We start from the raw sequence: 113188 nt of genomic DNA, 5'->3' as shown, positions 1-113188 counted from the left end.
CAGCCCCCAGACGATGCAGACCCCCCAATAGGCCGTCTTGTACGGGCTGGGGTCATAGAGCGTGTACATCGCCGCCACGGAATCACCGATCACGATGATGATGAAGACCGCGACGAATTCGGAGATCAGCTCCCCGATGAATTGTCTGTTCCTGAACATGTCCCACTTCTTTTCGGTTTCTTGTTGGGGAAATGTGTGGTTTTCGGTATTCGGCCGGCGCGGTCAGCCGGCCAGGGCGACCCGGGCCGGGCATGGTTCGCGTCTGTCTTCGGGGGCGGCGTCCCGCTGCCGGTCGCGCAGGTAGCGGTCCAGGCGCGCGACATCCTCGTCCGTGACATGCAGCCCGAGGCGGGAGCGACGCCAGAGGATGTCCTCGGCCGTCACCGCCCATTCCTGGCGGACAAGGTAATCGACCTCGCGCGCCGTCAGGCCGCCGCCGAACGATTCGCCCAGGTCCGCCGGGCCGCGCGCATCGCCGATGATGGTCCAGGCCCGCGATCCGTAATCGCGGACCAGCCGCCAGGACTCCTCGGCCGACAGGAAGGGCGCGTCCTTGCGCAGCCGCGCCAGGGCGGAATCGAACCCGCCCGGGCCCAGGTCACCGCCCGGCAGGGCGCGCTCGGCGGTCCATCCGTTGCCCTTCAGGACCGGCAGGAACGGCGCCAGCTTTTCCAGCGCATGTTCGGCCAGCCGGCGATAGGTCGTGATCTTGCCGCCGAAGATCGACAGCAGCGGCGCCGCGTCGGCAGGGTGCGCCCCGGCGGCCACATCGACGTCCAGCACATAATCGCGCGTTACCGCCGATGCGTTCCGCGCCGCGTCGTCATAGAGCGGCCGCACGCCGGCATAGGACCACACGACATCGGCGGGCGAGACCGGGCTGCGCAGATAGCGGTTCACACTGTCGCACAGATAGCGAATTTCATCGGCGGAGATCTCGACCTGTCCCGGATCGGTGGTCCACGGCAGGTCGGTGGTGCCGATCAGGGTGAACTGCCGTTCGTAGGGAATGGCGAAGACGATCCGCTTGTCGGGATTCTGGAAGATATAGGCCTGTTCGCCTTCGAACTGGCGCGGCACCACGATATGGCTGCCCTTGACCAGCCGCACCTGCTTCGTGGTGGCGATGCCCAGCCGGTCGCGCAGCATGCTGCCCACCCAGGGCCCGGCAGCGTTGACCAGGGCCCGTGCCCGGACCGTGCGGGTCCCGCCCGCCGCATCGGCCAGCGTGGCCTGCCACAAACCGTCCACGCGCCGGGCATCGACCAGCGTGGTGCGGGTGCGGATGTCCGCGCCGCGCGTCCGGGCATCCATCGCGTTCAGCACCACCAGCCGGCTGTCCTGCACCCAGCCGTCGGAATAGACGAATCCCCGCTTGAAGGCCGGCTGCAACGGCACCCCCAGCGGATCGCGGTCCAGCCGCACGCCGCGCGAGCGCGGCAGGGTCATCCTGCCCCCCAGATGGTCGTAGAGGAACAGGCCCAGCCGCAGCATCCACGCCGGCCGCACCAGCCGCGAATGCGGCAGCACGAACGACAGCGGCCAGATGATGTGCGGCGCGATGCGCAGCAGCCGCTCGCGCTCGATCAGCGCTTCGCGCACCAGGCGGAATTCGTAATATTCCAGATAGCGCAGGCCGCCATGGATCAGCTTGGTGCTGGCCGACGAGGTATGGCTGGCCAGGTCGTGCTGTTCCACCAGCAGCACCGACGCGCCCCGTCCCACGGCATCCCGCGCGATCCCGGCACCGTTGATGCCACCCCCCACGATCAGCAGGTCATAAGGGGGCCGCGCCGGTTCGCCCCCGTTCGATGCTTCGGACAGCATGCTCGTTTCCTCCCTACGATGTTCGTAAACGAACATCGTAGGGGTCTTCAAGCCTCTCTCATAGCGGGACAAGGCACGTTTTTGTGACAATTTGCGCAGTTTCAGCGGCAGGCAGCAGCAGAAATGTTCGTTTTGGAACGAGGGTTTTCGCTCAGGACTCGGCGATATGCAGGGCGACCCGATGCGCGTCCAGGATCGCGCGCACCGCCGGGGGCGGCGCGCGGTCGGTGAACAGCGCCTGCACGTCCGACAGGTGGCCCACCCGCCCCATCGGCCGGCGCCCGAACTTGGTATGGTCGGCCAGCAGGAAAATCGTGCGGGCGTTGCGCATGATGGCCTGCGCCAGGTCGATCTCGTCCAGGTCGAAATCCAGCAGCGTGCCATCCTCTTCGATCCCGCTGATGCCGATCACGCCGAAATCGGCGCGATACTGGTCGATCAGCGCGGTCGCGGTGGGCCCCGTGATGCCGCCGTCATGCGAGCGCACCGTCCCGCCGGCGATCACGACGCGGAAATCGGATTGCGGCGCCAGGGTGGACGCCACATGCAGGTTGTTGGTGATGATCCGCAGCGCCCGGTGGTGGCGCAGCGCCCGCGCGAACGCCTCGGTCGTCGTGCCGATATTGATGAACAGCGAGGAATTGTCGGGAATTTCCCGCGCCGCCACCTGGCCGATCGCTTCCTTTTCCCGGCGGTTGAGGATCTGCCGTTCCGCATAGGCGATGTTTTCGATCGACGAGACCAGGCCCGCGCCGCCGTGATGGCGCGTCAGCAGCCCGCATCCGGCCAGGTGGTTGACATCGCGCCGGATGGTCTGGACGGCCACGCGCAGCCGCTGGGCCAGGTCCTCGTTCGAGACATAGCCCCGCGTCCGCACCAGGGACAGGATTTCGCGGTGCCGTTCCTCGGTCGGGACGCCGGCCATCGCCCTAGTCCGCCCCGGCCAGGACCTGGAGCACCGCCGCGCCATAGCGATCCAGCTTGGATGCCCCCACGCCCTTGATCCGCGCCAGCGCGTCCAGCGTTGCCGGCCGTTCCACCGCGATGTCGTGCAGCACCGCGTCATGGAAGATCACGTAGGGCGGAATTTCCTGTTCGCGCGCCTCGCCCAGGCGCCAGGCGCGCAGGGCGGCGAACGGTCCCTCGGCTTCGGGCGGCAGCGACACGGCCGCCCGGTCGCCGCCGGCCGCCCGGTTGCTCCGGGTCCCGGCAGCCCGCAGATCGTCGGTGGGGTCGACGCGGAGCATCAGCTTTTCCTCCCCTCGCAGGATGGGACGGGCGGTGGCCTCGTTCAACGCCAGGGCGTTATATTCACCGGAAACCTGCACGATCCCACGGGCGATCAACTGCCGGATGACGCCGCGCCAGAACTGTTCCGGCTTGTCCTTGCCGATGCCGAACACGCTCAACCGGTCATGGCCCCAGCGCCCCGCCATGTCGCTGGTCTTGCCCCGCAGGATCGAGGCCACATGCACGGCGCCGAATTTCTGGCCGATGCGATAGATCGTGGACAGGACCTTCTGCGCGTCCACCGTGCCGTCGAACGAGGCGACGGGATTGCGGCAATTGTCGCAATGCCCGCACGCCGTGGCCAGCGTCTCACCGAAACAGGCCAGCAGCGCCTGGGTGCGGCAGCCCGTGGTCTCGGTCAGGGCGATCATCGCCTCCAGCCGCGCGCTCATGATCCGCTTCTGGGCCTCGGGCGCGCTGGACTGGTCCAGCCAGTGCCGCGCCCGGGCAATGTCGTCGCCGCCATACAGCAGGACGGTCTCGGATTTCTCGCCGTCGCGCCCGGCGCGGCCGATCTGCTGGTAGTACGCCTCGGGCGAGGACGGCATGTCCAGATGCACCACCGTGCGCACGTCCGGCCGGTCGATCCCCATGCCGAAGGCGATGGTCGCCACGATCACCACCGGCTCGCCGGAGCGGAACCGCGCCAGCGCCGCCCGCTTTTCGATCGGCGACAGGCCGGCATGGAACGGCAGGGCGGGCCAGTCCCGCTCGCGCAAGGATCGGGCGACGCGTTCGGTCTTGTTGCGGCTGCCGCAATAGACGATCGCGGCCTCGCCGGCGTGGCGGCCCAGCACGTCCAGCACCTGGCGCATTTCCGAAATCTTGGGCCGGACGGCGATGTCCAGGTTGGGCCGGTGGAAGCTGGCGCGCAGCACGCGGGCATCCGGCATCGCCAGGGCGTCGAGGATATCGGCCTGGGTACGGGGGTCGGCGGTCGCGGTCAGCGCGATACGCGGCACACCGGGGAAATGTTCCGGCAGGCGCGCCAGCGCCCGGTATTCCGGCCGGAATTCATGCCCCCACGCCGAAATGCAGTGCGCCTCGTCGATCGCGATCACCGACAGGGTCAGCCGCGACAGCCGGTCCAGCATCCCCGGCGACAGCAGGCGCTCGGGCGAGACATAGAGGATATCCAGCCGGCCCGCGACCAGGTCGGCGCGAATCCGCGCCGCGTCCTCGGGCTCCAGTTCCGAATGCAGCGCGCCGGCATTGACGCCGACCTGCCGCAACGCCGCGACCTGGTCGTCCATCAGCGCGATCAGCGGTGAAATCACCAGGCCGGTGCCGGGGCGGCTGAGGGCCGGCACCTGGTAGCAGATGCTCTTGCCGCCGCCGGTCGGCATCAGGACCAGGCAGTCGCGCCCGGCCATGACCTCGCCGACCGCCTGTTCCTGCAGGCCCCGGAAGTCGGGGAAGCCGAACACGCGTGACAGGATCGCCCGTGGCGCGTCGCCCGGCGGTTCCGCCTGAAGCGTGTCACCCGGATAGTGATCCGTCATGTCCATGATCCGGCCGCCCCGCGCGTCAGGACGCGCCGATCTCGATCTCGACCCGGCGCGAGCCCACCGCACCGTCCTCGTTGGACGGCGCACGAGGCATCTGGCGGATGCGCCCGGCAGCCACGCCGTCGGCGACAAGCTGGCTCGCAACCTTCTTCGCCCGGTCGACGGCCAGCAGCGCATCGGCCGACAGATCGCCATGGGCCGCGGCATAGCCTTCGACCGTGATGACCGATTGCGGGTCCCGCGCGGCCTGCTGCGCGGCATGCGTCACGACCCACAGGGCCGGATCTTCCAGCTTGACGGAATCGCGGGTGAAGAAGACGACGTATTTTCGCGACGGCTGGCTGGCGCACCCCGCCAGCAGACAAAGACCCACGACCAGTGACAGGCGACGCATCGGCAGACCCCCCTATGATTTCGGCTGATGGATGAATCGGCCGCCAACCATGCGGGAAAGTCAGCGACATAATACGGGATACCTTGGTGCCCGCTGGCTCGCCCCCCGTCAACCGTTCAGGTTCCGCCAATCCGCCGCGTTCAGACGGCGACCGCGACGGCCTTTCCGTCCGACAGGCGCCAGACGCGGTCCAGTCGCTCCACGCCCACCAGCCGATGCGCGATCAGAATGACCGTGCGGTCGGCCGTTACCGAATACAGCGTCTTCAGGAACTCACGCTCGGTCTCGGCATCCAGGCCGGTCGCCGGTTCGTCCAGGATCAGGATCGGCGCGTCGGACAGCAGGGTGCGGGCCAGCGCGATCCGCCGCCCCTGCCCGCCCGACAGCGACGCCCCGCCTTCGCCCAGCCAGGAATCCAGCCCCTCCGGCAGGGCGCGCACGACGTCGCCGACCTGCGCACGGTCCAGGGCGGTCCACAATTCGGCCTCGGTCGCGTCGGGCCCTCCCAGCAGCAGGTTGGCACGGATCGTATCGGCAAACAGGTGCGTCGCCTGCGACAGCCACGCGATCCGCTGCCGGACCGACACGCTGTCCAGCGTCGCCAGGTCCTGCCCGCCCAGCAGGATGCGCCCGGCCTCCGGGCTTGCCACCTTCAGCAGCAGGGCCGCCAGCGTCGATTTGCCGATGCCCGACGGCCCCAGGATCGCAACCCGCGACCCGGCGGGAATGTCCAGCGTCAGCCCGTCGAACACCGCAGCCCGGCCTGCATGGCCCCTGTTGGCCTGCCAGCGAAAGCCGACCTGTTCGAAGCGGATGTCGGCACCCGCCGGCGCGGGCAGCGTGCCCACGGGGGCGGACGGGGCATCCGTATCGCCCACCGAGACGATGCGCGCCGCCGCCCGGCTGATCCCGCCCGCCAGCGCACCAGCGCGCGTCAGGCCGCCCGCGCCCTCGAACCCGGCCACGACCAGGAACAGCAGACCCACCCCGCGCACCGCCGGGATCGGCCCCAGGCCGACCCCCAGGACCGCGGCCAGCACCGCCAGGATCGCGGCCTGCCCGCACAGGTAGGACACGGCGCCCAGCAGCGCCAGCAGGCGCGCCTGCCGGGCCTGTCCGTCCAGCAGCGACGCGTCGCGCGCCCGGACGTGGGACAGTACGCGCCCTTCCGCCCCGAAGGCGCGGATTTCCCGCAGACCGGTGACCAGGTCCAGCACCCCGATGCGCAGTCCGGCCAGGCGATGGGTCAGCAGCGCGGCCTCGCGCCGCCCCAGCATCGCCGCCGCCAGCGGCAGCAGGAAGGCCCCGGCCACGAACAGCCCGCCCACGATCGCGGCCAGCGTTGGATCGACCGGGGCCACCGCCAGCACCAGGAACGGCAGGATCAGGCACGCGCCGGCCAGGGGCACGAGAATGCGCAGATACAGCCCGTCCAGCGCCTCGACATCCGACACCAGGCGGGACAGCAGGTCACCGGCGCGCCGGAACCCCAGGCCGGCGGCCGCGCCGCCCGCCAGGCGGCGAAAGAACCAGACCCGGATGTCGGCCAGTGCCCGGAACATCGCGTCATGCGTTACCAGCCGTTCGACATAGCGCAGCACGACGCGCGCCACACCCGACGCCCGCAGCAGCACGACACCGACCACGACAAGGCCCGATACCAGCCCCGCCAGCCGTGCGCCGGCCCCCCGCATCAGGATCAGGCCCGCCATCAGCGCCAGCAGGGACAGCACCCCGCCCGCGATCATCCGTGGCGCCCGCCTGTGCCACAGCGCCATGATCCGCAGGACCGGCGCCACGCCATCCTGTTCTGCCCGATGCGTATCCGGCACGTGACTATCCGACATGGGCATTTCCCCCCACGGCAGGAACCGGGCCGCCGCGATCCGGCCCCGGGTCGCGATTCCGGCCCTGGTTCAGGCCTCGATCCCGGCCCAGGTCCAGGCCGAGATCCAGGCAGGGTCCGCCAAGCACGCGCGCCGCTGCCGAATGGCTGGACAGGATCACCGTCCGCCCCTGCGCCAGGTTCTGCAGGCTGACGAAAATGCCGGCCTCGGTCGCCGGGTCCAGATGGGCGGTCGGTTCGTCCAGCAGCAGAAGCGGCGCGTCCTTCAGATAGGCCCGGGCGATGGCCACACGCTGCGCCTGCCCGCCGGACAGGCCGAACCCGCCCTCGCCGATCACGGTATCCAGGCCGTCCGGCAGGCCGGGCAGGAAGGCATCGACCGACGCCGCGTGCAATGCGGCGCGCAGGGTGGCGTCATCAGCATCCGGCCGCGCGAACAGGATGTTCTCGCGCAGCGTTCCCGCGAACAGGACCGGCTTCTGCCCGATCCACGACACCAGGCCCGACAGGGTGGACGGCGCGATCGCGGTGATGTCGGCGCCGCCGACCAGCACCCGGCCGCTGTCCGGCACGATGAAGCCCAGGAGCATCTCGATGATCGTCGACTTGCCCGATCCCGAAGGCCCGACCAGCGCCAGGGTCTCGCCCGCCGCCACCGTGAAATCCAGGCCCTTCAGCACCGGCCCCCGCGCCGCGTCCCAGGCGAAGGTCACGTCCTGGAAGCGCACGGACACGCCCTGCGACGAAATACGGGGCGTCTGGGCCTGGCCGGCGGCCTGTGCCGGACCGTCCGGCAGGTCGCCCATCGCGGACGCCGCCCCGGCGGCGTGGGCCCGGTCCTGATAGGCCAGGGCCAGCCCGCGCAGCGGCGCGAAGAATTCCGGCACCAGCAGCAGGACGAACAATCCGCGCAGCGTGGCGTCGGCCAGCGCGGGCGTGGTGGCGGCCCCCTGATGCAGGGCCAGCACGACCGCGCCGTTGCGCAGCGCGATCAGCACCAGCGCCACGACCATCGCGCAGTCGATCGAGGCCGAGGACAGGAACGCGACCCGCAGGACCTTCATCGTGCGGCGGCGCAGTTCGTCGGCGGCGTCGGCCAGCCGCCGGGCCTCGTCATCCGTGCGGTTCAGCAGGACGATCGTCGCGATCCCGCGCACCCGGTCCAGGAACCGGGCCTGCAGCCGCGTCATCGCCAGGAACTGGTTGCGCGACGCCACCGCCGCACCGATGCCGAACAGCGCCTGCCCGACAGGGACCGCCAGCCCGCATGCCGCCATGATCGCCGCCGAACCCGGCTGGACCAGCGCCGCCAGGACCGCGATCAGCCCGGGCACGGCGATCCACAGGATGGAGGCCGGAATCCAGCGCGCGAAAAATCCGTCCAGTACCTCGATACGGTCAACGGCCAGCGCCGTCAGTTCCGCGCTGTGCTGGCGGCGCAGGAGGGCCGGCCCCCCGCGCAGGATGGCCGCCAGGACCTCGTCACGCAGCCGCCGCCGCGCGCGGCGGCCCGCCCGCGCCGCCGCGATGTCGCCGCCGGCCAGCAGCAGGCCGCGCAGCAGCGCCAGCCCGGCCAGGGCGGCCAGCAGCACGCCCGCGCCCGTCCCGCCCTTTCCGACCAGGCCATGGGCAAGGATGGATGCCACGCACCACGCCTGTCCCACCGCAACCAGCCCGGACAGCATGCCGATGGCCACGACAGGCGCCGCCTGCCTGCGACCAAGGCGTGACTGCGCCCGCGTCCAGGCCCGCGTCACTGTTTTGTCACCGCTCATGACCGCGCTCTATAATGGATGCGACCGGCCAGCGACACCCATTCTCGACGAACCCGCCATGCAACCTCAGCCCGGCGCGGCCGCCGCCGCGTCACCCCCCTTGAGGGGGAACGGCAGGATGTAGCGCGTCCCGCCTTCCTCGACGATGGTCAGCGTCCCGCCCAGTTGCCGGGCAAAGCCCCGGATCAACTGCATGCCGATGCCGGTGCGATCGACGGTGGCGCGCAAGCGCCCCTGCGCCAGGCCGATCCCGTCATCGGCGATTTCCAGCCGGGCCTGCCGCGCATCCACCTGGTTCAGCCGGACCGTGATGGTGCCGCGCCGCCCGTCGGGAAAGGCGTATTTGATCGCATTGGTGACGATTTCCGTGATGATCAGGGCCAGCGGAACCGCCTGGTCGGGCTCCAGCGCCAGTTTTTCGGCGCTGACGGACAGGACGATCCGGCCGTCGCGGTCCTCGCCCGCCGCCTGGAAGATCTGGCCGCAGAGTTCGGTGGCGAAATGCTCCATGCTCAGGCTGAACAGCTCGCCCTCGGCGTACAGGTAGCGATGCAGCGTCGCCAGGGCGCGCACCCGATCGCGCGCCTGGGCGAACTCCTCGCGCGCTTCGGGCTGGCGAATGCGGCTGACCTGCAAATTCAGAAGGGAAGCAACGATCTGCAGGTTGTTCTTCACCCGGTGATGCACCTCTTTCATCAGCAGTTCCTGCCTGACGGAAGCGCGGGCCAGACGCTGTTCGTGCCGGGTCAGGCTCCGGGTGGCCTGGGTGAAGGCATGGGCAAGGCGGCGAATTTCGGTCGGCATCGCCCAACTGGCATGTGCGTCGAACACGCCGCCGCCCGACTGCCACAACCCGACCGAACTGGTCAGGCGCCGCAGCGGCGCGACAAGCAGGATATTCGCGCTTTGCGCCACGCCGGCCAGACCGAAGGCCAGCAGCGCCACGATGACGAACAGCCAGACCGCGAACATGATCAGGGCATGCGTCTCGGCCGAATTGCGGCGCGTCACGGTCAGGGCGGCCACCCCGCCCTCCACCGGCCCGTACGCATAGGCCGCGTCGCCGACGCTGAACGTCCTGCGGGTATTCGACAGGTCGGACGGCATGGACCGGATCCAGCGTATGACCTGCGGCGGCGGCGCGCCCGGCTGCCAGCAATCGTCGCATAGCGGGGCGATGTCATGGTTGCGCCCGACGATCCAAGCCTCGATCGCACCGTCCTGCTGGATGAAATCCAGGCGCGGATCGCCGATCTGCAGATGATGGCGGCTCCAGACCACGGGCATGATCGCGGTCAGGAACCCCTTGCGGACGATGTTGCCTTCGGAATCGGCGATCGCAGTGGGAACGGTGATGCGGATATAGGAGTACCCGCCAGGGTTGGGACCCGCGATGACCAGCGGGCGGATCCGTACATCGCCGCTGAAGCGTGGCAGGTCATCGTCCGGCACCTGGGCGGGCAGCGGCAGCGGGCGACCGCTATCGACCGCCACCTGGATCACCCCCCGATCGTCCAGCAACGCCATCTGCCGGTAGAAATGCCCGGTCAGGGACTGCGCCAGTTGCAGGGTGCGCGCGATGCCCGGCTCGTCCAGCGACATATGGCTGACCGACAGCAGCAGGGCACTGACATGATCGACGTCGTGACGGATTTCCAGGTCGATGCGGCTGACCGCCATGTCGGCGCGGAACGCGGGGGCGGCCAGGGTGTGCCGATAGCTGTTCCAGGCCTGCAACCCGCCGATCACGGCAATGGGCCCCGCCGAGAACAGGATGATCAGCATCATGCGCGCACTGACCGTATCGAACAGCCGCCAAAGCCGCGCAACACGCGGGGCATTATGCCCCGGGCGGCCGTAACCCTTCTTACGATCCATCTATTTCCCGGTCTTGCGGTCTTCCTCGATCAGACGCAGCAGTTCTTCAGGAACCGGTTCGCGCGCCACATCATCGAATAACTGATGCAGCCCACGCTTCAGCCATAGCTCGAACGGATCGTCTTGCTGGGCTTTCATAGTGCTCTTTGACGGCCTTTTGGGAGGAGAATCCTTGGGCCGCGTCATCATTGATCCCTGAGGCCCACTGCTACCCCGCCAAAACTCTCGGACCCGCGTTCCGGTTGCATAAATGTTTACAAACCGTAAATCACCCCCCGCGGACAGTCCAGCCACTGCCCGATCAATATCGACCAAATTATGGCAAGGCGCCGTCAGCCCCCCTGCCTCTTTTCAGGGGCGGGGTGCGGCTGCCCCCTGCGCGGCGGTCCGTTCGGCCAGAAGCCCCCTCAGCCGGGCCGCACGGATCTTGACCTGGGTGCTGTCATATTCGCCCATCATCCAGCTCTCCAGTTGCCGGCGGGCCCGGAACACGCGGCTTTTGGCCGTGCCGACCGCGCACCCCGTCGCCTCGGCAAGGGATTCGTAGCTCATGCCGTGCAGGACCACCATGATCAGCGCTTCGCGCTGATCGTCGGGAAGGCGATCCATCGCCAGCGCCAGGTCCTTCAGCGCCAGCCTGTCCTCGTGCGAGGCCGAAGTCGCCAGCGCCGCCGCAGGCACGTCCTCGATATCCGTCGTCTCCCGCCGCTTGCGCAGGTCGGAGATGAAACGGTTGCGCAGGATGCGGTGCATCCATGCCGAAAAATTTGTGCCGGGGATGAAGCTCTCCTTGGCCGCCAACGCGTTGCATACGGCATCCTGCACCAGATCCTCCGCCATCGTCCTGTTGCGCGTCAGGGCGAGGGCCTGGACCCGCAGGCGGGGAAGGATCGAGATGACCTGGTCATGAAAATTGTTCGTCATTGGTTTCGGTTCCCTTCACACATCCAAAACAATGAACGGCGGCGCGACAGGGTTGCGTTTTTGTCATAACGAAGACGTGAGGTCCGCTTTTCGCCCCGTCACGGGGCCTCGTCGGCCGCAGGATCGCATTCCAGGTCGGCGTCCAGACCGCAGTCTTCGTGGGGCCGGGCGACCAGGATGGCCAGCCGGGCCCGGGCCCGCGACACGCGTGCCTTCATCGTGCCCACCGGCACGCCGCAGATCCTGGCCGCTTCCTCGTGCGTCATCTCCTGCGCGCCCACCAGGATCAGCGCCTCGCGCAGCAGGGGGGTCAGCAGCCAGAACACGCTTTCCAGATCGCGCACGTCGTCGCCCGAACTGGCCGGCCGCCCCTGGGTGCCGTGTCGCGGCTCGGCGGCATAATCGCTCATGACCAGCCGTTCACGCTGGTTGCGGCGCCTCTGCTCGTAAAAGATGTTGCGCTGGATGGTGAACAGCCACGCCTTCAGGTTGGTGTCCGCCCGGAACTGCTCCAGCGCCCCCAGCGCACGGACCACCGTCTCCTGCACAAGATCGTCAGAGGCCGCCGTATCCCGCGTCAGGAAGCGCGCAAACCCCCGCAAATCAGGTAAAAGACACATGATCTCGCGCCGCAGTTGCGATATCGTGCGATCACTCGCCGAGGCACTTTCTGACGCCAGGGTATGTCCCCTATTTTCCTTGCGAACAATTGTAACACTGTCATGATCCGGACAGATACCATATTCCTTCGGAGTTGAACGCCCGATGCCCCACTCGCGGCGGCAGGATCTGATCCGCGCCCTTCCCTATGCCAGGCGATATGCGCGCGCCCTGACCGGCAGCCAATCGCGCGGTGACCTCCTGGTTGCCGAAAGCCTGCGGGGCCTCGCCCTCGCGGAGGTCGGATCGCTGCCGGCCCGGCAGAGCCTGTATCAATGGATTTCCCGCCATTACCGACCCGCGGACACCTCCCATCCCGGAACGGACGCCCCGACCGGGATGGGGACGATCGAACGCAAGCTGCTGCTGCTGACGTCGCTGGAGGAACTGCCGATCGCCGAGGCGGCGCGGATCGTCGACCTGGACCTGGCCCGGGCCACCGAGATCCTGGCGCATGCCCGTGCCGGACTGCGCACGGTGGCCGAGACCTCGATCCTGATCATCGAGGACGAGCCGATCATCGCCATGGATATCGAGGACCTCGTGCGGCGCTGCGGCCATCAGGTCGCCGGCGTGGCCGCGACGGAAGCCGACGCCATCGCCCTGGCCCGGGAAACCCGCCCGGGCCTGATCCTGGCCGACATCAACCTGGGCGCGGGCGGTGACGGCATGAACGCCGTCACCAGCATCCTGCGCCACCACGACGCGCCGGTCATCTTCGTCACCGCCTATCCCGAACGACTGCTGACCGGCGAGGCCGTGGAACCCGCCTTCGTCATCACCAAGCCGTTCGAGCCGACGACCCTGGCCATCGCGACCTACCAGGCGGTCACCGGCGGCCCGCAGATAAGATAGGCCGGGCACCGGGCAAGGCATGGCCCTTGCGCCGGGCATGGCGCTTGGGCCAGAACCCTTGGCATGGCGCCTCCCCTTCTTCTCCTCCAGGACATCACGCTCACGCTCGGCGGCAAGCCGCTGCTGGACGGGGCCGGGTTCGGCGTATCCGCCGGCGAGCGGATCTGCCTGGTCGGCCGCAACGGCAGCGGAAAGTCCACCCTGCTGCGCATCGCGTCCGGCGACCTGCTGCCCGATGACGGCACCTGCTTCCTCCAGCCCGGCACCTCGGTCCGCACCCTGCCGCAGGAGCCCGACCTGTCGGGCTTCGCCACCACGCTGGATTACGTCCGCGCGGGCATGGGCCCCGGCGACCCGGAACACCGCGCCGCCCTGCTGCTGGGCGAACTGGGCCTGACGGGGGCCGAGGACCCGGCCAGCCTGTCGGGGGGCGAGGCCAGGCGCTGCGCGCTGGCCCGGGCCCTGGCGCCCGAGCCCGACCTGCTGCTGCTGGACGAGCCGACCAACCATCTGGACATGCCCACCATCGAATGGCTGGAACGCGAATTGCTGTCGCTGTCCTCGGCCATGGTGATCATCAGCCATGACCGGCGGCTGCTGGAAACCCTGTCGCGCAGCGTCGTCTGGCTGGATCGCGGCACGACCCGCCGCCTGGACCAGGGTTTCGCCCGCTTCGAATCCTGGCGCGAGGAGGTTCTGGAGCAGGAAACCCGCGACGCCCACAAGCTGGACCGCCAGATCGCGCGCGAAGAGGACTGGATGCGCTACGGCGTCACCGCCCGGCGCAAGCGCAACGTCCGGCGGGTGGGCGAACTGGCCGCCCTGCGGCAGGCCCGGCGCGAGGCCGTGCGCACGCCCGGCGGCCTGAAGATGCAGGCCAGCGAGGACGGGCTGTCCGGCAAGCTGGTCGCCGTGGCCGAACAGGTGCGCAAGGCCTACGGGTCCCGCGTGATCGTCGACGGGCTGGACCTGCGGCTGCTGCGGGGCGACCGTCTGGGCATCGTCGGCGCCAACGGCGCGGGCAAGAGTACGCTGCTGCGCCTGCTGACCGGCCAGGACCAGCCCGATTCCGGCGAGATCCGGGTCGGCACCGCCCTGTCCACGGTCACGCTCGACCAGCAGCGCCGGGCGCTGGACCCCGCCCGCACGCTGGCCGATACGCTGACCGGCGGCGGGGGCGACATGGTCCAGGTCGGGACCGAAAAACGCCACGTCGTCGGCTACATGAAGGATTTCCTGTTCCGTCCCGAACAGGCGCGCACCCCCGTCGGCATGCTGTCGGGCGGCGAGCGCGGGCGGCTGATGCTGGCCTGCGCGCTGGCGCGTCCCTCCAACCTGCTGGTCCTGGACGAACCGACCAACGACCTGGACCTGGAGACCCTGGACCTGCTGCAGGAGATGCTGGACGATTATTCCGGCACCGTCCTGCTGGTCAGCCATGACCGCGACTTCCTGGACCGCGTCGCGACGTCGGTGCTGGTGGCCGAGGGCGACGGGCGATGGGTTGAATATGCGGGCGGATATAGCGACATGCTGGCCCAGCGCGGCGGCGTGGCCCCGGCCGGCCGGGGCCGGCGCCCCGGCACGGAAACGCAGGCCCCCGCCCAGAAGCGTCCGGACAAGGGACCGGCACGCAAGCTGTCCTACAAGGACCAGCATGCGCTGGACCGCCTGCCGGGCCAGATCGCGGCGCTGGAGGATGAAATCGGCCGCTTGCGCACCGTTCTGTCGGATGGTGCGTTGTATGCCCGCGATCCGGCGGCGTTCACGGCGGCGACCGGGCAACTGGAACGGGCCGAGGCCGAACTGACCGCGGCCGAGGAACGGTGGCTGGAACTGGAAATGCTGCGCGAAACGCTGGGTTCGTCCTGACCCGGCGCCGGGTCTTCCGATGCCCCCGGAGCCGCGCGGCGAAACGGGACACAGGCAGAAGGAAGACCGCGCCATGCCGACATCCGCCGCCTCCGCCCTTGCCCGCGAAGTGATCGGCCCCTGCCCCCGGACCGCCGCCCCCCTGTCCCGGGCCGAGTCCGAAACCCTGCTGGGCCAGGTGCCCAACTGGACGCTGTCACCCGACGGCACGCTTCTGTTACGCGCCTTCGTCCTGCCCGATTTCACGACCGCCTATGCGCTGGTCGAACGCATCGCCGCCCTGGCCGAAGCCGCCGACCACCACCCCGACATCGCGTTCGGCTGGGGCTATGTGCGGCTGTCGCTGCAAAGCCATTCCATCGGCGGGCTGCACCGCAACGATTTCATCATGGCGGCGCGGATCGAAACGCTGCCGCATTAAGGTGGCGAAGCCACCCGGTGCACCAGCCCGGATCTCTCCATCCGCGCGCGGGCGGCCGCGATTCCGTTGGTGACGGCCAGGGCCGCCGCCAGGGCGCGGCGTCCGGCCTGGGCGTCGACCAGCACCGGCACCCCGTCCAGGCAGGCGGCGGCAAAGGCCGCGTGCTCGGCGGCCAGCGTGTCGTGGTCGTCCCACGTCACGGCTTCGCGCCGGAAGCCCCCGGTGCCCGGCAGGGGCAGTCCCTTCTCGCGCCCGATCATCGTCAGCTCGCGCTTCACGAAATCGGCGGACAGATAGCCCTCTTCGGAAAACAGCCTCATGCGCCGCTCGGTCTTCAGCGAGATCCGGCTTGCGGTGATGGTGGCCACGCAGCCATTGGCGAATCGGACGCGGGCATTGGCGATGTCCTCGTGCTGCGAACTGACCGCCGCGCCCAGCGCGTCGACATCCTCGATCTCGCTGTCCACGATCGCCAGCACCAGGTCCAGGTCGTGGATCATCAGGTCCAGGATCACCGACACGTCGGTCCCGCGCGGCTTGAACGGGGCGATGCGCGTGGCCTCGATATAAAGGGGACGGCTGATCCGCTCGGTGATCGCCCGATGCTCGGCGGAATAGCGCAGCAGGTGGCCGACCTGCAGCACCAGCCCGGTCTCCGCCGCCAGCGCGGCCAGCCGGTCCGCCTGCTCCAGGGTCGAGGCGATGGGCTTTTCCACCAGCACGTGCCGCCCCGCGCGCAGGGCACGGTCGGCCAGCACGAAATGATGTTCGGCGGGCGCCGCGATCACCACCGCCTCGCACTGCTCCAGCAGCGCGTCCAGCGGCAGGGCCGGCGCGCCGCCGGCCTCCGCCCCCACCGTGGCCGCCCGCGCCATGTCGGGATCATGCACGCCCACCAGGCTTTCCCGGGCCGAAGACGCGACCTTCAGGGCGTGGAACCGCCCGAAATGCCCGGCGCCGATGACGCCGACGCGCAACCGGCGCGCTTCGTCCCCCCGCCCGGCCCCGCGCCCCGTTCCGCCGCCGAAAAACCCTGCCATCGTCCCCTCCCGCGTCCGCGATGACGAAGGGGTAGAACAGCCATGGCGGATGGGCCAGAGGGGGCCGGCATGTGTTCCCGTTTTGTTCTTGACGGGCGGAAGGAGGGTCTGCCACCATGGATGGACACCCCGGAGCCCACGATGCCAGACCCCTCCCCCATCCGCATCGGCCAGGGACAGCAGACGCGTTCGGCGGCCCGGACGCTGGACGAACGGTCCACCAGCCTGGCCGGCATCCGCCACGGACGCGGCGCCACGCTGTCGCTGCCCGACCGCCACGCCGCGCAGCAGGCGTCCCCCGTCGATGACGGATGGGGCACGCTGGCCGAGGGCGAAGACGGCGCGCCGCGCACCGAACTGTCGTTCGAGGCCGCCCGGACCATCATCACCCGCAACACCAGCCCCGACCTGGGCTTCGACCGGTCGATCAATGCCTATCGCGGGTGCGAGCACGGCTGCATCTATTGCTATGCCCGTCCCACCCATGCCTGGCTGGGCCTGTCGCCCGGGCTGGATTTCGAAACCCGCCTGACCTGCAAGCCCGATGCCGCGCGTCTGCTGGAACAGGAACTGCGCCGCCCGTCCTACCAGCCGCGCCCCATCGCGCTGGGCACCAATACCGACCCGTACCAGCCGGTGGAGCGCACACAGGCCATCACCCGCGCCATCCTGGCGGTGCTGGAGCGGTTTTCCCATCCCGTGACCATCGTCACCAAATCGGCCGGAATCCTGCGCGACCTCGATATCCTGGGCGACATGGCGGCGCGCAGACTGGTGCATGTCAGCCTGTCCGTCACGACCCTGGACCCCGACCTGGCACGGAGGATGGAACCACGGGCCTCGACCCCGGCACGGAGGCTGGAGGCCATTGCCGCGCTGGCCCGGGCCGGAATCCCCACCAGCGTCATGGCCGCGCCGATGATCCCGGCGCTGACCGATCACGAACTGGAGGCGATCCTGAAGGAAGCCGCCCGGGCCGGGGCCAGCGGCGCCGCCTATGTCCTGCTGCGCCTGCCGCTGGAGGTCGCGCCGCTGTTCGAGGACTGGCTTGCCCGCCATTACCCGGACCGGGCGCAGCACGTGCTGCGGCGGATCCGCGCGATGCGTGGCGGGGCGCTGTACGATTCGACCTTCGGCCGGCGCGGCCGTGGCGAGGGCGCGGAGGCCGACCTGCTGCGGCAGCGTTTCCTGCGCGCCCGCCGCGCGCTGGGGCTGGACCGTGAGCGGCCGCTGGATTGTTCCCGCTTCGCGCCGCCGCCCTTGCGCCAGGACCCGCAGCTATCACTGTTTTAGGCGGGCAGTCCGGCAACAGGCCGCACGAAACGCGACCGGAACGGATGGATTTGCCTCCACGGCCCCTGCCAGGCGGTTGCATCCTGCGCCACGGCCCGGCATGTTCCCGCCCCACGAGAACTGGGAGCCGGCTGGGCCGGGCGTAAGGAGCACCCCTTTCAGTCATGATGTATTACAGCCGGCTCAAATTGGCCTCGGTCGTGGCCGTATGTCTTCTGGGAATGTTGCTCTGCCTTCCCAACGCCCTGCGCCAGCCCGCCCCCGCCGTGCCGTGGCGCCAGATCCACCTGGGGCTGGACCTGCGCGGCGGGTCGTACCTGCTGATGCAGGTGGACATGAACAGCATCCGCGCCGACCGCCTGCAGACCCTGGCGGACGGCACGCGCCAGGCGCTGCTGGGCGCCGGCCTGGGCTACCGTGACATCGCGACCGACGCGCAGGCCGGAACCGTGACCTTCACGCCCCGCGAGCCCGCCGAGTCCGATGCGGACCTGAAGACCCTGCGCGCCATGCCGAAGGCGGTGGCCGACGAATTTTCGGTCGATCGCCGGCCTGACGGCAGCATCGCCATCACGCTGTCGCCCGTCGCCATGCGCCAGCGCGCGGCCGAGGCCGTGACCCAATCGATCGAAATCGTGCGCCGCCGCATCGACGCGACCGGCGCGGTCGATCCCGAGATCACCCGCCAGGGCGAGGATCGCATCATCGTCGAACTGCCCGGCATCAGCGACCCCGAGCATGTCAAGAAGCTGCTGGGCACCACGGCGAAGATGACCTTCCACATGGTGCAGGAAAACGCCCTGGGCTCTGCCGTGCCCGGTCCCGGCGTCACCCTGCTGCCGATGCTGAACGCGCCGGACCAGAAGCTGCCGGTCAGGGACCATGTCGATGTCGACGGGTCCGACCTGACCAACGCGGGGGCGGCCATCGACCAGCAGAGCGGCGAATGGGCGGTCAATTTCACCTTCGATTCCGCCGGCGCGCGGGCCTTCGCCGCGACGACGCAGGCCAATGTCGGCCGTCGCTTCGCCATCGTGCTGGACAACAAGGTGGTCCAGGCCCCGGTCATCCGCACCGCCATTACCGGCGGCAACGGCCAGATCACCGGCGGCTTCGACGCGCAGTCGGCTACCGACCTGGCGCTGCTGCTGCGGGCCGGCGCGCTGCCGGCGCCGCTGTCGGTCATCGAACAGCGTTCGATCGGCCCGTCGCTGGGCGCCGATTCGATCCGCGCGGGCATGATCAGCCTGGGCGTGGGCTTCGCGCTGGTGATCGTGTTCATGGCGCTGTTCTACGGCCGGTTCGGCTGGTACGCGAACGCCGCCCTGCTGGCCAACCTGGTCCTGATGGTGGCCGTGCTGTCGCTGTTCCAGGCCACGCTGACGCTGCCCGGCATGGCCGGCATGCTGCTGACCCTGGGCATGGCGGTGGATGCGAACATCCTGATCAACGAACGCGTGCGCGAGGAAGTCGGCCGTGGCCGCACCCCGCTGGCGGCGATGCAGACCGGTTTCGAACGCGCGACCTCCACCATCCTGGACAGCAACGCCACCGCTTTGCTGGCGCATATCATGCTGTTCGTCTTCGGCACCGGCCCGGTCCAGAATTTCGCCCTGACGATCATGATCGGCATCGCGACCACGCTGTTCACCACCCTGCTGCTGTCGCGGATGCTGATGGTGCGCTGGTACGCCCGCACCCGTCCCACCGCCCTTCCAGTTTGAGGCGCATCATGTTCTCTCGTCCCCTCCTGCGCTTCGTGCCCAAGGGCACCCGGATCAACTTCATGCGCGGCCGTTTCGTCGGCCTAGCGACCTCCGCCGTGCTGTCGATCGCATCCGTGATCCTGTTCCTGCATCCCGGCCTGACGCTGGGGCTGGACTTCCGGGGCGGCATCGTGGTCGAGGCCCGGACCCAGGGCCCGGCCGATTTCGGCAAGATCCGCGCGGCCCTGGCCGCCCAGCATGTCGAGGCCGCGGGCGTGCAGTCCTTCGGCGCGCCCGACGACGTGCTGATCCGCCTGGACGCGCCCCCCGCCGGCGACCACGACCGCGAGGCCCATACCCAGGCCATGGTGGATTCCGTGCGCCACGCCGTGGCCACCCTGCCCGGCGCGCAGGTGCTGCGGGCCGACGCGGTGGGCGCGTCGGTGTCGGCCGAACTGTTCCGCAACGGCATGCTGGCCCTGGGCATCAGCCTGCTGATGATCCTGGGCTATATCTGGTTCCGGTTCGAATGGGAGTTCGCGGTCAGCGCGGTCGTCACCCTGGTGCTGGACCTGACCAAGACCATCGGCTTCCTGGTGCTGACGCATTTCGAATTCGACCTGGTGATGGTCGCGGCCATCCTGACGATCCTGGGCTATTCCACCAACGACAAGGTGGTTGTGTACGACCGGGTGCGGGAAAACCTGCGCAAATACCGCACCATGCCCCTGGCCGAGCTGATCGACCTGTCGATCAATGAAACACTGGGCCGCACGCTGGGCACGTCCTCGACGGTCTTCCTGGCGGCGCTGCCGCTGGCGCTGTTCGGCGCCAGCCTGTCCAGCTTCGCCTGGGTGATGCTGTTCGGGATCGTGGTCGGGACATCGTCCTCGATCTTTATCGCGGCGCCGCTCCTGCTTCTACTGGGCGAGAAGCGACTTCGGCGCGACGCGCGTCCGGCGCGCTGACCGGCGCCGGCAGGCAGGCGGCGGTCGATCCGCTGTCGGCCTGCCCGACGCAGGCCAGCATCATCTGGATGGCGACCTGGACCCGGCGCTCGCCGCCCTCGGTGGGATGCAGGACGTTTTCCGCCGCCAGGTGCCGGGCATACAGCGTGGTGGCGACCAGGTCGCGGGCCTGATCCTGCTTCAGGTGGCCGCTGGCCAGGCGGCCGCTGACCATGCCCTGCGCGATGAAATAGGTATCGATACTCAGATAGGCTTGCAGCGCCAGCGGCAGTTGCTCCATCGGCCGCACGGCGGCGTCGGGCGCCGTGGCGCGGCATCCCGCCATGGCCAGCACCCCGGCCAGCGTCAGCACAAGGGGACGCCCGGATCGCCGGCGCCGGTCGAACGAGGCGGGCGGTCTCTTCATCATGTCCGGGCTTCCTGTCATCAGCGAAGACTCTATCCTTCGATCGCGTCCAGTTGAAGCGACCAGGGGCGGCTTTTTGTCCCGACGGCACGCAGCGCGGCGCCGAAGCCCTGATCCGCGCCCGGCCGGGTTGCCCCACGGGGGAACGTCCGGCATGTGGTGGGCAGGTTCCATCAAGCCAAGGAGTACGATCCATGACCCAGCGTGTGGCTCTTGTCACCGGGGGAAGCCGGGGTATCGGCGCGGCCATCGCCCGGAAACTGGCCGAGGACGGCTTTGACATCGCCCTGACCTACGCCAGCAACGCCACGGCGGCGGCCCAGGTCGTCCAGCAGGTCGAGGCGGCGGGACGCAAGGGTGTGGCCATCAAGGCCGATGGCGGGACGACCGACGGCAACATCGCCGCCGTGCGCGACACCGTGAAGGCCCTCGGCCGGCTGGACGTGCTGGTCTGCAACGCCGGGATGTATCCCTACGGCCCGATCGGCGAGGCGACGGTGGAGCAGATCGAAAGGACGCTGAACCTGAACCTGCGCGCCGTGATGGTGGAAACCATGGAAGCCGTGGCGCACATGACGCACGGCGGCCGGCTGATCTATATCGGCTCGGCCTTCGGCGCGCGGGCGCCCTTCCCCGGCATCTCGCTCTATGCCGCCACCAAGGCGGCGCTGTGCGGCTTCGCGCGCGGCGTGGCGCGGGACCTCGGGCCCCGCGGCATCACCGCCAACGTGGTGGAACCCGGCCCCATCGATACGGAACTGAACCCCGCCACGGGCCAGGCCGCCGACATGCTGCGCAGCTTCACCGCCACCGGCGCCTATGGCGCGGTATCCGACATCGCCGGACTGGTGTCCTTCCTGGCCGGCCCGCAGGCCGGTTACATCACCGGGGCGGCGCTGGCGGTCGATGGCGGCCTGACAGCGTAACCGGACGAACCGGAAGCGGCCGCCCTGGGTGGGCGGCCGCTTTCGTGATCATCGCGCAATGGAATCGCGCACCGTTCGATGATAAAGGGTCGATCGACCACCGCCCGTTCAATACCGATTTGATGACGATCCGGACCTCGCACCTCCGGGACAGGGCTCATCGCGACAAGGCGCCCGCCTTGGCATCGGTATCTGCACGGAGGCCCCTATCATGACGGTCGATCTTCTTATCCGCGACGCCTATATCTACGTCGATCGCGATCATGAAATCGCGGACGGCTGGCTGGCCATCAAGGACCGGCGCGTTCATTCCGTCGGCGCTGAAGTCGCGACGGCGCCCCCCGCCCGGACCATCCTTTCCGCGCGGGGGCAACTGGTCACGCCGGGGCTGATCAACGCGCATCACCACATGTACCAGAACCTGACGCGGGCTTATGCGCCGGTGACGAACGGCACGCTGTTCGAATGGCTGACGGGTCTCTATCCGCTATGGGCGGACCTGGACGCGGAATCGGTCTACCTGTCGACCTGCGTCGCCATGGTCGAATTGCTGATGGGCGGCTGCACGACCTCGATGGACCATATGTATGTCCATCCCAAGCCCTTCCTGATCGACGCGCAGTTTCGCGCCGCGCGGGATATCGGCTTTCGTTTTTATGCCACGCGCGGGTCCATGACGCGGTCGGTGAAGGATGGTGGCCTTCCGCCCGCATCCGTCGTGCAGGACGAGGACACCATCCTGGCGGACAGCGAACGGCTGGTCGCGGCGTTCCATGACGCGTCGCCCGGCGCGATGGGCCGCGTGGCCCTGGCCCCGTGCTCGCTGTTCAGCGTGTCCGAGCGGATCATGACCGAATCGGCACGGCTGGCGGAAAAGCACGATCTGCGGCTGCACACCCATCTGGCGGAAGACCCCGACGAGGACCGGTATTGCGCCGATGTCTATGGGTGCACACCCACCGAATATTTCGAACGCGTGGGCTGGGCCACCCCCCGGTCGTGGGTGGCGCATTACATCTACCCCTCCAGCGACGAGATCGATCGCCTGGCCCATGCCGGGGTCTGCACGGCGCAGTGCCCGTGTTCCAACATGATGATCGGCGGCGGCGCGGCCGATGCGATGGGCATGCGCCGGCGCGGTATGCGGGTGGGGCTGGGCTGCGACGGCTCGGCCTCCACCGACCACGGATCAATGTGGCTGGAAACCCGCATGGCGCTGCTGCTGGGTCGCTTCAGGAACGGCCCGCATTCCATGTCGGCGCGTGATGCGCTGGACATGGCGACGCGCGGGGGCGCCGCCTGCCTGGGGTGGGAGGACGAGATCGGGCACCTGCGGCCCGGCGCCTGCGCGGACCTGGTCATCTGGAAGATGTCGGATATCGCGCGGGCCGGGGCCTTGAGCGACCCGGTCGAGGCCTGGCTGCGCTGCGCCCCCGCCGTCGCAGGGACGACAATCGTCAACGGCGCGATCCTGGTCGAGGACGGCGTGCCGGTCATGTCCAACCTGGCCGAAATCCTGCGCGACCATGCGCGCGAGGCCCGCCGCATCCAGCGCCTGTAACGCCCGGTGGGCGCGAGGTCATGCCCCGCGCCCACCGGACGGGCCGGACGTCAGGGCGCCGTCTTTTCCCTGGTGGCCAGCAGGTCGCGGATTTCCTGCAGCAGCACTTCGCTGCGCGGCGGCGCGGGCGGCGCGGCCGGGGCTTCGTGCTTCACAGTCAGCTTGTTCACGCCCTTGACCACCCAGAAGATCACGAAGCCGATGATGACGAACTGGATGACGGCGTTCAGGAACAGGCCCAGATTGATCGTGACCGCCCCGGCCTTCTGTGCGTCGGCCAGGGTGGGCAGATGCGGCCCGCGCAGGGTGAAGAAGACGTTGGTGAAGTCGATGCCGCCGATCAGCAGTCCGATGAACGGCGTAAAGATGTCCTTGACCAGGCTGTTGACGATCCCGGTGAAAGCGGCGCCGATGATGACACCGACCGCCAGGTCGACGACGTTCCCCCGCATGAGGAACGTCCGGAATTCGGAAATCCATCCCGGGGCGTGGATGGACGGGATCTTCGTGGCCATGGAGCCTCCTTCTTTTGGCTTACCCTGATAGCAATCCGCCGACCGTCGCAGGAACAGGAAAACAGCACGTTACCGCATTCCCGCCGCCGGCGTGGCGCCCGCGCCCCAGATAGACATTGATCCGGGGCCGGCGCTCGTCTATACGCCCACGCAAACGCCCCCGGTCGGCATCGGCGGGCCCAACATGTAAGGTTTGACGATGAAATCCGGCATCCATCCCGACTACCACGAAATCAACGTCATCATGACGGACGGCACCGAATACAAGACGCGTTCGTGCTACGCGCAGCCGGGCGCGACCCTGCGCCTGGACATCGACCCGAAGTCCCATCCGGCGTGGACGGGCGTGCAGCGCATGCTCGACACCGGGGGCCAGGTGGCGAAGTTCAACAAGAAGTTCGGTGGCCTGGGACGCCGCGCCAAAGCCTGATGCCGGCCGGGGGGTCCGCCCCCCGATCATCGCGATCATGTCTTGCGGAAACCCCGCCCCTTGAAAGAGGGCGCGGGGTTTCTCACGTATGGGACACGGGAACGCCATCCGGGTTCCCGCCAGCCAGGCACAGCCCGCTCGCCGAGGGGTATCGCGTTGCCTGCTGACATAGACCTTGCTGTTGAGGAGGTTGACATGACCTATGATTTCGCGCCGCTGTTTCGGACGGCCATCGGTTTCGACCGGCTTGCACGCCTTGTGGACAACGCCGCGCAAAACCCGGCGGTTCCGTCCTATCCCCCGTACAATATCGAACGGCTGGGTGACGGAAGCTACGTCCTGACCATGGCGGTGGCGGGCTTCGGCCCGGACGATATCGACCTGACGGTCCAGGATAACATGCTGGTCGTGACGGGGCGCGTCGCCAGCACCGCCCCGGCCGGCGAACTGCTGCATCGCGGCATCGCCACCCGCGCGTTCGACCGCCGCTTCGCCCTGGCCGATCATATCCTGGTCGAGGGCGCGGACCTGACGAACGGCCTGCTGCGCATCACCGTCAAGCATGTGGTGCCGGAGGCACTGAAGCCGCGCCGCATTCCGATCACCACTGCCTCCCCCGCCGTCGCACCTCCGGCGGAACCGGAACGGGTCGAAGCCCCCGCCGCCAATGACGGCGTCGCGGCGTCCCCGGCGGAACACGCGGCCTGATCGCGGCCAACACGTTGCATTCAGACCATGAAAGGGGGTCGGACCGCTGGTCCGACCCCTTTTTTCGCGGTCCCGAGCGCCCCTGCCTTCCTGCACCCTTGACCCGCCCCCCCGGCCGGCCCCATATCCATGGTCAAGTCATTGCGCGTCTGCAGGCACGCAGGGCGCCCGGGTCTCGGGGCGCCGACATGGGAAGGGTGCCTGCGCGGCGCCACCCATAGCGCAGTTAGGACCCGTCACCATGAATGCACTGCCCCTGATGCCGAAGGCCACCGCCGTGTGGTTGATCGAAAAGACGGCGCTGACCTTTACCCAGATCGCGGAATTCTGCGGTATGCATCCGCTGGAAGTGCAGGCCATCGCGGATGGCGAGGTCGCGCAGGGCATCGTCGGCTACGATCCGGTGGCCAATCATCAGGTGCGGCAGGAAGACATCGCCCGCTGCGAGGGCAATCCCGACCTGCGGCTGAAGATCCTGACGACGCCGAATCCGATTCATCGCCGGTCCAAGGGCGCGCGCTATACCCCCGTGGCCAAGCGCAACGACCGCCCGGACGCCATTGCCTTCATCCTGCGCAACTTCCCGCAGCTTTCGGAACAGCAGATCGTCAAGCTGGTCGGCACCACCAAGGACACGATCGCGAAGGTCCGCGACCGGCAGCACTGGAACAGCGCGAACATCAAGCCGCGCGATCCGGTCATCCTGGGCCTGTGCAGCCAGACCGACCTGAACGCCATGGTGCACGCCGCCAACGAGCGCCTGGCCCGCGAAGGCCAGGCCGTTCCGGCGCCGCTGGATATCGGCGAAGACGTCGCCTGATCCCGGCTCTCCGGGGGTGTTCTCCCCGGTAGACCCCGCCGTCAGGCGGGGTGGGACAGCCGTTCGATCTCTTCCTTGATGCGCAGCTTCTCGACCTTCAGCCGCTGCAGCACGGCGGGGTCGGGTGCGGGTCGGTGGTCCTCGTCGAAAATCCGGTCGTCGAGACGGGCATGACGCAGTCGCAGGCTGTGAATCCTGGCTTCGTAGGACATGGGACCTCCGGCAGATGTGCGTTTCGGTGTTGTCAGCCTAGGCCAGCCCCGCGTCCGGTGCGTATGTTAAATTTGCAGGACTTGGCGGGGCGGCCATGCATCTCGCCATCCTGGCTGGAATGGATAGAATGGCCCCGATGACCACAGGTTAGACAGGCAACATGCTGACAGACCGGGATACACTGCTACGGAAGCTGCACGAACTGCGCAGCGAGCACCGCGACCTTGACACCGTCATCAGCCGGCTGGCCCTGCATCCAATGGACCAGCTCCAGCTTCAACGCCTGAAGAAGCGCAAATTGCTGCTGAAGGACGAAATCGCGTGGCTGGAAAGCCGCCTGATCCCCGACAATATCGCCTGACCTCCATCCCTGATCCCCGAAAGCCTGCCCGCGTGAGCGATACGCCCCCCCTGCCCGATACCGCACCCTCATCCGCCGACATGTCCGCCCCGCTCGTGGGGATCATCATGGGCAGCCAGTCGGACTGGGAAACCATGCGGCATGCCGCCGAGATCCTGGGCAGGCTGGGCGTCGCGCACGAAGTCCGGATCGTTTCGGCCCATCGCACGCCCGACCGGCTGGCGGACTACGCCCGCACGGCCGCCGGACGCGGGCTGAAGGTCGTCATCGCCGGCGCCGGGGGGGCGGCGCACCTGCCGGGCATGTGCGCGGCGTGGACCATCCTGCCGGTGCTGGGCGTGCCGGTGGAATCGCATGCGCTGAAGGGCATGGACAGCCTGCTGTCCATCGTCCAGATGCCCGGTGGAGTTCCCGTCGGCACCCTGGCGATCGGCAAGGCCGGGGCCATCAATGCGGCGCTGATGGCATCCTCCATCCTCGCGCTGGGCGATGCGGCCCTGTCCGCCCGGCTGGCGGCGTGGCGCACGGCGCAGACGGACGCGGTCGCGGACGTCCCGGCCCGATGAGCGCCCCCTTCCCCGAAGCCCTGCCCGCCGGGGCGGTGCTGGGCATCGTCGGCGGCGGCCAGTTGGGCCGGATGTCGGCCGTCGCCGCCGCCCAACTGGGGTTTCGCGCCCACATCCTGACCGACGAGGCCGAGGGACCGGCCGCCCAGGTCGCCCACGCCGTCACGGTCGGCGCCTATGACGACCCCGACGTGCTGCGACGCTTCGCCTCGTCCGTCGATGTCGTGACGTTCGAATTCGAGAATATCAGCGCCGATGGGCTGGAACTGCTGGCCGGCCTGTGTCCCGTCCGCCCGTCGGGCCGCATCCTGCGCATCAGCCAGGATCGCATCGCGGAGAAACGGTTCCTGGCCGGGGCGGGAATTCCCCTGGCCCCGTGGGCCGAAATCCATACGCCGCAGGATCTCGACACCGCGATCGCGACACTGGGCCTGCCCTTCATCCTGAAGACCACCCGGCTGGGCTATGACGGCAAGGGGCAGCACCGCGTGCACGCCCCGGACGAGGCCCTGCCGGGCTTCCATGCCCTGGCCCCGCATCCCCTGGTGGCCGAGGCGATGATCGATTTCGCATGCGAAGTCAGCGTGATGGTCGCGCGCGGGCTGGACGGCACGGCCGTGACCTTCGACGTGACCGAGAACCGCCACCGGAACGGCATCCTGGATATCAGCCTGGCACCGGCCCGTGTTTCCGCCGACATCGCGGAACAGGCGCGCGACATCGCCATGCGCGTCGCGACCGCGCTGGACCTGGTCGGCCTGCTGGGCGTGGAAATGTTCGTGGACCGTGACGGCCGGGTCCTGGTCAATGAAATCGCCCCCCGGCCGCATAATTCCGGCCACTGGACGATGGATGCCTGCCCGGTGGACCAGTTCGCCATGCATGTCCGCGCCGTGACGGGCTTGCCGCTGCCCCCGGCCGTCCGCCATTCCGACGCGGTGATGAAGAATCTGGTCGGCCCCGACGACATGGCCCTCTGGCCCGCCATCCTGGCCACCCCGGGCCTGCTGCCCCACCATTACGGCAAGGAAGAGGCCCGGCCCGGCCGCAAGATGGGCCATGTCAACGTCCTGTTCCCCCATGGCGGCCTGCCGGGCGAATTCGGGGTAAACGCGGCGCTGGCGCCCTGCCTTCGAAATTCATAGATGAATTTCGGAGATCAGCAGGCCGCCAAGACTTTAGGCGTCCTCGCCACCCGACAGGGCGCGGATCTTCCGGTGCAGGGTTGACCGGCTGATCCCCAGTTGCCGCGCCGCCGCGCTGACATTGCCGCGCGCCGAGGCCAGGGCGGCATCAACCACCGCCTTTTCCGCCTCGCGAAAGCCGGATACGCCGCTCATGGCACCGTCCATCAGACAGAATTGCAGGTCGTCCCCCGGCGCCAGCCCCATCCGGCGCCGCGCCGCCTGGGTGGCGCCCACCACCCGGCGGTCGGAATCCAGCGCCAGCATGGGCGCGGAACTGCCGTCGCCCTCCTCGCCCTCGTCCCCCTCGCCCATCCTGACGATCATCTGCCCGCGATACAGGTCGGTGAAGCAGCGTGCCTCGATGCGCCGCGCCGCCTCGGTGATCGCGATGCGGATCAGCGCGACCTCGCGCCCATCGGGGTCGGGCCGGAACGAACTGGCGTCCAGCGCCCCGGCCAGCCGCCCCAGCGCGTCATAGACGGGCACGGCGCTGCAGGTCAGGTAGCGCAGATTCACCCGCCAGTGCTGGTTCATATGCACCGTCACCGCGCGCCCTTCGGCCAGGCAGGTGCCGATGCCGTTCGTGCCTTCGTCGCGCTCGTTCCAACTGGCACCGGGCCAGAGGTGCCAGCGCCGGCACCCGCGCTCGACGGTCTGCGCGGTGCGGCGCGTCAGCACGATCCCGGTCGAATCGGCCAGCAGCACCGCGTAATCCAGGCTGCCCACCACGGCGTGCAGCCGGTCCAGTTCCGGGTCCGCGAAACGCAGAAGCGGCCCAGCCTTGTCGCAGGACTGGCGCAGTTCGACGCAGGACAACAGGTCCGGCTGGCCCCAGCCTGACGGGTCCAGTGCGTAATCGCCCATGCAGCGCCGCCAGGATGCCGCCAGGATCGTCTGTCCCGTTGCCGGCGCCATGCCCATGGTCCGACCGATCGCCGGGTGACCTCCGGCGCTGTCCCTGTGAATCGATATCATCCGTCTCTTCCGAACGGTTATTGCGGTCGCCCTTTCTAAACCGCCCGACCTGTAGCAGTCCCGCGACAGTTCGGACGCGCGGCGTCACATATCCGTTATTCGTATAAGAGAATTTCTTGCTGAAAAGGCGGATCGGCGTTCCCGTGGGATCACGGATTTCGGTTCCGATATCCCATGAATAACAAGGAAGATTTCCAATGCAGATCGCGCGGGAAACGTTGCTTCGCTCCTATCGCGCCATGCGGACGATCCGTGATTTCGAGGAACGGCTGCATGTCGAATTCGCGACGGGCGAAATCCCCGGCTTCGTCCACCTCTATTGCGGCGAGGAAGCGTCAGGCGTCGGCGTCTGTGCCAACCTGACCGATACCGACACCATCTCCAGCACCCATCGTGGCCATGGCCACTGCATCGCCAAGGGGGTCGAGGTCGCGGGCATGATGGCCGAGATCTACGGCCGTCGCACCGGCGTGTGCCGGGGCAAGGGCGGGTCGATGCACATCGCCGACCTGTCGCGCGGCATGCTGGGCGCGAACGGCATCGTGGGCGGCGGCCCGCCGCTGATGTGCGGCGCCGCCCTGGCACACAAGACGCTGAAGGATGGCGGCGTCGCGGTCGCGTTCTACGGCGACGGCGCGTCGAACGAGGGCTCGACGCTGGAAAGCCTCAACCTCGCGTCGGTCTGGCGCCTGCCGGTGGTCTTCGTGCTGGAGGATAACGGCTACGGCGAGGCCACGGCGTCGTCCTACGCCTGCGCCGGATCGCAGAAGGCCCGGGCCGAAGGGTTCGGCATGCCCTACATGGAATGTGACGGGTCGGATTTCTTCGCGGTGCACCAGGCGGCGGCCGAAGCCATCGCCCATGCCCGCGCCGGAAAGGGCCCCGTCATGCTGCATGTCCATCTGGCGCGCTGGTACGGGCATTTCGAAGGCGATGCCATGACCTATCGCGCGTCCGGCGAAGTCGCGGCGGAACGGCGCGACCGTGACTGCCTGGCGCTGTTCCGCACCCGCGTGACCGAGGCCGGCCTGCTGGAGCATTCCGACCTGGACGACATCGACGCCTCGGTCCGTGACGAGATCGAAAGCGCGGTCGTCGCCGCGAAGCAGGCCCCGCTGCCCGAACCCGAGGACCTGCTGGCCGATGTCTATGTCCGTTACTGATCCCGCCCGCATCTCCCGGTTCCTGTCAGCCTGAAAGACATAAAAATGAGCAAGAAGAGCTATCGGCAGGCCATCAACGAGGCCCTGCGACTGGAAATGCGGCGCGACCCGCGCGTGATCCTGATGGGCGAGGACGTCGCCGGCGGACATGGCGGATCGTCGGGCGTCACCGACGCCTGGGGCGGCGTGCTGGGCGTCACCAAGGGCCTGTTGAGCGAATTCGGCGAGGATCGCGTCCTGGACACCCCGATCACGGAAGCATCCTATATCGGCGCCGCCGCCGGGGCCGCCGCGACCGGCCTACGCCCCGTCGCCGAGCTGATGTTCGTCGATTTCGTGGGCTGCTGCCTGGACCAGATCATGAACCAGGCCGCCAAGTTCCGCTACATGTTCGGCGGCAAGGCCCGCACCCCGCTGGTCATCCGCGCCATGTTCGGCGCCGGCTTCAACGCCGCGGCCCAGCACAGCCAGGCGCTGTACCCGCTGTTCACCCACATTCCCGGGCTGAAGGTGGTCGTCCCGTCCTCGCCCTACGAGGCCAAGGGCCTGCTGATCGAGGCGATCCGCGACGACGATCCGGTGATCTTCCTTGAACACAAGGTCATGTATGACGACGAGGAAGAGGTGCCCGACGAAGCCTATACCATCCCGTTCGGCGAGGCCAACCTGACGCGTGAGGGCGACGACCTGACGATCGTGGCGTTCGGCCGCATGGTGAAGCTGGCGAACGAGGCCGCCGACCGGCTGCAAAAGCAGGGCATCGGCTGCACCGTCATCGATCCGCGCACCACCTCGCCGCTGGATGCCGAGACGATCCTGGACAGCGTGACCGAGACCGGCCGGCTGGTGATCGTCGATGAATCCAGCCCGCGCTGCAACATGGCCGCCGACATCTCCGCCCTGGTGGCCGAACAGGCGTTCGACGCGCTGAAGGCCCCGATCCGGCGGGTGATGCCACCCCACACGCCGGTGCCGTTCGCATCGGTGCTGGAAAGCCTGTACCTGCCCGACGTGGCGAAGATCGAAGCGGCTGCCCGTGCCGTGATGACCCATCGCATCCGAGAGGTCGCCTGAACCATGACTGATTCCATTACGCCCATCACGATGCCCAAGTTCGGCCTGGCGATGACCGAGGGCAAGCTGGCCGGCTGGATGGTCCGCCCCGGTGCCAGCGTGAAGGCCGGCGACGACCTGGCGGATATCGAGACCAGCAAGATCACCAACGCCTATGAAAGCCCGGCCGGCGGCGTGCTGCGCCGCCAGGTGGCGGCGGAAGGCGACACGTTGCCGGTGGGCGCGCTGATCGGCGTGCTGGCCGATGCCAGCGTGCCGGATGCCGAGATCGACGCCTTCATCACGCGCTTCAACGCCGAATTCTCCTCCGGCGCCGGCGGCGAGGCCGAGGAAGCGGCCCCGGAACCGAAACTGGTGGACGTGCAGGGCAACAGCCTGCGGGTCCTGGACCTGGGCCATGGGGACGCCACGCCCATCGTGCTGGTCCACGGCTTCGGCGGTGATATCGGGAACTGGCTGTTCAACCACGCGGCCCTGGCCGCCGGCCGGCGCGTCATCGCCTTCGACCTGCCCGGGCATGGCGGATCGACGAAGGATGTGGGCGCGGGGTCGCTGGATTTCTTCGCCGGCATCGTCGTCGGGCTGCTGGACACGCTGGGCATCCCGCAGGCCCACCTGGTGGGGCATTCGCTGGGCGGCGGCGTTGCCTTGACGGTGGCCCGGACCGCACCCGCGCGCGTCGCCTCCCTGGCGCTGATCGCGCCGGCCGGCATGGGCCCCGAGATCAACATGGACTTCATCACCGGGTTCATCACGGCCGACCGGCAGAAGACGATCCAGCCGGTCCTGGCCATGCTGGTCCATGACAAGACGCTGGTGGGGCGCAAGATGGCGGACGACGTCCTGCGCTACAAGCGCCTGGACGGCGCCGTCGCCGCCCTGACGCAGATTGCCGCCACCTGCTTCCCCGACGGCAAGCAGGCCGACGACCTGCGGCCCGTGCTGGAACAGGGCGACGTGAGGGCGCTGATCCTGTGGGGCGAGGACGACGAGATCCTGCCCGCGAAGCAGTCCCGGGGCCTGCCGGGCCGCGTCACGATCGACCTCCTGCCCGGGGTCGGCCATATGCCGCAGATGGAGCGGGCGGCCGACATCAACAAGGCGATCGCGGCGTTCGTCGCGAAATAGAAACGATCTGTTCTATCCATGAGAAGGGCGGCGGCCGGTCAGTCCGGCCCCGCCCTTTTTTGTCCCGCAATCCGAACGGCGCCATCTGGGCAGGCGCGCCGCTCATGGCTTCGGCGGGGCATCGCTCCCGGACGTCTCGCCCGTCCGGAATACACGGCCAGTCAAACAGAGCGTCAGGACAGCCACGGTCGCGCCGGACACGATGTCGCACAGGTAATGTCCGCCTTCGGACGGAATAGAGAACAGCATGATGCCGTTGACGACGGCGAAAACAGGAAAAAACCCCCGAATTCCACGTTGAGAATAAGTAAACAGAAACGCCATGACCGCGTGAAAGGACGGAAAAGTATAAACCCCCTCCATCCTGTTCAGGATGAAGGGTGGATTGTGACCGTTTCTCAATGCCATGAAACTATCTATGTAACTATATTTTACGTGTCCTGCGCTTGAAAAATAGGTCCAGGGGCCCGCGGCCGGCATCAATGCGACCAGCACCGACGTCAGGCACAACGCAACCTGCATGTTGACCAGAAGCTCCCGATTGCGGCCTCTCTTCCGCGCCAGGGCCAACACCAGCAGAGACCCGATGATCTGGAATATCAGGCTGCCGTACGTCGCCGCCATCACCACCTGCACGAACGGATGGGCCTTCAGGCCCTGTATCCATTCCGGCCAGTCGAAACCGAGATTCCGGTCGAAACGCGCAAGGTCTGCGTCCCGCAGCGGCCCCGACAGCGCGATGACGTGATAGGTCAGAATGGCGCCGAACAGGCAGAATCCCACCCAAAGCGCGGTATAGATGACCAGTTCGGCAAGCTCCGGCCGCTTTCGGACCGTCGTATAGACAACACCGATCGACAGCAGAAACGTGATCGCGGAAAGAGGAAGCGCCCACCCGGTAAAGGCAAGGCCGGTCCGCAGATCCAGCGCCCCATCCAGCAGGGCGATCATCAGGATGAAACCGACAGGCAATCCGTACCCGGATCCGGTACTTCTTCCCCGGGCAATCAGCGGCGGGGGCCTGTCCAGTTTTTCGTCGAGTTGAAACGAGTCGATCGAATCTGACATGGGCTGACCAAGGCAGAAAAAATTCCTATTTGTCAATTTCGCCTCGGAACGCCGCCTGATTTGCCGTCAGCATCAACGCAAGACCAAGCAGGACCAGCAGACATGCCGATCCAACAGGGGAATGGCCCACCAGCAGGACCGGGATCACGACGCAGCCAAGAAGGACGGGCAATTCGCCGGCGCGAAACCGCTGTCCCGCCTTGATGCGCGAGGAGATCACAAGGAGAATCGATCCGGTCACGACGGGAAGATCGTAATGGAATGCGTAGGGCGTCGCGAGGAACGTTCCGATAGGCAGGCAGGATCGCGCGGCCACATCCCGGCGTCCCCGGACATGCCACAACGCATAAATCGCCAGAACGACAGCCGCGGCCTGGGCTGAATGGGCCTGCGCCACGGATCCGCCCATCAATCTGGTCAGTGATGTCACGGTGGGCATCATGTCCATAAGCTGCCCCTCGCGCCCTGCGGTCAGGGACACGCCCTGATGCAGCAGAAACATGATCCATGCATGCCAGATTCCGATTCCGAAGGCCGCCATGCTGGTCACGATCAGGACTGCCGCCATGATCGCGGCGCCCCCCAGCGCCCGCCAGTACCTGCCGAACAGCAGGTAGAATGGCACCAGAATGGCAAATTGCGGCTTGATCGCCACTGCGGCCAGCATGCCCCCAGCCAGAACGGGCCGCGATGACAGAAGGCCAAGACCGCCCAGCATCAAACTGGCGAGCAGCAGGCCCCCCTGCCCCACGAGGCAGCAGACCACCGTTGACGGCGCGACCAGCAGGAGGAGCATGAGGGGCCTTGGCCATTGCCAGACCGCCAACGACGCGCCATAGGCGGACAGCGACACGCCCAGCCACAACAGCCGCGCCACCGTATAGGGTAATGCCCCAAAAGGAGCCAGCAACAACAGAATGGGCGGGGGATAAGGAAAGGGATAGGTGCCTGCCGTTGCCACGGGCATGCCCAACCCGCCTTGGAACGCCGTCAACCTGGCTGCATCGTAAATCGTAGCCGGATCATGGGTCAGGACAAAACGTCCAAAAGTCCACAGGCCGAAGAAGTCCGGGTACAGGACCTCGTGCCCGGTCATCAGTTTCGCGATAAAGATAATCGGCAAGATGGAACATGCGGCGGCCGCGATAGTCAGCACGCGCATGACGTTACGGCGATCGACCTGCTCCGGCATCGCGGAGGATCGTGGCAGGACGATCATCGCAGGGCGGCACAGGAATAAATGAAGAATGTGTTCGTCGCGTATCGCTTGAGGACGCCGCCGCGCCGCACTTCATTCACCTGCTCGGCCGGTGCTACCCAAACGGCACCGGGGTCATCGGCAGCTTGTCGCGCCAGCACCAGCGCCTCCAGCCCCGGTGAAGCCGCGCAGACCGACGACAGGTCCCCGCGCGTGAAAATCTTCTGCTGGTCATCGATGGCGGGACAGAAATGACCATCGAAATCGAAGGTACGAAGAGAGCGAAAAACGTCGGACCGGCGCTGGAAATTGATCGCCGTCCCGCGTGAGAACAGCACGCCGGCGCCTTGATCGCAGGAAAAATAGCTCGGCCGCTTCAGGACGAACCATGGCACGGTCACGTCGCCCTCCCAATAGATCGGCCCGTTTCCGGGCAACAGGGCGGCCAGTGCGGCGGGTGGCCTGTCCGCCGTATCGACGAAGATCCGCCACGGCGCGCGATGGTCCCAGCCAAGACCCGCAAGCGCGAGCAGCACCGCCGGCACGACCAGCGCCGACAATGGACGGGGCGTCCATCCACCGCCCGCCGATCCCCCGGACACACGCCACAGGACGACCAGCGTCACCGCCGCCACCGCCGCGCCATAGATCGACCACCAGACGAACGGCGGCGTGACCAGTGCGGAATACAGGATCACCAGTGTCAGCCCGAGGGCCGCCCCGGTACAGAGCTGGACCAGGAAACGGCCCCTGAAGGGAAGAGGCTGTCGGTATTTATGCTCCCAGGCACACACGCCCAGGGTGACCAGCGCCATCGCGGCCGCCGCGACATTCACCGCGGGCAGGAACGTGGCCAGGAACAGCAATCCCCACGTCACCGCCAGCACGGACGCGGCGCTGCCCGCCGAAAAATCGCTCCGTGCGCGGACACGCAGAAGCGACGCACCGGCAAACAGATGCACGACCAGGTCCAGCAGCCAGATCGCGCGCCAGGACTGGAGATCGACGATCAGTTCGTTATGAAGCCAGTCACCGCCGATCAGGCTGGCCAGGAAACCGCCGGCGGACACGACCAGCACCACTGCCACGAACCGCCGTTCCCAGGCATCGGCGAAGATCATCACGATAGCCGCCAGCACGAAATTGTCGGCGGCCGGCAGCCATCTCGTGATGCCCCACTCCGTCAGGAAACAATTGGAATCCCGGACCCATACGATCCGCAGCCATTCGGCGTCGAAACGCGCCAGGACCCTTGGAAACGGCTGGATCCCGCCATAGGCCAGCATCAGGATGACGGGAACGGCAATGGCGGCAAGCCCCCACAGGGCCGGCCGCCTCGTCGCCTGGTAGAAAAACAGGACCGCGATACCCCCCAGCGTCGCCAGGGGGTGAATGAAAAGGGAGAACCCCAGAAGCACCAGCGCGCGCAGCGGATAGCCGCGCAGCATCGACCCCAGGGCCCACATGGTCAGGGCTTCGGCAAACAGCCGGGGGGTCAGCGGCGCATCGCCGGACCGGGCCAGTTCGAACCGTCCGGGTTCGATCGCGATAGCCCCCGCCATGGCGATCACGGTCAGCCGGCCATCCCTGAAAAGACCGCCGGCCAGGCGGGACAATCCGGCCACCCAGCAGGCATATCCGATGACCGAAAGGATGAAATTTCCCCAGGCCAGACCGAAAAGGCGCAGAAACGGCTTATAGATTACGGAAAATAACGTGAATTGGTCCTGCGATCCGTACTGGAACCACAGATCCGTCGCGAACCGTCCGGGCATCAACCCGTTCAATGCCTGGATCGTATAAAGTTCCGCATCTTCGGCAATGCCCAGAAACGGCCGCGCCGCGCACCACAAGGCCGCAAGAAGCAGGACGACCGCGACCGATCCGACCCACGTGTACCGTTGCGCGACCGGCACTATGCCTCTCCGGCGGTGGCCTGGGCCATCTCTCGCGCCGCCGGTGTGCGGTGACGTCCGGCATCGATCGTCTGGCGGGAACCGGCCTGCCCCTCCTCGTGATATTCGGCGTCCTGATTGACCTGCCAGACATCATAGAGCCTGCGTCCGGCCATGATATTCCTGACCGTCAGCATCGCGGTCATCATCGCATGGTCCTGGTTATTGTATTTATGCATGCCGTTGCGTCCGACCGGATGCAGATTGGGACAATGCGCATCCAAGGCCTGACGGATTGTGGCGACCTGGTCCTGGTACTCGCCGTCATAGACCGGATAGGCCTTGGGCTGACGCACGACGGTACCGTCCACGATATCCCCGGCGGTCACCAGGCCCAGCTTGACAAGTTCCGCACTGGCCAGCCGGACCAGCGCATCATCGGGCGCGTTCCACAGATCGTCGCCCTCGAAGCAGAAATATTCAAGCCCGTAGCAGTTAAGGGCCGGGTCCGGCACCATGTCCGGCGACCATGACTTGAAATTCTGGATCCGGCCGACCTTTACGTCCGGATCATGGATATAGATCCAGTTGTCATCGAATATATTGCGATCCTTCAGGACGAGCGCGACGACCAGGAAATCGCGATACCGCAATCCGGCGGCGGCGCGCGATACGGCATCCGGCAGGACCGGCGCCACGACGCCGACCAGGTCGCGCATGGGCATGCTGGATATGACATGATCGCAATCGAAATGCTGTTCGCGACCGGCGCGATCCCGCGCGGTCACGCGCCAGCGTCCATCCGCGCGCCGGCCGAGCGCCGTCACGCGGCGGCCCATCAGGACCTCTCCCCCCTCGCGACCGATCCTGGCCGCCACGGCCTCCCACAACATGCCCGGACCACGCCGGGGATACCGGAAGCTGCCGACCAGCGTCTTGATGATCTTTTCGCGTGCGCCGTCGGTTTTCTGGGGAATCAGGGAATGCCAGATCGCCTTGGACAGGGACAGCCCCTTGATTCTCTGCGCCGCCCAGTCCGCCGAAATTTCGGTGCAGGGCATTCCCCAGACTTTTTCGGTGTAGGTACGAAAAAAGATTTCGAACAGCCTTTTTCCGAACTTGTCCGTCACCCATTCCTGAAAATTGCCCGGCGCCCGGTGGGGACGAAGCCGGACCAGGACATAGGACAGGACGCAGCGCGTGGCCTCCCACACACCAAGCTTCGACAGGGCATCGAACGCACGCAGCGGGTAGTCGAACAGGCGATGGCGATAATAGATGCGCGATTTTCGCGGCCGGGTCAGAAACCCGTCGGGCAGCATTTCATCCCACAGGCGTTCGACATCCCGCGATTTGGAAAAGAAACGATGCCCGCCAATGTCGAAGGCAAAATCCTTGTAGGTCGCCGTCCTGGAAATACCGCCGACGTATACGGGATCCTGTTCAAGAACGGTGACCGCCACGCCCTCCTTGCCAAGCAGATAGGCGGCAGTCAGGCCCGCGGGCCCCGCGCCGATGCAAACCACCGATAAATTCGAAGACATGCTCAATCCTGGTCGGCGACAGGGACTGTCGCAAACATGAAGACGCCGGAAGACACCCGGGGCGGCGCTCCGCCTGCAGGATAGCCCACCGGCACCCACCTGCGCAAACCGACGGCATTCGTGATGGCACTCATCCGGGACAAGCGTGCGCCTCACCCCACTTCATTGTGAAATTCGCAAAGCTGATAGCTGCCCACCTAGATCACTGAACGCCTGTTTCATGGAAGCCGCGGTTGGAGCGTCATAATAATTTCCTGGCTTTGACGCACAATTTTGCAACATTGCCTGCGTCGTAGCATCAGCTTCCTCACCTTCGTGAGTGTACAGAATAACGTATATCGTTATACCGGAATTTTTTATGTTATCACATACAGTCGAAACAAGAGAATTCATTTCAGGAAGAATGTTACTAGAAAATCCATTGCTTCCATAATATCCGTTTCCATTATAAGATGAAACGACCCCCAACTCGTTCTGAAGTAACCGTCCATACGCAACCATGTCGGTATCACCGTTTGACTGCGGCGGTGCTACAGGTCCATAATAATTGTACACTGGAAAACAGGGACAGATCTGGTTGTTTCCGTCCGTCATCAGGACCAGTACCTTGGTCATGTTGGGGGTGTTGTACGCCAGCGGCAGCGCCGGATTGGGCCAGAACCCCTGCCAGTTCGGACTGATCGTAAACCAGCCGGCCTGCAAGGCCTGGGGCAACATCGTGCCGCCACGCGACATCATGGGCATCGAACTGATATGCGCTTCAACCACCGAGCGACTGGCCGTTTCAGGCAACGTCGGCGAGGGATCGCATCCCAAATTAGGCCCAACCTGCAGGCCGGATTCAGTGACCAGGCTTCCGGACGTCGTGGGAAAACTGGTTATAAGCGGACTCTCAGCCATCTGACCGTATGAAGATCTGGCCGCGCTGCTTGGCGTGACGACGCCCCCCGACAAGATCCAGTCATTATCCCCGACAACCCATGAGGTTCCCCCAAACCAACTGCTCTGGCTATATTTCTGATAGGTCGAAGGCCAGTAAAACGGGGTGAACGGGGCCTGGATCGGATTGGCGTCGTTCACGTCGTAGATATGCGCGGGACTGTTGTTGTACCCGCTATACCGTGCCATCACGCATCCCATCCAGCCGTTCGACCCGTACCGGGTCGTGCTGATGTCGCTCCCCGCCGTAAGCCAGCCGGAGGGCATGCTCCGCCAGTTGCTCGGTCCGCCATAGGTAGAGCCGAATATATTCATCTCGCCGGCGAACGGCACGATCGAGACCCAGAGGTTGGGGACGGTATCGGCTCCCGTTCCGCCGCCGCACGACCCGGGTGCCGCCACGCCATAGACGGTATCCACAAGTATCTTCGCACCACACTGCAGATCCTCGATACCCTGGGCTTCCAGCGAGTCGGTATTATCGAGGACCAAGGCCAGTTCCATACCCATGTTCGATCTTACGGCCTGCGCATGTTCGGACAGCGCGATCTGGCTCACCCCCAGGATCTTTGTGAACAGCAGGGGAAGCTGCACATTCGCCTGGATCGTGATCGTGGAGGCGTTCTGCGGGGTGATGACCGGTCCCGTCGACACTGCCTGGAACGGGCCCAGACCGTTCGCCTGATGCGCCGAGGAGAAATTCGCCCAGAAGATTGCCGTCGTGTCCGACGCGCAACTCCCGGTACAGGTGCCAACGTTGTTGACCGCGCTCATTTCCCGGGCGGCGACGATCGAGGCCGCATCCAATGCCGTCTGCAACCGTTCCTGGACGATATAGATCCGCGCCAGCTCGACCCCCATCATCGAAATGGCAAGCATGGCAAAGGCGCAGACGGCCATCACGATGCTGACTGATCCCTTCCGTTTCATTGCGTACACAGCGCTCCGCTTGAGGAATTTCTTGCGGGCGACGTGGCAAGGCCGGTCGCCGCCGTGGTCGTGCCGCTGATCCGCCCGATAAACATCGACTCGCTGGACAGGAGGGGCTGCGCGTTTCCCATCCATCCATATGACAGGCCCCAGAGAGACGGCTTGGCGAAGGACTCGACCGCGATCAGCACCTCTCCGCTGGTCAGGCTGAACTGGCCGATGTTGGTCGCCGAGACCGCGCTGCCCTGACCGCCGAAATTGCTGTGATTGCCCGAATAGCCCTGGAATTGCTGCCACTCCACGACGGGCGTGTTCCCGCTGTTCAGGCCGATCACCGTGATGTACGTCGTGCCGTTCACCGAACTGTCCGCCCCGGTGATGCTGAGCGGGGCCGCGATCTGCGCCGCATCCGCGAACAAGGCGTTGATATCGGTGGGGGAAACTGCCTGGCACTGCGACACGATCTCGCCAATCTGGGTCGTGACGTTATTGAGCCGGTACCAGTTCTCGATTTCCAGCACCAGGTCCGCGGCACCCAGGCACATCAGCAGCAGCACCGGCGCCAGCAGTGCCATTTCGATGGCCGCGATCGCGCGGCGCTCAGCAGCTAGGCGTCGAATAAGGTTCATTTTGCACAAGCATGGTGACCTGGTGGGTCATACTGGTTCTATGGAGTACCATCGATCCCAGGGGCGTCAGGAACGGCTGGCTGTATGTGAAGACATAGACGATCGTCTGGGTCGCATTTCCCCCGAAACCCGATTGCGAGGAACCGACGGCGGTGCCGCCGTTGGCACTGGCCATGACGGACAGGTTCGACGGTGACAGGATACCCGGCGCCTCGGCGGTGGCCAGCCACACGATCGCCTGCGCCCGGCAGGTCGGCGAACCGTCCAGGCCGGGAACGGTGGATTGTCCGGTCATCGCGAAACGCGCGGCATCATGCACCCCGTGCTGCAATGCGATTTCGGTCGCCATCTGCCAGCCGACCTCCAGAACCATCAGCAGCAGGCCGATTATGACAGGGGTCAGCAGACCGAACTCGACCGCCGTAACGCCGCGCCTGTCCCTACGGAATGCGGTTGAAGTCACGGAAGACCTCCAGCATCGGACCGATCCTGTCCTTGGGCAGGTCCCGGGCCAGCATCCGACGCGCGATGTCTTCATGTCCGGCCTGGACCTCGGCAAAGGCAAAATCCTGGCGGATGCGCACGGTCCCGTCGGCGGACGTGGCCAGCGGGCCGAGAATCTGCACCGCTTCGTTCGGCCTGCCGCTCATGGCCAGCGAAAAGCCCAGATTGACCTGCGGCGCGATTGCGAACGGGTTCAGCCGCATGGCCTGCCGGTACGCCGCCTGCGCCTGCGCATGTTGCAGGCACAGATCGTAGGCGACTCCCAGGTCGGTCTGGACCTGCGCGTCCTCGGGATGCCGGGCCGCCAGGCTGCGCAGGGTCGCCAGCGCTTCCCGTGGGTCGGCGGCCAACTGGACCCTTGCCAGCCCCTTGCCGGCCTCGACCGAATCCGGGTCCGTGGCGAGGACCTCGCGGAAGAAGAGGACAGCCGGCTCCGTCCGCCCCAGGGCCGCGTTCGCCCGGCCGAGCCTGACCAGGGTGTCCGGCTCATGCGGATGTGTCTGCAGTCGCTTCTGCATGATGCTGAGTGCGGCCTGCGGCGCGCCGCTCTCCAGCTCGACATCGGCGAATTTCAGGTCGTCATTCGACTTGTCCGGTACGGCGCTGGTGCTCGCCCCCGTACACGCCGTCACCAGAAACGCCGTGACGAGGATTGCGGGAAAGCGAAGCCGTACGGCCGTCAAAGGCCCGCGTCGCGGGGTACGGTAGGGGTGCATCCTTATCGTCCGAGCGCATGCATGACGGTCACCGCTGCCGGCCCGCCAACCACAAGAAAAACAACCGGCAGGATGAACAGGATCATCGGCAGGGTCAACAGGACCGGCAACCGGGCCGCGCGGGCCTCATACTCCGTCAGGGCGTCCTTTCGCATTTCGACGGACAGCACCCGCAAGGCCTGCGTGACCGAAGATCCGGCCTGCAGGGTCTGGTTCAATGCGCTGCCGATGCGGCGCATGCTGGACAGGTTGGTCCGCTCTCCGAAATGCAGGAACACGTCGCGCCGGTCCGACGCGACACCCATTTCCTGCGCCGTCAGGCGAAATTCGTTCGCAACGCTGCGATTGACGGCTGTCATCTCCCGCCCGACGCGTCCGATCGCCGCCTCGATCGGCAACCCGGCCTCGGCACAGATCACCAGCATATCGAGCGCGTCGGGTATCCCCTGGTCGACATTGCGCAGATAATGCGCCTGCATCCGCTTGACGATGAAATCCGGAGCCAGCAGGCCCACCATCGGCGCCCCCAGGCTCAGGACCAGGTACAGCATCCCGTCGGATCGCGTCTCCTCATGGATCAGCCATCCCACGACGATGCCGACGACCAGGGTCACGGCCTTGGCCCCGATGAACACCGGCAGGAAACGAGTACCCAGGAACGACACCGAACTCAATGTCTGCTGCAATTCCCCCAGGGTCTTGGCGCTCAGCAGGCCGCTGCGCGCGAAAAACACACCGATACGCTCCAGGAAGCGGAACCAGATCCGGCCGTCGATCGTCCGGACCGCGTTCGCCTCCCCCACCGATAGTTCATGCAGTTGCCGCAGGCGCAGGGTCCGCCTGCCCTCCTGCTCCATCCTGGAAAACAGCAGGTAGCAGGCGGAGAAGATGCCGCCGATCGTCATGAGCAGCGCGGCAATCATGATCATTGTGTTGCCGTTCATCCCAGGGACCGCTTCATGATGAAACGCATCGACCCGAATCCCAGGCCCAGCATCAGCGCGGACACACCCAGCAGCATATGTCCCATGTGCGTCGTCAGAAAAACCGCCATGTAGTCGGGATTAATAATGGACATGATTCCGCCGATGGCGAAGGGAATTCCACCCAGAACATAGCAGCTCATGCGTGCCTCCGATGCCAGGGCGTGGCCGCGCTTGCGCGCCGCGATCCGCTGGCGGATCATGTCGGCGAAACTTGCCAGTACGTCCGCCAGGGTTCCGCCCGTCTGGGCCTGCAATGCCATGATCGTCGCAAAGAACCGATACTCCTGCAAGCCGGTGCGCTCGGCCAGATTATGCAAGGTATCGCCCAGACTTTTTCCGACCGCCACGTCCTGCGAGATCATTCTGAATTCGTCCGCCGTGGGGTATTCCGCCTCCTGACCCACGATGATCAGGGCGCGGCTGAGGGGAATACCGACCCGCAACGACCGGACGATCATGCCCAACGCATCGGGCAGTTGCTGAAACAGCTTGGCGGCATACCGCCGGTCCACGATCCGGAATGCCAGCCGCCCCAGAATCACCCACAGGACCAGCAGCAATGCCGGGCTGGCGGGACCGATCAGCAAAAGTCCCGGAACAAGCCCCACGACCGGCAGGATGGCGGAAAAACCGACCACACGCTTCATCCCCGCCTGCATATGGGCATAGGATTCGGGGCGGAAGCCGAAGACCCGCGCCGTAACCGCCGACAGGTTCAGCGCCGCGCGCAGATGATCCAGCCGTCCCGATGCGGTAACGGGCAACGCCCGCAGGCGATAGGCCCCGAGTTCAGCTTCGAACCGGCCTTCCCGTCGTTCGGTCGCCATGCTGCGCCGGTACAGAAGAACGACACTCGTCACCAGCGAGAATATCGTCATCAGCAGGCTGAGCAGGACAATCCCGAGCATGCTCACTCAAGCTCTTCGAACGCCGCGTACCAGGCACGATCCAGCTCATAATATTTCAGCTTGTCGAAAAAGCTCGGGCGGATCTTCGATTCCTCGTACCGCCCGTGCAGGCGTCCGTCCATGTCTTCCCCGTCGAAGACGAAATTGAAGATATCGTTCAGGACGACGACATCGCCCTCCAGCCCCGAGACATCGGTCACCTGCACGATCCGGCGGCCGCCGTCGCGATGACGGCCGACCTGCACGATCATGTCCACCGCCCCCACGATCTGGGTCCGGATGGCCGTGGTCGGCAGTCCGAAGCTGCCCATCTGGACCATGTTCTCGATACGGGTGACGGCATCGCGGGTGGTGTTGGCGTGAATCGTCGACATGCTGCCGTCATGGCCGGTATTCATGGCCTGCAGCATGTCGAACGCCTCGGCGCCTCGGACCTCGCCGATGATGATCCGGTCGGGGCGCATACGCAGCGCATTGCGCACAAGATCGCGCTGGGTGACTTCCCCCTTGCCCTCGATCGACGGGGGACGGGTTTCCAGACGCACGACGTGCGGCTGCTGAAGCTGCAGTTCCGCCGCGTCTTCCACCGTGATGACGCGTTCGTCGAAATCGATGAAATGCGACACCGCATTCATCAGGGTGGTCTTGCCCGACCCCGTGCCGCCCGAAATCACGATATTCAGGCGCACCCGTCCCGCGATTTCCAGGATCTTCGCCAGCTTGGGCGTGCAGCTACCATTTTCGACCAGACGGGAAAAATTGATCGGGCGTTTGGAAAATTTCCGGATCGATACATAGGGACCGTCCAGCGCCAGCGGCGGAAAGACGATATTGACGCGCGATCCATCCTTCAGGCGCGCATCGACGGTCGGGCTGGATTCGTCGACGCGCCGCCCGACAGCCGAGGCAATCCGCTGGCTGACGGACACCAGATGATCGACATCGCGGAACCGGACATTCGACAGGACCGTCTTGCCCCGCCTTTCCACGAAGATCCGGTTCGGCCCGTTGATCAGGATGTCCGAAATCGTTTCGTCGTCCAGCAGGGGCTGGATCGGCCCGAGACCGAGCATGTCATGGACAAGTTCGGTCGCGATTTCCCGCTGCTCGCGCAGGTTGAGCTGGATGCGCCGCTCGGATGCGGCCTGGCCAACGACGCGTTCGACTTCCTCGGCCAGCCGCTCGGGCGCCAGGGCGAGCACGACGCCCGGATCCAGACGGGCCAGGCACAGCGCGCGCAATTCCAGCGAATGGGCTTTCGTCGCCGTGTTTTCCTCGACATCGACAACGGGGGCCTGGTCCGGAACCGCCGGGACGGCGGGTGGCTGGCTCGGCTCCTGAACAGGCTGAAGGCCCCCCGCCGATTGGCTCGGCGCCGGATCCGGCCTGGTGGCGACAGGCTTGTTCTCTAGCCGGCCGAAGCCCTTTCCGAAGCTCATGTGCCGCGACCGAACAGGCGCCGGAACAGGCCCGACGAAAATCCGGGCGCATGATGCGGCTGGTCGGCGACCACCGATGCGGCCTCGTGCGTCAGCTTCACGATGGCCGACCGGAACTCCTTGCAGGTCTTCACCGCCGGGATGCCGTCCACTTCGGCCGTCCCGAGGGGCTTGGGCAGGAAGGGAATGACCACGTCAGGCTTGTCTCCCAGGCTCTTCACCACCTCATCCAGCGTCAGCGTACCCGGCCGCCCCAGTCCGTTCAGCACCACCAGCGGCTGGGACCCCTGTCCCCGGGTCTGAAGCAGGGGCATGATTCGCAGCGTATCGCGCACGGCCGCCAATGTCGGATCGAGAACGATAATCCGCTGGAACGTGACGTCCAGCAACGCGGCCTCGGTCTCGTCCGGGCACAGCGGGGCTTCCGCCAGGACGAAATTATATCGCTTTGTGACCGTCGCCATCAGGTGGCGCATGGCCGCGGCACTGGTCTTCGGCCGCGTCTGCAGGTCGCTCAGGCTCGACAGCAGGTTCAGCCGGTCGCCGACCAGTTGCGCGCTGCGTTCCAGGAACAAGGTGTCCACGCGATCGGGCGTTTCCATGGCCGAGCGCAGGCCGTTATTGCTCTGCGTCCCCAGCAGGAGCGCGGTCTTGCCGGTCGTCAGGTCGAAATCGACGATCACGGTATGTCGCTTGGCTTCCTCGGCCAGGTACCATCCCAGGTTGGTCATGATCGTCGTGGCGCCCACACCGCCGCGCACGCCACTGACCGTAATCACGCGCCCACCACGCGGCGCATCCGGCGCGACCTCGCCGCCCATGATGACCGGTCCGAAAAACCGCGTCGCCATGCTGCGGTTCAGCGGCTTGTACAGATATTCGGAAACGCCGAATCCGCGCGTCACCTGCCGATAGAAATTGGCATCTTCCCGATCGCCGATCAGCAGGACCGTGACGTCGGGCGACACGACATTCGCCAGTTCGGTCAACGTCGTCAGCGGCTGGTCCTCGCCGCTGACATCCAGGATCAGGATCCCGGGAGTCTCGTGACTCCGCAGGTACTCGACCGCCTGCTGGCAGGACATGCGCATGACCGTGCTGTCCTGGTGATGCAGGTCCGCCAGGCACTCCCGCAGCAGGGATTCCGTGAAAGCGTCCGAGACCAGCGCAAGGATTTCCGAGGGTGGCGTGCCTTCGGCATTCGTCTGGGCCCGGGGGGCGGAGATCGTCCCGGACATCAGGGCGCCGCTCCCGCGCTGGCACCCGAACCCGAGCCCGAACCACTGGACTGCAAGGTCATTTCAGCCAGTCCGCTATTCCCGAGGTCCATGACCTTGCCGTCCCGCCAGCGCTGTACCGCCACCGCCGCCTCATGCGCGTCGGCATCGCCCAACGGACGTCCATGTACCAGGTCCTGGGGGCGTTCGACCTGCGCCTCGATGTTGGATTGATTGGTCCCGAGCGGCCGCCAGTGATAGGTCATCTGCAGCGGCGCCATGGTCGTGCACCCCCCCAGAGCCGGCAGGGCCAGGGCCAGGGCCAGCCGGGCACGGCACCCGATCCGCGCAAAGGCGACATGATTGCGGCAAATGGTCATTCCATGGTCACTCCACCATGAATCCAGCGTCGCTGTTCACGTCGCGACGCGCCACATTTTTCTTGCCGGCATATTTATAAATATTCTGTCGCATCAGGAAAATACGATCCAGATCGCCCGGCGGAGCCCAGTTGTCGTCCGGGCTATGCAGCATCGATTCATTATCCACCGGCCGGACGAGATAAGGCGTGACGACAATGACCAGTTCGCTTTCGTTCTTCTGGAAACTGCTGGATTTGAACAGGGCCCCCAGAACCGGAATATCGCCCAGGAACGGCAGGCCCAACCCCTGCATGTTGGTCGAATCCTGCATAAGCCCGGCAATGGCAAAACTCTGGCCGCTCCCCAGTTCGACCGTCGTATCCGCGCGCCGGACCGTCAGGGCCGGAATCTGCAGGTTGCCGTTCGCCTCGGACAATGTCACTGCCCCCTGGGTCGAAAGCGCGCTGACTTCCGGCCGCACATGCAGGCTGATCCGTCCATCAGCCAGCACGGTCGGCACGAAGGCCAGCGAAATGCCATACTGCTTGTACTGCACGTTGATGTTGTTGTTATAGCTGGAAACCGGAATCGGATATTCGCCACCCACGATGAAGCTCGCGGCCTGACCGCTGACGGTGGTCAGGTTGGGCTCCGCGAGGCTGTGGATCAGCCCGTCCTGGGACAGGGCATCGATGACGGTTTCCACGGTCACGGGACGCCCCGCCGCCGAAAAGCGGGACAGAAAGTTGAAGGCACTCTGTTCCGTCGTCAGGGCCGCCAACGGGTTGCTGGTCGATATCCCGATCGCCGCCGCCGTCCCCAGCGCATTGACCGACTGCCATTCCACGCCCAGTTCGCGTACCAGACTGCGGGACATTTCAACGATCCGGACCTTCAAATTGACCTGGATCGAACCGGGCACGGACGCATAATCGCCGACACGCCCCCCCTTTCCGACCAGCGCCGTCGCCCCCTCCAGCGCCTGCTCGGCCGATTCCGAGGAGGTTTCAGTCCCCTCGATGCCGATGCTGCCGTCCGCCCCCGTTCCGATGCGGACACGAGGATTCTGCTGCCCCACATCCCGGCGAAGGGCCGACGCGCGATAGCTCGAGGGCAGGACGACCACCGTATAGCGTGCCACCACGCCGCCGGACCGGCTGGTGGCGATCACCGTCGTCTGCCCGGCCCCGACCCCGAACACGAACATGCTGTCCGGACTGGCGGCCCGGACCTCGACCACCTTGGGGTCCGCCACGAAGATGTTCGTCGCGATGCCATCCAGCTTCACCAGCTTGCCGGCGCCTTCCTCGATTCCCAGCACCGCGTGGGCACCGTGCGCCACCGATCCGGATGCGGCCGGGTGAGTCGATCGGGCATCCGCACCCGCCAGGCATAGCGACATGCCCGCGAACGCCGCCATGGGCAGAACCCGTCTAGAAATGAACATCTTTTAGATCCGCGGTCCCATTATAAAGGTGCACCGTCTCCGCGTCGGATTCCGGGCCATGCGCCAGCGCGGGCGAAACATCGCCACCCCATGTCGTATGCGGGGCAAAAGCCGCGACCCCGGCCTGATCGAGCGACCTGACCGCCAGGGTCAGGCGCCCCAGCCGCCCCGCCACGGCGACAGCCTCAGCCTGGGCCGGTGTCACCTCCAGCGTGACCGTCCGGTTACCCACTCCCCGGCTGTCGACAGTGCTCGTATGCTGCATTTCACGATCGATGGCCACGACACGCAAGGCGGACAGGACCGTTTCGGCAGCAATACGACCGCCACCCGCGTCCCCGCCCGGATTGCCGCCTGCCCCACCCCCCGAATTGGCGACGTCGGCCGTCGCCACATCATGGGTCACGATCAGATCGACATAATCCCCAGGCTCGATCAGGTCGGCCACCCCCGAAACGGAGTCGACACCGACGCTGACGGCTGAATCCCCGGGCTTCAATACGGCTGCCAGAAACCCGTGATCGCCGACGCGCAGCACGGCTTCATTCGTCAGCAGGCCGCCCTCGGGAACCGGCACGCGCAGCAACCCGCCCGTCAACGCCGCGCGTTCGGACGGCACGTCGTGAATCGCACCGGGGGGCACCAGGTTGGCGGGAAAATCTTTCGTCTGAAGATCCCCGGACTGCAACAAGGCACCGGCCGGCTCCGCCTTCCGCGCAACCAGGACGCCGACGGTCGGCACCTTCTTTTCCGTGACCTGCGCGACCACGGGCTTCTCACCCGAATGGAGCGCCAGCCGTCCCAGGATCACCACGCCGATCAGACCGGACACGGCAACGACTATCAGCAGGATACGCCCGATCATTCAGACAACTTCACCGGATAAGCTGAAAACAGGACCCCGCCGCGATGGCGACGGCATAAGGCAAAGGACCGCCGCGACGCATCCGCCAACGCTCGCTCCGCACAATACGGCCGAAACAACCGTGTCGCACCGGACCGACCGTGACCCGATGACGTACCATCAAGTAGAAACCGGCCAGAACACCACCCGACATGGCTATCGTCAAAATCCATGACGGCACCGCGGCGGGCGGAAACAACAAGGACGCCGCACTGAGCAGCTTGACGTCGCCGCCCCCGATCGCCCCGAACCACCAGATCGCGAAGCACAAACCGAATACGCAGATCGCGACCAGAATGGAACCCACGATATGGCCATGCAGAATGGCGATCGTCGCCCCAAGCCCACCCAAGGCGACGACCACTTGATCAGGTATTGTTCGGACCGCCACATCATGCAACGCGGCATATACAAGAAAAATGGTGGAAATAACGACTAAGCCATCAACAACCCAGCCCATCATCCCACCAGTTTCTCATATACTCAGGCCAGTGACATGCCTTGGCGACTTACCCTGCGTTCAATTAGAGATCGGTACCGATAGAGCTGAAAACCGTGTTCAGCTTGCTGCCGATCGTCCCTACCGCGGTCATGATGACCGCAGCGATCAGGGCCGCGATCAGGCCATATTCCAGCGCCGTAACGCCGCGACGGCTATTCTTGAGGACAAGCAATTTCAGAAGAAGAGTATTCATCGGATTTCCATATCACATTCAGTCGCACGAACAAGCAGCAACGCCCAACGACCCGCATGGAATAGGCTGGGCATGAACGCGGTTCTACGCAAACCGCAACCGGAAGTAAATTATAAAAATCATTCGTAGCCCGAATGAAAGCTATTTCGTTCCACGCAAACAGACCAAGAACACCCACCCTTTCGGCAAGCAATTCGTCGAACCGCAACGCAACAAATTGCAACAGTGACAGGTGCGCCCTTTTCGGCACAGAATGCTCTGCCGCCCCTGTCGACGGCGGCGAAAATCCCCCGGTCATGTCGCTATGCATGCATATAGGCATCGGCCGGCCCGGCCGCCAGCCGGCATGGCCATATAGAGACCATTGAGTAGGCGCGGCCCAATGGCTAGACTGCCGATGGATAGATTTTACCCTCCCGGAGCCCCCACATATGAGCGAGACTGCAACCGGCGGCCCAACCGCCTCCCCGCTTGGAGGGGCACGGAAGGAGTCGGCGCTGCGGGCGGAAACGGCGGAGACGGCTCTCCCTCACGGGAAGGACGCAAAGCCTTCGAAGCGGAAGCTGATCATCGCCGGCGCGGGCGGGATCGCGGCCCTTCTGCTTGTCGCCGGCGGCGTGAAGTGGGAGCGGGGCGGCGTAGCGCAGAAGGTCGAGAAGGACGTGGCGAGCCGGGAGAGCGCCGCCGACAGTGTCCTTCATCCGCCCATTATTCTCGGCATTCCGCCGATCATCTCCAACCTCGATAGCGGAGATGGACGTCCGGTCTATGTGAAGATCACCGCGAAGGTCGAGATCTCGGGCGCGTCCGACGAAGCCTCGCTCCAGGACAGGATTCCCGAGATCCAGGACGTGTTCCAGACGTACCTGCATGAAACCCGCCCGCAGGATATCCGGGGCAACGGGATATATCGGCTGCGCGAAGCCATCATGCGCCGCCTGCGCGTCGACATGGCGCCCTTGAAGGTGACCAATCTCTACCTCGTCGATTTTCTCGTCCAGTGATCCCGCAGACCTCTGAAATATCGAAAAATTTTACTCATCTGGGAACGGCGGCAAGCAACGACATGCAGGACGGGGACGACACGACGAAGGGAGCCGACCACCACGAGACGGCCGCCGGATCCCAGCCGGAGCCCGTGCATGAGGCCGCGCCTGCCGGGGCAGGCGGCGGGCACGCCGCCAAGGAAGACAGTTCGCCCGCGATGGCTCATGACGATATGGGTGGTCACGTGCTGGACCAGTCCGAAATCGACAGCCTGCTGGGGAACGCGTTCGGCGGGCTTCCCATCAAGGAAGAGTCCGGCCTGGAACGGGTCATCAAGGCAGGGTTCGTGGCCTACGAACGCCTGCCGATGCTGGAGATCGTATTCGACCGCCTGGTCCGGATGTTGTCGTCCACGCTCCGCAGCTTCACGAACGACAACGTCGAAATCACCATCGACGGCATGCGCTCGATGAGCTTCGGCGACTATATGAATGCCGTGCCGTCATCGTCCCTGTTCGCGGTCTTCAAGGCCGTGCAATGGGAAAATTACGGCCTGATCGTCATCGATTCCGCGCTGTCCTACTCGATCATCGACATCCTGATGGGTGGTCCGCGCGGGGTCGGCTACGCAGGGGTGGAAGCGCGCCCACATACCGCCATCGAAAGGGCGCTGATCGAAAAGCTCGTCACGTTGACGCTCAACGATCTTTCCACGGCCTTCAATCCGGTCTGCACCATCGACCTGACGTTCGAGCGGCTTGAGGTCAGTGCGCGCTTCGCCGCGATCGCACGCGCCTCGAACGCCGTCGTGATGACCAAGCTTCACATCGACATGGAGGACCGGAGCGGAAGCCTGGACCTGATCATTCCCTACGTGACGCTGGAACCTGTCCGCGATCAGTTGTCCCAGCAATTCATGGGCGAGCGGTTCGGACGCGATTCAAAATGGGAAGGTCACCTGGTTTCCGAAATTCTCGAAACCGACATCCAGGTTTCGGCGGTATTCGAGGAAAAGACGATTCTGCTTTCGGAGGTCCTCGGCCTCCGTCCCGGCATGCTGATCAGCTTTCCCCATCAGAACGGAACACCGATCCACGTCCGGCTCCAATGCGGCCAGACCCCCCTGTTCGAGGGACGGCTGGGAAAACTGCAGGACAAGGCAGCCGTTAAGATCGAGAAGAGGCTGGTGCCACCCGCTGGGCCGCACATGAACGAGGCGGCCGTTCCCGATCCGGCCCCGCCAGACGAGCAGAAGACGCAAGCCTGAATGGAATGGACCGTCGCCCCGCCCCGTGCGGCGGGGACTGGAACGCGACGGGGCGGACTCGTCCAGTCGCAAGACGATGCTTTAAGAACAGAAAGCCAGAGTACGTGACAGACTGGAGATCATCGAGCAGATGCTGACACAGATCCAGATGATCATCGAGATCATCCTGTCGTTCTTCCTGCTTTTGGGAATAATCTACAGCCTCTATTTCAGTCGCGTCCTGTCGAACCTGAAGCGGGACCGTGAAAGCCTCCTCGGTCTCGTCGAGAAACTGCAAAGCAGTGTGAAAAGCGCCGAAGAAGGGGTCGAAAAACTGCGCATTGCCGGCGAGGTCAGCGGACGTCCGCTCAGCAGGATGATCGAACAGGCCAAGATGGCGAGCACGGAACTCGACACCATGGTGAGCAAGGCCGATTCGATGGCCGACCGCCTTCAGGGCCTGGCGACGAAGATACCGTCCCAGGAGAGGCGACTGGAAGATTTGCTCGAGAAGACCGAGGAAACCCGGCTGGAACTTGTCCAGGAAGCCAGGAATCTCCGATACCCGGATTGCAGTCCGGAGCTGACGTCCTCGCCCCATACGCCAGAGGCCGAGGATGCCGGCTCGGACCAGGATGCGTCGGACAAGCCTGATTCCATCGTCGCATCACCGGCCGACGCAACGGTCGTGGACCTGGAAGAGGACACGCCCGCCGAGGACAAGTCGCCGGAGGACAAACCCACGGGAAACAAACCCACGGGGAGCAAGTCGGCGGGCAACGAACCCGCAGGGAACAAGCCCACCCCCGGTCGCAGGCGCGAAGGACGCCAGAACAGGTCACGATCGGGCAATTCCGCCTGACTCCGATCGCCAGACCTGTCCTTTCGGCCCGTCTTCGCATGATGAGGTGAGCCCACCCCATCACGATCCGCGCCGGCCCCCGCCGGCCTCAGCGCCACGCGCTGTTCGCGCCCCGCCCCTTGGCTTCCTTTTTCTGGTTCCTTTTCCGCCGGTCGTAGGAGCCGAACTTGGATATCTCCGCCTCGGCCTTTTTCATCTCGGAATAGGCCTCGCTGGCCATGGGGTAATTCGCCGGCAATCCCCAATACACGCGATATGCCTCGGGCGTCTGCCTGTGCTTGTTCTCGATATGACGCTTGAGCATCGTAAACGCCTCGCCGCAATGCAGGCACGTCAGGGAATCCTCACGGACCGAGTTCTGCACCGGGTGGGTGGGATGGTCCCGCTTGGCAATCCACTGACGGGGTTTCCATGGCAGTTCAAGCGACATACCGGGCTGGACTCCGTCACCGGCCGCCAGGGTGGCTTCCCGTCCATAGTCCGCCTTGGCGGGCATTTCGGCCTGTCCGGACGGCAGGTCTGGTATCTGGCTCGCCCCCTGCCCCGGCGCGGAACCGGACGGAGCCACGGCGTTGACTTTCCGATAGGCCACATTCGGTGCCACGCGTGGCTTGGATGGATAAGGCCTCCGAGGCAGCGCCGGTCCCGCTGCGTCCATGGTCCGAACGCCCTCGATCACCTCGATAGGCAGCTTGTTCTCGATGCGCAGTGCTTCCTGAAGTGCATCGTCCATATTGCGGATAATCCCGACATCCGCCATTTCGGACAGGATGCCAAGGATAGCCCCCAGGCGCTCCGGGCTATTCACCGCGATCCTTTTCAAGGCGACCGTCACGTCCTTGACCTTGCCGGCCTGCTCGATAATCGCATCGGGCGTTTGCAGGGGAAGGAATTCCGTATGCAGCCTTCCGACAAGGCGGCTGATGCGCATGTCCGTAATGTGACCCACAGGTGAGGTAAAAATATTATCTGTGCTGGTATCCGCCACGACAGCCTCCACAATACACAAGTTAACCACCTCATTCTGAGGTGGAAATTTATTACCCCCGCCTTGAAATACCGTAGTCAGCGGGATCAATTCTCATAATAATCTCCGAAAGTCGGCCTCACGCGCCGCGCTGAACATTCGGAAGCGAAACGAGCCGGCCCTATCCTGAAACGCGCCATGAGCCTTGAGAAGGCCATAGGGATAACGTGGCAACTGGCCCGCAGATCCATAGGCCTTCGTTAAATTTATCGCTGTTCGCCGCGGGCCTGGCCGCTGTGCCGCCCGGTCCGATGAAGCGGCACCGCCTGCCCTGGCCTTGCAAGGCATTCCCTGCTGGCGGCGGACCCCGCATGGGCCGCTCCTGATGGCGATCATGCCCCGAAGGAATTTCCATTCGATATGATCGAATGAGCTATCCTGCTGTTGTCGTTCAGGACATCAACAGGTCATTACAATATTGGATGATCCAATGTCCCGAACCTGAAATCCATCAGATCCGGAACATTGGACGGAATGCCTAGATGTAATTCGCCAGCGTCAGGCTCTTCATGTCCGAAACCAGCATGTACGACGCCTTGAGACTGGTATCGAGGCTGGACGACTGCACCGCCACCGCGGCGAGATCGGCATCGCGGGCATCGCCAAGCTGACCCGTCAGCGCGGTATTCATGCTGGTCAGCAGGGTGGCATTCGCGGTCAAATTGTCCTGTGTCGTCCCGACCGACGATTCCATATCCGTAAGCTGGCTGATGGTGGTCTGAAGAGACGAATAGACCTGGCTGACCAGATCCGAATACCCGCTCGTGGTGGACGACATCCCGCTCGTGCCGGAAACGATCATCATGTCGCGCATCAGGTCCCGGATGGGAGAGCCGGTGGAGGTCAGGCTCGCTGCAGTTCCCTGTGTCGCCACGATGCCGACCTCGGTCGACGTATTGCTGCCGGTTACGACCGACTTCTGCAGAGCGGTCGCCGCATCCCCCGAGACCGAAAGCTGCGACGAGAAAACCGACGTGCCCGCCGTATTGTCGGCTGCCGCGGTCGTGGCCTGCTCGATAACGGTCGATGCGTCGGAAGACCCCAAGGAACTGACGATGCTGGCGATCTGCGTGGCGAGCGTGCCGCTTGTAACCGATGCCGTGTCCTCGATCGGGGGCTCGGTCGAATCCTTGCCCGCAAAGACATACCCCGATCCGTCGGACGTATTGAGGACCGTTGCAAGCTCCGACAGCGCGGTCGTCGCCTCGCCCGCGGTGGCCGTGACGGCGCTGTCCGTCGTCGTTCCGGTGACGCCGATCAGGCTGGTGGACAGCGACTGCGCCAACGAGACGATCTGCGTCAACGCATCCGCCTGGACGGACAGGCTGTTCTGGGCATTCGTCACGTTGGTCTGCCAGGCTGCGACCTGGGTGATCTGCGGGGCAAGGGAAATGGCGGCGGATCGCGCCTGGCCAAGACCGGCGTAGGTTTCCGAAAGCGTATCCGTGGACGTCTCCCACGAGATCGTCTGCTGCTCCTGCGTCATCGCGTCGATACCGGCGGAGAGGATGAGGGACGATCCGAAATTTCCGTACTGACCGATAGTCGTGCTCATGGCGGTGTCTCCCAGCCGTCTATTGGATCGCGTCGAGAAGCGCGGTGAACATCGTCTGCACCGCGGTCACCACTTTCGCATTGGCCGCGTAGGCGTTCTGCAGCGCGACGACCGTCGACATCTGATCGTCCACGTTTACGCCGGACACGTTGGCGACAGACGTCTGCAACGTTGTCTGCACCGAGGTAGCGGACGTCAGATCGTCGGTGGCGTCGCCGATGACCGCGCCCTGGGCCGAGGTCAGGGACGTGGCAAGGGCCACCAGTCCCTGGGTGCCCGAATATCCGGTCGACAGATTGCCCTCCGGTCCAAGGCCGCTTGACGGCGCTTCAAGCGAACCGCTCACATCCGTCGAAGCGGTTCCGAAAGCCGTGCTGAGGACCGCCGTAATCGTCGACGTATCGCCGTCCGTCGTCAGCGGCGCGGACGTATCCACGCTGATCACCGACGACAGGCCGACGATGCCGCTGGGCGTCTCTGCCGTCGGGTCCGTTGCCGGAACAGCCCCCGTACCATCGGTGAACAGCGAAAGCCCGGCATCGGAAAACCGGGTCGCGAGCGTGGAAGAAAACGAGTCCAGCTGGGCCTGCATCGTCGGATACGTGCTGTCGCGCAGCGTGATGTTCGCTCCGAGCGTTCCACCGGTCAGATGCGCGGTGATGTCCGTGCCGTTCAGCATGATCCCGGAGATCGTCGAGTTGGTATCTCCAGCCTGGTAGTACGACGATGGGGTAATGGTGCTGCCGGATGTCGAAAGCGGCCATGTGCTGGTGGGCAGCGTGACCGTGCTGTCATTTTCCCCGATCTGGTCGGGACGGGTCGGAAGCTCGGTTCCATCGGCGGTCCGGACGATCATGTCGCCGGTCGACGTCTCGGAAAACGTGACCGAAAGTTCGGACGACAGGCTCGACATCACCTGCAGACGCTGGTTCTCGACGTCGGCGGTGCTTCCTCCGCTGGCCCGCAGGCTCATGATCTGCTGCGAGAGCTGCCCGAGCTGCGTCAGGTCGTAATTGACGGAGGATACCGTCGAGACAACGCTGTTTTCGGCGTCCTGGCGCTGGGCCGTATAGGTCGAGGAAAGCGACTGGATGGTGGTGGTCAGGGATTGCGCGGCGGAATACACGGCCGATTGCGACGCGCTGTTCGTGGGGGTCGAGGTCAGGGTCGTGAGGGCGCTTTGCACATTGCCAAGTTCGTCGGCCAACGTGGTCGTGCTTCCCGCATCCGCCGATGTCGATCCCTGGATGTCTGAAACCGCCGCCAGCGAGTTGTTCGTCGCCGTCAACGACGCCACCTGCGCATTCTGTCCGTAAAGAGCGGCCATCAGGGCCTTGTTCACACTCAGTTGCGTCGTGCCGATCTTGATACCGACCCCGACGCCACCCGCCACGGCCGACGATACCTCGGCCGTCTCGCTGACATATCCCGTGGTGCTCGAGTTCGAGACGTTATTGGACAGCACGCCCAACTGATACTCGATCCCGTTCAGTCCGCTGGTGGCCGTTGACAGCGATGACAGCAGGTCCATCTTATTCCCTCGCGCGAATCACGGCCACACAATGCCCATGCAACACTACTGCCTTCGTATGGCGTATGTTCATGGCCAATACAAGGCTTTTGCGCGCCGGTCGGGCCTATGTGGTCGGGTCGGCGGTGATCTTGTCTATCGCGTTGGACTGGCGGGTGGATTCCGTCTGGATCAACTGGAAGGTCAGGTCGTAATCGCGCTGGATCTCGACCATCTGCGTCGTTTCGGAAACGGCGTTCACGTTGCTCGACTCCAGCATCCCCTGCCGTATTTCCTTGTTGGCCACGTTCCGGGTCGGCGTCGTCGGCCGCAGGAGGTAGCCGCCCTCCGGCACCAGGGTATTGGGGTTGTCGACGGTCACAAGGTCCAGCGTGGCGACCCGTCCGGTTTCAGTCGACATCGTTCCGTCCGACGCCACCGACAGCGTATGATCCCGCGGCGGGATGACCACGTTGTTGCCGTTCCTGTCGATCAGCGGGTTTCCCGAACCATCGACGATCGTCCCGTCCGCGCGACGGTTGAATTCACCATTGCGGGTCAGCCGGACCCCCTGCGTGGTGCGAACGGCGAAGTAGCCCTCGCCATTGATGGCGAAATCCGTCAGGTTGCCCGTCTGCCGCAACGCCCCTTGCAGACGGTCCTGATAGGTCGACCTGTCCTGAGTGTACACCTCTTCCTTGTCGCCCGGCAGCCCATGCACGTCCTTCTGCTGGACGAGATAGTCCGAGAACAGCTCCTTCGAGGCCTTGAAGCCGTCCGTGTTCGCGTTGGCCAGGTTGTTGGCCGTAACTTCGAGCGCGCGCGACAGCACGTCGACACGGGACAGGGCGATGTAGGTCGTGTTTTCCAATATCCGGCTCCGGAAGGACATGGTCCGGCTGGGCGGCCCGCCTGCGGTTCAGGATATCGGATCGCCATGACAACGGCAACACTTCAGAAAAGGCCTTGCCATGGCGGTGGCGTCCGCCTATTTTTCCAAGGCCAGCGCGTCGTGCGGACGACAATCCATTACATTTTATATACGCGTGGCACACCGTAGCCCATATCTGCATGCCGGCAATGGTCGTGACGTGAAATACATCCGGAGTACCGCCATCCCATGATGCCGTCCCTTGATATTGCCGCCACGGGCATGCAGGCTCAGACGACGAACGTCGATACGATTTCCAACAATATCGCGAACATGACGACCACCGGCTACAAGCGTCGCCGGGCGGAATTCCAGGATCTCATCTATCAGGACGTCCGGCGCGTCGGGACCATGAGTTCCGACACGGGCGACCTGGTGCCCGCGGGCGCGCAGATCGGCCTGGGTGTTCGCACCGCCGGAATCTACCGGATCAACGAACAGGGCACGCTGGAGCAGACCAGCAACGCGCTCGACATGGCCATCCAGGGGCCGGGCTATTTCCAGGTGACGCTGCCATCGGGCGAATATGCCTATACGCGTGACGGCACCTTCTCGCTGTCGGAAGACGGCACGATCGTCACCGCGGACGGATATCCGCTGAGCCCGAACATTACCCTGCCGAACAACGCCGAGAACATCACCGTCGATCAGAGCGGCCAGGTCCAGTACACGATATCCGGCCAGACGCAGGCCCAGGTCGCGGGCCAGATCCAGCTAGGTATCTTCCAGAACGAGAACGGGCTGGCCGCCATGGGCCAGAACCTGTTCACGCAGACGACGTCGTCGGGTGACGCGATCCTGGGCACCCCCCAGGCCCAGGGGTATGGCCTGATCCAGCAGGGATTCATCGAGGAATCGTCCGTCAACGTGGTCACCGAAATCACGGACCTGATCACGGCGCAGCGCGCCTATGAGATGAACAGCAAGGTCATCACCGCTTCGGACGAAATGCTTCAGACGCTGACGAACCTGAAATAACGTGTCCATGCGAGCAGCACTTGTGGCAACCGCTGCTGCGGGCATGATGACATTTCACGTTGCTTCCGTATGCGCGGCGACATTGCGAAGCGCCACGGTCATCACATCGAACACGGTCAGGCTGTCGGATCTCTTTGCCGATCTGGAGCCGGGCGAGGACAGGGTCATCGGCCCGGCGCCTGCACCCGGCGCCAGCATCCATGTCGGCGGCGGCCAGTTGATCGCCATTGCCGACCAGTTCGGCGTGGACTGGATCGACCAGTCGCCATCGGCACTGGCCACCATCACGCGGGCCGGCCGGCTTCTCGACAAGGAGTTCTTTGTCGAATTCGTGCGCAGGAGCCTGTCGGACGGCGGGACCGATCCTCTCTCGGTCGACCTGGTCGATTTCCATCCCCTGATGGTCGCGCCGGACGATCCAAAGCCGGTCACCATGTCGGACGTCAGTTGGGATCAGCGCAGCGGCCGGTTCTCCGCGACAATCTATCGCACGCATCCGACCGGCGACGTGACGCAGGATTCGTTCATGCTGACCGGGACCGTGCACGCTGCGCAAAGGGTGCTGGTGTTCGCGCGCGCGCTGTCCGCCGATACGGTACTTTCTTCCTCGGACGTGCGCGTGGACGACGCCTATGTCGGCCGCCTGTCGGATGGCGTGATGACGGATGCGGGCGGGATCGAGGGCATGACCCTCATGCACAATGTCGTCGCCGGCCAGCCGGTCCTGGACCGGGACCTGCACAGGTCGGTCGTGATGCATAAGGGCAATCCTATCCTGATCGCGTTCACCGTCCCCGGAATCCACCTGGCCGCAACCGGAAGGGCCCTGGAAGATGGCGGTGACGGCCAATATGTGCATGCGCTGAACGTCGGCAGCGGCATGATCGTGACCGGCCGCGTGACCAGCGCATCGGAAATCCAGGTCGATTCCAGATCGACGGCCGTGCCTTCGAATTCGAACGCCCTGCGGCTTCTGACCGCGTCCGCCCGCCCGAACACGCGGGCGGAGTCTTCGTTCCGGTAATCGCCAGATGCGTTGGGACCTTTCAGTGACGCAATATTACCTAGCGGGCGCGGCCATGGCAGGCCTGCTGTTCCTGACCGGATGTGCCGGCCTGTCGGATCTCAGCGAGAACGGCCATCCGCCGCGCATGACCACGACATCGGACCCGACGCAGAGTCCCGATTACCGGCCGGTCACGATGCCGATGCCGCCGCTCCAGGCGCCGCCTACGGAAGTCGGTAGTCTGTGGCGACCGGGAAGCCGATCCTTCTTCAAGGACCAGCGGGCATCGCAGGTTGGCGACCTTATCACGATCATCGTGCAGGTGGCCGACAACGCCAACATCGTCAACAATACGTCGGCTGCCGGCAGCGGGTCCGAAGATTTCGGCATTCCCAGCATCTTCGGCCTCAAGGGCAAGGTGGCGTCACACCTTTCCAGTTCGAGCGCCCTCAACACGAGCAGCGCCACCGCCAACACGGCAACAGGCAGGATCACCAGGACCGAGGCAGTCGGCCTCACCCTGGGCGGGACGATCACGCAGGTCTTGCCGAACGGCAATTTCGTCGTGGTGGCCCGCCAGGAAGTCAGGGTCAACGGCGAATTGCGGCAGCTTATGGTCAGCGGCGTCGTCCGGCCCCAGGACATCACGGAAGATAACACGGTGACCCATGACAGGATCGCCGAGGCCCGGATTTCATATGGCGGACGCGGTCAGTTGACCAAGCTCCAGACGCCGCGATACGGGCAGCAGATCCTGGATAACGTTCTTCCGTTCTGAATCGACAGCGTGTCGTAACCTGTCAGAAAAAATCGATCTCGCCGGAAGGATGCGTCATGTCCGGCGCGCTCTCGCCCCTCAGCACTTGCTGAACGGCGCTGAGCTTCACCCCGTCATAGAGGCCGGCCGTGCTGACGGTGGCTGTCTTCCAGGTGGTGGAAAGGCATGTCAGGTTCCGCAGGATCGTCGCCACGGCTTCGATGATCTGCGTCGCCGAATCCAGTTTCTGGAGACTGCGCATCTCCTCTTCCCCGATCACGACCTTTGTCACGCAATCGTCCACGGCCTGCTGGGCGCCGAGCAGATCCGCGCAGGCTTCGTCCAGAAGCCACGTGACCCGTGTCATGGCCTCCTGCACCGTGACATCCCTGCCCGGCACCTTCTGCGTCGGGGCGGAGTGCGTTTCCATCGTGATCTCTCTCTTCTGGGCCCGGACACTCAAAACAGTTCAACGTCGGAGCCGGACTCCTTGGCCCATTTCTGCTCGGCTTCCGCCTCGCGCCGGCTATAGGCCACTTCCTGCCGCCCGATGGCCTGTGCGTCATGCACCAGGCTCTGCTGCGCCCTGCCGCTGATCGGCCAGAACCGTACACGCCGCGCCTGACTGCCGCCGAGGCTCTGCGAAACGCAGGTTATTCCCTCGGTCGAAAGATAGTTCAGCGCGAAACGAATATTCTCCCGCCCGACCCGGCCCAGGGAAGGCACGACGGCAGCCCCTCCGAACGCCTTGCACAGGAGACGCGTCCGGTTTCCGCCAGCCTTGAGAATCCCGTTCACGAGCATTTCCATCGAGTTGACGCCGAACCGCATCGCCGTACCGTCGTGGCCTTCGCCTCCCCCCGGGAGCAGAAAATGGTTCATGCCACCAACGCGCGCGACCGGATCGTACATACAGATCGAAATACAGGAGCCGAGCAGCGTGCCCAGGACGACCGAAGGATCGTCCGAGATCATCACCTCGCCCTGTACAACTGTCGCAAGCGTGGAGGCTGTCGTCACGTTATAGGTCCGAACACCTTTTCCAGAACCTCCCGCAGCTTCGCCACGGTATACGGCTTGGCGAGGAAGTTGTTCACGCCGGCCTTGACGGCCTCTTGAACAAGGTCCTTGCTGGCCTCGCTGGTCAGGATGATGAAGGCGACTTTCTGGGTCTTCGGATTGCCTCGGACAGCACGCAGCAGAGCCAGGCCGTCCATGACGGGCATGTTGAAGTCCGAAATCACCAGATGGGTCTGGTTCTGGTCCAGATATTCGACGGCTTCCTTGCCATCCTTTCTCTGCGCGATATTGGTAAAACCGAGCTGAGCCAGGCTGTTGGCCAGAACCTGGCGGATAGAGGACTGGTCGTCGACGATGAGTGACCTGATCTGTGAAGCGGCTGGCATTGCCTCCCCTTTCTCTCTTTGTCCAAATTCCGGCCGATGTCGCCGGCATCAAGCGCTACTGTGCGGTTTCCCGCCGATATGTCACGTCAACGCGTATGAACGGTCATGGCGGCGGCGCTGATCTGGCAAAGAGGGACAATCCGGGAAGCCGCCCCGATCTCGGCTGCAATCCGAGGCATTCCATAAACGACCGCAGACGCCTTGTCCTGCGCAATCGTCTGAGCCCCGGCATGCCGCATGGCGAGGAGGCCCTCGGCTCCATCCTGGCCCATGCCGGTCAGGATAATGCCAAGGGCATCGTTGCCGGCCTGCCTGGCAACGGAGCCGAACAGGACATCCACCGAGGGGCAGTGGCCACTGACCGGCGGTGATTTCACCAGGCGCGTCACGTACCGGCCGTCGCGCCGTTCCACCACGGTGTGCCTGTCCCCACCCGGGGCGATCCTGACGACACCGGGCGCCAGCACCTCGCCATCCCTTGCCTCACCTATGGACAGGGCCGCGATCTTCTGGTCCAGCCTGTTGGCGAAGCTGGCCGTGAAAAGCGCGGGCATATGCTGGCAGATGACGATGGGTGGGCTCTGGGCGGGAAAGCCTGACAGCACTTCCTCGATCGCCTCGACTCCACCGGTCGAGGCCCCGATCGCGATCAGCCCGATCGAATGCCCCCAGTCCGCATGCTGGCGCGGCGGGGACGCCGGGTCGCGACGCGGAAGCCTGGCAACGGGATGCGAACGCGCGGCCTGGATGACAAGCCGCGCCAGGCCGGCGAAAGCATCCGCGCCGACGACCGAGGACGGTTTCGGGAAACAATCGAACGCGCCCATCTGCAGGGCCGTGATCGCCGTGTCGGCACCCCGCGCGGTCAGGCTGGATACCATCACGACCGGAATCGGGCGCAGTCGCATGATCTTCTCCAGGAACTGGAGACCGTTCATGCCGGGCATCTCGACATCGAGCGTGATGACGTCCGGCTGATCCTGGATGATCAGGTCCCGCGCCTCGATCGGGTTCGCCGCTTCGCCACAAACGACGATATCCGGGTTCTGGCCGAAGGACCTCTTGATAAGCGCCCTTATTGTCCGCGAGTCGTCAACAACGAGAACCCTGACCGGCTTCTCCATGGCTCAGTGACCCTTCCTGTAGATCGTCGGTGCAACCTGCTCCAGGCCGCACTCGCTTTTGGACGCCACCCTCTCGGAATGGCCGACATAGAGGAAGCCGCCCTCTTCGAGCCGGTCGGCGAGGCGGCGCCACAGACGTTCCCTTGTGGCCTCATCGAAATAGATGACGACGTTGCGGCAGAAGATGGCGGAAAAACTTCCCTTTATCGGCCAGTCGGCATTCAGGTTGAGGACGCGGAACGCCGGCAGCCGACAGATACCGCCGGTGAAGCGGAAGTCGCCGCCGCCGCATGGCTCCATGAACTGGGCCCGCTTGCCCGCCGGAATGGCTTCGACTTCCGCTTCCGGATAGATGCCGGTCGCGGCCTGCGCCACGACGTCGGAATTGATGTCCGTCGCAAGGATACGCACGTCGTGCGAGGACGCTTCGGGAAACGCCGCCATGACGGACATGGCGATGCTCCACGGCTCCTGCCCCGTCGAACAGGCCGCCGACCACAATCGCCCACGCCCTCCCGCACGGGCCTTCGCCGCCAGTCGCGGCACGACGAATTCCTTCAGGTGGGTGAAGTGGTTCTTCTCGCGAAAGAAGCTGGTGACGTTGGTCGTCAGGACGCAGATGAATTTTTCCAGTTCGTCCTGCCCTTCGGGGGCCTGTACGAAATCCAGATACGTGCGGAACGACGCCTGCCCGAGTTCGCGCACCCTGCGGGACACGCGCGAATACACCAGCGTTTTCTTGGAATCCGGAAGGCATATTCCGGCTTCCTTCTGCGCGATCCGCTGCACGGTCTGGAAATCGGCATCCGTGTAATCGGGACCGCCGGCTGACGTCATGTCCATCATTCGGGAATCGCGTTCCCCACCAGCTCGCCCACGACAGTATCCAGGCGAAGAACGCCGATGATCCGGTCGCCGATCATGACCAGCCCGCTAAGGCTGCTGCCTTCCTCGGACACCGCCTGGATTTCGCCGAGATTGACGTCGGCCATGTCGATGACCCGATCGACCAGAATCCCGCACACGATGCCGTTGCTCGATTCGACGATCACCACGACCCGGCGCGGATTGTCGGCCTCCGGCTTCACGTTCAGATAGACCGCCAGGTCGATCACCGTGAGGATGACGCCCCGCAGGTTGATGGCCCCGCATACATAGGTCGGGGCATAGGGCAGCGCGGTCGTCTTTTCGAATTTCCGGATCTCGCGGACACTCAGGATCGGTATGCAGTATTCCTGTTCCCCTACGACGAATACGATCATCTTCACGATTTTGGCGTCTTCGGTCCCTGCTTCTTCCGTCATGTCGGTTCCCTGCTGAATACTGATCGCCATACTGCGGTTTTGTTACGCCGCCAACCCTGTGCGGGCCCCCGGGGGCTTGGTATCGATACGCCCGATGACGGAGGCGATCAGGCCCGGCACGTCGAGGATCAGGGAAACGCTGCCGTCGCCAAGAATGGTCGCCGCCGAGACGCCGGGGATCTGCCGGTAATTCTTCTCCATGCTCTTGATGACGACCTGCGTCTGGTCGTGGATCTTGTCCACGATCAGCGCCGCCCGGGCACCCGACTCGTTTTCGACGACCAGGATGACGGCCTCGTCCGACCGTTCATCGGACCCGGCCGACGACAGGCCCAGTTCCTTGCCCAGCGGCACCAGCGGCATGCAACTGCCGCGGATCGAGATCACGTTCCCTCCCCCCGGCAGGGTGTAGACGTCCTGATGGTCGATCATCATGGTTTCCACCACGGATGACACCGGAATGACCATCGTGGAATCGCCGGCACTGACCAGCATGCCGTCCAGCACGGCCAGGGTCAGAGGAAGGCTGAGGCAGAACGTGGTTCCCTCGCCCCGCACGCTGCTGATCGTGATCCGGCCGCCAAGGCTGAGGATCGCCTGCTTGACGACATCCATGCCCACGCCGCGCCCGGACAGGTCGGACACCTTTGCCGCTGTCGAAAAGCCCGGCGCGAAGAGAAGATTGTTGATCTCGTCATCGGTCAGGACCGCGTCCGGCGCGACGATGCCGCGCGAGATCGCCGTCGCGAGGACACGCTCGCGATTGATGCCGCCCCCGTCATCCCTGATCGTGATCAGGATGCGCCCGGAACGGTGCGCCGCGGACAGAAGAACGTGGCCGGTCGCGGACTTGCCGGCTGCCAGGCGGTCCTCCGTCTTCTCGATGCCGTGGTCGACCGCATTGCGCAGCATGTGGGTGAGCGGGTCGGTCAGCTTCTCGACCAATGTCCGGTCGACTTCGGTGTCTTCACCCTCCAGCGTCAGGACGACATCCTTGTCGGTCATCGAACACGCCTCGCGCACCACGCGCTGCATGCGCTGGAACACGCTGCGCACCGGCTGCGCCCGGACCGCCATGACGGCGTCCTGGATGTCGCGTGTCAGGGACTGCATGCTGGTGACACTCTCCACCAGTTCCCGCATTGCCGAGGAATCGTCCCGTCGGGACAGGGATTCGATCGCCGCCTGCGCGATGACCAGTTCACCCACAAGGTCCATCAGGTCGTCGATCCGGTGAAGATCGACACGGATGGATGCCTGCTCGGGCCGACGGACCGGCGCCCCGCCACCGCCCCCGGTGGCCGGGGGTGCCTCGGGCGCCGGCGCCACGTGGACAGGCGTGTCCTGGGGCGGGCTGGACGCCGGCAGCAATACCGCCGCGTCCTCGGCCTCCGGTACCCCTGCATCCGATGCGACGGCATCCGGTGCGGGCAGCGCCGCCTCGTCCTGATCCGGTTCCTGGTCGTCACCGCGGGACACCGTGAGGTCGCACACATCGCCGACCCAGTCGAACACGGCCCGGACGCTCTCCTCCGTTACCTCGGAGGGAAGAACGACGCGCCACGACAGGTAGGAGATTTCGGGGTCCAGCGACGCGAAGGCCGGAAGCGCCGAAACATCGCAGGTGACCGTTCCCACTCCGCCATAGGCGGATGCCGCGTCCGCAAGCCCGATCAGGATGTTCCTGGCATCGTCTCCGCGCTCGTACATGGCATCATGCGGGCGGAACGTGACGACGAGGTGCGAAGCGGCGGGAGCGGCAGGCGCGGGTTCCTCGTCGAAACTGAAATCCACCGCCACCGGCTCGAAATCCACGGGAACCGGGACGAAATCCATCGGGACCGGGACGAAATCCGCCGGAATGACATCTTCCGTCTTTTTCGGCGCACCATCGCCGTTGATGAGGGTCTCGAGTTCCGCCTGGCTTTCGGCGACACGTCCGTGATCCACGGACGCCCCATCGCGGGCCTCGGCCACCAGGTCGCTGAGAACGTCCATCGCCTTGAGGAAGGTCTTGATGATCTCGGGCGTCGGCGAGATACGGTCGGAACGCAGACCGTCCAGGGAGCTTTCGAATACATGCGCGAAGCGCACGAGGTTTTCGAGTCCGAATGAGGCCGCGCCCCCCTTGATGGAGTGCACGGCTCGAAAGACGGCATTGATGGTCTCGTGCCCGGATTCGCCGTCCGAAAGTGCCGACAGCCCGCGCTCAAGCTCCTGAAGCTGTTCGTCACACTCCTGAAAGAAAATCTGGAGGATGTCGTCCATGTCGCCGTTCATGTCGATGTCACCACTCATTCTGGTGCTCCTCCCTGTCAGGCGGTAACCCGGCGGATCGCCGCCACGAGACTGTCGGTGCTGAATGGCTTGACGATCCACCCCGTCGCCCCGGCCGCGCGGGCCCTGGCCTTCTTCTCGGGATCACTTTCCGTGGTCAGGACGATGATCGGGAGATGCTTGAACTGGTCCATCTTGCGGACCGCCTCGATCACCTCGAACCCGTCCATGCGCGGCATGTTGATGTCGGTAATGATCGCGTTGGGGGACGGACTGGCGGCCTTCAGGACCTCGATCCCTTCCACTCCGTCGCCGCCCTGGATGACATCGTATCCGTTCCCTTCCAGGGCCTTGCGCAGCATGCCCTGCATGGTCCGGGAATCGTCGATGGTGAGGACGCGCACAGCCGGTTTTCCCACCATGTTCATTGCTCCACGGGAAGGGTGAGTGGTTCTGACAGGAATTCACCCGTCCCGAAAAGCGAGTACGCTTCCTTGACCTGCTCTGAGGGCGAAACGAGCGGACATCCGCTTGCGACAAGGATCTGCAGGCACAGGCCGCCGACATAGGCAACGCCCGACGAATCAAGGCTGACCCCGTTCGCCCCACCCTGTTCCTTCGCCTGTTCGATCATGCCCTTCAGCGCAAAGGCTGCGGCGGTATCCAGACGCTCGGGCAGCGTCACGCAGACCGCGGGACCGGCACCGGACTCGATAGATGTGGACAAGGAAGCGGCCGCCATCAGAATTCCTCCCATCCACTGTCGGAAGACGTTGTCGAAAGTGGCGTGGCGAGCGCGGTTTCCGCGACCCGGCTTGGCTTGACGACCGCCCGCGCGGGCGGAAGCTTCGCGGGACTCTGGCCGGCAATCCCGTTTTCTCGCCCCATGCCGATCTTGAACCGGCTGAGCGTCTGCGCCAGCGTCCTGGTCTCGGCGGTCAGGTTGTGGCTGGCAGCCGTCGTCTGCTCGACCATGGCGGCATTCTGCTGCGTCACCTGGTCCATGTCGCCGATCGAGGCCGTGATCTCGGACAGGCGCTGGGCCTGGTCCTGCGTGGAGACCGAGATCTCCCCGACCCGGGTCGCGATGTTTTCCGTGCTTACCGCGAACTCGGCCAAGTAATGACCGGTCTGCTGCACCAGGTCGACGCCCTTGACGACCTGATCGGCGGAAACGGAAATCAGTCGCTTGATCTCTCGCGCCGACTTGGCCGACTGCTCGGCCAGGGACCGCACTTCCTGCGCCACCACCGCGAAGCCGCGTCCCGCGTCACCGGCACGGGCCGCCTCGACGCCCGCGTTCAGGGCCAGGACGTTGGTCTGGAACGCGATGCCGTCGATGACCGAGATGATCTCGCCGATCGCGTCGGACGACTTCTTGATCCCGTCCATCGCCTCGGTCGTTTCGGCCATGACCCCGGTGGCCGACTTGACCTTCTCCTGAGCCTGTCTCGTCTCGGCATTGGCCTCCGCGCAGGCCTTCGCGTTGCGCTGCACGCCGTCGGTGACGGTGCGGACGGACGCCGCCGCCTGGCCGAGATTCGCCGCCTGCTTCTCGGTCCGCTTCGCAAGGTCGTCGGAAGCGGTCGAGATCTCGGTGGCGCCGGTCGCAATCAGGTCGGAGTTGCTGGCCACGGCCCGCAGCGCCTCGCTCAGGCGCAACGCCGAGTGATTGAACGCGTCACGCAGCGGCGTGAATTCGCCGTCGAAGATCGCGCCCGAGATCCGCACCCGCAGGTCGCCCTTGGCCATATCCGCCAGGGCCGAGCCGAGAGATTCGATGACCTCGTGCGTCTGCCGGTCGCGTTCCTGGCTGCGCTTGAGCGATTCCTTGATTTCCTCGGCCATCGCATCCTGGCGCGACTTGGCCTCGCTCTGTTCCCGCACGCTCCGGGCGAACGAGACCATCACGCGGGCCAGGCGGCCCACCCCGTCCTTGTTGTCGAGGAACGGAACATCACCACTGATCTCGCCACGCCCCAGACTCTCGCCGATATCGACGATCTGCTCCAGAGGGGTCGTGACCCCGATCGTCAAGGCGTACCACAGCGCATAGACGACGATTTCACCAAAGCCGAGCGCGCTCATGTTCATCAGGAACATATGCTCGACCGGCTCGTGATTGAGATAACCTACTGCCTCGATGATGATCTGGAGCATCAGGTAAGCTTCCAGACACAGCATAGCTATCCTGATCTTGACGCGCAGCGGGGCGTCCTGGTTCAGCCACTTCAGCATGCGGATGCAACTTCCCTTCTTGTTTCACGGGGTGCCACGCATGGAAGCGCCAGCGCACCAATTCCCGCCTCATATAGTACGTCTGGTGCCGATGGCCTTTTCATCGCCGCCTTGCCGGCCACCAACCGTGGAAAACGCCCGGACATCATCCAAGCCAGTTTAGATGCTTCATGACTACATGTCTTTATTGCGTGGGAGCCGCTACAACAAGGCGATCGTCCAAGCGCGCAACTCTGTCAAGCCCGTCGTTCAAGGCTTTCGCATGGCTATCCTGATCCCCGATCCTCCTCTACCGATGCCCGGCAAGCCCCAGACGGCCTTCGGGAAGGAATTCTTCCCAAAAACCAATACTGTAACGAAACAGGATCACCCTTGGCGGTCGCCGCTTCGGTCAGCCCCCGAAGCTTCTGACCAATCCCCCCGCCACCATCTGCCACCCATCCACCATGACGAAGAAGATCAGCTTGAACGGCAGGGAGATCGTGGCAGGCGGGAGCATCATCATGCCGAGACTCATGAGGACGCTCGACGTGACGATGTCGATGACCAGGAACGGCAGGTAGAGCAGGAATCCCATCTCGAAACCGCGGCTGAGTTCGCCGATCATGAAGGCCGGCATGATCACCCGCCACGGCGTCTCGGCAGGCGTCGCCGGCGGCGGCACGTTTGCGAGATGCAGAAACGTCGTGATGTCGGCCGGCCGCGCGTTCGCCAGCATGAACGTCCGGAACGGCTCTGCCGCGGCCGTCAGGCCTTCCATTTCACTGACGCGGCCATCCATCATGGGGACGATGCCATGATCCCATGATTGTTGGAAAACAGGCTGCATGACGAAGAAGGTCAGGAACAGCGCCAGGCCGATCAGTACCGTGTTGGGAGGGGCCCCCTGCGCCCCGATCGCACCACGCAACAGGGACAGCACGACGATGATCCGCGTGAAGGCGGTCACCATCACCAGCAGGCTGGGCGCAAGCGAGAGAATCGTGATCAGCGCCGTCAACTGGACGAGGCGGCTGGTCGTTCCCGCGTCACCCATCCCCTTCCCCAGATCCAGCGACAGGGACTGGGCGTGGGCCAATGTCGGCATGCCAGCCAGCACGGCACCCGCTACGACGCACATGACGACGGCACCGAACCTGGCGGCACGCCCCGTGGATGACCGAGATGTCAACGCGTTCGCTCCGGTATTCACGTCATTCGCCTGGATCGCTCGCGGAATTGGCCGAGGGCGCCACCGGTCGCGGCCGGCCGTCCTCGCCATCCATCCAACCCAGAAACACGTCATTTCCTCCACCAGTCAGGATCAGGGCCGTCTTCTCGCCGCACCTTATCAGGCTGACGCGCCGACGCGGGTCGATGGCCAGGCTCTCCACCATCGCGAGGCTACGTGTCCGGCGCGCCTTCAACAGATAGGGCTCAAGGAATTTCAGGCCGTAGCGGCACAGAAGGATAAGCGCGATGACGATGGCGAACGACGCGAGGCCCGTCAGCCACACGGTGGCGAACGGTCCCGTGCCATGCGCGAGCGACCCGGTCTGGGACATGTTCGGAACACCTGTCCCGGACATTCCGATGTCTCCTAGCCGGACACGGCGGCCGACGAAATGATCTCTGTCATTGTCACGCCGATATGGTTGTCATCGACCACGACGACCTCGCCCCGGGCGATCAGCCGGTTGTTCGCATAGATATCCACGGCCTCCCCCAACTTCCTGTCCAGTTCCACGACCGCGCCGCGACCGAGCTTGAGCAACTGGCTGACGGGCATCGTCGCCGAACCGATCACGGCCGTGATCTTCACCGGGATGTCGTAGACCGCTTCCATCTGGCCGGAGCCGTCGCCATTCTTCTGCTTCCGGCCGGCCGCCGTTGCGCTGCCATCCGGCTCCGCGCCCGCGGGCGACGGAGCGGCGCTGGAGAAATCCTCAAGTCCGATGCCTGGGTCGTTAGTGCTCATGGTACTCTCCGCCTGATCTATGCTTTCTGCACGCCCTGATCCACGCGCCGCTCCGCGAGGGCCGTCACTGCGGCAACAATTTTCTCGGCAACGGATTTTCGCCACTGTTCCGGATCGATGACGATGACGTTCGCGGCCGATACGATGCGTACCTTCCCCTCATCAATGCCCGGCACCGCCTCGATCTGGACGATCTTGTCCCCCGTGACGAGCGCCTGCAGGCGCGGGACATCGGCCGTGCTGCACTGGACCGTAACGGCGCCCTCGCATTCCGCCACGAACGCCAAGGCATCGGAAAGAAGATCCCGCTGCATGCCGGCCAGGACATCCCCGTCGAGCGCCGTCAGGCTCCGGACGACATCGACGACGGTCGCCACGAAGGATTTCCCGGCATCCGCCACCAATTGGTTTCGCCGGCCGTTCTCCGCCTCGAACGCGGCGGCAACGGAAGACAGGCTGGACGCGAATTGCCCCTGCAGCACCTCTTCCCTGTCCCGCGCGCCTTTTTCAAGGCCCGCGTTGAAGGCGGCCTCGCGCAGGCTGTCCAGGTCGGCCTGCGTCATCGTGAGAAGATCGGGATCGGGCTCGGGTTCAGGCGCGGGCTCCTGCTGCGGATTATCCGCATGCGCAACGACCGCGTCCATGTCCCTTACGGGAGCGGCGAAATCCTCCACATCAACGAACAGCCGCCGGATTGGCCGGAACGCCGCCGTCACTGAATGATCTCGTCGTTGCCGCCGTTTTCGGTCAGGTCGATGATACCGGCGTTGGCCATCTTCTTGATGGTCAGCACGATATCCATCTGCGCCATGTCCGCGTCCCTGACGCGAACCGGCCCGAGTGCCGCGATCTCTTCGAGAAGGATGCTTCCGGCGCGCTTCGACATGCATTGCAGGAACATCTTGCGCACCGTCTCGGACGCCCCCTTCAGGGCCAGCGGCAGCTTCTCGCGATCGATCTCGTTGACGATCCGCATGAGGTATTCGTGCGACAGGCGCTTGATGTCCTCGAAGGTGAACATCAGCGCCTTCACTTTTTCCATATCGTCGTGATTGCGCTTGTCCATCGACTCCATCAGACGCGTCTCTGTCTTGCGGTCGAAATTATTGAAGACTTCCGCAAGAAGCTCGTAGCTGTCGCGCTTGGCCGAGCGCCCCAGGGACGAAATGAACTCGGACCGCAGCGTCGCTTCGACGCTGTCCAGAACGTCCTTCTGCACGGTCTCCATGTGCAGGATCCGCATCATGACGTCGGTCGCGTAATCCTCGGGAAGCAGGGCGAGAACGCGCGCGGCATGCGCGGGCAGCAGCCGGCTCAGAATGACCGCGGCCGTCTGCGGGTACTCGCTGCGAAGATAGTTGGCGAGCACCGTTTCCTGCACGTTCGCCAGCTTGTCCCACATCGTCCTGCCGGTCGGACCACGGATTTCATCCATGATCTTCTCGACCTGCTCCTCGGGCAGGGCCTTGCGCAGCAGTTCTTCCGTAGTCTCGAACGTTCCCACAAGCCCTTCGGAGGATTCGAAGTTTCTTGTGAATTCGTGACAGACGGATTCCACGAGGTCGGCCCTGATCAGGCCGAGGCTCGCCATAGCGACGGAGATGTCGCGGATTTCGTCTTCCTGCAGGAACTTCAGGATCTTCACCGATTCATCACGCCCCACGGCGAGCATGAGAATGGCGGCCTTCTGCTTGCCGGACAGATGCACCGGCGCGGGCTCGGGCATCCGGCCGCCGTCGAGTGGAGTTACTGGTGCCTCGGCCATGTCTAGCCTCTCTTCCCCGGATCCGGCTCGGCCAGCCAGTTGCGAATGATAAGGACGCTTTCCTGAGTACTTTCCTCAATGCGGCTTGCGACTTTCGCGATCGCCTCGGCCCGCATCTTTCCCTCGATACCGTCGATGCTGACCGTTCCGTCGCTGCCGATATGGGCGGAAGGAATCAATGCGCCGGTCATCTCGTTGCCGATGCGGCCGGCATGCCCGGCAATGCCAGGCAGTCCCTCCTGCAGGTGGCCGGCGGCAAGGGCGGGAAGATTGATCGCACCGCGCCGCAGCATCGGCCGGATACCGATGAAGATGGCGCCAAGCGCCAGGATGATGGGGATGACCCATTCCGCGATATAGATCAGGGTATCGCGACTCAACACGCTGCCGGTCGATGTCGGGAAGCCCAGCCCCCCGTCAGGCATGAAGCGCATCGAGACGACATTCACCTCGTCGCCACGGCTCTGGTCGTACCCGATCGCCGTCTTGGCGAGTGTCGTGATATTCTGGATTTCGGCCGTATCGAGCGGCTGCCAGACATCCTTGCCGTTCTTGTCCCGCGTCACCATCCCGTCGACCATGACGGCGAGGCTGATCCGGGATACGCGCGGGCGGGTCTGGCTGATCACGCGGACGCGCTTGCCGATCTCGTAGTTGTTGGTGTCCTCCTCGCGGTCGTCGCTCGAACCGGTCTTGTTGTCCTGGTTGGCGTTGGCGTTCGGCAGGTTGTTCGAGACCGTGGTGTTCGGACTCGCCTCGGTGTTCACGCTCTTGTCGGACGTCGTCTGTTCCGACCGCAGGACCTGCTGGTTGGGATCGTAGCTTTCATCCGTCTCGTGAATTTCGTCGGTCGCCATGGTGACGGCCGCGCGGGCACGGACATGCCCGGCGCCCAGGGTCGGCACCAGCATGTCTTCCACATCCTGCGCCAGCCGCTGCTCCTCGGCATGCTGAAGCTTTTCGATCGTGGATTCCTGGCCGGCAGCGCTGTCGGGGTCACCTGGCTTCACCAGGACGTCGCCGCGCGTATCGACAATGGATATGTTCTGCGGACGCAGGCCGGGCACGGCCGCCGCGACCAGGTTCTGGATCGCCTGGATGCCATCAGGCGCCATGCGCCCTGCCCTGCCGATATCGAGGACGACACTGGCCTGTGACGGGCTGGTCTGCGTCGAAAACAGGTCGCGGTGCGGAAGGACCAGGTGAACCCGGACGTTGCGTACCCCGTGGACGAGGCGGATGGAGCGCTCGAGTTCGCCCTCCATGGCCCGCGTCTCGTTGATCGTCTGCTCGAACTGCGTGCTGGTGAGCGTCCCGCTCTTGTCGAACAGTTCGTAGCCTACCGCTCCGCCGCTGGGCAGGCCGTCCTTCGCGAGCAGGAGTCGGGCGCTGGCGACCTTGTCACGTGGAACGTAGATGCTCGTTCCGTCGGGACTTGTCGTGGAAGAGATGTGGGCCTTGGCCAGGTCGTCGATCATTTCGGCGGCTTCGCCGAGGTCGACATCACCGTACAGCAGGGCCATCGTCTGACCGCCCCCCTGGAAGACGAGAAATCCGAGTATCGTGAGAAGAACCGCCGCCGCACCCCCCAGCGCCGCCAACTGCTTGCGCCCAAGGCCTTTCAGGCCAGCCAATATGTTCTGCATGCAGGATTCGCTACGTTGTCACGATACTGGAACTGGAGCCCACAAAATCCTCCGGCAATTTAGCTATTCGATGACCATGCCCCTCGCCTTGCCGTCGCCTTGTCATCCGCGCCGAGGCAGTCTGGAGCATCCGTAAACCATAATAGCGACACGCGCGCTATCAGAAAGGCACAAAAGGCCCCTTGTGATAAAAACGCAACGCACGGCTCCGAGCCTCGGCTCCGCTCGCCCGGTCTCCCCTATGGGGTGTAGGCGTTCGTCGGTGGGACCGTCTTGACCGAACTGTTCAGCCTGTTGGCGTTCTGGTCCTGGGTCAGGCCGGTCGGGCCCTCCGCGACTTCGCGGGCGACATTCGGCATCAGGTCGGGACGGCTCCAGCAATCCACGCCGTTCCAGCTTGCCGTGCAATAGGGCTGCGGGGCCGGGGGCCTTTCTACCGGCGCGCACCAGTCCTCGCCCTGCTGGATATAGCCGGCATTGCACTCGCGTCCGGTAAGGCGCTTGGCGATGTAGTCCGGGGCACACCCTGCAACAGCCACGGCCAGAAGTACCGTCATCCCGCGCTTCGTCATCATAGATACCTGTTCCCGTCCCCCAGGACTTTACACGCGCGATACATTATCGGATCAGGTCCAGCCTGCCCGCCCGGCCTCGGATAACCCCCGCCTCCATTTACGGGACCGGATACATCGATTCACGCATCACTGCCATATCCAGCGAAGCCGGCAGAAGGCAGACAGGCCAACTGCCGCCTTCGGCCGTGGCGGCGACAATCAGGAGCCGGTGCTGCTTCCACTGGACGACGTCGACGTTGACGATGTGGAGGACGAGGTCGCCGTGATGTCCGCCATCGGAATATCCGCGCTTCCCATTTCGGCTTCCATATCGGTGCTTCCCTTCGTCACGCCCGTGATGGTGCCGCTGACCGTGAACGGCACGGCAGAGGTCGTACCGGAGGAATTGATCGTCTCCACCGCGACGCTGTAGGCACCGTCCGTCAACTGGTTGCCGCTATTGTCCGTTCCGTCCCACGTCCACGTGTTGGTACCGCTGTCGGCGGTGGCGACGACGTCCTTCACGACCGTGCCGGAGGAATTGGCCACAGCGATCGCAACCGTCTCGCCGGCGGTTCCCGTGAAACTGAGGGAAGCGGAACCATTCTGCAGGGGCAGCGTCGTCGAATCCGCGGTCGCCGTCTTGCCGACCAGGCTGGCATCGGAATTAAGCTGGCTTTCCTCGTTCAGCGAAATCAGGGTCGAAAGATTGGTATTGGTCTGGACCTGCTGCTCCACCCCGGCGAACTGCGCGAGTTCCTGCGTAAAGGTGTCGGAACTCATCGGGCTGCTTGGGTCCTGGTTCTGCAACTGCGTCGTCAGCAGGGTCAGGAAGGTGTTGTAATTATCCGCGAGCGACGCGAGGCTCGATACGGAACTGCTGCCCGTTCCGGTGGCGGCGCTGCTGCTCGCATAGCTGCTCGCCGACGTCTTGGCGGACGATTCCGCCGCCTGGACAAGCTGATACTCGCTGCTGATGCTCGATGTCGTCGTCATTCCCTCTTATCCTTCCCCTGCCACCGTGACCATACCCGCGGTCATGCAGTAATGTTGATTCCGCTTCCCGCGCTGGCCCGAACAGGCATCGTGGACCCGTCCCCGCCGTCTCCTTCACTGTCGACGCCTCCCTGCCCCAGGGATGCGCTGCCGCTGTTCCATGCGTTGCCCTGGTAGGACTGCCCGCCATTCTGGCCGGCCCCGTTGCCGGACATCCCGCCGGAGAAATTCCCGCTGTTGGCCGAGCCGCCCCCCGATCCCTGGTCCTGCTGGCCTCCAGTGCCGTGACTGGGGGGCACGACATCAATGCGCACCTTGTTTCCGTCCACTCCGGCGGCATCCAGCGCCGCGACCAGTTCGTGCTTGCTGCTGGCCAGGTGACGGGCCGTTGCCGCGTCCTCGCTTTGAAGAACGACACCGGTCGTAACGCCATTCGCCCCTTCGACACGAACATGAACGGGGGTGGAATCATCCGTCAGGACGGTCATGGAAAGGGAGGTCGAGCCATCGGACGGTCGTGCCAGCGACGAGGTGAAAAGAGACTGCGCCCCCCCCTCGGCATCTCCGGCGGTGCGATTTCCGGCGGCATGGCCTCCGTCAGTCCTATCTCCCCCCTCGGCCGACTGCGCAACGGCGAACTTGCCGTCCAGCGCCTGGGAAAACGAACCTGGCAGGGCAATCCCGACAGGGAGGCCGGTATCGTTCGCGCTCCCGGCGGTAGCCGCCTGGCCGCTTCCTTCCTGCCCATGATCGGACGCCCCGGGATGCCCGCCTGCCCCCTCCTGAAATCGCGCATCCTCGACGGTCGCTGTCCCGCCGACCGCAGTCAGGGTGGCGCCATATCCCAAGACGTCTCCGCCATCCGGGGATGCGGATCGGGACGGCTGGGCACCATTTTTGTCGCCCGGACCGGGCGCCGCCGTCACGACGCCGTTCACGGCCACCTGGAGTTGCTGGGCCACGCCGCCGGGTCCGCCCTGCGGCACCTGGGCGGGCGAGGCACCAGCCGCAGAAGCGTCCGAGGTCGCGCTTCCTGCCGATGGACCGCCACTCACCACCGACGATTTGACGAGGCTCGAATAGGCCGAAGACACGACGGATGGGACGCCGCTCGCCGCAATGTCCTGATATGAGGCCGCAGCCCCTGCGCCATTCTGCGCCGCCGGAACCGGCGACGTGGCGCCGGCCACAGTGGCCTGGGATTGCCTGGCCTGGGTCCCGGCATCCCCCTGCATCCGGACAGAGGACGCGGTGACAGCGGCGATGCCAGAAAAATCCGGGGACGGGACGGACGCGCCGCCGGCCGCCACCATCATCTGGAATGGCTGGGTCACGGCTCCAGCATCGGTCTGCGGCATCGGGATGGATGACGCACCTGTGGCGGTGCTCCCCGCGGAGGCCGAGGGCTGGCCAGACGCCGCGTCGCTCGCGACAGTCGCCAGCGATACGGGTGACGCGGCGGAGGCGGGCGCCGGGGCCGCATTCCCTCCGACCCCGTCACCGGTCACCGACGGCGCGGCAGAACCCGTTCCGGCAACCGACGGGGTTCCGGAAGCCGCTCCGGAAACGGCGAAGACCGACGTCAGGTACGTGCTCGTCGCCGATTGGGCCAGTTGGCCGCCATCCGCATCGGACTCCGCCGATGTTTTCGTATGGTCCTTCGCCTGCCCGCGCGTGACATGGGATGAGTGCGGCGTCGACGCGGTGACCGTGGCAGACGGCAAGGATTGTGCCGCAACCGCAGCGGGAAAAATGCCACCCGTCCCGATTCCAGCCAAGCAGGCGGCGCCGAGCAGGGTCGTATCTGTCGTATCTGACGGTACGTCTTTCGACGCCGCCGGGGGCGTCTCATTTTTAGCGTCCGCCGGGGCCGGTTCCGCTGCCTGCGTCGGCATGGCCATCTGCGTCATGGCCATGCCTGGCCATGCCTGCAGGTTCAGCACCTGCTGGCCCGTGCCGGTGGAAGCATCAGAGGCCACACTCGCCTGGCTGTCGCCCGCGTCACGGAGCGATCCGGAGGCGGAACCGCCTGTCCCCGCGGAGGCTTGGGAAGACCCGCCATCGACTCCGTTCGCGCCGTCATCCGCCGACAGGTCCGACGTCGCCGCCGTGCCGTTTCCCTGCCCCTTGCCGCCCTGATGACCGGCGAGATTCTTGAGGATCTTACCGAACCCCTCTCCTCCACCCGCCGCTTGCTTTCCAGAGGTGCCTGACGACGCGGCCGCCGTCGATTTCTGTGGCGACACGGCAAGCAACAAGCCCGACAGCGGCGTTTCCTGCGCCGGATCGGTCGAAGTCGAACCTCTCGTTGCCGTAATACCCATCAGATGCTCCGTAATCCTGACCGCTTTACTGCGCGATCAGGCAGTTCCTGGGGGTGGGTTGGATGACTCTGTCAGGGCCATGTCGAGTTCACTGAACGAAGGCATGAAGATATGCGGAATATCCTTGCGACCGATTTCGGCACAGACCTGAGGCGGGCTGCCCTGAAGGTGGGTCACCAGGACGATCCTGATAAGGTCATGATAGCGACTATCCTGCATTACCACATCACGCATCCTTGCCGCCAGAGGCGCCACAACGCCATAGGACAGAAGAACGCCGAGAAACGTGCCGACAAGGGCACCGCCGATCATCGCGCCAAGGACAGCGGGCGGCTTGCTGATCGAGGCCATGGTCTTGATGACGCCAAGGACCGCGGCGACGATGCCAAGCGCCGGCAATGCGTCGGCTATGCTTTGCAGACATTTCGCGGTGTGCAACTGCTCCGTGAGGTTCTTCTTCAGTTCACGGCTCATCACCTCGTCCATCTGATAGGCGTTTTCTATGTTCAGGCTGGTCAGCCGGAGATAGTCGCAGATCAGATTGCAGGTTGTCTTGTCATCCCGAATACGCGGTGACATCGCGAAGATGGCGCTGTCGTGCGGGTTCTCGATATGCTCCTCAAGCGCCATGTCGCCCTTGGCCTGCGCGAGGCGCATGAACCGATAGAGCAGGACCAGCAGGTCGAGGTAAGCTGCCTTGTCGTGCCGCGGTCCGGCCAGCACCAGCCGGAGGTCGCCAGGAACGTGCTTGAGCGCCTCCTTGGAATTCCCCATCACGAATATTCCGACGGCCGCCCCAAGAATGGTCAGCAGTTCGAAGGGCATCGACATGATCAGGGGGGCCAGAGCCCCCCCGGACGCCACGAAGGAGGCGAAGACACAGAGCAGCACAAAGACGAGCCCCCCGATGAAAAGCATTTAGCAGTCTCCACTTCCGTCCATGGTTAAGCCGCGCGGCAGAAGCGCCGACGGCGGTCTACGGTCCTTCCCGGCAGATTGGCCGGCGCCGGCGAAGGGCGTGCCGGCCTGCACCGCCTATTTCGGCGCCCCCGCGCCGGCTGTCCCCTCGGGTTTGTCTGCCTTGGCAGGACTGGCCGGCGTGCCAGGCGCCCCGGCGACCGGGGCAGGGCCGGCCGGGTTGCTGAAACGCCGGTGCATGATCAGCACGACCCTGCGATTCCCGGCGCCCGAGGGATCGGACGGAAGAGCCAGATCTCTGTCCGAGCGGCCTGACACGTCAAGAATGTTGCGATCCGGGTAGCCCGCCTGGACGAGCGTTTCGCGGGCGTGGTCGGCCCGCATTACGGATAGTGTCCAGTTGGACATGCCCCATTGCCTGCCGACGTGATAGGGCGCCCCATCGGTATAGCCGACGATGGAGATCGGCTCGGGCATGGGCGCAAGCCATGCGGCAATCTGGGCCAGCATCTGCTTGCCGAGACGATTGGGCGTCGCCGATCCGCTGTCGAACATCGGCGTGTTGTTCGAGTCCCGAAGTTCGATCCGAATATCGTCCCGTCCGATCTGGATCGACACGTCGGAAGCCGCATCCCGTATTTCCGGATTGTCCTGGATGGCCTGGCGCAGGCCGCTGGCCATCTGTTCGACCGCCGCCTCTTCGGCGGACGCTTCGGCCGGACTTCCCGCGCCGATATAGCCCACGCTTCTGGCCGCACCGGTCTGCGGTCCCCCGATCGGAACGATCGCGGGCGGCGACGGATTGAGCCGCGTCCTGAGGCCCAGGGTTATGTCATCGGACGAACGGTCCTGCCGTACCGTCCTGGGTGCATTCCGCGCCCCAGGCGCCCCATCCTGCACCGGGTCCAGCGTGTCGCCATTCTTGATGCGCCTGATCGCACTGCCCCCCCAGAGAGGAGAGGGCTGGACGTCGAGCATCGAGTCCGTAGGCTGTGCGTGCGTGTCCCGATCGGCCATCGGATTGAAGAACTGCGCAATGCCCCTGCGTTGCTCGTCCGTAGTGGCATTCAGCAGCCACATGACGAGAAAGAACGACATCATGGCCGTCATGAAGTCGGCGTAGGCGATCTTCCACGCCCCCCCGGAGTGCCCGCCCTCCTCCGAGTCCTCGCCGTCGCTTCTCCTGATGAGGATAGGCTGCTGCTTGTTGTCGTTCTTCGCCATCTGGCTTTATCGCGGTCTTACGCGCCCTTGTGGTGAAGCATGCCGACACGGCTGGACGGATTTCCGCGGAATACGGCGCGCCCGGCATGGGTCAGGCTGATGGACGTATCCAGCCAGACCTCGCCCCCGATTTCCCGCCAGCGGCGACAGAAGGTGAAATCCTCGCTCAGATACGTTCCGGTATCGGGATCGATGCTTGCATCGAACAGGGCATGATACAGTCCCCCGTCACCGTCATCCGCCGCGTCGATCCGGCGGTATGCCGTTTCGGGATAGGCCTTGATCATCATGCCGACCGCCTTCCGGCTGATCATCATGAACCCCGTTCCCGCATAATGGGTCTTGAGAAGCGGTCCCTTTTCCCACTCCTTGTGCATGGCCTCCGTCTCGCCGACATAGCGCAGCGAGGCAGTGTCCTGGGTTTCGCCATGCCGCGCGTATTCCTGGGTCGCCTTGTCCCAGAACCGTTCCTTGATCGGATACAGACCGGCCACGAGATCCTTTCCGGCAGCCAGGAGCCGCGCGGGCGCTTCCGCCGGGAAGCCCATGTCGGCATCGATGAAAAGGATATGGGAGGCATCCGACCGCGCCCAGAACTGATGCAGAAGCGTGTTCCGCGCCCGGCTGATCATCGCGTCGTCGCCCAGCAGCGAGAGCGTCATGGGAACCCGCAGGACACCGGTGCAGGCAATGATGGATTCCATGTATTCTTGCGTCACCAGACCACCAAAGCATGGCGTGGCGATAAATACCTTTTCAGCCGGCTGCTGTGTCTGTTGCATGCGCTTTCCTAGTCACTCATGGCCATGGGGATATCGGATCGCATCTACTGCGGTCATATTCCGCCCCGGTTGAAAGCGATAGCGGGCGCATTCCAGTTTCTCAAGGCCGAAACATGATAAAGCGCCTCGTCAGATCGACTTTAGAGAGCCGGCATCCTCGCGACAATGGCCCTTTCATGACCATAAAAAGGCTATGTGGAAAAAGCCCGGTTCCGTCGCGACAGGTCATCGAGTTCCGCCTGCTCCCTGCGGGCACGCGCCTCCCTTTCCTCCTCCAGCCGCTTGTCCAGGATGGCCTCCGCCGCCTTCAGGGCCGCGTTCGCCTGCATGAGCATTCCCCTTGCCTGATCGGATGCCTGGCGAGCGACATCCAGTGCCGCCCTGGCGCGTTCGACGGCATCTACACCCGCCGGCAGCCAGGCACGGAAATCGTCGAGCGACGCGTGCCCCAGGGATGCTTCACGCTGCTCGCTGTCGATCAGTGCAAGTCGGCTTTCGACCAGGGCGCCGGCGGCGTGTTCCTCGGCCATTGCCCTGGCCATCGCGCTTCGCGCGTGATCGACTTCGGTCTTCCGTAGCCGGACCAGCGAGTGCAGCGCGCGCGTCCGGGCGTCCGTCACGGAGTCCCGGGCGGCGACAAGGCGGCGCGCAGGGCGTCGAAGCTTTCGGCAATCGTGGCTTTCTCGCCGCGTCCCTGCCTCAGAATCTCTTCAATGGCGGGCGCGATACGGATTGCCTGATCGACCTTCGGATCATTCCCCGCGCGGTAGGCGCCCAGGCGGACCATGTCCTGCATTTCCTCCCAGGTCGACAGGTCGGCCCGCGCATCGCGGGTCAACGCGTTTTCCTCAGCAGAATTGCATCCGGGAACGGTCCGCGAGAGCGAGCGAAGGACATTGATGGCGGGGTACCGTCCGGACTCCGCGATCCGCCGTTCCATGACGACATGTCCGTCCAGAATGCCGCGCACCGCGTCGGCGACCGGTTCGTTATGGTCATCACCCTCGACGAGGACCGAGAACATGGCGGTAATCTGCCCCGCCTTCCCGTCCGGACCGGGAAGGCCCGGCCCCGCGCGTTCAAGCAGGCGCGGCAACTCGGCGAAGACGCTCGGCGGATACCCCCTGGTGGCAGGGGGCTCGCCGGACGACAGGCCGATCTCCCGCAGGGCCTGGCAGAACCGGGTGACACTGTCCATCAGCAGCAGGACGGACTTGCCCTGATCCCTGAAATGCTCGGCAGCAGCCGTCGCGGCATACGCCGCTTCCCGGCGCATCAACGGCGACGTATCAGAGGTGGCGACCACGACAACCGACTTGGCCAGCCCTTCCGGCCCAAGATCGTCCTCGACAAACTCCCTGACTTCCCGTCCCCGCTCCCCCACCAGGGCGATGACCGCAACGTCGCAGTCCGTGTTGCGGGCCAGCATGCCCATCAGGGTGGATTTCCCGACGCCGGAGCCGGCAAACAGACCCAGCCTCTGGCCCTCGCGGCATGTCGCGAACAGGTTGAGCACGCGCACGCCGAGATCGATGCGCGGGCCGAGCCGCGCCCGGAGCGCCGCCTCGGGCGGGGGAGCATGCAGCTTCTGGGGCACGCCGTCAGGGGGCAGCGGCCCCTTTCCGTCAATGGGCCTGCCCATAGGGTCGATGACACGCCCCTGCCATGCATCATTGACGACCAAGGTGCCGCCAGCCCGCCGCCTTCTCTGCTCCGGGTCGAACAGCTGGAACATGGCCCGGCATCCCGACCCGATCCCCTCCAGCGATCCGTACGGCATCGCGATCGCGGTGTCGCCGCGAAAGGCGACGATTTCCGCATCGGTCTCACGCCCGTCCAGGCCGAAGATCGCCACCCGATCCCCCACCCCGGTGAAATCCCGCAGGCCGCTGAGCGACACGGTCAATCCCGACAGCCCGGTCACCCGCCCCTCAAGAACGCCAACCGGGACATCGTGGCGCGGCGCAGCCACGGCGGTCCGCATTGCGTCCAGTATATCGGGGATCTCGGATACGACGTCAGTGGACGGCGACGGGGGAATCTCTGCGCTCATTGCATCGGGGCACATGCTGGAATCATGACGTCAGGCAGGGCATGTCGGTGGCCACCGACCCACGACACGTCAGAACATCGAGAGTTCCGGGCTTCCCGACGAAGAGGAACTGCTGCTGGAACCGAAAAGCGCGAGAATTCCGTTGCTGTTGGTACCGCCCCCAAACAGGTCCATCATGGTTATCGGCGTATCAGGCGTCTGAGGGTTGATCTGCAGCATGGCGAGATACTGCTCGGCATATTTCTGAACCCCTTCCGGCGTCGAAAAATCGCTGAGATCGACCTTGTTCTGCAGCAGACGGACCTGCTCCGGATAGTCGAGCGCCCCGAACTGGTCGGGATTGAATCCCGAAACCGTCTCGACGACCTTGAGCAGGGTCGCATTCGACATGATATCCGCCAGCGACATGGAACTGGTCATGTTGCGCGTGAAATAGAGCGCATTGCCGACGCCGCTGTTCTGGTTGGCGGTGCTGCTTTCGTATTGACTTTCCTCGAATTTCGTCACGATCGAACTGATCGTGTCCGAGGTAAACGGCGACGCGCTCGCGCTTCCGCCATTCTGGCCCCAGGTCGAGAACGCATCGGCGAAGGCCAGCCACGTCGCGTTGCCCGACGATTTCGCGACCGATTTGGAAGATGTCGGATCCTGCGTCAGCAGGTCCTTGACCAGGGCCGTTTCCCCCGAGATGGAACTGAGATTGTAGGCCCCGAGAACGACCTGCTCCGCCGTATAGTTTTTATTGCTCATCAGATCGGCGGCGGAAGTAATGGAGGACGCCGATTCCTCGAAGGAGGTCACCTCGTTCTGGATCGTCGGGTTCTCCTTCGTATAGTTCGCGGCCGCGGTTTCTTCGTCCTTCTCGGCGGCCAGGTACAAACTGATCGGGGAGGTACCGCTGATAGACCCACTCATCAGTCCACTCCTTGCATTCGTGACCGCGACACAGCAGGACACAACAATTCCACGAACCGCCACTATATGGCCTTGCCCCGCACATTTCCACATGGAATTGGCCATGGAGAACGCCGCCGTCGAAGGTCTGGTCAGGAATGCCCACCCTGTGTAGAACCATGACCGGCAATACGCCACGGTGTCATGACCGACGGTTGAGAATGACGGACGGTTGACGGAGCGATGATGACGCACCCCGGAATGAAAGCCTACCAGAGCATCGCGGGATCATCCCTGACGGGACGCGAAGCCGATGCCGCATGCTTCAGAATGCTGATCGACGAACTCAAGGCCGCCGAGGCGAGTTCGGATCATACCGTCCGACGGCATGCCCTGGCCAGGAGCCAGCGCCTCTGGGCGATGATCATGAATGCGAACGTTCAGGATTCGGGCCTTACGCCCCAGGAAGACCGTCAGCTTTTCGTCACCCTGGCCCATCGGTCCCAGCTCTATGGAATCAGGGCCATGCTGGACCCCGCCCTGCCGCTTACCCCCTTGATTCGGATCGCGGAGAATGTTCGCGATGGCCTGGAACTCACAGGCAGCCACAACATGCAGGAATTCGGCGCCGACGCGACCTGATCCTGACCAGCCCCCTCGCCTCCGGCCGCTTCAGTTTGTCTGGGATGATCGAGCCCCCGAGGGGGCCATGATGGCGATGCCCGGCGTCACGGGAATACAGGACTCCCTTGGCCCCTGCCCGACGATTCCATCCATCCGGGCACCCAGCGGAGCGAAGGCGTCCTCGTTGAGGCGGTAGCCAATGCCCCATTGCGTCGTCAACGGTTCCTCTATGCCCAGGCCACGCATCTTCTTGCGGATCTTGCAGATCATGACGTCGATGACCTTGCCACTCGGCTCGTGCTGTCCGGCATAGAGGCTGTCGAGGACGGACTCCTTGCTCAGTGCCTGATTCTTGCGCAGCGCCAGAAGCTCGACCACGTCATATTCCCGCCGGGTCAGTGGAACCGGCTTCCCGTCGATATGGACCTCCCGCTGGTTCACGTTCACGGTCAGGCGTCCGATCTGGAGCGTCAGGCTGTCATGCCCGCCGGCGCGCCGGACGATGGCGCGCAGGCGGGCCAGAAGTTCCGTGGGGTCGATCGAGGCGGGAACGCAGTCATCGGCACCGACGGAAAGGACCTCGGCGATCGCGGGCGGAGTCGTGTCCCGGGCAATGATGATGACCGGCGTCGGAACGCGGCTGCTGCGTATGCGGCGCAGCAGCCGTGCATTCGGCGATCCCTGCTGGATCACGGCGAGGTCGTAATGGGAGCGGCGCAATGTTTCCACGCTCCCCTCGGGGCCCGACATCGTTATCGACACCGCCCCCTCGATCGCGGCTTTCGCCAATCCGCTGCACGGCCTTCCATCACCATCGGCCGAACTGTCACCGATACAAAGTATCTGCATATCCATTCCCGCAGCGTAAGTGCCGACAGCCATCCTGGCATGGGAACCGGCCCCCAGCTATCTATCCCTTATAAGCGGATGCCATAAGCCAAAAAACACCTTGGCTTGGCCATGGCCATCCCATAGACTGAGGTTCTATAGTTCAGCTAATACGAGGGCATGATCGAAGCAGATGGACAGACTCGGGGCAGGGTCTGTGTTCGGCTTTGTTGCCGGGCGGTTCTTCTTTCTGTTCGTTCTCTGATTCCAAAGGGTCATTAAAAAATGACGGATACCACAGCAGCAGCGGCGCTCGCTTCCAGCATGCGCATTGCCACGACGCAGAATGCTCATGCAGCCCACCGCGCCGTGAAGCCGGAATATGCGGCTGGTGTCGGCGTCAATCTCGTCTCCGCCAACGCTGACGGGTCCAAATCGTCCACGCAGTTCGATTCGACGGGCCAGATCGTTCCCTCGACGACATCGCACAACAAGGCCTCCGCGACGGCCAGTGCCGTCGATCTCTTCGCCTGAGCAGCGTCCGGAGCGGACGCGAACACGATGCCGCGGGGCGGTCCTTCCGCCCCGCGATCAGCATTCTTCGGTGCCGGTATCCCGCGCGTTCGGGAAAAAGAGGCCTCTGACCTTACGGCGTTTCTACCCCTGACGAATGGGGCGCGTATCAATGGTGACATCGAAGGCATGGTGGAGGTGCCGGGCTGGCAGCTTGCGGTTCTGCCGGACGAGTTCGCCCCACGATGTGCATTCCGCCCCCGTTGGTCATCCTCGACGCATGTCCCATCGACGACAACCGACCGGAATGCGGAAGAGTACAGCCAGACAACTGGGGCATCGGCCCTTCAGGATTGAGGACACGTGTATTTCAGCGGATCCCCACGCGTGAGACGCTGCATCGCGCTTCCGATTATCATGCTCCTGTCCTGCTCGGCCTTCCCCCCCGCCATGGCGGGGGCGCGGCATGGGCATTCCCAACCCCAGGGAAAGCAGGACAAGCCGGATCCGGCCGCCCCCCCTCCGGTCACGCCCGTACCCCCCGTTTCACCGCAAGATGGCGATCTTTCCGACGGGATCCTCCTGCAGGGACTGCCGGCGCCGTGGAAGGCGACGGTTCTTGATCTTCCTCCACCCGCACCGAAGGCGCACGCCGCAATCAAGAGTGCCCGGGCCGGGAAAGCGAAGGGCACGCGCAAGCCCGCGCCGGCGGAAAATGCCACAGCCGGCACGAAAGGAGCGAACCAGGGCACGGCCATCGGCAATCGCGTCCTGATCCCGGTACCACCGCATATGGGAATCGCCGCCTACCAGAGCGGCGACTCGTTCTTCATCGTCGTCGACAATGCCGAGCCGATGGATACCAGCACATTGCGGGGAGACGGGATCTTCTCGACCCTGACCGTCAACACCATGCCGGATGCCACCCTGATCCAGGTCCACCTTCCGGACACGCGGCAGCTCTACCTGTCGCAGCAGGCCGAGGGCTGGGTGCTGGGAAGCGAACCGCCACCCGGAGCCGACTATGGGGACAGGCGCGTCATCAACCCGCGGCTGGGCGACGGGGGTATCCTTTATCCGATGCGCCGGCCCGGTCGCGTCCTCTCGATCACGGACCCGACGTCGGGGGCGCGGCTTTTCGTGGGCACGTCGACAACGGACGATGGCGGTATCCTGTCCCTGCGACAGGGAGAAGGATATGACGTGTGGCCGACGAAGGAAGGTGTCGTCGTCGCGGCCCGGTCTCCGGACGTTGGCATGCGGGCGACACCCGACGGCGCCCTGCTGACCTGGTCCGACAAAGCCGTTCCCGACGGCGGGACGGCGATCTATGCCAGCGATGTCGATCTGAAATGGCTCGGCCTTCAGAACCGTCCCGACCAGGAGTTGCAGAAACGGTTTCACGATGCGACCCTCGCCGCTGCGGATTCGGATCCGGCACAGCGCTTCGCGCGCCGGCTTGACGCGGCAAGGGCTGCGTTCGGTATCGGGTCCTTCGTGGAGGCACGCGGCATCCTGACGGTCGCCCTGCAGGACGACCCGGAAGAGATATCACGGCCGGATGTCAGGTTCCTTCTCGGAGCGACCGAGCTTCTGTGCAACGATGTCGGGGACGCGTCCCTGCTGGAGGGGCCTTGGCCGGACGACCAGCAGCGCGCGACGCAGGTATGGCGCGGTCTGTACCTGACATCGGCCGGCGGCCATGACGCGGAGGCGGCTCACCTCCTCGCAAGGGATTTCACAAGGCTGAGGAATTATCCCGCCAATGTGCGGGACGTCGTCCTGCCGCTGGCCGCCGAGGAAATCGGACGCTACGGATCCCAGGACGATCTGGCTGCCCTGAACGACATGCCGGCGGACTCGCCTTACCAGCTCGCCGCCGCGTTCCGCGATTTGCGGACCGGAAAACGCGACCTTGCGTATGCGGCGTTCAAGAAGCTCGCCGATGACCGCAACCCGCTGGTTTCCGAAAAGGCGTCCGAGCAGGCGATCTCGCTCGATCTTGCCGGCGGAAACATCACGCCCGACGCGGCCGCCGATGCATTCGGCTCGATCATCCCGGATGCGCGGCTTGCCGGCCGGGAAGCCATCGTGCGCTTCCTGCAGGCCGACGCCTTCATGCAGGTGCATAAATGGACCGATGCGCTCACCGCCATCGACAAGGCCCAGGCCGCATCCTCTCCGGCAAATGAGACGATGGCCGCGCCGCTTCTTTTCCAGACCCTCGCGGGCGTGGCCAGCGCGGGCGTAAACGGAACGGACCAGAACGGCCTGCTGCATGACGCGGCCATGCTGGGCGCGCATCTGCCGGAACTGACGCCGGGTCCGAAAAAGGGCGAGATCCTGGTCGCATACGGCAAGATGCTTCTTACGCTCGGCCTGCCGGACCAGGCGGCCCAGATCCTCTCCCAGGCAATCCCGATGCTCGATTCTCCCGATATTCGGGGAATGGCTGGAGAAGAACTGGCGAGCGCCGACATCGAGAGGAAACTGCCCAAGGACGCGACGGACGCCCTGGCCAGGACAGACGACCCCACCCTTTCGGACGACATCAAGGCGTCCAGGCGGCGGATATCGGCCGAGATCGCCCTCGTCAGCGGCGATCAGTCCGCGGCGCTCTCCCTTCTCAACGGCGATATGAGCGTGGCCTCTCTCGATACGAGTGCCCACATTCACGAAGGCAAGGGCGAGTGGGCTGCGGCAGTGGCCGACGTGCGCAAGATCGCTGCGGTGCAAATTCCGCAGAAGGGTCCCCTGACCAAAGATCAGCAATCCATCGCCATTCGCCTGGCATCCGACGCGTCACGGGTAAACGACCGGCGCACGCTCGACTGGATCGCCGATCGGGTGGGAAACAGGCAGATGGACGGTGACAACGGACGCGTTTTCGCGCTGCTGGCAAAGCACGTGGACGGCGCGCTCGCGGAAAGCTCGACGCCTCCCTGAGGCCCCTCGCCGCGCCGTCCTGCTTCCCTGCCCTTTCTATATGGCCACCGCATCCAGTCCTCTCAAAAACGTTTTGGCTGCGACACGTGTCGTCCAATAACATCGTGCGTATAGTCGTCCCTGTTCGGATCAGATTGACGTACGAAATGAATTATTGAAGGTTGTTTCCACGACGAAATGGAATCAATCCAGAGGTGTTCGCTTATGACGCCCACCCAACAGCCGCATTTTTTCAATTCCCTCTCCAGGAAGCTGATCGGCACAGCCGGGCTGGCGTTCGCCGTTATTCTTTGCGGCGCGATCGCACTGTTGGCCTGGACGACCAAGACACGTGTCGAGCGCTATGTCTTTGCCCAGGCCGATGCACAGGCGCAAATAGCCGCCAACGAAGTCGCAACAAGGCTGACGGCGCAAAATTCCGCGGCGAATTTCATGAGCGGCGCCGTAGAGGCCGCACACGAGGCCGGGTTGCCCGACCGTGGCCTGATCGTCGCCATGCTGCGGATGAGCGAAAAACGGCTTCCCGATCTTTTCGGCACCTGGATGGAGGAGGCGCCGCTGGGCCTGGACGGGACCACCAACCCCCATGCGCCAGGCGACAACGCGGACGGCGTCTTCAATCCGTACTGGATGAGAGGAAGCGACGGCAAGCTCACGTTCTCAGCGCTGCCGGCCCATTATTCGCAGACATGGTATACGCTTCCGATGTCCCAGGGCCGCGGCATCATCACCGAGCCCTATGTCGATGAGGGCAGCGGGATCGAGATGGTCTCGTTTGCCTATCCTGTCAAATTTGGCGGCAAATCAGTCGGCGTCACCGGAATCGACGCGCCGCTGGACCGGCTTTCCCGAATGCTGGCGACCATGAGACCATTCGGCAGCGGTCATGTCATGCTGGTTTCCGGCAGCGGCACCTGGGTGACCAACCCGGATGCGCATCTTCTGATGACGGCCTACGCGGGAGAAGGCGCCAAGGAACTCGCGGCCGCCATCGCGGACGGTCGGTCGCGTATCCTGCACAAGATCCACGGTGGAACCATCGAACGCGTCATCTATCCATTTGCCATACCGGATCTGAAAACGACGTGGGCCATCATCGTCGATGTCCCCGAAGACGTGCTGGAAGCACCGGTCCGGCAGGATCTGCAGGTGATGATCATCGGTGGGCTGATCACGGTCCTTCTCGTGCTGGGAACGCTCTACTTCATGGTTACCGTGCTGGTGCGCCGCCCGATGGAATCCCTGCTGGCGTCTGTCGAGACACTCAGCCAGGGGGATTACGCCCGCCCCGTAATGGGCCGGCAGCGGCACGATGAAACCGGCACCATCGCGACTGCCCTGGACGGTTTCCGCCTTGCCCTGGCCGACGGCCGGCGCAACGAAGAGGCCGCGACAGCGGAACGACGCAAGGCCGAACGGCTTCGTGCCGAGACCCAGGCTGCCCAGGCCGCTAAGGCTGCCGAATTGAACAAGGTCGTCACGAAACTGGGACACGGGCTGGAACGCCTCTCTTCGGGGGACCTGCTCTTTCGCCTGGATGAACGTTTCGCCCCCGAATACGAGACGCTTCGCGGCGATTTCAACACCGCGATGGACAAGCTTCAGGAGACCATATCGGCGATAGCGTCCGCGGCATGCGGTGTGACATCCGATTCCACGCAGATCGCCACGGCCACCGAGGATCTGTCCCGCCGGACCGAACAGCAGGCCGCCAGCCTGGAGGAGACAACCGCTGCCCTGCACGAAATCACCGTGACGGTCCGCAAGACCGCGCAGGGCGCCTCCAATGCGGACACCCTGGTCAGCAGCGCCTCCACCGATGCGGCGCATTCCGGCGCGGTCGTGAAGGAAACCGTGGCCGCCATGAACGGGATTCAACACGCGGCGAGTGAAATCCGCCATATTCTCGGGCTGATCGACGAAATCGCATTCCAGACCAATCTTCTGGCGGTCAGCGCCGCGGTCGAGGCCGCCCGGGCGGGCCAGGCCGGCCGAAGCTTCACGGTCGTCGCCACCGAAGTGCGGGCCCTGTCCGACCGGTCGGCCGAAGCCGCCAGGCAGATCAAGGACCTGATCGCCACGTCGGACGAGCAGATCGATCGCGGCGTGAAGCTGGTCGGCGAAACCGGCAAGGCACTGGAGCGCATCATCGGCCAGGTGGGACGGTTGAGCGAATTCGTCTCCAGGATCTCGTCAGCGGCGCAAGAGCAGGCAACGGGACTGAACCAGGTCAATATCGCGATGGGTCAGATGGATCGGGTGACACAGCAAAACGCGGCGATGTCGGAACAGTCGCGGGCAGCGTCCCATTCCCTGAAGCAGGAGGCCGGAACACTGGCCCGCCTCGTCGGGGAATTCCAGATCGACGAGTTGAAGACGCCTCGTCGGGCAACGCGCCCGGGCATCAGGACTGCGGAGCTTGCAGGGTCCATACGGAACGGCTGAGGGGCCTCGCCCCTGCACGTTGCGTTCCCCAAAAACGAAAAATCCAGGGCTCTGCCCTGGACCCGCCAAACGCCGCTGGCCTTTGGAAACCCTCTGAAGGCTACTCGACTTCATGCCCGGCCCGCGCTCCCGCGCGGGCCGGGCATGGTCATCAGCCCTGCTTCATCGAGATGGTGGCCTGGAGCAGGTCATCAGCAGTCGTGACGACCTTGGTATTGGCCGAGTACGCTTCCTGATCCACGATCAGGGCGGACAGATCGCTGGTCAGGTCGGTCGTCGAGGATTCGACATAGCCGACTTCCAGCGTTCCCGTTCCATTCGACCCGACGGTGCCCGTCTGCGCCGCGCCGGATGCCGCCGTGGCGGTATAAGCCTGGCCGGTGACCGCATTCAGGCCATCGACATTGGCAAACGTGCTGAGCGCGACCTTGCCGATCAACTGCGTGTCGCCGTTGCTGAACTCGGCCATGACGGAGCCGTCGCTCTCGATTTCGGCCCCCTCGTAGGTGCCGCTGGTCACGCTGTCGCTGGTCAGCGCCGTATTGGTGGTCAGCGCGGTCGTGGACAAAGAGGCCGCGCTGGCATCCAGGGTGTAGGCCTTACCGTTAACTGTCGCGCTCAGGCTGGACAGCGTGGTCGTCGCGCCAGTCGTCGTATCAGTAACCGTTTGCGCCGTGCCATTGGAATTGAAAACGACGCTGTAGGTATCTGAACTGACGTCGGAACCACCATACGGATCGACCAACGAAACCGACCACGTCGAAGGATTGGCAGATGTCTGGCTCCACACGGCCGACACGGGCACGCTGTTGACGTCCGTCGGCGCCGTCATATAGCTCTGCCCCGATCCGGTGGTCGTACCCAGCGTGGTCGTCGCCATCGAGAGCGCTGTCCCTGACGCCGACAGGCTGGTCACCCCACTCGCGCTTGCCGTACCGCTGGACGCCGCCATCGTCGTGCCGCTGGTTCCGCCAATCGTGCCGAGATCAAGACGGATCGTCTGCGCAACGCCATTGGAGGTCAGCGTAATGGTCGGATCAACCGAGGCACCGCTGGACGTCGAAGACGTATAACTGGAGCCATCGCTGGTGCCCGTGACGGAAGCCAGATCACCGCTGCTGTCAAACGTCACCTCAAAACTGTTCGAGGCAACCTTGCCGGTGCCGCCGGCATCATAGGCGCTGACCGTCCAGACCAGAGGGTTGGTCGAACTCTGGGTCCAGGTCAGTGCGACCTTGGAGGCGTTGCCATCGGCATCATACGTCGTGACCGGAGATGTCGAATACGACTGGGCTGTATACGAGGTCGAATCACTCGGGATCGTGCCCACGGCGGCGGATTGCGTAATGGTCGTCGTTTCCGTCGGGCGGAAGGAGACGTTGGCGACGTTGATCTGGGTCAGGGTGTTTCCCAGGGAACCATTGCTGTCAGCCATGTAGCCGTCAAGGTAATAGCCGGTCGTGTTGACCAGGTAGCCCTCGTTGTTCTCATAAAACTCGCCGTTTCGTGTGTAGTACTGCGTATTCTCGAACTGCGTCGTGCCGGACGTCGCCTGGCCTGTCTCCTCGGACACGTCGAAGAGCCCGTTTCCGTTGATGGCCATGGCCAGGGTATCGGTGCTGGCCGAGGCCGTCCCCTGTGCGCCGACATTCTGCACGTCGACGGCAGCCACCGAATCCGAAATATCGCTGGACGCCGTGCTCGACGTCAGCGATCCGGCCACGAAATCCTGGAAGGACGTCGATTCGGCCTTGTAGCCGACGGTCTGGCTGTTGGCGATGTTGTTACTGAGGTTCGTGAAGGCCGTCGACTGCGCGTCGATCCCGCTGACAGCCGTCGAAAGGGCGTTGAAAACTGACATAAGCCATCCTCGTTCTGTGCGCGCTGTTACCGTCCGAAGGCAATGCTCCATGAACGCCGATGGAATGGCCTATGCCCTCACTATGGCTTGAGTAGCATGCACCTCGCGAAACGCAAGGTTTTCCTTCGCCTCAGGCAGGCAGCAGGCCGTCAAGAACGGGGCAACAGGCCATGGCCTTTCTATGGAGCGCGCGCACCGGGAGTCTTGAGCTTCATGACATAGGCGATGATCGCCGCGACGGGCTGGAAATATTCCGACGGGATTTCGGAATCCAGTGGAAGCGCATGGAGCGCGCGGGCCAGCGGTGGGTTCGCGACCACGGGGACCTTTGCATCCTCCGCGGCATGGCGGATGCGCGCCGCGAGTTCGTCGGTTCCGCTGGCCACTATCTTCGGAGCACTGTCCGCCCCGCTTTCGTAGGACAGCGCCACGGCGTAATGCGTCGGGTTCGTGATGACGACCGTGGCGGTCTTGACCGCCTGGAGCATGCGCCGCCGGGCACGCCGGCGGCGCATCTGCTTGAGCCGCCCCTTCACCTTCGGATCGCCCTCGGTCTGGCGGAACTCGTCCTTGATGTCCTGGAAACTCATGCGCAGCCCGACGATCCGGTGATAGCGCGTCCAGAGGTCGTCGAGGATGGCTATGACGCACTGCACGAGCAGGACGACCAGCACGGCATACGCGAACCACGAGGAAAGTTCCGAGACGAGACGGAGCATGGACCACCGCTCGGCCTCGGGCGCCACATGCAGCGTCCCCTTCGCCACGGCGTAGAGAACGACCCCGAACACGACGAACTTCGTCAGGCTCTTGAGCATCTCCACCACGTTGGTCATGCCGAACATGCGCTGGAGGCCGCGCATGGGCGAAAGACGCGTGATATCCGGAAGAATGGCCTGCGGACGATACAGGAACCCCGTCTGGAGCATTCCGCAGGCGATGGTCACCACGAAACCGGTAAACACAAGCGGGGCCGCCAGCAGCACCCCTTCCAGGGCCGTCTGGACCGCGATCCGGTAAATCGACGTCATGTCCGTCGGGATGCTGTCGAAATGTTCCATGGTGCCACCCACATGGGCGACGAACCTGCGCGCCGAGTCTGCGGTCGCCATGGTAAAGACCAGCAGAAACCCGCCAAGTATCGCAAGCATCAGCAATTCGCGCGACTGGGCGACGTTTCCCTCTTCCCGCGCGGTCTCCAGCCTTTTCCCGGTAGGGTCCTGGCTCTTCTCGCCACCGCCCGATCCTTCCGCCATGTGCGTGCGTGCCCTAAATCAATGCGGTTTCAGTGGTGCGGCGGACTGCCGCCGGTGCCAGGCAGAGCCACGAGCAGATCGGCCACCCTTTCCTGCCAGACGCCCGTCATCACCTGGATCAGCATGGCCAGGAGAATGACCCCACCCAGCAACTGTGCCGGCATGGCGATGGAATAGACCTGGATCGATGGAAGAAGCCGGTTCAACACGCCCAGCATGGCTGGCCACAAGGTCCCGATCAGGACGAACGGCGCGGCCAGTTGCAGCGCCAGCGCGAATGTCTGCGACGTGGCTTCCGTGACGCTCCTGGCCATGTCGCCGACCATGGGCATATGGCCCGGCGGGAACAGGCTGTACGACCCCGTGATCGCAGCCAGCGGCAAGGCATAAAGGCCCGTTGAAAGGAAAATGACGGGGATCAGCATCGATGCCATGTGGCTGATCGCGGTACTCGACGCGCCAAGTTCGGAATCCGGCTGGAGCACACTGGCCAGGCCGGTAAAAACGGCAACGACCTGCATGGCGATACTGATCGCCATGGTCACCAGCCGCGCCAGCCATCCGATGAAGACCCCGCACAGCAATTCGCCGACGACTACCGCGATCGCCACGGACGGCATGCGCAACGCCGTCCCGGATACCTCCACGAGCCGATCCTGGACCACCGGCAGGATGGCGACGGTGGCGGAGACCGCGATCCCGGCCCTGACGCGCATCGGGGACGTCGTCTCGCCCAGGCCGGGAGCCGCCATGACCAGGGCGCTGACACGGCACAGGACGACGAGGAACATGGTGGCGAGAACTGGCAACGATCCGCCAGGAAAGGACGGATCGCCCGTCATTCCGGCGCGGCGATCATCCGTGCGCGGCCGCCTGTCACGAACCGCCGACCATGACCATCTGGTCGAAAATGACGTGAGCGTATGTATTCAGCGTGGAATACATGAACGACCCGGTCAGCAGAAGAGCGGCCATGGCCGCGACGAACTTCGGCACAAAGGACAGCGTCGCTTCGTTCACCTGCGTCATGGCCTGGAACAACGAAACGAGCACGCCGGCGCACAGGGACGCCAGCAGGGATGGAGCCCCCATCTTCACGGCGACAATCAGCGTCTGGCGCAGGATATCGTGAATGTCGACCGTATGATGCATAAACGGGCTTAGATCGTCATCTGCATGACGTTCTGGTAGGCTTGGACGACACGGTCGCGGACCGCCGTAACGGTCTGCAGGGTCAGCTTCGCTTCCTCGACCGAGGTCGCGATGTCCGTCAGGTTCCCCTTCCCGGACAGCCCGACCGCGGTTTGCGCTTCGGCCGTCTTTCCCGTCTTGATGGCGCCCTTGATCGCGCTGTTCAGCGCATCGCTGAAACCGGTCACGACGTCGGAGGACTGCGCGTTGGGGTCGGCGTCCTGCGTGTCGGCGGACGCCTGCATCGTTTTCTGAGTCAGCCCGTAGGCGTTGACCGCATCGAGACTGCGTGTGGCGATGTCACTGATCATGATGTCCGCGCCCTTCCCTGCCGACCTCTCCAAGAGGCCGGAAGCGCGCTCCTGCCAATTGCCTGGGTTGGGAATAACCCAGCCATGCACTGATCACAAGGCCAGTCTCCTTATACCATGCATCGAAATGCCGCCTCGTCATCGAATGGCAACACCGGCGCCATCCGGACCGGCGGGCTTTTCCATGAAAGCCTTAAAAAAGACCATGCAGCTAACCTTCTCTTTACCATTTTCGGCTCTACTGGCGTTGGAAGAGCGCGCGTCTAGCCCGACTCGACATGGAGAAAAAACATGAGCCTTTCCATCAACACCAATACGTCGGAGATGATCGCGCTCCAGACCCTGGACGCCACGCAGACGTCGCTGAGCAAGACGGAAAACGCCGTATCCACCGGCAAGTCGGTCGCGACCGCCGCCGACGGCCCGGCCGCCTTCGGCATCGCCCAGCAGATGAGCGGCAACATCGCCGGCCAGACCGCCGTGAACAGCGGCCTGTCCTTCGCCGCCCAGGTCGTCAGCGGCACCTCCGACGCTGCCAACCAGATCATTACGCTGCTCCAGGGTCTTCAGGGCGCCATCACCAACCTGGGCAACGATTCGGGCTCCCCGACCTCCCTCGGTCAGGACGCGACCGAAATCACGGGCTATCTGGCGCAGATCGACACCATCGCCCGTAACGCGACCTTCAACGGCGTGAACCTGCTGGCCGGCGCTTCGACGGATGGCCGCGGGATCACCAGCCAGACCCTGAACTACGTGACCGGCCTGCAGGGCGATACGCAATCCGTCTCGGGCTTCAACTCCACGATCGCAGCCGCGATCGGAAGCGGAGTCGCCGGCGTGACGGTTTCGGGATCGGCGACCGCATCGATGTCGGAAGCGCTGGGCCTGGCGATGGGCGGTTCGGCCGGCGCCAACGCGACCGCGAACGTCTTTGTGACGTATTCCGGCGGCACGGGCTCGCTCTCCACTGCCTTCGGCAGCACCGTCAGCGATCAGGTGGCCGCAATGATCAAGCAGGTGCAGGTCGCCATCACCGCGATGACGAACGTCACCTCGACGCTCGGCAATGCCTCGAACCTGATCGCCAGCATGACCACCTATGGCACGACCGTTTCGGACGATCTGACCGCCGGTGTCGGTGCGCTGACGGATGCCAACATGGCCGCCGAGAGCGCGCAGCTCACCTCGCTGCAGACCAAGCAGTCCCTGGCGATCAAGTCCCTGACGATCGCGAACGGCCAGTCCCAGAACATTCTGCAGCTGTTCCAGTAATCGTCTTCCGATTACGGTATTACGCAGAAAGTGCCCCCGGCTTCGGCCGGGGGTATTTTTTTTGTCCTGCCGTAAGGCGACGGCGAACGAGAGATGTGACAGGACGTCAACGCACTGCCAGGCCAGGCAAAAGCCCGGCCCTCCTTCAGAAGCATCACTGTCCTTGCTGATCGGGTATTATCGCGCCTGCCAGCCTGATCGCACGGCAAGCAATGCTTCCTCCCGGCCCCGGATTGCCGACCCGGCCGCCGTCCGCGGATTGCGGTACCGAGGCTTTCCTACTTTATGAGGTTGATGGTGCGCGTCGCCATCGAACGGGAGATCTGCATGGTGTTCAGATTGGCCTCGTACGAATGCTGTGCTTCGTGCGTGTCCATGATCTCGACCATCGAATTCACGTTCGGCATCTTCACGTAGCCCTTGGCGTCCGCCGCCGGGTGTGACGGGTCGTACTTCGTCTGGAAGGGCGTATTATCCTGCCCGATCCCTTTGACCTTCACGCTGGAGACGCCGGAAGCCTGGTCCAGCGTCGCCTGGAACGTAATGGTCTTACGGCGATAGGGATCGGCACCGCGGGTCGAGCCCGTCGTGTCCTTGTTGGCAAGGTTTTCAGCCGCGACCCGCAGCCGCTCTTCCTGCGCGCGCATCCCGGCGGCGGATACCCCTATGGTGTCCGAGAAATCCATGGTTGCCTCCCGCCTACGAAGTCGATCCGCCCGTGCCCAGGGCGGTCGAGTACATCGACATATACAGGCTGTACACGTTCGTCGCGAAACGCTGCTGGTCGCTTGTATCGGCTACCTTTTCAAGTTCCGCCTCAAGACTGACCTCATTCTTGTCAGGGGAGGCGGAGCCACCGGTCCGATCCGTCCTGGCACTGCCGCCCTGGCCGGCCATGTGACCCGGTTCGGTCTGGGCCAGCGTCATGCCCATCTGTTCCTGCAGGACGCCCTGGAATGGGGTCATATCCTTCGGCACGTATCCAGGTGTGTTTGCATTGGCCACGTTGCCCGCGAGGACGGACTCACGGGCTTCAAGCCAGTGCAGCCGATCCTTGGCCAAACCCAGCAGATCCGTCCCGCCGTTGGCTGATGCGGCCTGGGACAATGCTTCCAGCATACGACATCACTTCCATTTCTTTCCGTGGTGACACCACGGCCTGAACAGCATTCAATAGTCCAGTAGACTGGATAGCCATACTTGCCCCGGCCGCACAAGGCCGTTTCCGGAAGACCATTCCAAAAACGTCACGACAGGCGAGCGACGCCACAGCCCACGCTCACCAATATCCGCCGATCACATGCCGCGGTTGGTCGCCGCCCGGGTCGGCGTTCGACGACCACGCGCTCCAGTCCCAAAGGGCGGTATCACGCCGGTTCTCGGCCACCATCGCCTCGAGATCCTGCTGGACCGATGCCGCCTTGCGTCCATTTTTGGTTGCCGCCGTCCCGCGCAGCGTCCTGTAGGCGGATTCCGAGCCCATATAGACGCAGCCACAACCGACCGGATCGGCATAGAGATAGATCGGCCCCATTGAGGACGGGCGGTACGTCAGCTGGCCCGGAGGAAGTGTGTTCATCATGGCGTAGCGCGCCGTCGTATCCGCCGGATGTGCAACGAAGCCTGCCTGCGACAACGCCATTCCCTTCTCCAGATAAGGCCTGGCCGGCGATGAGCATCCGGCGGCGCCCGTGCAGAGCAGCACGACCGCGACCAACGCACCATGGCAACGCGGCCTTGCGGCGCGGCCGCTGCAACGACTGCTTTCGCCCATCTGGCTATCCTCCGTCCCGGAGCAGCATCGTGATCGGCCCCACGGCCCGATCATCCATGTCAGGCATCAATGCTGACCGCTTCGTCGTCGGTCAGGCACAGCGGCGGGAAGCTGACATAGGACTTCAACTGCGCGTAGTGGCGATTCATCAGGGTGTCGATACCGGTCGCCTGAAGGATACGCCCCCCCAGGCAGACATGAGGAACCTTCACCGTCGTCAGCGGAAGACAGCGCTTGATCATCTTCCTGGCGCCGGCCGGCGAAATCGCATAGCCGCACGTTCCGAAGGTCTCCGTCAGCCTGAACGGAAGAGTCGTCACGTCCATCTCCCGGAAGGCATCGACGCCTTCTCTGACGGAGGCCTGGGGGACGATGGCGAAGCACTGCGTAATTCCCGGCAGAAGCTCGAACAGGGTCATGCCGCGGTGGTTGTTGCCCCACAGGATGATTTCCCAATCCACCGGCAGGCCGGCAATGATCCGCGCGCTTTCCTGCTCGAAGTTGCGGCAGAGATAGGCATCGTCCTCGAAAATATATGCGGGGACACCACTTTCCGCGACGTTCCCCCATAGCGCGACATGAGCAAGCCCGGCGCCCAGCGCCGCGCGCGTGAACGTACACGCGTCCGATACCAGCCCCATCTCCTTCATCGCGTCGATATCCATCGTCTCGCCATCGACACCAGGGGAGCGTTCGAACCCCGGCACATGGGCGTTGGCGGCCAGGAACCGCTCGGCCCGCTCCGGAGTCCGGTCGAGGCTGATGAAGAATTTACGCATGTAGGATTCCTGCCATGAAGATACGCGCAGCGCCGCCGTAGGCACATGCGGGGATGACGGGCCGGACGATGATCCCCGCCGCGTCGTTGATTGGGTATGTCGTCAGACGTCGCTGCGCAATCTCAGCGCCCCCGAGGCGATCGTATCCGCCCCATAATGACCCGAGGAGACGTACCCGGCGGATGACGCCTGGGCCGCGTCCACGATCAGTCTGATCACCGCATTCTGGGCGTCGATCGCATTCTTCAGAAGCTTGCGATTGGTACGCACCAGGGCGCCGAACTGTCTTGCCGCTTCTTCCAGATCCGGGGTGGCCAGCGCACGCTTCTGCTCGGCATCGCCCTCATTGGCGGACAACGCGTCTTCAAGCGCCGCCATCTCCTTCTGCTTCATCGGAAGCATGGCCGCCACGTCTTTCAGTTTCCCGGCGGCCAGAAGGTGATTCTCCTTTTCCAGCGCGGCACACACCCGCCGAAAGTGATGCAGGAGACGCGCGCCCGATCCAGCCCGGGAGAAAATCATGACTGGGCCTTTTCCTGCATGGCCAGCATCTGCCGATAAACGCTGTCGGCCAGGCCGATCCCACCGGAATTGGCGATCTTCTTGCCCATTTCCGACACCTGGAGCGACCGGAACTGCGATTCCGCCGCCCCCCCCCCGAACATGTCGTTCGTGGTGTCGACGGTGTCGAACATCGGCTGGATCAGTTCGCCGATGGTCAATCCCTCGAATTCGACGGCGGCCTTGTGCGCCTGTTCCGCCGTGCGGGTGTCCTTGGCGGACGGCGCGGGCGACAATTGCTGCTGGACGGAGGACAGCGAGGCCGCGATGCTTCCGATGCTCATGTTCCCTACCTTACCTCCAGATCCGCCTGCAGGGCGCCATCGGCCTTGATGGCCTGCAGGATACTGATCATGTCCCGTGGCCCCATGCCCAGTGCATTCATGCCGCCCACGAGGCTGGCAAGGGTCGGGCCCTCGCGCAATATCCCGAGACGATGCGTACTGTCGGTGCTGGCGGTGATCTGCGTTCGCGGCACGACCGCGGTCTGCCCGTTCGTGAAGGGGGCCGCCGGGACGGCCTGCGGCGTCTCCGTGATCTGGATGGTCAGGTTGCCCTGGGCGATCGCCACCGTGGTGATACGCACGTTGTCGCCCATCACGATCGTGCCGCTGGCCTCGTCCACCACGACCTTGGCCATGGTATCAGGTTCGATGAGGAGGTCGCCGATCCGGTAAAGCGTCTGCGACGGATCGCGCCCCGTCAGGTTGACCGCGACCGTCCGGGGATCATCGACCCGGGCGATGCCCCGGCCGATATGACTGTTGATGGCATCGGCGATCCGTGTCGCCGTCGTGAAGTTGGGATTGTACAAGGAAAGCCGGATGAAGCCCTTTTCCCCGAGCATCACCGGAACCTCACGCTCGACCACGCCACCGTTGGCGATATGGCCGCTGGTCGGGATATTCCGCGTGACGTTGGCAGCCTGGCCGGTCGCGGTGAAGGCATTCGTCACCAGCGAGCCCTGGGCCACGGCATAGACCTCGCCATCGGCGGCCTGGAGCGGTGTCACGAGCAGGGTGCCGCCGGTCAGAGCGCGGGCATCGCCCACAGCGGAAACGGTGACATCGATATGTCCGCCGCCATGCGAAAAAGGCGGCAGTGTGGCCGTGACCATCACGGCGGCCACGTCGTGCGTCTGCAACTGGATTTCCCGGTCGCGAATATTCACGCCCAGCCGGTTCAGCATGCTGATCAGCGTCTCTCGCGTGAAGATCGTGTTGGTCAGGCGATCGCCGCTCCCGTTCAGACCGACGACGAGACCGTAGCCGACGAGCTGGTTGTCCCGCACGCCTTCGTAATCGACGATATCCTTGATCCTGACCTGCTCGCCTCTGGCTGACGACATCGGGGCCATCCCGGTTACCAGAAGAGCCACCGCGGCCAGCAGGATACTCCAGCGCGACAGTCCGCCTCGATATCCGACAGTCGCCTTGAGGCGATTCCTCATAGAACTGGTCACCCTTGCGTTTCAGCCCATGACTTTCCGAGGACAGGCCACAGCTTCGCGGCAAGGATACGCGCCCAGGCCATGACATTCAATGGCCATGGCCATCCTCTGTTCCATGCCGGGACGGATCGCCGGCAAAAAAACATTCATGGTTGCGCGGAATTTGGATATGGAGATCGGAATGGACGCCATGCCGATCCCTTGCCTGCGTCGCCGGTCCCGCATGGCTCTTATCACGACTGCCATTCTGGTCCACCCGGTATGGAACGCTTCTGCCCGCTCGCCGCAGGCTTCGCTGTGCGTGGAGGCGACGACACAGGCCGAGCGGGCACTGCATATCCCCGATGGATTCCTTGCCGCGATGAGCCGGGTCGAAAGCGGAAGGCCGGAACCGGACGGCATGATCTCCGCGTGGCCCTGGACCATCACCGTCAACGGGGTCGGGCATTACTACATGACCCGCGAAGACGCCATCGCCGCCGTCCAGATGTTCCGCCAGCAGGGAAACCCGTCGATCGATGTCGGCTGCATGCAGGTCAACCTCCAGCAGCATCCGGACGCTTTTTCCACCCTGGATCAGGCTTTCGATCCTGTTCGCAACGCGCGCTACGCCGCCACCTTTCTCCTGAAATTGCACGACAAGATGGGCAGTTGGCCCCGGGCGGCGGCGGCCTATCATTCGCAGACGCCCGGCATCGGCACGCCCTATCAATGGAAGGTGCTGGAGGCATGGGCTGTTCCGCAGGACGGGCGCGACCCGCAGATATCGCCCCGAAAGGACGCCCGGGCCGCGCCCTATTTCGCGGCACAGACCTTCCCCCGTCCGCTTGTCCCCGCCTTGGCGCCGCACCAGCCCGTCATGGCGGCGGCACCGGCCGGAATGACGACGACGCCGGTCAGGGCGTTCCATCCCTTCGTCGGCAACCGGAATTTTGCCCCACCGTCTCCGAACAGGCCGGTCACAAAAGGCACGCAGGGACGGACACTGGCTTCATACCGCGCGGCACCCGTGGCCCTGGCCGCGCCACGGCGGCTGGCGCCACAGCCGGGTTAGCATCCCGCGTTCCAGGCAGCGACCCAGTCATGCAGGGCCGCGCCGACCTCGCGCAGGACGGAAGCGAATGATTTTTCCCGCGCGCGGAACAAGCGCATGGTGGGGTACCATGCCGATGTGGCTCCCTCGTCTCCCCACCGCCAGCAAGCGTCCCGCCGGCTGATGAGCCACACCGGACGTCCCAGCGCGCCCGCCAGGTGAAGCGGCGAGGTATCGACGGAGATGACCAGGTCCAGATTTTCCATAATGGCGGCGGTGTCGGCCATGTCGCGGACACTATCCATCGGGTCGCACAATTTCTGGCCTTCCCATGCGGCAATTTCCTCACGCGGCGGGCCAAACTGGAGACTGACCAAAGTAGCCGATACGGGACTCAGGGCCTGCGCCATTTCCGCAAGCGTCATGGATCGGCGCTTGTCGGTGGCAACATTTTCCGCCTTCACGCGCCGGTCTCCGGCCCACACGAGACCGATGCGCGGCCGTCCTGCGGGAAGCGCGGCGGCAAATTTCGCGATCCCGCCGGGATCAGCCCGCAGGTAAGGAATAGGCACACTGACGTCGCATTCGGACATCACACCAGCGACAAAAGGCAGATCCGGGATCGGAACAGCATAGCTGAAACTGCCTCTCGCGCCGAAATCCGACAGTATGCTGATGATGGACATGTCGGGAAAGGACAGGGCCAGAAGGCGTGCCAAGGAGGCCGGGACCGCGATCGTCACCTTCGCTCCCCTCTTCACCAGATAAGGCACGAAGCGGACGAACTGGAGCGTGTCTCCAAGTCCTTGCTCCTGATAGACGATTATATTCTTCCCGGCCACGTCGTCGCCTAGGCGGAGGCGGGGCAGCGACAGGAACCACATCTCGCCGTTGGTCATCGGGACCCGCTCGACGTAGCGTGCCCATCCTTCCCGAAAATTTCCCGCCTTGAGCAGCGCAAGCGCGTATCCGAAGGCGATGGCCGGATTCTCCGGGGCCAGCATCAGGGCCTTCTTGTACCACGGGATCGCCTCGGCGGAGCGGCCAAGACGCTGAAGTGTACACCCCATGTTATTGGCGAGTGCGGCATTGGGTTCCCCTTCCTTGAGCCAAAAAGAAAGAACCTGCAGCGCCTCAAGAGGGTATCCCGCCTCCAGGAACGATACGGATATATGCTCGCACAGATCAGTGCGCTTTGCCGGATACCGGACCATCATCTCGGAAAACACTGCGCATCCGCCGGCAACATCACCTCCTGCCACAAGAGCGTCCGCCAGGCTGAGCCGCGCCAGGATATGATTCGGCTCCAAGCGTAACACACGCTGCAGAAGCGTCGCCACGACGTCATGCCGAGCCGTGTGCTTCGATATCAGCGCCGCCGCTGCCAGAGCCAGAGCCGCGTCGTCCGGATGACCAGACACAACCTCCAGAGCCAGACGCGCGGCGTCCCTGCCCTGCCCCCGCGAGAAGAAGGTCTCACAGACCTGGGTCAGGTTTTTGGGTGTCGGAGACTGCAACAATCCGACCAACCAGACATCCACGTCCAGGGGCGGCATCGTCGTTTTTTCACGCAAGAGTAGATCGCGATGGGCGGAATCAATCACGCCCCTTTGCCCGGTTGCCAGTCCTTCACCCATTCACGCAGGGCTTCGCCGACCTCGCACAGGACGGGGCCGAAAGTTCTCTCCCGCGCGCGGAAGACACGCATGGTCGGATACCATGCCGATGTATCCCCCTCGGCACCCCATCGCCAACATGCATCCCACCGGCTCACAAGCCACGTCGGACAGCCGAGTCCGCCGGACAGATGTAACGGCGAGGTATCGACGGAAATGAACAGATCGAGATTTTTCATGATGGCGGCGGTATCCGCCATGTCGCGAACACCACCCATCGGATCGAACAGGGGCTGGCCTTTCCACGCTGCGATCTCCGTATGTCGAACTCCGAACTGGAGGTTCACCAGGGTGGCCTCCACAGGGGCTATGGCCTCGCCCATCATGGCAAGGGTCGTGGATCGGCGCCTGTCGGCCGCAGCCAGCTCGGGCCTCCCGCGCCGCTCACCAGCCCACACAAGACCGATACGGGGCCGACTAGCGGGAAACTGGGCCGCAAATTTCGCAATATCGTCGGCATCGGCCCGAAAATAGGGAATATTCGCGGGGATATCGCTTTCGGACATCACGCCGCCGATAAAGGGCAGGTCCGGGATCGGAGCGGCATAGCTATAGCCATCCTCCACCTCCTGGCCGAATTCTTCGATCAACCTGACGGATGCGCCCGGGAACGACTGTGTCAGAAGACGCAGGAGAGCCTTCGGGACCACGATCGTCACGTCCGCGCCCTTCTCCTGCAGGTAAGGGACGAACCGGATGAACTGGAGGGTATCTCCCAGTCCCTGCTCTTGATAGAGGATAATTCTTTTGCCAGCCACATCATCGCTGGGGCGCAGGCGGGGCAACGACATGAACCACCACTTCACACCGTTGGTCAGCGGAACCCGCTGGGCATAGCGCGCCCATCCTTCCCGAAAATTCCCCGCCTTGAGAAGGCTGACCGAGTATCCGAATGTGGCAGTCGCGTTCTCCGGCTCCATCGCCATGGCCTTCTTGTACCATGGGATAGCCTCGGCGGGGCGACCAAGACGATCAAGTATGCATGCCATATTGTTTGCAAGTGAAAAACTCGCGTCTCCTTCCTGGAGCCAGGCGGTCAAAATCTCCAACCCTTCGCGAAGATATCCCGCGTCCACGAGCGAAGAGGACATATGTTCGCATAAACCGATGCGCTCTCCGGGATAGCGAGCCATCATGTCTGCAAAAAGAGCGCATCCTCCAGCGATATCGCCACCTGCCACAAGGGCGTCCGCGAGGATGGTCTGGGCCCCGACGCTGTCCGGCTCCACCTTCAGCGCACGTCGGGCGAGCGTTGCCACAACATCGTACAGGGCGGTATACCGCGCGATCAAGGTCGCTGCGACCAGAGCCAAGGTCTCGTTGTCCGGGTGCCTGGACACCACCTCAAGAGCCAGACGAATGGCCTCGAGGACTTCCCCCTTCAAAAAGAGGCCGTCGACCATGTTATTGAAACTCTCGGCTGTCGGAGAGCGCAGCACGGTGTCTCGCGCAATGTCGGCATCCGAGCACTGCGTCGCCTCGCCTTCACATGACGGCACCGCTTCTGTTTCCTGCATCCTGATCCCCTGCCGCTTCCGTCGCGCGCCCTGCCAGCCGCGGGATCATTCCCGCGCGTTCCCGCATGGCCTGTCATCATGAAGGGGATTATGGCCATAAGATTCGAGACAATGGAACGCCTGTCGCCGTCATTTTCCGGCCTTGCCCGGGACCCGCGATAACGGTAGTTTCCGGCCCTGAAGTCACAGCCCTGCGACCGGAGACGAATGGTCGGGCAAGCCGCTGGCCATGCGCCTGGCAGAGGGCAGTGGTTCATCCCACTCGAAAGGAAACACGGCTCTTGGATACCGCCGGTGACAGCGAAGTCAAGAAGCCGGGCGGCGGCAGACTGGCCGAAATAACGGCCGCAGCGCGACAGAAGATTTCATCTGCCTCCCGCAACGTGACCCTTTCGGCCGAGACGCTGCGAAGCGGGGGATGGCGGGCAACCTCGTGGCGTTCCCTGGTTCCCGGCACGGACGTTGGCCTCGCCCTGGGCGTGGTCGTCCTGCTGGCCATCCTGATCATTCCGCTTCCGACCTTCATCCTCGACATGGGTCTTTCGCTGTCGATCACGTCGTCCGTGCTGGTCCTGATGGTGGCGCTGTTCCTCGAGCGCACGCTCGACTTCACGTCGTTTCCCACCCTGCTCCTGCTGACGACCCTGCTGCGCCTGTCGCTCGAAATCGCGACCACGCGCCTGATCCTCAGCCATGGCAGCGAGGGCACCTACGCCGCCGGACATGTGGTGGCCGCCTTCGGCGGGTTCCTGATGGGGGGCGACCTTTTCATCGGCGGGATCGTGTTCTGCATCCTGCTGGTCGTGAACTTCATGGTCATCACGAAGGGTTCGGGACGCATCGCCGAAGTGGCGGCCCGGTTCTTCCTGGACTCGATGCCCGGCAAGCAGATGGCGATCGACGCCGACCTCTCGTCCGGGGCGATCAACGAACGGACCGCGCGCGCGAAACGCAAGGAACTGGAAGACGAGAGCGCCTTCTACGGCGCGATGGACGGCGCCGCCAAGTTCGTTCGGGGAGACGCGATCGCCGGCCTGATCATCACGGCGATCAACATCGTCGGCGGCCTGGCCATCGGTATCCTGCGGCATGACATGCCCCTGAGCGAGGCCGCCAGCACCTTTACCACGCTGACGGTCGGTGACGGGCTGGTCTCGCAAATCCCCGCCCTGCTGGTGTCGACCGCCGCCGGTATCGTCGTCACCAAGGGGGGCTCCGACGGATCGACCGACGTCACGCTGGTCCGGCAGTTGGGCGGCAATCCGAAACCGCTGGCCGTCGCCGGCGGGCTGTCGGCCCTCTTCGCCATCATGCCCGGTCTGCCCGCCCTTCCCTTCCTCGTCATCGCCGTCGGGGCCGGCATCGGGGCGTGGATGCGCCACAAGACCCCCGTCAAGGATGGGGACGGAGACGTCACCCAGATCTCGCCCCAGCCGACGGCGCCGCCGATTTCCGAGATGCTCAAGCTGGACCTGCTGCGCCTGGAACTCGGCTTCGGTCTCCTGCCCCTGACGAGCGGGGAGAATCCGCAACTGACCGAACAGATCAAGGCGCTACGCCGGACGGTTGCCACCGAACTGGGCTTCATCACCCCGCCCGTGCGGATACAGGACAACATCCTGCTTCCGTCGGATAATTACGTCATCAAGCTCAAGGAAATCGAAATCGGATCCGGCGAGGTCAAGCCGGGGAAACTGATGGCCATGAGTCCGTCCGGCGGCGCGCCGGACCTTCCTGGCGACCGAACGACGGAGCCGGCATTCGGCCTTCCCGCCGTATGGATCGACCCCTCGCTCAAGCCCAAGGCGGTCGCCATGAAATGCACCATCGTGGACCCGGCTAGCGTCATCGTCACGCATCTCAGCGAAGCGGTGAGGCAGAACCTTCCCGACCTGCTGACCTATGTCGCCACCCAGACATTGCTGGACGACCTTCCGCGTGAGCAGCAGAAGCTGGTCAACGACCTGATTCCGTCGCAGGTGCCGTTAAGCACGATCCAGCGCGTCCTGCAGTCGCTCCTGGCCGAGCGCGTCTCGATCCGCGATCTTCCGACCATCCTCGAGAGCATCCAGGAAGGATGCAGCCTTGGCCTCCGTGGCGTGCAGGCCCTGACCGGCCACGTGCGGGTTCGCCTTTCCCGGCAGATCTGCAACGCGCTGGTTGGCGGGGCCGGATACATTCCCATGATTACCCTGTCAGCGGAATGGGAGGCCGAATTCATGGCCCATATCACCGGACAGGCCGACGATCGGCGGCTGGCCATGCCGCCTTCCATGCTGAACAAATTCGTCGGAAAACTGCGCGAGGTCTTCAATACGGTCTCGGCGAGCGGAGAGATCCCCGTCGTGGTCGTTTCCACCCCGGTCAGGGATTCCATGCGTTCGATCGTGGAACGCGTGCGCCCATCGGTTTCGGTCCTCTCGCAATCCGAGATATATCCGCGCTCTCGCATCAAGACGGTCGCGACAATCACCTGAGGGCGTTACCGTCTCCCACACAGGACCAACAGCATACAAAAAAGCCCGGGCAGAACCCGGGCTTTTTTCGTCGAATGGTTATTGCCAGGAAGGCTTCAGCAGCGGAGGACCCTGGTCACGTTGATGCTGCGCGGAGTTCCCTGCCCACCAGGTCGCGGACGCTCCGGCATCCGCCGCCTGCTCCGGCGTGCCGTCACTTCCCAGGGAAACATGGGGAGGGCGGAAACTCCGCACACCGGCCAGGTATTGCGAGACAAGGTTCACACGCTCCGGCGTCATGTTCCCCATGATGGCCGAAACCTTCCGGGGGTTCATCTTGTTCACGACGGATACCAGCACGTGGATATCCATGATGTTGAAGACAGCGGCGGCCGCCTTTGCAGGCATTTCCTCGTATATTTTCACCAGCCTGTCGGTTTCGGCCGACATGGTCTCCTGATGGGCCGCCTGCTTTTCGGCAAGCGACGCCATGGACATGTCGAGTTCGTGCATTCTCTCGTCAAGCGCGACCCTGGCCGCTTCGAGAACGTGCTTCTGCTCGTCCAGGTCCCGCTGCTCACTGTCAAAACTGGATCGGCGCGCCAGGATGTCCTTGACCAGGCCGGCCTCTGCCTTGCTGACATCGGGGTCGGTGTCGCTGCCCTGCGCAGCCGCCGCCTTTTCCATCCCGACGCAGGATATATCCTTCGGGCAGTCTCCTTCGGACACGGCGACCTTCTGCACGGTGGCAGGCGCAGCCGTCTGAGTGGCCTCGCCATCATGCCCGCCGGGCTGAATGAGGGACACCCATCCCTCGGCCGTCTTGCGGGCTGCCGCCACATCCCCGGACACTGTGCCGGACACCTGGGCGGACATGGACCGGGCATCGCCGACGATCGACTCGGTATATGTCCCTTCCGCCGCCTTGGCCTGGCCCATGAGGGTCTGCCCGGACGTTTCCGTGCCGTCATCTCTCAGGTATTCGGCAAGGGAATGCATGTTCATGGCCAGGAGAAGTGTCATCAGGCTCGACGAAATATGCACAAGTTTCCCGAACGACAGACGGGGTATCAGCATTTCAACCTAGTCCACTAGCAGTTTTTCTGGCGGGCGTAGCAAGTAATGTCTCAGAAAGAAGTCAAACACTTTCCCTGTCGGACCAGGCCGATGCCGCTTTTGTTTCAGCGGTCCGGCTTATTCGCCCCTATGGATCGACTGCCGTCTCCTTCGCCTTGTCTAGCCATGCTATAGCCTTTCGCCCAGCTTTCTGAAACCTTTTTCCATCCGGCTGCATCGTTGCCGTCATAATCCAGCCGCATCCGTGTGCTCGCCGTTCCGCCGCGCCTTGGCGGACAGCATGTCCCGAAAGGCGTGGAAGATTTTCTGCATCTGGGGAATTTTATAAGGAAACAGCGCGGGGTCGTCAGCCGCATGGATCACCAGCGCATTCGACAATTCGAAAACCAGCAGATCTCCATCCCGGGTTTCCGCGCAGTCGAATCCAACATAGTCGAGCCCGATGCGTTCATGAATCGCGGCCATGGCACGACCGTGCCGAACCGCGAAATCATCATCGAAACGTGCCATCCGGGACGCCTCTTCCGCCCGCCGGGCCGGATCGGCCTTCATTTCCTTGTAGGGATAATGGACGACCCAATGTTCGGAAATTCCCATGTGGGCCAGAAAAGGATGCCCGTCGATCAGGACCACGCGGAATTTGCGAAACAGACCGTCAGCCGAGGCGTAATCGATAAAGTTGGAAACAAAGAACTGTTCGGCGTCGGCTTGCCGCAGATACACGGCAATATCCTCAGACGCCTCGATCCGGCTGAGCTGGATACCGCCATGGGCGCCCTGGGGACGGACGATGATCGGAAAGCGGAGGTCGCCCCACTGGTGCGGCCGCGAGACCGCGCCAGTCGCAAGTTGCTCCAGCGCGGCACGATCGATGCGGTAGGTCGGGGTCATGCACAGTCCCGGCACGTCGTGAAGCACGTCGAACGCCTCGGCACGGGACAGGTGGGGAATATTTTGCGGCCGGTTGAGAACAGGCCGTTGCCAGTCCTTCAGGTAGACAGCGAGTTGGGCGAGCGTCGCCCTGTGGGAATCCGCCTCGCCAATGGCCACGAAGACGACGTCGTGGGGCGGCAGGCGCGCCGGCCATGCAAGGCCAGGCCCCACATACAGCACGTCGATCGTCATCCCCGCGTTTTCGAGGATGCATTCCAGCGGCGTGTTCGCCGTCAGGTCACCCGGCGTCTTGATGACCAGCAGATGGAGTGCCTGATCACCGCCGCTGGCAATGCGGAACACCTGCCGCAGTTTCAGCGCCTCGTCCAGGATGGCCAGGCCGCTTTCCTTCTGGAAACGCAACTGATGGATCAAGGCCAGGTCGAGCAGCGCGTAGGCATCGGCCTCGCGTTCGGCGCGCGCGATCAATCCCGGCACATGACGAGCAATGTCCACTTCCTGCAAGGCCGTCCGAAACAGTTCCGCCAGCCCCAGCAATGGGGGCGCAGCCCCCTGCTCTTCGCTATCGGAAAGCACCAGCGCGCCGGCGGCGCCGGGGGATGTGTCAAGCAGGGACATTCAGGAAATCAACCTTCGCGGTTCGCACAGTATTTTCGATTGCGGCCGTATAGCGGGGCCTGTGCCTAGCACAGCAAAAACCCCACAGCCTGTTTGGGCGGTGGGGGGTTCCAAGTCAATATGGTTGCGGGGACAGGATTTGAACCTGTGACCTTCAGGTTATGAGCCTGACGAGCTACCGGGCTGCTCCACCCCGCGCTGGTGTGGTGTGTGTGTTGTGAGGGGTGGACTGGAAGACCTGGCGGCGACCGACTTTCCCGCGTCTTGAGACGCAGTATCATAGGCGCTGGGGCATTTCACGGCCGAGTTCGGGATGGGATCGGGTGGGTCTATCCCCGCCATGGCCACCAGGTCGTCCAGTCCACCCTGTGGGGTGTTATTGGGCGTGTGAGGTTGGTGCGGTGAGAGGTGAGTGTGTTGTGTGGATGATTGCTGTGCATGTGTGTTGCCTGCTGGGCAGGCGGTGTGAGTGAGCCTGTTGGGCGATTAGGACCAGTTAGCTGCACGCATTGCTGCGCTTTCACATCTGGCCTATCGACGTGATGGTCTATCACGGCCCTCGGGGAGACCTGGTTTTGAGGTGGGTTTCTCGCTTAGATGCTTTCAGCGATTATCCCGTCCAGACTTAGCTACCCGGCTGTGCCGCTGGCGCGACAACCGGTGCACCAGAGGTCTGTTCATCCCGGTCCTCTCGTACTAGGGACAAATCCTCTCAAGTCTCCAACACCCACGGCAGATAGGGACCGAACTGTCTCACGACGTTCTAAACCCAGCTCACGTACCACTTTAATCGGCGAACAGCCGAACCCTTGGGACCTGCTCCAGCCCCAGGATGTGATGAGCCGACATCGAGGTGCCAAACCTCCCCGTCGATGTGGACTCTTGGGGGAGATCAGCCTGTTATCCCTAGAGTACCTTTTATCCGTTGAGCGATGGCCCTTCCACGCGGGACCACCGGATCACTATGGCCGACTTTCGTCTCTGATCGAGCTGTCACTCTCACAGTCAGGCGGGCTTATGCCATTGCACTCAACAGTCGATGTCCGACCGACCTGAGCCCACCATCGCGCGCCTCCGTTACACTTTGGGAGGCGACCGCCCCAGTCAAACTGCCCACCATGCAGGGTCCCGGACCAGGCTTACTGGTCTCGGTTAGACATCAGAAACAGTCAGGGTGGTATTTCAAGGATGGCTCCACCGGAACTGGCGCCCCGGGTTCAAAGCCTCCCACCTATCCTACACAGAATGTCTCTGATGCCACTGCAAAGCTGCAGTAAAGGTTCATAGGGTCTTTCCGTCTGACCGCGGGTACCCCGCATCTTCACGGGGAATTCAATTTCGCTGAGCCGATGCTGGAGACAGCGGGGAAGTCGTTACGCCATTCGTGCAGGTCGGAACTTACCCGACAAGGAATTTCGCTACCTTAGGACCGTTATAGTTACGGCCGCCGTTTACCGGGGCTTCAATTCAGTGCTTGCACACCTCCTCTTAACCTTCCGGCACCGGGCAGGCGTCAGGCCGTATACGTCGTCTCTCGACTTCGCACAGCCCTGTGTTTTTACTAAACAGTCGCTACCCCCTGGTCTGTGCCACCCACCGATGGTTGCCCAACGATGGGTCTCGCTTATCCCGAAGTTACGCGAGTAATTTGCCTAGTTCCTTCAGCATCGTTCTCTCAAGCGCCTTGGTATGCTCTACCAGTCCACCTGTGTCGGTTTCGGGTACGGTCTATATGCCAGAGCTATTTCCTGGAATGCGCCAAAAGCCGGATCAATCCGTTAAGACCCGACAACATATTGCATTCGTCACTTCTGGCAGGCCCGGGAATATTCACCCGGTTTCCATCGACTACGGCTTTCGCCCTCGCCTTAGGGGCCGGCTCACCCTGCGCGGATTAACCTTGCGCAGGAACCCTTGGACTTTCGGCGACAGTGTTTCTCGCACTGTTTGTCGCTACTCATGTCAGCATTCGCACTTCCGATATCTCCAGAGAGGGTCACCCCGTCTCCTTCACAGACCTACGGAACGCTCCGCTACCGCGCATACAAAGTATGCACCCACAGCTTCGGCACGTGGCTTGAGCCCCGTTACATTTTCGGCGCAGGGTTTCT

General features: G+C 64.4%; 109 protein-coding genes, 1 tRNA gene and 2 rRNA genes (2 of these 112 cut by a window edge). 30 read left to right on the top strand and 82 right to left on the bottom strand.

The window, feature by feature from the left end:
- The 11 genes from GDIA_RS17790 to GDIA_RS17740 all read right to left on the bottom strand — a co-directional run.
- A protein-coding gene (locus tag GDIA_RS17790) for an MIP/aquaporin family protein (RefSeq protein WP_012225261.1) crosses the window boundary here: on the bottom strand, nucleotides 1-159 show its start. 690 nt of this gene lie to the left of the window's left edge; only the first 159 of its 849 coding nucleotides appear in the window; its start codon is at nucleotides 157-159; the stop codon falls past the left edge of the window.
- Nucleotides 160-222: 63 nt separating this feature from the next.
- Nucleotides 223-1827: a glycerol-3-phosphate dehydrogenase gene (glpD, locus tag GDIA_RS17785; RefSeq protein ID WP_012555005.1), complete on the bottom strand. Its 1605-nt coding sequence runs from the start codon at nucleotides 1825-1827 to the stop codon at nucleotides 223-225.
- A gap of 151 nt (nucleotides 1828-1978) precedes the next feature.
- Nucleotides 1979-2752, bottom strand: coding sequence for a DeoR/GlpR family DNA-binding transcription regulator (locus GDIA_RS17780; RefSeq protein ID WP_012225256.1), 774 nt, complete (start codon nucleotides 2750-2752; stop codon nucleotides 1979-1981).
- Between the two features lie 4 nt (nucleotides 2753-2756).
- On the bottom strand, nucleotides 2757-4619 hold the full coding sequence (gene recQ / locus GDIA_RS17775; protein ID WP_012555004.1) for a DNA helicase RecQ: 1863 nt from the start codon (nucleotides 4617-4619) through the stop codon (nucleotides 2757-2759).
- A gap of 25 nt (nucleotides 4620-4644) precedes the next feature.
- Entirely contained in the window at nucleotides 4645-5019 is a 375-nt protein-coding gene (locus GDIA_RS17770; RefSeq protein ID WP_012225253.1) for an OmpA family protein, read from the bottom strand.
- 140 nt (nucleotides 5020-5159) lie between these two features.
- Nucleotides 5160-6866: a thiol reductant ABC exporter subunit CydC gene (cydC, locus tag GDIA_RS17765; RefSeq protein ID WP_012555003.1), complete on the bottom strand. Its 1707-nt coding sequence runs from the start codon at nucleotides 6864-6866 to the stop codon at nucleotides 5160-5162.
- A complete protein-coding gene (cydD, locus tag GDIA_RS17760) occupies nucleotides 6856-8640 on the bottom strand; it encodes a thiol reductant ABC exporter subunit CydD (RefSeq protein WP_012555002.1) in 1785 nt (594 codons plus the stop codon). Before cydD ends, cydC begins: the two co-directional genes overlap by 11 nt.
- A gap of 66 nt (nucleotides 8641-8706) precedes the next feature.
- Nucleotides 8707-10518, bottom strand: a complete 1812-nt coding sequence (locus GDIA_RS17755) for a sensor histidine kinase (protein WP_012225243.1) — start codon at nucleotides 10516-10518, stop codon at nucleotides 8707-8709.
- Complete coding sequence (locus GDIA_RS17750; protein WP_012555001.1) at nucleotides 10519-10707, bottom strand: hypothetical protein; 189 nt, start codon at nucleotides 10705-10707, stop codon at nucleotides 10519-10521.
- Nucleotides 10708-10869: 162 nt separating this feature from the next.
- Complete coding sequence (locus GDIA_RS17745; protein ID WP_012225239.1) at nucleotides 10870-11442, bottom strand: sigma-70 family RNA polymerase sigma factor; 573 nt, start codon at nucleotides 11440-11442, stop codon at nucleotides 10870-10872.
- Nucleotides 11443-11540: 98 nt separating this feature from the next.
- Nucleotides 11541-12062 (bottom strand): sigma-70 family RNA polymerase sigma factor, encoded by a 522-nt coding sequence (locus tag GDIA_RS17740; RefSeq protein ID WP_012225237.1) that lies wholly within the window; start codon nucleotides 12060-12062, stop codon nucleotides 11541-11543.
- Nucleotides 12063-12207: 145 nt separating this feature from the next.
- On the opposite strand from GDIA_RS17740, the gene GDIA_RS17735 reads away from it, so the two are divergent.
- The 3 genes from GDIA_RS17735 (at nucleotide 12208) to GDIA_RS17725 (ending at nucleotide 15250) form a co-directional block, all read left to right on the top strand.
- Complete coding sequence (locus tag GDIA_RS17735; RefSeq protein ID WP_012555000.1) at nucleotides 12208-12957, top strand: response regulator; 750 nt, start codon at nucleotides 12208-12210, stop codon at nucleotides 12955-12957.
- Nucleotides 12958-13020: 63 nt separating this feature from the next.
- Entirely contained in the window at nucleotides 13021-14829 is a 1809-nt protein-coding gene (locus tag GDIA_RS17730) for an ABC-F family ATP-binding cassette domain-containing protein (RefSeq protein ID WP_012554999.1), read from the top strand.
- A 73-nt stretch (nucleotides 14830-14902) separates the two neighbouring features.
- Nucleotides 14903-15250, top strand: coding sequence for a 4a-hydroxytetrahydrobiopterin dehydratase (locus tag GDIA_RS17725; RefSeq protein WP_012225229.1), 348 nt, complete (start codon nucleotides 14903-14905; stop codon nucleotides 15248-15250).
- On the opposite strand, the gene GDIA_RS17720 is transcribed toward GDIA_RS17725, so the two are convergent.
- Nucleotides 15247-16290 (bottom strand): Gfo/Idh/MocA family protein, encoded by a 1044-nt coding sequence (locus tag GDIA_RS17720; RefSeq protein WP_012225222.1) that lies wholly within the window; start codon nucleotides 16288-16290, stop codon nucleotides 15247-15249. The two genes, GDIA_RS17725 and GDIA_RS17720, sit on opposite strands and share 4 nt — an antisense overlap.
- Before the next feature lie 141 nt (nucleotides 16291-16431).
- Here GDIA_RS17720 and GDIA_RS17715 point away from each other — a divergent pair, with 141 nt between their 5' ends.
- The 3 genes from GDIA_RS17715 (at nucleotide 16432) to secF (ending at nucleotide 20257) form a co-directional block, all read left to right on the top strand.
- Entirely contained in the window at nucleotides 16432-17583 is a 1152-nt protein-coding gene (locus GDIA_RS17715; RefSeq protein WP_144880013.1) for a PA0069 family radical SAM protein, read from the top strand.
- Nucleotides 17584-17747: 164 nt separating this feature from the next.
- Nucleotides 17748-19307: a protein translocase subunit SecD gene (gene secD, locus GDIA_RS17710; RefSeq protein ID WP_043459119.1), complete on the top strand. Its 1560-nt coding sequence runs from the start codon at nucleotides 17748-17750 to the stop codon at nucleotides 19305-19307.
- Between the two features lie 8 nt (nucleotides 19308-19315).
- Nucleotides 19316-20257, top strand: coding sequence for a protein translocase subunit SecF (gene secF, locus GDIA_RS17705; protein WP_043459117.1), 942 nt, complete (start codon nucleotides 19316-19318; stop codon nucleotides 20255-20257).
- Here secF and GDIA_RS17700 read toward each other — a convergent pair.
- Nucleotides 20187-20666 (bottom strand): hypothetical protein, encoded by a 480-nt coding sequence (locus GDIA_RS17700; RefSeq protein WP_012554997.1) that lies wholly within the window; start codon nucleotides 20664-20666, stop codon nucleotides 20187-20189. The genes secF and GDIA_RS17700 overlap by 71 nt on opposite strands.
- Before the next feature lie 191 nt (nucleotides 20667-20857).
- Here GDIA_RS17700 and GDIA_RS17695 point away from each other — a divergent pair, with 191 nt between their 5' ends.
- Together GDIA_RS17695 and GDIA_RS17690 are read left to right on the top strand one after the other, a co-directional pair.
- Nucleotides 20858-21589 (top strand): SDR family NAD(P)-dependent oxidoreductase, encoded by a 732-nt coding sequence (locus GDIA_RS17695; protein WP_012225214.1) that lies wholly within the window; start codon nucleotides 20858-20860, stop codon nucleotides 21587-21589.
- Nucleotides 21590-21800: 211 nt separating this feature from the next.
- Complete coding sequence (locus GDIA_RS17690) at nucleotides 21801-23150, top strand: 8-oxoguanine deaminase (protein WP_012554996.1); 1350 nt, start codon at nucleotides 21801-21803, stop codon at nucleotides 23148-23150.
- 50 nt (nucleotides 23151-23200) lie between these two features.
- Here the strand turns inward: GDIA_RS17690 and mscL are convergent, their stop codons facing one another.
- Nucleotides 23201-23665 (bottom strand): large conductance mechanosensitive channel protein MscL, encoded by a 465-nt coding sequence (gene mscL / locus GDIA_RS17685; RefSeq protein WP_012225210.1) that lies wholly within the window; start codon nucleotides 23663-23665, stop codon nucleotides 23201-23203.
- A 199-nt stretch (nucleotides 23666-23864) separates the two neighbouring features.
- Between mscL and rpmE the strand changes: the two genes are divergently transcribed.
- From rpmE to GDIA_RS17670, 3 genes are all read left to right on the top strand, one after another.
- Nucleotides 23865-24095 carry a 50S ribosomal protein L31 gene (gene rpmE, locus GDIA_RS17680; RefSeq protein WP_012225209.1) on the top strand — a complete coding sequence of 77 codons (231 nt, stop codon included), beginning with the start codon at nucleotides 23865-23867 and terminating at the stop codon, nucleotides 24093-24095.
- Nucleotides 24096-24290: 195 nt separating this feature from the next.
- The gene (locus GDIA_RS17675; RefSeq protein ID WP_012225207.1) at nucleotides 24291-24803 is read left to right on the top strand and encodes an Hsp20 family protein; all 513 of its coding nucleotides are present in this window, start codon (nucleotides 24291-24293) and stop codon (nucleotides 24801-24803) included.
- Between the two features lie 241 nt (nucleotides 24804-25044).
- Nucleotides 25045-25623 carry a DUF1013 domain-containing protein gene (locus GDIA_RS17670; RefSeq protein WP_012225206.1) on the top strand — a complete coding sequence of 193 codons (579 nt, stop codon included), beginning with the start codon at nucleotides 25045-25047 and terminating at the stop codon, nucleotides 25621-25623.
- A 41-nt stretch (nucleotides 25624-25664) separates the two neighbouring features.
- Here the strand turns inward: GDIA_RS17670 and GDIA_RS18875 are convergent, their stop codons facing one another.
- The gene (locus tag GDIA_RS18875) at nucleotides 25665-25835 is read right to left on the bottom strand and encodes a YdcH family protein (protein ID WP_012225204.1); all 171 of its coding nucleotides are present in this window, start codon (nucleotides 25833-25835) and stop codon (nucleotides 25665-25667) included.
- A gap of 161 nt (nucleotides 25836-25996) precedes the next feature.
- Here GDIA_RS18875 and GDIA_RS17665 point away from each other — a divergent pair, with 161 nt between their 5' ends.
- From GDIA_RS17665 to GDIA_RS17655, 3 genes are all read left to right on the top strand, one after another.
- On the top strand, nucleotides 25997-26197 hold the full coding sequence (locus tag GDIA_RS17665) for a YdcH family protein (protein ID WP_012225202.1): 201 nt from the start codon (nucleotides 25997-25999) through the stop codon (nucleotides 26195-26197).
- Nucleotides 26198-26277: 80 nt separating this feature from the next.
- The gene (purE, locus tag GDIA_RS17660; protein ID WP_012225200.1) at nucleotides 26278-26763 is read left to right on the top strand and encodes a 5-(carboxyamino)imidazole ribonucleotide mutase; all 486 of its coding nucleotides are present in this window, start codon (nucleotides 26278-26280) and stop codon (nucleotides 26761-26763) included.
- The gene (locus GDIA_RS17655; RefSeq protein WP_012225199.1) at nucleotides 26760-27908 is read left to right on the top strand and encodes a 5-(carboxyamino)imidazole ribonucleotide synthase; all 1149 of its coding nucleotides are present in this window, start codon (nucleotides 26760-26762) and stop codon (nucleotides 27906-27908) included. Before purE ends, GDIA_RS17655 begins: the two co-directional genes overlap by 4 nt.
- 33 nt (nucleotides 27909-27941) lie before the next feature.
- On the opposite strand, the gene GDIA_RS17650 is transcribed toward GDIA_RS17655, so the two are convergent.
- Nucleotides 27942-28925, bottom strand: coding sequence for a helix-turn-helix domain-containing protein (locus GDIA_RS17650; protein ID WP_012225197.1), 984 nt, complete (start codon nucleotides 28923-28925; stop codon nucleotides 27942-27944).
- A 197-nt stretch (nucleotides 28926-29122) separates the two neighbouring features.
- Between GDIA_RS17650 and GDIA_RS17645 the strand changes: the two genes are divergently transcribed.
- The 3 genes from GDIA_RS17645 to GDIA_RS17635 are packed head-to-tail and all read left to right on the top strand — an operon-like array spanning nucleotide 29123 to nucleotide 32290.
- A complete protein-coding gene (locus tag GDIA_RS17645; protein WP_012225195.1) occupies nucleotides 29123-30088 on the top strand; it encodes a thiamine pyrophosphate-dependent dehydrogenase E1 component subunit alpha in 966 nt (321 codons plus the stop codon).
- 45 nt (nucleotides 30089-30133) lie between these two features.
- Nucleotides 30134-31162: an alpha-ketoacid dehydrogenase subunit beta gene (locus GDIA_RS17640; RefSeq protein ID WP_012225193.1), complete on the top strand. Its 1029-nt coding sequence runs from the start codon at nucleotides 30134-30136 to the stop codon at nucleotides 31160-31162.
- 3 nt (nucleotides 31163-31165) lie between these two features.
- Entirely contained in the window at nucleotides 31166-32290 is a 1125-nt protein-coding gene (locus GDIA_RS17635) for an acetoin dehydrogenase dihydrolipoyllysine-residue acetyltransferase subunit (RefSeq protein WP_012554994.1), read from the top strand.
- Between the two features lie 102 nt (nucleotides 32291-32392).
- Here GDIA_RS17635 and GDIA_RS17630 read toward each other — a convergent pair whose 3' ends face one another.
- The 17 genes from GDIA_RS17630 to GDIA_RS17550 all read right to left on the bottom strand — a co-directional run bounded on the left by GDIA_RS17630 (nucleotide 32393) and on the right by GDIA_RS17550 (nucleotide 49671).
- Nucleotides 32393-33358: a phosphatase PAP2 family protein gene (locus tag GDIA_RS17630; RefSeq protein ID WP_231854272.1), complete on the bottom strand. Its 966-nt coding sequence runs from the start codon at nucleotides 33356-33358 to the stop codon at nucleotides 32393-32395.
- Nucleotides 33359-33383: 25 nt separating this feature from the next.
- Nucleotides 33384-34550 carry a glycosyltransferase family 87 protein gene (locus GDIA_RS17625; RefSeq protein WP_231854270.1) on the bottom strand — a complete coding sequence of 389 codons (1167 nt, stop codon included), beginning with the start codon at nucleotides 34548-34550 and terminating at the stop codon, nucleotides 33384-33386.
- Nucleotides 34551-34573: 23 nt separating this feature from the next.
- A complete protein-coding gene (locus GDIA_RS17620; protein ID WP_012225186.1) occupies nucleotides 34574-36472 on the bottom strand; it encodes a hypothetical protein in 1899 nt (632 codons plus the stop codon).
- Nucleotides 36472-37995 (bottom strand): NAD(P)/FAD-dependent oxidoreductase, encoded by a 1524-nt coding sequence (locus GDIA_RS17615; protein WP_012554993.1) that lies wholly within the window; start codon nucleotides 37993-37995, stop codon nucleotides 36472-36474. Before GDIA_RS17615 ends, GDIA_RS17620 begins: the two co-directional genes overlap by 1 nt.
- A gap of 162 nt (nucleotides 37996-38157) precedes the next feature.
- Entirely contained in the window at nucleotides 38158-39834 is a 1677-nt protein-coding gene (locus GDIA_RS17610; protein ID WP_244455148.1) for a VWA domain-containing protein, read from the bottom strand.
- 26 nt (nucleotides 39835-39860) lie between these two features.
- Nucleotides 39861-40493 carry a TadE/TadG family type IV pilus assembly protein gene (locus GDIA_RS17605; protein ID WP_244410148.1) on the bottom strand — a complete coding sequence of 211 codons (633 nt, stop codon included), beginning with the start codon at nucleotides 40491-40493 and terminating at the stop codon, nucleotides 39861-39863.
- A complete protein-coding gene (locus GDIA_RS17600; protein WP_012554990.1) occupies nucleotides 40465-40956 on the bottom strand; it encodes a TadE/TadG family type IV pilus assembly protein in 492 nt (163 codons plus the stop codon). The genes GDIA_RS17605 and GDIA_RS17600 overlap by 29 nt, the downstream gene beginning before the upstream one ends.
- Entirely contained in the window at nucleotides 40934-41629 is a 696-nt protein-coding gene (locus tag GDIA_RS17595) for a tetratricopeptide repeat protein (protein WP_244410146.1), read from the bottom strand. Before GDIA_RS17595 ends, GDIA_RS17600 begins: the two co-directional genes overlap by 23 nt.
- An 86-nt stretch (nucleotides 41630-41715) precedes the next feature.
- Complete coding sequence (locus GDIA_RS17590) at nucleotides 41716-42657, bottom strand: type II secretion system F family protein (RefSeq protein WP_012554988.1); 942 nt, start codon at nucleotides 42655-42657, stop codon at nucleotides 41716-41718.
- On the bottom strand, nucleotides 42654-43607 hold the full coding sequence (locus GDIA_RS17585) for a type II secretion system F family protein (RefSeq protein ID WP_012554987.1): 954 nt from the start codon (nucleotides 43605-43607) through the stop codon (nucleotides 42654-42656). The genes GDIA_RS17590 and GDIA_RS17585 overlap by 4 nt, the downstream gene beginning before the upstream one ends.
- Before the next feature lie 2 nt (nucleotides 43608-43609).
- Complete coding sequence (locus tag GDIA_RS17580; protein ID WP_012225176.1) at nucleotides 43610-45046, bottom strand: TadA family conjugal transfer-associated ATPase; 1437 nt, start codon at nucleotides 45044-45046, stop codon at nucleotides 43610-43612.
- Nucleotides 45043-46284, bottom strand: a complete 1242-nt coding sequence (locus GDIA_RS17575; RefSeq protein WP_012554986.1) for a CpaE/TadZ family protein — start codon at nucleotides 46282-46284, stop codon at nucleotides 45043-45045. The genes GDIA_RS17580 and GDIA_RS17575 overlap by 4 nt, the downstream gene beginning before the upstream one ends.
- Nucleotides 46284-46643, bottom strand: coding sequence for a hypothetical protein (locus GDIA_RS17570; protein WP_043459112.1), 360 nt, complete (start codon nucleotides 46641-46643; stop codon nucleotides 46284-46286). Before GDIA_RS17570 ends, GDIA_RS17575 begins: the two co-directional genes overlap by 1 nt.
- 7 nt (nucleotides 46644-46650) lie before the next feature.
- A complete protein-coding gene (locus GDIA_RS17565) occupies nucleotides 46651-48072 on the bottom strand; it encodes a type II and III secretion system protein family protein (protein ID WP_012225174.1) in 1422 nt (473 codons plus the stop codon).
- On the bottom strand, nucleotides 48059-48937 hold the full coding sequence (gene cpaB, locus GDIA_RS17560) for a Flp pilus assembly protein CpaB (RefSeq protein ID WP_012225173.1): 879 nt from the start codon (nucleotides 48935-48937) through the stop codon (nucleotides 48059-48061). The genes GDIA_RS17565 and cpaB overlap by 14 nt, the downstream gene beginning before the upstream one ends.
- 10 nt (nucleotides 48938-48947) lie before the next feature.
- Nucleotides 48948-49439, bottom strand: coding sequence for an A24 family peptidase (locus GDIA_RS17555; RefSeq protein WP_231854266.1), 492 nt, complete (start codon nucleotides 49437-49439; stop codon nucleotides 48948-48950).
- A 61-nt stretch (nucleotides 49440-49500) separates the two neighbouring features.
- On the bottom strand, nucleotides 49501-49671 hold the full coding sequence (locus GDIA_RS17550) for a Flp family type IVb pilin (protein ID WP_012225171.1): 171 nt from the start codon (nucleotides 49669-49671) through the stop codon (nucleotides 49501-49503).
- A gap of 431 nt (nucleotides 49672-50102) precedes the next feature.
- Here GDIA_RS17550 and GDIA_RS17545 point away from each other — a divergent pair, with 431 nt between their 5' ends.
- The 3 genes from GDIA_RS17545 (at nucleotide 50103) to GDIA_RS17535 (ending at nucleotide 52766) form a co-directional block, all read left to right on the top strand.
- Nucleotides 50103-50675 (top strand): flagellar basal body-associated FliL family protein, encoded by a 573-nt coding sequence (locus GDIA_RS17545; RefSeq protein WP_012554985.1) that lies wholly within the window; start codon nucleotides 50103-50105, stop codon nucleotides 50673-50675.
- Nucleotides 50676-50737: 62 nt separating this feature from the next.
- Entirely contained in the window at nucleotides 50738-51925 is a 1188-nt protein-coding gene (gene fliM, locus GDIA_RS17540) for a flagellar motor switch protein FliM (RefSeq protein ID WP_012225169.1), read from the top strand.
- A 130-nt stretch (nucleotides 51926-52055) separates the two neighbouring features.
- Complete coding sequence (locus GDIA_RS17535) at nucleotides 52056-52766, top strand: DUF6468 domain-containing protein (RefSeq protein WP_012225168.1); 711 nt, start codon at nucleotides 52056-52058, stop codon at nucleotides 52764-52766.
- An 88-nt stretch (nucleotides 52767-52854) separates the two neighbouring features.
- Here the strand turns inward: GDIA_RS17535 and GDIA_RS18115 are convergent, their stop codons facing one another.
- The 4 genes from GDIA_RS18115 to flgF all read right to left on the bottom strand — a co-directional run bounded on the left by GDIA_RS18115 (nucleotide 52855) and on the right by flgF (nucleotide 57729).
- Nucleotides 52855-53754, bottom strand: coding sequence for a MucR family transcriptional regulator (locus tag GDIA_RS18115; protein ID WP_012554984.1), 900 nt, complete (start codon nucleotides 53752-53754; stop codon nucleotides 52855-52857).
- Nucleotides 53755-54271: 517 nt separating this feature from the next.
- On the bottom strand, nucleotides 54272-55348 hold the full coding sequence (locus GDIA_RS17525; RefSeq protein WP_012554983.1) for a flagellin: 1077 nt from the start codon (nucleotides 55346-55348) through the stop codon (nucleotides 54272-54274).
- Nucleotides 55349-55367: 19 nt separating this feature from the next.
- Entirely contained in the window at nucleotides 55368-56879 is a 1512-nt protein-coding gene (gene flgK, locus GDIA_RS17520) for a flagellar hook-associated protein FlgK (protein ID WP_012554982.1), read from the bottom strand.
- A gap of 106 nt (nucleotides 56880-56985) precedes the next feature.
- On the bottom strand, nucleotides 56986-57729 hold the full coding sequence (gene flgF / locus GDIA_RS17515) for a flagellar basal-body rod protein FlgF (RefSeq protein WP_012554981.1): 744 nt from the start codon (nucleotides 57727-57729) through the stop codon (nucleotides 56986-56988).
- A gap of 252 nt (nucleotides 57730-57981) precedes the next feature.
- Here flgF and flgG point away from each other — a divergent pair, with 252 nt between their 5' ends.
- Genes flgG through flgH form a run of 3 tightly spaced genes read left to right on the top strand, consistent with a single transcriptional unit; the run spans nucleotide 57982 to nucleotide 60551 of the window.
- Nucleotides 57982-58767, top strand: a complete 786-nt coding sequence (flgG, locus tag GDIA_RS17510) for a flagellar basal-body rod protein FlgG (protein ID WP_173363406.1) — start codon at nucleotides 57982-57984, stop codon at nucleotides 58765-58767.
- Between the two features lie 43 nt (nucleotides 58768-58810).
- Nucleotides 58811-59791, top strand: coding sequence for a flagellar basal body P-ring formation chaperone FlgA (gene flgA, locus GDIA_RS17505; protein ID WP_012554980.1), 981 nt, complete (start codon nucleotides 58811-58813; stop codon nucleotides 59789-59791).
- 7 nt (nucleotides 59792-59798) lie between these two features.
- Nucleotides 59799-60551 carry a flagellar basal body L-ring protein FlgH gene (gene flgH / locus GDIA_RS17500; protein WP_012225159.1) on the top strand — a complete coding sequence of 251 codons (753 nt, stop codon included), beginning with the start codon at nucleotides 59799-59801 and terminating at the stop codon, nucleotides 60549-60551.
- 22 nt (nucleotides 60552-60573) lie between these two features.
- Here flgH and GDIA_RS17495 read toward each other — a convergent pair whose 3' ends face one another.
- The 25 genes from GDIA_RS17495 to GDIA_RS17375 all read right to left on the bottom strand — a co-directional run bounded on the left by GDIA_RS17495 (nucleotide 60574) and on the right by GDIA_RS17375 (nucleotide 84013).
- Nucleotides 60574-60960 carry a DUF8776 family protein gene (locus GDIA_RS17495; protein WP_012554979.1) on the bottom strand — a complete coding sequence of 129 codons (387 nt, stop codon included), beginning with the start codon at nucleotides 60958-60960 and terminating at the stop codon, nucleotides 60574-60576.
- 29 nt (nucleotides 60961-60989) lie between these two features.
- Entirely contained in the window at nucleotides 60990-61550 is a 561-nt protein-coding gene (locus tag GDIA_RS17490) for a chemotaxis protein CheD (protein WP_244410144.1), read from the bottom strand.
- Nucleotides 61547-61936, bottom strand: a complete 390-nt coding sequence (locus GDIA_RS17485) for a response regulator (protein WP_012225156.1) — start codon at nucleotides 61934-61936, stop codon at nucleotides 61547-61549. Before GDIA_RS17485 ends, GDIA_RS17490 begins: the two co-directional genes overlap by 4 nt.
- An 86-nt stretch (nucleotides 61937-62022) precedes the next feature.
- A complete protein-coding gene (locus GDIA_RS17480; protein WP_012554977.1) occupies nucleotides 62023-63060 on the bottom strand; it encodes a protein-glutamate methylesterase/protein-glutamine glutaminase in 1038 nt (345 codons plus the stop codon).
- A gap of 3 nt (nucleotides 63061-63063) precedes the next feature.
- Nucleotides 63064-63897, bottom strand: coding sequence for a CheR family methyltransferase (locus GDIA_RS17475; RefSeq protein ID WP_244410142.1), 834 nt, complete (start codon nucleotides 63895-63897; stop codon nucleotides 63064-63066).
- A gap of 5 nt (nucleotides 63898-63902) precedes the next feature.
- Nucleotides 63903-64364, bottom strand: a complete 462-nt coding sequence (locus GDIA_RS17470) for a chemotaxis protein CheW (protein WP_012554975.1) — start codon at nucleotides 64362-64364, stop codon at nucleotides 63903-63905.
- A gap of 42 nt (nucleotides 64365-64406) precedes the next feature.
- The gene (locus GDIA_RS17465) at nucleotides 64407-66662 is read right to left on the bottom strand and encodes a chemotaxis protein CheA (RefSeq protein ID WP_012554974.1); all 2256 of its coding nucleotides are present in this window, start codon (nucleotides 66660-66662) and stop codon (nucleotides 64407-64409) included.
- A 17-nt stretch (nucleotides 66663-66679) separates the two neighbouring features.
- Nucleotides 66680-67063: a response regulator gene (locus GDIA_RS17460; RefSeq protein WP_012225140.1), complete on the bottom strand. Its 384-nt coding sequence runs from the start codon at nucleotides 67061-67063 to the stop codon at nucleotides 66680-66682.
- Between the two features lie 2 nt (nucleotides 67064-67065).
- The gene (locus tag GDIA_RS17455; protein ID WP_012554973.1) at nucleotides 67066-67383 is read right to left on the bottom strand and encodes an STAS domain-containing protein; all 318 of its coding nucleotides are present in this window, start codon (nucleotides 67381-67383) and stop codon (nucleotides 67066-67068) included.
- Entirely contained in the window at nucleotides 67383-68879 is a 1497-nt protein-coding gene (locus GDIA_RS17450; RefSeq protein WP_012225134.1) for a methyl-accepting chemotaxis protein, read from the bottom strand. The genes GDIA_RS17455 and GDIA_RS17450 overlap by 1 nt, the downstream gene beginning before the upstream one ends.
- Nucleotides 68880-69270: 391 nt before the next feature.
- Entirely contained in the window at nucleotides 69271-69999 is a 729-nt protein-coding gene (fliP, locus tag GDIA_RS17445) for a flagellar type III secretion system pore protein FliP (RefSeq protein ID WP_041249358.1), read from the bottom strand.
- 73 nt (nucleotides 70000-70072) lie between these two features.
- Nucleotides 70073-70423, bottom strand: a complete 351-nt coding sequence (locus tag GDIA_RS17440) for a flagellar biosynthetic protein FliO (protein WP_012225132.1) — start codon at nucleotides 70421-70423, stop codon at nucleotides 70073-70075.
- Nucleotides 70424-70458: 35 nt separating this feature from the next.
- On the bottom strand, nucleotides 70459-70836 hold the full coding sequence (gene fliN / locus GDIA_RS17435; protein ID WP_012225131.1) for a flagellar motor switch protein FliN: 378 nt from the start codon (nucleotides 70834-70836) through the stop codon (nucleotides 70459-70461).
- Between the two features lie 17 nt (nucleotides 70837-70853).
- The gene (locus GDIA_RS17430) at nucleotides 70854-71552 is read right to left on the bottom strand and encodes a FliH/SctL family protein (RefSeq protein WP_012225130.1); all 699 of its coding nucleotides are present in this window, start codon (nucleotides 71550-71552) and stop codon (nucleotides 70854-70856) included.
- Entirely contained in the window at nucleotides 71549-72562 is a 1014-nt protein-coding gene (fliG, locus tag GDIA_RS17425; RefSeq protein ID WP_012225129.1) for a flagellar motor switch protein FliG, read from the bottom strand. The genes GDIA_RS17430 and fliG overlap by 4 nt, the downstream gene beginning before the upstream one ends.
- 41 nt (nucleotides 72563-72603) lie before the next feature.
- Nucleotides 72604-74247 carry a flagellar basal-body MS-ring/collar protein FliF gene (fliF, locus tag GDIA_RS17420; RefSeq protein WP_012554969.1) on the bottom strand — a complete coding sequence of 548 codons (1644 nt, stop codon included), beginning with the start codon at nucleotides 74245-74247 and terminating at the stop codon, nucleotides 72604-72606.
- Nucleotides 74248-74486: 239 nt separating this feature from the next.
- Nucleotides 74487-74804 (bottom strand): hypothetical protein, encoded by a 318-nt coding sequence (locus GDIA_RS17415; protein ID WP_231854262.1) that lies wholly within the window; start codon nucleotides 74802-74804, stop codon nucleotides 74487-74489.
- Nucleotides 74805-75020: 216 nt separating this feature from the next.
- On the bottom strand, nucleotides 75021-75797 hold the full coding sequence (locus GDIA_RS17410) for a flagellar hook assembly protein FlgD (RefSeq protein ID WP_012225126.1): 777 nt from the start codon (nucleotides 75795-75797) through the stop codon (nucleotides 75021-75023).
- A gap of 41 nt (nucleotides 75798-75838) precedes the next feature.
- On the bottom strand, nucleotides 75839-78121 hold the full coding sequence (locus tag GDIA_RS17405; RefSeq protein WP_012554968.1) for a hypothetical protein: 2283 nt from the start codon (nucleotides 78119-78121) through the stop codon (nucleotides 75839-75841).
- A gap of 36 nt (nucleotides 78122-78157) precedes the next feature.
- Nucleotides 78158-79039 (bottom strand): flagellar motor stator protein MotA, encoded by an 882-nt coding sequence (gene motA, locus GDIA_RS17400; protein WP_012225122.1) that lies wholly within the window; start codon nucleotides 79037-79039, stop codon nucleotides 78158-78160.
- 117 nt (nucleotides 79040-79156) lie between these two features.
- Complete coding sequence (locus GDIA_RS17395) at nucleotides 79157-80263, bottom strand: flagellar motor protein MotB (RefSeq protein ID WP_012225120.1); 1107 nt, start codon at nucleotides 80261-80263, stop codon at nucleotides 79157-79159.
- Nucleotides 80264-80280: 17 nt separating this feature from the next.
- A complete protein-coding gene (locus GDIA_RS17390) occupies nucleotides 80281-81045 on the bottom strand; it encodes a hypothetical protein (RefSeq protein ID WP_012225118.1) in 765 nt (254 codons plus the stop codon).
- A 191-nt stretch (nucleotides 81046-81236) separates the two neighbouring features.
- Nucleotides 81237-81665, bottom strand: a complete 429-nt coding sequence (locus GDIA_RS17385; protein WP_012225117.1) for a flagellar FliJ family protein — start codon at nucleotides 81663-81665, stop codon at nucleotides 81237-81239.
- Nucleotides 81662-83029: a flagellar protein export ATPase FliI gene (gene fliI / locus GDIA_RS17380; protein WP_012554967.1), complete on the bottom strand. Its 1368-nt coding sequence runs from the start codon at nucleotides 83027-83029 to the stop codon at nucleotides 81662-81664. The genes GDIA_RS17385 and fliI overlap by 4 nt, the downstream gene beginning before the upstream one ends.
- Before the next feature lie 138 nt (nucleotides 83030-83167).
- The gene (locus GDIA_RS17375; protein WP_012225103.1) at nucleotides 83168-84013 is read right to left on the bottom strand and encodes a DUF1217 domain-containing protein; all 846 of its coding nucleotides are present in this window, start codon (nucleotides 84011-84013) and stop codon (nucleotides 83168-83170) included.
- Between the two features lie 222 nt (nucleotides 84014-84235).
- Here GDIA_RS17375 and GDIA_RS17370 point away from each other — a divergent pair, with 222 nt between their 5' ends.
- Nucleotides 84236-84634, top strand: coding sequence for a flagellar biosynthesis regulator FlaF (locus GDIA_RS17370; protein ID WP_012225100.1), 399 nt, complete (start codon nucleotides 84236-84238; stop codon nucleotides 84632-84634).
- Between the two features lie 30 nt (nucleotides 84635-84664).
- Here the strand turns inward: GDIA_RS17370 and GDIA_RS17365 are convergent, their stop codons facing one another.
- Nucleotides 84665-85498 carry a response regulator transcription factor gene (locus GDIA_RS17365; protein ID WP_012225098.1) on the bottom strand — a complete coding sequence of 278 codons (834 nt, stop codon included), beginning with the start codon at nucleotides 85496-85498 and terminating at the stop codon, nucleotides 84665-84667.
- Nucleotides 85499-85729: 231 nt separating this feature from the next.
- Between GDIA_RS17365 and GDIA_RS17360 the strand changes: the two genes are divergently transcribed.
- The 3 genes from GDIA_RS17360 to GDIA_RS17350 all read left to right on the top strand — a co-directional run bounded on the left by GDIA_RS17360 (nucleotide 85730) and on the right by GDIA_RS17350 (nucleotide 91348).
- Complete coding sequence (locus GDIA_RS17360; protein ID WP_144880019.1) at nucleotides 85730-85978, top strand: hypothetical protein; 249 nt, start codon at nucleotides 85730-85732, stop codon at nucleotides 85976-85978.
- 429 nt (nucleotides 85979-86407) lie between these two features.
- Entirely contained in the window at nucleotides 86408-88903 is a 2496-nt protein-coding gene (locus tag GDIA_RS17355) for a hypothetical protein (protein WP_157864201.1), read from the top strand.
- Between the two features lie 204 nt (nucleotides 88904-89107).
- Nucleotides 89108-91348 (top strand): methyl-accepting chemotaxis protein, encoded by a 2241-nt coding sequence (locus tag GDIA_RS17350; protein ID WP_012554963.1) that lies wholly within the window; start codon nucleotides 89108-89110, stop codon nucleotides 91346-91348.
- 151 nt (nucleotides 91349-91499) lie between these two features.
- Here the strand turns inward: GDIA_RS17350 and GDIA_RS17345 are convergent, their stop codons facing one another.
- From GDIA_RS17345 to GDIA_RS17325, 5 genes are all read right to left on the bottom strand, one after another.
- Nucleotides 91500-93209, bottom strand: a complete 1710-nt coding sequence (locus tag GDIA_RS17345) for a flagellar hook-basal body complex protein (RefSeq protein WP_012225091.1) — start codon at nucleotides 93207-93209, stop codon at nucleotides 91500-91502.
- 179 nt (nucleotides 93210-93388) lie between these two features.
- Nucleotides 93389-94465 carry an EscU/YscU/HrcU family type III secretion system export apparatus switch protein gene (locus tag GDIA_RS17340; RefSeq protein WP_012225089.1) on the bottom strand — a complete coding sequence of 359 codons (1077 nt, stop codon included), beginning with the start codon at nucleotides 94463-94465 and terminating at the stop codon, nucleotides 93389-93391.
- Between the two features lie 29 nt (nucleotides 94466-94494).
- On the bottom strand, nucleotides 94495-95307 hold the full coding sequence (locus tag GDIA_RS17335) for a flagellar biosynthetic protein FliR (protein ID WP_012225087.1): 813 nt from the start codon (nucleotides 95305-95307) through the stop codon (nucleotides 94495-94497).
- Between the two features lie 34 nt (nucleotides 95308-95341).
- Nucleotides 95342-95617: a flagellar biosynthetic protein FliQ gene (locus tag GDIA_RS17330; protein WP_012225085.1), complete on the bottom strand. Its 276-nt coding sequence runs from the start codon at nucleotides 95615-95617 to the stop codon at nucleotides 95342-95344.
- Between the two features lie 8 nt (nucleotides 95618-95625).
- Nucleotides 95626-95967 (bottom strand): flagellar hook-basal body complex protein FliE, encoded by a 342-nt coding sequence (locus tag GDIA_RS17325; RefSeq protein ID WP_012225082.1) that lies wholly within the window; start codon nucleotides 95965-95967, stop codon nucleotides 95626-95628.
- 291 nt (nucleotides 95968-96258) lie between these two features.
- Here GDIA_RS17325 and GDIA_RS17320 point away from each other — a divergent pair, with 291 nt between their 5' ends.
- Entirely contained in the window at nucleotides 96259-97242 is a 984-nt protein-coding gene (locus GDIA_RS17320; protein WP_012554961.1) for a flagellin, read from the top strand.
- Nucleotides 97243-97520: 278 nt separating this feature from the next.
- Here GDIA_RS17320 and flgC read toward each other — a convergent pair whose 3' ends face one another.
- The 7 genes from flgC to GDIA_RS17285 form a co-directional block, all read right to left on the bottom strand.
- Nucleotides 97521-97928, bottom strand: a complete 408-nt coding sequence (flgC, locus tag GDIA_RS17315) for a flagellar basal body rod protein FlgC (RefSeq protein WP_012554960.1) — start codon at nucleotides 97926-97928, stop codon at nucleotides 97521-97523.
- Between the two features lie 13 nt (nucleotides 97929-97941).
- Nucleotides 97942-98361 (bottom strand): flagellar basal body rod protein FlgB, encoded by a 420-nt coding sequence (locus GDIA_RS17310; RefSeq protein WP_012554959.1) that lies wholly within the window; start codon nucleotides 98359-98361, stop codon nucleotides 97942-97944.
- 160 nt (nucleotides 98362-98521) lie between these two features.
- Nucleotides 98522-99016 carry a hypothetical protein gene (locus GDIA_RS17305; RefSeq protein ID WP_012554958.1) on the bottom strand — a complete coding sequence of 165 codons (495 nt, stop codon included), beginning with the start codon at nucleotides 99014-99016 and terminating at the stop codon, nucleotides 98522-98524.
- Nucleotides 99017-99075: 59 nt separating this feature from the next.
- The gene (locus GDIA_RS17300) at nucleotides 99076-99795 is read right to left on the bottom strand and encodes a glycosyltransferase family 25 protein (RefSeq protein ID WP_012554957.1); all 720 of its coding nucleotides are present in this window, start codon (nucleotides 99793-99795) and stop codon (nucleotides 99076-99078) included.
- A 102-nt stretch (nucleotides 99796-99897) separates the two neighbouring features.
- Nucleotides 99898-100263 carry a hypothetical protein gene (locus GDIA_RS17295; protein ID WP_244410141.1) on the bottom strand — a complete coding sequence of 122 codons (366 nt, stop codon included), beginning with the start codon at nucleotides 100261-100263 and terminating at the stop codon, nucleotides 99898-99900.
- Between the two features lie 50 nt (nucleotides 100264-100313).
- Nucleotides 100314-100640, bottom strand: coding sequence for a rod-binding protein (locus GDIA_RS17290; RefSeq protein WP_012554955.1), 327 nt, complete (start codon nucleotides 100638-100640; stop codon nucleotides 100314-100316).
- 5 nt (nucleotides 100641-100645) lie between these two features.
- Complete coding sequence (locus GDIA_RS17285; RefSeq protein WP_231854308.1) at nucleotides 100646-101713, bottom strand: flagellar basal body P-ring protein FlgI; 1068 nt, start codon at nucleotides 101711-101713, stop codon at nucleotides 100646-100648.
- A gap of 316 nt (nucleotides 101714-102029) precedes the next feature.
- On the opposite strand from GDIA_RS17285, the gene GDIA_RS17280 reads away from it, so the two are divergent.
- Nucleotides 102030-102860, top strand: coding sequence for a transglycosylase SLT domain-containing protein (locus tag GDIA_RS17280; protein WP_244410139.1), 831 nt, complete (start codon nucleotides 102030-102032; stop codon nucleotides 102858-102860).
- Here the strand turns inward: GDIA_RS17280 and GDIA_RS17275 are convergent.
- Together GDIA_RS17275 and GDIA_RS17270 are read right to left on the bottom strand one after the other, a co-directional pair.
- Complete coding sequence (locus GDIA_RS17275) at nucleotides 102857-104476, bottom strand: tetratricopeptide repeat-containing glycosyltransferase family protein (protein WP_244410137.1); 1620 nt, start codon at nucleotides 104474-104476, stop codon at nucleotides 102857-102859. The genes GDIA_RS17280 and GDIA_RS17275 overlap by 4 nt on opposite strands.
- Complete coding sequence (locus GDIA_RS17270) at nucleotides 104440-106032, bottom strand: tetratricopeptide repeat protein (protein WP_012554951.1); 1593 nt, start codon at nucleotides 106030-106032, stop codon at nucleotides 104440-104442. Before GDIA_RS17270 ends, GDIA_RS17275 begins: the two co-directional genes overlap by 37 nt.
- Before the next feature lie 281 nt (nucleotides 106033-106313).
- On the opposite strand from GDIA_RS17270, the gene flhA reads away from it, so the two are divergent.
- Complete coding sequence (gene flhA / locus GDIA_RS17265; RefSeq protein WP_012554950.1) at nucleotides 106314-108509, top strand: flagellar biosynthesis protein FlhA; 2196 nt, start codon at nucleotides 106314-106316, stop codon at nucleotides 108507-108509.
- A 78-nt stretch (nucleotides 108510-108587) separates the two neighbouring features.
- Here the strand turns inward: flhA and GDIA_RS17260 are convergent, their stop codons facing one another.
- The 5 genes from GDIA_RS17260 to GDIA_RS17240 all read right to left on the bottom strand — a co-directional run.
- Nucleotides 108588-109565 (bottom strand): MotE family protein, encoded by a 978-nt coding sequence (locus GDIA_RS17260; RefSeq protein ID WP_012554949.1) that lies wholly within the window; start codon nucleotides 109563-109565, stop codon nucleotides 108588-108590.
- 225 nt (nucleotides 109566-109790) lie between these two features.
- Complete coding sequence (locus GDIA_RS17255) at nucleotides 109791-111077, bottom strand: ATP-grasp domain-containing protein (RefSeq protein WP_012554948.1); 1287 nt, start codon at nucleotides 111075-111077, stop codon at nucleotides 109791-109793.
- Nucleotides 111078-111198: 121 nt separating this feature from the next.
- Nucleotides 111199-111275 (bottom strand) — tRNA-Met (locus GDIA_RS17250).
- 38 nt (nucleotides 111276-111313) lie between these two features.
- A 5S ribosomal RNA gene (gene rrf, locus GDIA_RS17245) occupies nucleotides 111314-111429 on the bottom strand.
- 113 nt (nucleotides 111430-111542) lie between these two features.
- A 23S ribosomal RNA gene (locus GDIA_RS17240) occupies nucleotides 111543-113188 on the bottom strand (it continues 1095 nt past the right edge of the window).

This window comes from Gluconacetobacter diazotrophicus PA1 5, assembly GCF_000021325.1.
In the GTDB taxonomy this organism is placed as follows: domain Bacteria; phylum Pseudomonadota; class Alphaproteobacteria; order Acetobacterales; family Acetobacteraceae; genus Gluconacetobacter; species Gluconacetobacter diazotrophicus.
The sequence above is the reverse complement of the archived record's forward strand: the minus strand, read 5'-3'. Positions and strand labels throughout refer to the sequence as shown.

What these genes read in the sequence shown, in the direction of transcription:
- glpD (WP_012555005.1), bottom strand. Translation starts at nt 1,827, where the DNA reads ATGCTGTCCGAAGCATCGAACGGGGGCGAACCGGCGCGGCCCCCTTAT.
- GDIA_RS17780 (WP_012225256.1), bottom strand. Translation starts at nt 2,752, where the DNA reads ATGGCCGGCGTCCCGACCGAGGAACGGCACCGCGAAATCCTGTCCCTG.
- recQ (WP_012555004.1), bottom strand. Translation starts at nt 4,619, where the DNA reads ATGACGGATCACTATCCGGGTGACACGCTTCAGGCGGAACCGCCGGGC.
- GDIA_RS17770 (WP_012225253.1), bottom strand. Translation starts at nt 5,019, where the DNA reads ATGCGTCGCCTGTCACTGGTCGTGGGTCTTTGTCTGCTGGCGGGGTGC.
- cydC (WP_012555003.1), bottom strand. Translation starts at nt 6,866, where the DNA reads ATGTCGGATAGTCACGTGCCGGATACGCATCGGGCAGAACAGGATGGC.
- cydD (WP_012555002.1), bottom strand. Translation starts at nt 8,640, where the DNA reads ATGAGCGGTGACAAAACAGTGACGCGGGCCTGGACGCGGGCGCAGTCA.
- GDIA_RS17755 (WP_012225243.1), bottom strand. Translation starts at nt 10,518, where the DNA reads ATGGATCGTAAGAAGGGTTACGGCCGCCCGGGGCATAATGCCCCGCGT.
- GDIA_RS17750 (WP_012555001.1), bottom strand. Translation starts at nt 10,707, where the DNA reads ATGATGACGCGGCCCAAGGATTCTCCTCCCAAAAGGCCGTCAAAGAGC.
- GDIA_RS17745 (WP_012225239.1), bottom strand. Translation starts at nt 11,442, where the DNA reads ATGACGAACAATTTTCATGACCAGGTCATCTCGATCCTTCCCCGCCTG.
- GDIA_RS17740 (WP_012225237.1), bottom strand. Translation starts at nt 12,062, where the DNA reads ATGTGTCTTTTACCTGATTTGCGGGGGTTTGCGCGCTTCCTGACGCGG.
- GDIA_RS17735 (WP_012555000.1), top strand. Translation starts at nt 12,208, where the DNA reads ATGCCCCACTCGCGGCGGCAGGATCTGATCCGCGCCCTTCCCTATGCC.
- GDIA_RS17730 (WP_012554999.1), top strand. Translation starts at nt 13,021, where the DNA reads ATGGCGCCTCCCCTTCTTCTCCTCCAGGACATCACGCTCACGCTCGGC.
- GDIA_RS17725 (WP_012225229.1), top strand. Translation starts at nt 14,903, where the DNA reads ATGCCGACATCCGCCGCCTCCGCCCTTGCCCGCGAAGTGATCGGCCCC.
- GDIA_RS17720 (WP_012225222.1), bottom strand. Translation starts at nt 16,290, where the DNA reads ATGGCAGGGTTTTTCGGCGGCGGAACGGGGCGCGGGGCCGGGCGGGGG.
- GDIA_RS17715 (WP_144880013.1), top strand. Translation starts at nt 16,432, where the DNA reads ATGCCAGACCCCTCCCCCATCCGCATCGGCCAGGGACAGCAGACGCGT.
- secD (WP_043459119.1), top strand. Translation starts at nt 17,748, where the DNA reads ATGATGTATTACAGCCGGCTCAAATTGGCCTCGGTCGTGGCCGTATGT.
- secF (WP_043459117.1), top strand. Translation starts at nt 19,316, where the DNA reads ATGTTCTCTCGTCCCCTCCTGCGCTTCGTGCCCAAGGGCACCCGGATC.
- GDIA_RS17700 (WP_012554997.1), bottom strand. Translation starts at nt 20,666, where the DNA reads ATGATGAAGAGACCGCCCGCCTCGTTCGACCGGCGCCGGCGATCCGGG.
- GDIA_RS17695 (WP_012225214.1), top strand. Translation starts at nt 20,858, where the DNA reads ATGACCCAGCGTGTGGCTCTTGTCACCGGGGGAAGCCGGGGTATCGGC.
- GDIA_RS17690 (WP_012554996.1), top strand. Translation starts at nt 21,801, where the DNA reads ATGACGGTCGATCTTCTTATCCGCGACGCCTATATCTACGTCGATCGC.
- mscL (WP_012225210.1), bottom strand. Translation starts at nt 23,665, where the DNA reads ATGGCCACGAAGATCCCGTCCATCCACGCCCCGGGATGGATTTCCGAA.
- rpmE (WP_012225209.1), top strand. Translation starts at nt 23,865, where the DNA reads ATGAAATCCGGCATCCATCCCGACTACCACGAAATCAACGTCATCATG.
- GDIA_RS17675 (WP_012225207.1), top strand. Translation starts at nt 24,291, where the DNA reads ATGACCTATGATTTCGCGCCGCTGTTTCGGACGGCCATCGGTTTCGAC.
- GDIA_RS17670 (WP_012225206.1), top strand. Translation starts at nt 25,045, where the DNA reads ATGAATGCACTGCCCCTGATGCCGAAGGCCACCGCCGTGTGGTTGATC.
- GDIA_RS18875 (WP_012225204.1), bottom strand. Translation starts at nt 25,835, where the DNA reads ATGTCCTACGAAGCCAGGATTCACAGCCTGCGACTGCGTCATGCCCGT.
- GDIA_RS17665 (WP_012225202.1), top strand. Translation starts at nt 25,997, where the DNA reads ATGCTGACAGACCGGGATACACTGCTACGGAAGCTGCACGAACTGCGC.
- purE (WP_012225200.1), top strand. Translation starts at nt 26,278, where the DNA reads ATGTCCGCCCCGCTCGTGGGGATCATCATGGGCAGCCAGTCGGACTGG.
- GDIA_RS17655 (WP_012225199.1), top strand. Translation starts at nt 26,760, where the DNA reads ATGAGCGCCCCCTTCCCCGAAGCCCTGCCCGCCGGGGCGGTGCTGGGC.
- GDIA_RS17650 (WP_012225197.1), bottom strand. Translation starts at nt 28,925, where the DNA reads ATGATATCGATTCACAGGGACAGCGCCGGAGGTCACCCGGCGATCGGT.
- GDIA_RS17645 (WP_012225195.1), top strand. Translation starts at nt 29,123, where the DNA reads ATGCAGATCGCGCGGGAAACGTTGCTTCGCTCCTATCGCGCCATGCGG.
- GDIA_RS17640 (WP_012225193.1), top strand. Translation starts at nt 30,134, where the DNA reads ATGAGCAAGAAGAGCTATCGGCAGGCCATCAACGAGGCCCTGCGACTG.
- GDIA_RS17635 (WP_012554994.1), top strand. Translation starts at nt 31,166, where the DNA reads ATGACTGATTCCATTACGCCCATCACGATGCCCAAGTTCGGCCTGGCG.
- GDIA_RS17630 (WP_231854272.1), bottom strand. Translation starts at nt 33,358, where the DNA reads ATGTCAGATTCGATCGACTCGTTTCAACTCGACGAAAAACTGGACAGG.
- GDIA_RS17625 (WP_231854270.1), bottom strand. Translation starts at nt 34,550, where the DNA reads ATGCCGGAGCAGGTCGATCGCCGTAACGTCATGCGCGTGCTGACTATC.
- GDIA_RS17615 (WP_012554993.1), bottom strand. Translation starts at nt 37,995, where the DNA reads ATGTCTTCGAATTTATCGGTGGTTTGCATCGGCGCGGGGCCCGCGGGC.
- GDIA_RS17610 (WP_244455148.1), bottom strand. Translation starts at nt 39,834, where the DNA reads ATGGCCGTCTGCGCCTTTGCCATGCTTGCCATTTCGATGATGGGGGTC.
- GDIA_RS17605 (WP_244410148.1), bottom strand. Translation starts at nt 40,493, where the DNA reads ATGAACCTTATTCGACGCCTAGCTGCTGAGCGCCGCGCGATCGCGGCC.
- GDIA_RS17590 (WP_012554988.1), bottom strand. Translation starts at nt 42,657, where the DNA reads ATGAACGGCAACACAATGATCATGATTGCCGCGCTGCTCATGACGATC.
- GDIA_RS17585 (WP_012554987.1), bottom strand. Translation starts at nt 43,607, where the DNA reads ATGCTCGGGATTGTCCTGCTCAGCCTGCTGATGACGATATTCTCGCTG.
- GDIA_RS17580 (WP_012225176.1), bottom strand. Translation starts at nt 45,046, where the DNA reads ATGAGCTTCGGAAAGGGCTTCGGCCGGCTAGAGAACAAGCCTGTCGCC.
- GDIA_RS17575 (WP_012554986.1), bottom strand. Translation starts at nt 46,284, where the DNA reads ATGTCCGGGACGATCTCCGCCCCCCGGGCCCAGACGAATGCCGAAGGC.
- GDIA_RS17570 (WP_043459112.1), bottom strand. Translation starts at nt 46,643, where the DNA reads ATGACCATTTGCCGCAATCATGTCGCCTTTGCGCGGATCGGGTGCCGT.
- GDIA_RS17565 (WP_012225174.1), bottom strand. Translation starts at nt 48,072, where the DNA reads ATGTTCATTTCTAGACGGGTTCTGCCCATGGCGGCGTTCGCGGGCATG.
- cpaB (WP_012225173.1), bottom strand. Translation starts at nt 48,937, where the DNA reads ATGATCGGGCGTATCCTGCTGATAGTCGTTGCCGTGTCCGGTCTGATC.
- GDIA_RS17555 (WP_231854266.1), bottom strand. Translation starts at nt 49,439, where the DNA reads ATGATGGGCTGGGTTGTTGATGGCTTAGTCGTTATTTCCACCATTTTT.
- GDIA_RS17550 (WP_012225171.1), bottom strand. Translation starts at nt 49,671, where the DNA reads ATGAATACTCTTCTTCTGAAATTGCTTGTCCTCAAGAATAGCCGTCGC.
- GDIA_RS17545 (WP_012554985.1), top strand. Translation starts at nt 50,103, where the DNA reads ATGAGCGAGACTGCAACCGGCGGCCCAACCGCCTCCCCGCTTGGAGGG.
- fliM (WP_012225169.1), top strand. Translation starts at nt 50,738, where the DNA reads ATGCAGGACGGGGACGACACGACGAAGGGAGCCGACCACCACGAGACG.
- GDIA_RS17535 (WP_012225168.1), top strand. Translation starts at nt 52,056, where the DNA reads ATGCTGACACAGATCCAGATGATCATCGAGATCATCCTGTCGTTCTTC.
- GDIA_RS17525 (WP_012554983.1), bottom strand. Translation starts at nt 55,348, where the DNA reads ATGAGCACGACTATCGGTCAGTACGGAAATTTCGGATCGTCCCTCATC.
- flgK (WP_012554982.1), bottom strand. Translation starts at nt 56,879, where the DNA reads ATGGACCTGCTGTCATCGCTGTCAACGGCCACCAGCGGACTGAACGGG.
- flgG (WP_173363406.1), top strand. Translation starts at nt 57,982, where the DNA reads ATGCCGTCCCTTGATATTGCCGCCACGGGCATGCAGGCTCAGACGACG.
- flgA (WP_012554980.1), top strand. Translation starts at nt 58,811, where the DNA reads ATGATGACATTTCACGTTGCTTCCGTATGCGCGGCGACATTGCGAAGC.
- flgH (WP_012225159.1), top strand. Translation starts at nt 59,799, where the DNA reads ATGCGTTGGGACCTTTCAGTGACGCAATATTACCTAGCGGGCGCGGCC.
- GDIA_RS17495 (WP_012554979.1), bottom strand. Translation starts at nt 60,960, where the DNA reads ATGGAAACGCACTCCGCCCCGACGCAGAAGGTGCCGGGCAGGGATGTC.
- GDIA_RS17485 (WP_012225156.1), bottom strand. Translation starts at nt 61,936, where the DNA reads ATGCCAGCCGCTTCACAGATCAGGTCACTCATCGTCGACGACCAGTCC.
- GDIA_RS17480 (WP_012554977.1), bottom strand. Translation starts at nt 63,060, where the DNA reads ATGGAGAAGCCGGTCAGGGTTCTCGTTGTTGACGACTCGCGGACAATA.
- GDIA_RS17475 (WP_244410142.1), bottom strand. Translation starts at nt 63,897, where the DNA reads ATGACGTCAGCCGGCGGTCCCGATTACACGGATGCCGATTTCCAGACC.
- GDIA_RS17470 (WP_012554975.1), bottom strand. Translation starts at nt 64,364, where the DNA reads ATGACGGAAGAAGCAGGGACCGAAGACGCCAAAATCGTGAAGATGATC.
- GDIA_RS17465 (WP_012554974.1), bottom strand. Translation starts at nt 66,662, where the DNA reads ATGAGTGGTGACATCGACATGAACGGCGACATGGACGACATCCTCCAG.
- GDIA_RS17460 (WP_012225140.1), bottom strand. Translation starts at nt 67,063, where the DNA reads ATGGTGGGAAAACCGGCTGTGCGCGTCCTCACCATCGACGATTCCCGG.
- GDIA_RS17455 (WP_012554973.1), bottom strand. Translation starts at nt 67,383, where the DNA reads ATGGCGGCCGCTTCCTTGTCCACATCTATCGAGTCCGGTGCCGGTCCC.
- GDIA_RS17450 (WP_012225134.1), bottom strand. Translation starts at nt 68,879, where the DNA reads ATGCTGAAGTGGCTGAACCAGGACGCCCCGCTGCGCGTCAAGATCAGG.
- fliP (WP_041249358.1), bottom strand. Translation starts at nt 69,999, where the DNA reads ATGTGCGTCGTAGCGGGTGCCGTGCTGGCTGGCATGCCGACATTGGCC.
- GDIA_RS17440 (WP_012225132.1), bottom strand. Translation starts at nt 70,423, where the DNA reads ATGTCCCAGACCGGGTCGCTCGCGCATGGCACGGGACCGTTCGCCACC.
- fliN (WP_012225131.1), bottom strand. Translation starts at nt 70,836, where the DNA reads ATGAGCACTAACGACCCAGGCATCGGACTTGAGGATTTCTCCAGCGCC.
- fliG (WP_012225129.1), bottom strand. Translation starts at nt 72,562, where the DNA reads ATGCCCGAGCCCGCGCCGGTGCATCTGTCCGGCAAGCAGAAGGCCGCC.
- fliF (WP_012554969.1), bottom strand. Translation starts at nt 74,247, where the DNA reads ATGCAGAACATATTGGCTGGCCTGAAAGGCCTTGGGCGCAAGCAGTTG.
- GDIA_RS17415 (WP_231854262.1), bottom strand. Translation starts at nt 74,804, where the DNA reads ATGACGGTACTTCTGGCCGTGGCTGTTGCAGGGTGTGCCCCGGACTAC.
- GDIA_RS17410 (WP_012225126.1), bottom strand. Translation starts at nt 75,797, where the DNA reads ATGACGACGACATCGAGCATCAGCAGCGAGTATCAGCTTGTCCAGGCG.
- GDIA_RS17405 (WP_012554968.1), bottom strand. Translation starts at nt 78,121, where the DNA reads ATGGGTATTACGGCAACGAGAGGTTCGACTTCGACCGATCCGGCGCAG.
- motA (WP_012225122.1), bottom strand. Translation starts at nt 79,039, where the DNA reads ATGCTTTTCATCGGGGGGCTCGTCTTTGTGCTGCTCTGTGTCTTCGCC.
- GDIA_RS17395 (WP_012225120.1), bottom strand. Translation starts at nt 80,263, where the DNA reads ATGGCGAAGAACGACAACAAGCAGCAGCCTATCCTCATCAGGAGAAGC.
- GDIA_RS17390 (WP_012225118.1), bottom strand. Translation starts at nt 81,045, where the DNA reads ATGCAACAGACACAGCAGCCGGCTGAAAAGGTATTTATCGCCACGCCA.
- fliI (WP_012554967.1), bottom strand. Translation starts at nt 83,029, where the DNA reads ATGCGGACCGCCGTGGCTGCGCCGCGCCACGATGTCCCGGTTGGCGTT.
- GDIA_RS17375 (WP_012225103.1), bottom strand. Translation starts at nt 84,013, where the DNA reads ATGAGTGGGTCTATCAGCGGTACCTCCCCGATCAGTTTGTACCTGGCC.
- GDIA_RS17370 (WP_012225100.1), top strand. Translation starts at nt 84,236, where the DNA reads ATGATGACGCACCCCGGAATGAAAGCCTACCAGAGCATCGCGGGATCA.
- GDIA_RS17365 (WP_012225098.1), bottom strand. Translation starts at nt 85,498, where the DNA reads ATGGCTGTCGGCACTTACGCTGCGGGAATGGATATGCAGATACTTTGT.
- GDIA_RS17360 (WP_144880019.1), top strand. Translation starts at nt 85,730, where the DNA reads ATGACGGATACCACAGCAGCAGCGGCGCTCGCTTCCAGCATGCGCATT.
- GDIA_RS17355 (WP_157864201.1), top strand. Translation starts at nt 86,408, where the DNA reads ATGGCGGGGGCGCGGCATGGGCATTCCCAACCCCAGGGAAAGCAGGAC.
- GDIA_RS17350 (WP_012554963.1), top strand. Translation starts at nt 89,108, where the DNA reads ATGACGCCCACCCAACAGCCGCATTTTTTCAATTCCCTCTCCAGGAAG.
- GDIA_RS17345 (WP_012225091.1), bottom strand. Translation starts at nt 93,209, where the DNA reads ATGTCAGTTTTCAACGCCCTTTCGACGGCTGTCAGCGGGATCGACGCG.
- GDIA_RS17340 (WP_012225089.1), bottom strand. Translation starts at nt 94,465, where the DNA reads ATGGCGGAAGGATCGGGCGGTGGCGAGAAGAGCCAGGACCCTACCGGG.
- GDIA_RS17335 (WP_012225087.1), bottom strand. Translation starts at nt 95,307, where the DNA reads ATGACGGGCGATCCGTCCTTTCCTGGCGGATCGTTGCCAGTTCTCGCC.
- GDIA_RS17330 (WP_012225085.1), bottom strand. Translation starts at nt 95,617, where the DNA reads ATGCATCATACGGTCGACATTCACGATATCCTGCGCCAGACGCTGATT.
- GDIA_RS17325 (WP_012225082.1), bottom strand. Translation starts at nt 95,967, where the DNA reads ATGATCAGTGACATCGCCACACGCAGTCTCGATGCGGTCAACGCCTAC.
- GDIA_RS17320 (WP_012554961.1), top strand. Translation starts at nt 96,259, where the DNA reads ATGAGCCTTTCCATCAACACCAATACGTCGGAGATGATCGCGCTCCAG.
- flgC (WP_012554960.1), bottom strand. Translation starts at nt 97,928, where the DNA reads ATGGATTTCTCGGACACCATAGGGGTATCCGCCGCCGGGATGCGCGCG.
- GDIA_RS17310 (WP_012554959.1), bottom strand. Translation starts at nt 98,361, where the DNA reads ATGCTGGAAGCATTGTCCCAGGCCGCATCAGCCAACGGCGGGACGGAT.
- GDIA_RS17305 (WP_012554958.1), bottom strand. Translation starts at nt 99,016, where the DNA reads ATGGGCGAAAGCAGTCGTTGCAGCGGCCGCGCCGCAAGGCCGCGTTGC.
- GDIA_RS17300 (WP_012554957.1), bottom strand. Translation starts at nt 99,795, where the DNA reads ATGCGTAAATTCTTCATCAGCCTCGACCGGACTCCGGAGCGGGCCGAG.
- GDIA_RS17290 (WP_012554955.1), bottom strand. Translation starts at nt 100,640, where the DNA reads ATGAGCATCGGAAGCATCGCGGCCTCGCTGTCCTCCGTCCAGCAGCAA.
- GDIA_RS17285 (WP_231854308.1), bottom strand. Translation starts at nt 101,713, where the DNA reads ATGGCCCCGATGTCGTCAGCCAGAGGCGAGCAGGTCAGGATCAAGGAT.
- GDIA_RS17280 (WP_244410139.1), top strand. Translation starts at nt 102,030, where the DNA reads ATGGCTCTTATCACGACTGCCATTCTGGTCCACCCGGTATGGAACGCT.
- GDIA_RS17275 (WP_244410137.1), bottom strand. Translation starts at nt 104,476, where the DNA reads ATGGGTGAAGGACTGGCAACCGGGCAAAGGGGCGTGATTGATTCCGCC.
- GDIA_RS17270 (WP_012554951.1), bottom strand. Translation starts at nt 106,032, where the DNA reads ATGCAGGAAACAGAAGCGGTGCCGTCATGTGAAGGCGAGGCGACGCAG.
- GDIA_RS17260 (WP_012554949.1), bottom strand. Translation starts at nt 109,565, where the DNA reads ATGCTGATACCCCGTCTGTCGTTCGGGAAACTTGTGCATATTTCGTCG.
- GDIA_RS17255 (WP_012554948.1), bottom strand. Translation starts at nt 111,077, where the DNA reads ATGTCCCTGCTTGACACATCCCCCGGCGCCGCCGGCGCGCTGGTGCTT.